We start from the raw sequence: 115,343 nt of genomic DNA, 5'->3' as shown, positions 1-115,343 counted from the left end.
CACTGGAAGAATCTGCTCGTCTTTTTCATTACACGTGCTGCAGCTTCTTTCCTTGCGTCCTTCTTCTGTACAGGTTGCCGGGGTTTCTTTCCACTCACTCCAGTTATGATCGGTTGCCGGAATAGCATTTGTTTCTTTATAATCGCACCGGCTACAGCTTCTTACTTTACTTCCATCCTCGGTGCAGGTTGCTGCTTTTTCTACTGTCCATTCACTCCAGTTGTGCTGAAGTGCTGGGATTACCGTGTTGTTTGTCTCGTGACAAATACTACATGTATTGACAACAAGACCATCCTCCGTACAGGTTGCTTCTTTTGAAGCTGCTTCATCTTTCTGATAGTTATGCTCCGTTGTCTGAATGGATTCTGTTTCTATCTTTTTGCATATTGTACAGGTCTTTGTCAAAACACCAAGGCTTGTACATGTTGCTTCTGTAGTAACTTTTCCCTCATCAAACTTATGATTTTCGCATACCGGCTGAACAATGACATCACTCAAAGCAGTCATCGTAAAGGTAAGTGTCAGACCCTCTCTGGTAAACGGAAGACTCTCAATTTCGCCCTCATGATTATGCAGAAGCTCTACTTTCTGGTCTTCATACTGTTCCGGAAGAGTCATCTTCATCTGGATTGGTGCTGCCGGCTGAATATCTGTCGTATCCTCAGAAATTGCAGTATCTGTTTGCTTATCTACAACAGACATTGTGATATCAACCGCGATTGCATTCTCACCATACTTTTCTTTATAGCTGTTCTGATTTTCTGTACTTACATCATTGACGGAAATTTTTGCTGCAATTTCTTTTACTTCTTCATTAGCTTTATCTTTATTTACTGCAGCAGTCAGAGCGGCACCTTTGACATTTTGGTCAACTTTAACGCCTGCTGTATTCTCATTCTCTACTACAGTAGCTGCCACTGAAGTGTTTTCAATTACCTTTTCTTCTACCTGACTGATGGTATCCATTGCAGACTCATCTTTTGCCAGCTCTTTGTTTTCTACATTTGTAAGATTTTCTACTACACTGGTGATTTTTTCTGCTTTTTCTGTCTCATCCTGGCTGTTTTCAATTTCTGTCAGGGTTTTCTGTGTTTGTTCAATTGTCTGCGCAGTTGCCTTTTTAGGAAGAACTTTTGTAACATTCTCAGCCTTACAAGTCTCACAGATCTGATATTCCTTTCCATTTTCAGTATCTGTAGATTCGATTGTCTGAGTTTCTCCCCACGCATGTCCGGTTGCAGGTAAAATCTCTCTGTCCTGCTGATTGCACCGTACGCAAAGTCGTGTCCGGAAACCATCCGTCTCACAGGTCGCCGGGGTTTCTTTCCACTCGCTCCAGATATGACCAAGGGCTTTCGTAACTTCTGTTTCTCTTTCTTTACAACCATCCCGTTGACAATGGCGTTCTTTCTTTCCATCCTCGGTGCAGGTTACCGGGGTTTCTGTCCACTCACTCCAGTTGTGACCGGTTGCTTTAATAACTTGTGTCTTTTTCTCTTCACAGCCAGTTCTTGTACAATGCTGTTCCTTTTCTCCATCTTTGGTGCAGGTCGCCGGAGTTGTAATTGCCCAGTCTGTCATATCATGACCAAGTGCTTCAATAACTTTTGTTTCTTTTTCGCCACAATTGCTGCAGTTTCTTTCCTTGCTTCCTGCTTCTGTACAGGTTGCCGGGGTTTCTGTCCACTCACTCCAGTTGTGACCGGTTGCTTTAATAACTTGTGTCTTTTTCTCTTCACAGCCAGTTCTTGTACAATGCTGTTCCTTTTCTCCATCTTTGGTGCAGGTCGCCGGAGTTGTAATTGCCCAGTCTGTCATATCATGACCAAGTGCTTCAATAACTTTTGTTTCTTTTTCGCCACAATTGCTGCAGTTTCTTTCCTTGCTTCCTGCTTCTGTACAGGTTGCCGGGGTTTCTGTCCACTCACTCCAGTTGTGACCGGTTGCTTTAATAACTTGTGTCTTTTTCTCTTCACAGCCAGTTCTTGTACAATGCTGTTCCTTTTCTCCATCTTTGGTGCAGGTCGCCGGAGTTGTAATTGCCCAGTCTGTCATATCATGACCAAGTGCTTCAATAACTTTTGTTTCTTTTTCGCCACAATTGCCGCAGCTTCTTTCCTTGCTTCCTGCTTCTGTACAGGTTGCCGGGGTTTCTGTCCACTCACTCCATTTGTGACCGGTTGCTGTAATAACTTGTGTCTTTTTCTCTTCACAGCCAGTTCTTGTACAATGCTGTTCCTGTTCTCCATCTTTGGTGCAGGTCGCCGGAGTTGTAATTGCCCAGTCTGTCATATCATGACCAAGTGCTTCAATGACGTTTGTTTCTTTTTCGCCACAATTGCTGCAGCTTCTTTCCTTACTTCCTGCTTCTGTACAGGTCGCCGGGGTTTCTTTCCACTCACTCCATTTGTGACCGGTTGCTTTAATAACTTCTGTTTCTTTTCCTTCGCAGCCTTTTCGTTTACAATGGCGTTCTTTCTTTCCATCCTCCGTACAGGTTGCCGGGGTTTCTTCCCAGTCGCTCCAGTCATGGCCAAGCGCCGGAAGAACTGTCACTTTTTCTGCTTCATCCTGATGTGTCTTACATTTTTCTACCAGTTGTCCATCGTCGGTACAGGTTGGGTCTGTCTGCTTAACAGTTTCCCATACGCAGCCTCCGGCATTTATAGACACCTGACCATTCCTTGCTTCTGTCTTGATTCGGATATAGTAGTTTCTGTCCTTTTCAAGATAGCAGCTGCCTGTCGAGCACTGTACATTTTCTGTATCTTCTGTCAGAATTTCATATACAACAAAACCACCGTCTACACTAATCTTATAAAGACCGGTCGCCTCCGGAGTATATTTCAAAGTCAGGACATCTCCTATGACGGCATCTGTCCACGTCTTTTTCTCAGAAGTTTTGATGCTCTCCAGATCATCCCAGGTACCGACTTCCAGCTCAAAACTGGTGCGATATTTTCCAAGTGTTACATAAACACAGCATGTTCTACCGTTCATCCATTTTATGCTTTCAAGCTGGATAGATCTGCCCCAATAATCTGTACTTCCATAAATAATCTCTTCTGTTGTACCATCCGTATAATGTGCTCTTACCTTCAGGCCTTTCATAGGAACAAAATCAGTTTCAAATGGCATGATGGTATAATTGTCAGGTCCCGATACAACTTCCAGACCATTCACTTCCTTTTCTGCCTTTACGATGGCGAAACCATCGTTTTCGTCATTATACCATCCATTCGCAGCAATTACATATGTCTTACCTTTTTTCAGTTGTACAGAAAACGTGTTGCTGCCTTCCGCATTTTCATGGCAATCCTCTGTATACAGATTTCCATTATAAGTTTTCGGCTCAGCTACCAGAATGCCTACTGTCTGCGGATTTGTTTCCTTATATCTGCAGATATACTCTCCGTCTTCAGAAGGAGTGAAGCGATACCACTGACTTGCCTTCACCGGAACTGGATAAGGCTTTCCAGTCTCCAATTCTGTCAAAGTATTCAGACCTTTTACCGCTGCCGTCAAAACATACGGATTCCCGGCATCACCGTCATACACATCTTCCGTGGCATCGTACGCCATAACATTCAGACTGTATTCAAAATCTTCCTCTAATTTCGTTTCCTCTGTATAGCGGGATTTAAAATGATTACCATACTTATCTGTGAATAACTCTCCATTGTCTGGGAGCTCATATACTTCTGTTTTGGTATCAGTATCATTGGCAGTTTCATTATCCCCAGATTTCTTCTTATAAGTCACCTGTAACTGATAATATTTCGCCAGTGGATCAACCACAGAAGCTTCTTCTGTATTTACACCTTCCTTCGGAACCAGCTTCATATCACTGACTGAATACATCTCTGTCTTATTGAAATGCAGGAAAAATGGTATTGTCTCCTCATCATTAAAATTATATATTTCATATGTATATGTTTTTCCTGCTTCAAGCTGTACTGTCAGTAAACAGTGATTATCTTCGCTGCCATCATCATTCACCGCTACTTCTTCATATTCACTGTCATATAATGTCACACACGTGTCTACATAATCCATCCACTTTGATGTTTTTATCTGATAACATCCAGTACTCTCCGGAGTAAAAGTAGCTTTTATACAATGTCTTGTCTCAACATCATGCCTGAATGCTTCTGTACCAATAGAAACAAGTTTTTTCATCCCATCAGAAAGCTCTATATTATTGGTTACCTCTGCTTTCTGTGATTCATCAGGATCCGTCGTCGATGTGCTGTGACTGATCATCATCTGCACTTCATCTCTGGTCACAACACATGCCAGATATGTTTTTCCTTTTTCCAGGTTTACCTCATCCCAGCCAAGAAGTTCATATTGTTTTTCACCTCTATTGTAGAATCCGATGGATGCATTGACGTATTTGTCCTGTCGATCGCATACATACATTCCACTCTCATTCGGGGTAAATAAATAAAACTTCCTGTTTCCTGCCGTATTCTGTAAAGGAATCCATTCATCTTCTTTTAATGTAGTAAGTTTATCCTGACCAAGGAAATCTGCCGTAATCTCTGTAGATTCCACAGGAATATCTTCCATGTCCTTCGCAATTGCGCTTCCTGATCCCACGCTGACACTGAGATACGGTGTTACTGTCCAGGTACCCGCAAACAATGTATTACCCTCTGCAACACTGTCATCGCCTTTTTCAACCTTGTAGTTAATATTATAACCATTTACAGAATCACATCCTCTGGCAGTTCGGGACGTCTCATCACTGTATGTGATTTCTGTTTCCATATCTCTTACGTTAAACGGATCGATACCTGCAATGTAATTGGTTTTACGTGCATTTGCCTTAAGACTTGTCGGTCTTGTCAGCCTAGATACAGAAACTTGCATTTCTTTACAATATTTATCTGTATGAACATACAGATAATAAGCCGTTCTTTCCTGCAGATTTGCATAGCAACTGTACTTGTCTATAGAAGTATCGCGCACTATGTCACCATTTGCCATATAAAGCTCTGCATCTGACAACGGAATATTGAACCGGAATTCATAGCGTCCGTTTTCGTTTGCACTGTATTTTAATAAAAATTTGCCCTTATTTTTAACCCATGTCATAAATACTTCACGATCAAGGTGTGCGTCCTTGCTGCTCTCCATAGATTTCAGAGTCAGCGGAATTACCTCATCAGCAAATTTACCACCAAAAGATACCCGGAAATAATAAGTGCCTTCCGTCATTTCATCCTGTGCTACTTCCTGGTACTCTCCGTCCTCACCCCGTCTGTAAATGTCATAATTCAGACATCGGTCATTATCATCCATATTATCTTTCAGATCAAATTCGCGTGTATCACCATTATCATAAGTAACCCTGACTTTAAGTCCATCAAGATCCGGTGATTCAATACCTGCTATAAACTCAGGTTTTTCCGGCGCCCATGACTGAAGTTCTACTTTTTCTACTGTTGAGATTTTGGAAATATCAACATTGATTATTGAAGGATCATCCACCCATTTCGCATACCAGCGCACCAGATAAGTTCCCTCATTCAGATAATAGCTGTATGAAGATGCTTTTTTTATTTCAACATCCTGCAGTTTTCCATCCTCAAGTTTTTTCCAGTTAGCTACTACCGTTTCATCAAAAAGTGTGTTATTTTTCCGCAGGAATTTCATCTGGTAAACACCTGCTTTTTCAACCTGCAGCGCATACCAGACCATATTGTCTGCACCGGCACTTGTACTATAATCATATGAGCCAATCTGAATATTTTCATTTCTGCCAAGAGTTAATTGCGGGAAATCCTCTGCTGTTACACTTTTAACAAAAAATGTCACTTCATTACTTTCACTAGCTTTATCTGAATTCTGATCTTTCGCTACAAATTTAAGTGTATATGTTCCCTCCGGAATCGAAATCTCATTTTCATTTTCGTCTGTAAATGTAAATAGCTTGCCCTCGGCATCCCGAATCTGTGTCTCGATCTCATAACCGTAATCAACACTGGTACGCTCTCCCAAAACAGGTTTTATACTTGACTCACTGCCGTCCGCAAATGTCATTTTGAGTTCACCCTCAGGTACTCTGCCATGTACGCTGAGATCATCCACACCAATACGTCCGGTAATTTCATCACTGGTAAAAGAAATCCCTGTAAGAGAAACATCACTGATTTGAAGATCCATGGTGTTTTCGTATCCGTCCTGATCTTTAATATACACATTTCCACTGAAACCTACATAATATGTACACTCTGCTTTAAGACTAAAAACAACATAATCTCCATCTCTCCAGTTGCTCTCTTCTGAATATATCTGATTTATACTATCTCCATTTACTTCATATACACGCACGGAATTAACCGGCCAGAAACGATACTTTGTTGTTTTCGCCGGCGTAAATGTGTACCACGCATATTCCTTCTTGGGACTGCTGATGTTTTCATTCAGCCCTTCTGCTAATTCAGGGAAACTGGATAGTTCCGGCTTAGATATGGTAATTTCATATTCTCCGTCAAGTTTCTGACCATTCTGTGTAAAATACAGTTTAAAGGTACCTGTTTCCCACGGCACTGAACCGGGGTCATATTCCTTCCGTTGAGATTCATCTGAGACATCTGCGTTATAAAAGCGATAACTGTACAGATTCCCTCTGGAATCATACAATTTCATATTATTTCCGAATGTAACTGTTTCGGATTCTCCATCGTTATATTGGATCGTCAGTTCTGCTCCTGATAAAAACACATCGTCTAACCTGTAAATAAAATCTTTTTTTACATTATCCATATTGGCCGAGACAGAAGTACTACCATCCAGTTTTGTAACCTTTATGGACTCATCCCACACATAGAACACAAAGTAATATGTCACATCTTCTTCAAGTTCACAAACAGGACTGCTTTGCTCCATCGTTGTATAGCTTCCATCTTCATTTTTCTTTTTGACAGTCATTCCTCTGGAATCATAATCGTCATAGATAAATGACCATGTTCCGGAGCTTGTCGGAACAAATTTGAAAACATCTTCCGACTCATAATGATTCAGCTCTGTGTTCTCACCTTCACTGAGTTCGCCCATGTATCGATCCATCGTTTCGGGTGATACAGGATTTATCGTTACTTCATTACTGTAAAACAGGGTATTATCCTCTTCGCTTCCTGTTACATACTGAAGTGTATACACACTTTCTGCGAAATACTCCTCATCTGCATTAGGCTCATCAATATCTATTATTTCTCCATTTCTTTTCCAGACAGGAGAAATTGAATTTCCATATGAATCAATTGTTGTATATCCCGCCCAGTTATTGGCATTATAAAGCTTTTCCGTACCATCTGTATAAGTTACTGTCATTTCACAATTTCTTAATACAGATGCAAAATTGTCGAAACCTGCAACAGGACTATCCTGTGAAAGAGATACAGAAATATTCTCTATAACCGGCTGCTTTTTGAAATTAATCTGCAGACTTCCCAATTGATCATTTATATTTCTTATGCAGAAGTAATATGTAGTTCCTGCCTGCAGGGTATGTGCCAGGCGAAAATCCAAGCTGTTGTTTCCATCAGCCTCATCATTGGCATCATCATTCCAATCTATTCTCTCTGTATCAATATCCGTTACATCCCGTTTATCAAACAGAAACACTTTCGGATCCAAACCTTCGCTTATCGAGGAAATCATATAAGTGCCTGTTTCTTCCGGTGTATAATCATACCAGAACTCTTTAACCGCTTCTGTCACCTCTACGGTAGAGGTTTCCCCCACCTGAAGATGTAAAATATCCTCATCTGCCGGAACTAACGAACTTTCTTCTGAAAACAGTGCCGCTTCATCTGTGGTTTCCACTGAAACTTCGTTACTGTCACCAAAAGCTTCCTCGTTCGAGTTCTCTTCTTCCTGTACTTCCACCTCATCCGGTGTCTCCTGTACAGCGCTCTCATCTGTCGCTTCATCCGCAGAAAAATCTATTTCTGCTTCATCACTGTCTGAGAATTCTATATTCTCTTCTTCCTCAGCAACAGGCTGAGACTCTTCTTCTGCCTGTGTACTGACTTCCTCTTCCACTATCGGTTCCGAGGAAAAATCTGCGCCACTGGCAACCATCGCAGTGCTGTCCAGACTCGTAACAGTCATCGCGATCGCCAGCAGCAACGCAAGGCGTTTTCTCTTCATACACTTGTACCTCCTTTTTGTTAGAAAAACTCCAATTTTATTATACAATTTGTTATTATTTGTGTCCATCATGTCATATTTCACAATCTTTACACACTTCTTTTGTAGAATTTGTACAAGCATCTCTTTCCTGTCAACTTTTACCCAAAAAGAAAAACCTCCCACATCAACTGTGGAAGGTTTCTTTTTCCATCGCGATTCCCATTCCCAGTATGCACCAGAACATCGGTGATACTGCCAGGTTGGAATCATTTGTAAGCCCCATGATCAGGAATCCCATCACACTCAGAAAGATTCCTGTCCGGAATATTGATTTTTCTTTATTTGTTTCTGTTTTTCTGTTTCGTAATGCCGTTATCATATAATGCAGGAAAAAGATCAGCAGACAGATCACCGAAAAAACTCCTGTCTGCAAAGCACTTTGCAGATACATACTGTGTGCTTTTGTCGGAAGCTGCTGATACATGCTCAGTGCAGTATTGGCTTTCATCACATAATCCGTCTGCGGAAACTTCATGATAAATGTGTCCGGCCCGCTGCCCCACAAAACAGTTCCTGATAATAAGGGAATCGTTCTGCTCCATATATATCCTCTGCCTGACAAAATACGTTCATATCCTTTGAGAACTGCCGGTGCATTTTTGATCTCATCAATTTTTCCATATTGATTCATAAAGACGTATCCGTCTGCGGAATCTTCCTTATAGAAATCCCAGGTCATTTCACCGTCATATATTGCCAGATACTGTGCATTGTTGTATCTGTAGGCATCAAACGTCAAATCACCAAATCTTTCATCTTTAAATATGAAGCACTGGTTCTCGCCGTTCCAGAATGCATCCTGCATTTTTCCTTCATTGACCTGCGCCTTCAGAGTCTGACCCATCTCTGTCTTTTCCGGAATCAGTTTCAGGGAGTTTCCTTTATATTTCAGGCTCACTCCGTCTGCTTCCATATTAATTTCTTCAAGTTCGCAACTCTGCTTCTGTCCTGTTTTAATCAGTGCATTCGAAAGCGCATGATTGCTGAGCTGATCATAACCAATTAAAATACCAGTCACTGCCAGAAAGCATATCCCGACAGATATCCATCTTTTTTTCGCATTATCTTTCTGCGTCATAAATACGGCCGCCAGCAGGGCAAGAAATCCGCATACAAGAAATCCAGCTCTTGATCCGCTTCCATACAGACATACCAGCATTACTGCGATCAGTATTATACCACCGATTCTGCTGACCATTTTTTTTGCACGCAATGTTATTGCACAAAGTAACGGAAGGATCAGTACCAGATACATTCCTGCATAGTTTGGCGTATAGGATGCCATATATACAGAAGACCGGCTGTTTTCTTCATATGTAAACCGTAATGTACCCTGTACCGAAGAATCCATACCAAGAGTCAGAAATGTCTTTCCTATTCCCGAAGAAAAGAAATCTTTTCCGACAAACTGCGTGAGTCCAATAAGCCCCTGTACTGCCGCTCCGACAGCCATAGCAACACAGAGGATACGAATATCTTTAACAGACTGCACGACCTGTACACAGTAAAACACTGTCACCAGATACCCCAGAAGCACCCAGACTGACTCATACTGCTGCCACATACCTTTCAGAGAAAGATCTCTGTCAGCCGAAAATACGGTAGACAGAATTGTCAGAAGTCCGTATATATAAAGCGGTATAAACAGTTTCCAGTGTTTCAGCCTGATTCCCCGGATCAGTACTCTGTCCAAAAGTACGACCAGCATCCAGACCACAAGCACCAGAAATACGATGCTTTTTGCATACATAAAAAAATCATACTGGAAGTTTCCATCTGCAAACCAGGAATATTTTCCCAGTGTAACGGACACCTTCCTGCCCATGGCAACCAGCGGCAGAACCGCCAGTGCCATGATCAGTGGTAAGAGATCCCATGGGATCTTTTTTGTTTTTTTCTTCATTATTTTGTTACTTTTACTCTGATTCTTGCAATTTTTCTGCCTGATTTCACGGTAATAGTTACTGCACCGACTCTTCTGGCTGTAACAACACCCCTCGAATTAACAGTCGCTATTCTGCTGTTCGAAGTAGAATACGTTACTCTCTGTGTACTCGTAAGCGGAGTTAAACCTACACCCAGTGCAAGGTTCTTCCGTAATTTCAGATTGACTGTACCCGTTAATCTTCTTCTGGTTGCCTTATTTGTCACAGTGATTGCTGTTGTTGCAACATCTGTTCTCTGCACTTTTACCGTAAACTTCGCAGTTTTTCCACTTGCAAGTTTTACTGTGATTACTGCATTTCCAGCTATTCTCTGTGCTGCGATCCTGCCATTTCTGGATACTGTGGCAACTCTTCTGTTGCTGCTTGTCCAGGACACTACCTTATCGCCTTTTGCAAGACCTGAAGCTTTCGCCTGGAAAGTCTGTCTCATCTTCATCGGAAGTGTTCTGTTTATCGGAACATTTAAAGTGAGCGTAGCTTTCAGTTTTGCAATGGATGCCCTTTCTTTTGCACCGCCACATACTTTACAGGTGCGTTCTTTCACGCCTGTCGCAACTGCTGTTGCAGCTTTGGTAACTTTCCATGCACCCATGCTATGCTTGCCGGTTGCTCTGATTTTCTCTGTAATGATTTCTCTGCACGCTTCACAGATTTTTGTTTTTTCTCCTTCTTTCGTGCATGTTGGAGTTTTTGAAATCATCCATTCCCCAAACTGGTGTTTTTTGCATATCGCATGCACGATCACATCACTTAAAGAAGTAATCGTAAATGTCAGAACTGCGCCTTCTCTGGTAAATGCCAATGTTTCAATCTCACCGTTATGATTATGCAAAAGTTCTATTTCCTGATCTGCATATTGTTCCGGAAGGGTAATCTTCATCTGAACCGGAACTGCCGGCTGTACATCTTCAGTTTCCTTTGATATTGCATTGTCTGTATTTGCCGCATCTACCACTGACATGGTAATGTCTACTGCCAGCATATTGTTGCCATATTTTTCTTTATAACTGCTCTGATTTGCTGCACTTACATCATTGACAGAAATTTTTGCTGCAATTTCTTTTACTTCTTCATCAGCTTTATCTTTGTTTACTGCTGCTGTGAGAGCTGCACCTTTGACATTCTGGTCAACAGTAATGCCCGCTGTATTGTCATTCTCTACTACGGTAGCTGCAACTGAAGTATTGGCAATTACTTTTTCTTCAAGCTGATTGATTGCATCCATTGCGGAAGCATCTTTTGCAAGATTTTTGTTATCAGCTTTGGTAATCTCATTCACTGCATTGTTGATTTTTTCTGCCTTTTCAGCCTCGTTCTCCGTATTTTCAATTTCGGAAAGAATTTCCTGCGCTTTTTCGACTACATCCGCAGTTGCTGTCAGTGGCAGAATCTTGATAATGTTTTCTTCTCCGCACACTTCACAGATCTGATATATCTTACCATTCGTCTCATTTGTAGATTCTACCGTCTGCTGAGTTCCCCAGCTATGACCTGGTGTCTTAATAATACCAGTATCTTCTGCATTGCAGCCGTCACGGGCACACTTACGTATCTGCTCGCCATTCTCTGTACATGTTGCCTGTTTTGTTGTTGTCCACTCGCCCCATGCATGATCAAGTGCCTGAATGACTTCTTTCTTTCCTACTGCTTTGCAGACTTTACATTCCTGATGCCTGCGTCCTGCTTCTACACACGTCGCTTCTTTATCTGTTACCCATTTATAGTCATGTATATTAGTCGCCGGAATTTTTTCTTTAACATTATTTCCGCACTTACTGCAAACTGCTGTTTTTTCTCCGTCTTCTGTACAGGTCGCCTTTTTTGTTACTGTCCATTCACCGGTTATTTCATGACCCGTTGCCGGAATAACAGTTTCTACAGTATCTTCATGTTCTGTGCATTTTTTTACTATTTTTCCATCTGTGGTACAAGTCGGCTTTGTATTTTCAACAATCTCCCAGTTACAGGTATTTTTGACAGACAAAGTAAAGATATTTGTATATGCCCATAAGTATGCGTCATAAAGAGTTCCACTGAAACCGACATAATACGTAGTGTCCGCTGAAAGCGAAAATCCATCAATACTATTCCCCTCAGCCCGGCTCATCATATCTCCGTTCTCATAGAATATATTTAACACATTACTAGGAATGAAACTATATATACCGTCTTCCTTCGGTATAAATTTGTACCACGCAAATACATCTTCCGGACTGGAAATGTTTTCATTTTTACCGATTTTCAGCTCCTGCAAAGCAGATGGATCCGGCTTGCTTACTGTAACTTTATATTCTTTATCACTGACAATTTCCTCACCATTCAGATAAAAGAGAAGCTTGTACTCGCCCACATCATATCTTCTGGATCCGGCATTATCCGGATCGTCGCCATAATCTATTTTATAAGAAAATTCATTTCCATAAGTATCGTACACACTTCCACTATATGCAAATGTCAGGGTTTGTATTGTATCATCTTCGTATTTGACGGTAAGCTGACAGCCTTCCGCCATAATATAATCCATATTTGCATAGAAATTTGTTCTGGCATTTGACATATCTACTGTTACAGAGTCTACGTCCACTACCCGTACAATGTTTTTAAGAGTCTTTCCACTGCTTCCCAAATCACAATAATACGTTGCACCTGCTTCAAGCTCAAAAGTATTCGTTCCTGCTTTCGTCTGCTGTACAATACTATAGCTTCCATCATCATTACGTTTTTTTACTTCAGGAGTCTTAATCGGATTTTCAGTAAACAAAAATCTCCATCTGCCGCTCTCTGGCGGAACAAATCCGTATATTTTCGCAAATTGCAAATATTTTGAACTGCAATTTTCAGGAGTCAGAAATCCGTCAAAATTATCCGTTTCTATTACAGAAACACTTTCAATTGTTATCGGTTCACTTGATATTTCAGGCTCTGTCTCATCGCCGCCATATTCCGAAGTATCCAGTACATATCTCAGTGTGTATGTTCCTTCGTCAAAGTACCGGTTTCCGTATCCAAAATCCTGCTCTGCACCATCTTTTTCCAATATCGGACGAAATATATAGCTATAGCTGTCACTGGTTTTCCCATACCACAGCTTGCTCAGTGTTTCTTTATTTCCGTCTGCATAAGACATTTCAATCTGTGAGTTATAAACTACATTCGTAGCATCATCAAAACCGGCAATAACTTGTGTCTTATCTGACGTTAATGCAATGGATTCTACTGAAGGTGCCTTCTGAAGCGTTACCTGGTAGGAATATTCGCCCAGCTCTGGCTGCCAGTTCCGTGCCATATAATAATACGTATAACCCTTTTTTAATTTCCACAGAATTTGTAAGCTGCCATAACTAGTGCCAGTCTTTATCCTGTCCTTAGAATAATCCAGTGCTTCACCGTTTTTGCATTCATACAGATCCATCATCGGCCGTACACTGAGATCATTATTCTCTGTAGTAGCCTGCATCAAATAATATCCTGTTTCTTCCGGTACATATGAGAACCATTCTTCCTCATTCCAGCTCTCACTTTTAAAATTTACCGAATAACTTTTTCCAAGTTCAAGTACTGTTGCCTCTTCCTCATTTCTTTCCTGTACTGAAATATCCGCATTTTCCTCTCCGACATCAAAGACATCTTCTTCCGAAGCCTCAGCGGCCTGTACTTCCATCTCATTCGGTGTTTCCTGTACTTCAACTTCCTCTGATGTGTCTTCGGTATCAAAAGTATCTTCGGTCACATCAGCATCAGATATTTCTACAGCCTCATCCTCCTCGGCTGCCTGCTGAATATCTTCTTCAGCCTGTTCCTGGTTTTCCTCATACACCACTGGTTCTGAGGAAAAATCTGCACCGCTGGCAATGATCGCGCTGCTGTCCAGACTTGTGACAGTCATCGCCATCGCCAGCAAAAATGCCAGACGTTTTCTCTTCATACGCCCATACCTCCCTTTGAGTTATAAAAAATCAATTCTATTATACAATTTCTTATAATCTGTGTCCATCACAACATAAATTTCACCATACAGAGAACCTGCCACTGGCAGCTTCTCTTGCATACTTTGGCATAAAAATGCCCCGCAGTTTTCGCTGCGAGGCGTTTCATTTACGGAAGCTGTACATCGACATGTTCCCACCGTAAATCAAGAGGATCCTGCGACCATATGGCGCCACTGTAATCTTCCCCAAGATCTAAAAGTATGTAGGAACCTTCATCCAGTGAAATCGTCCGCAGATCTCTCGAAAGCCCCTCTCCTGTCCATTTGATGTAGGCCTCCCGAAGTACCCACTGGGTAAAAAAGGCTTTTTCCGGCTCATCTGCATCCAGGATCTCCCGGATCATATCCTGTGGAACCATCCGTTCCAGCATCCGCTCATAATTTGCCTTACGGTGCTGCTGCACATCAATTCCCACTTCCTGACCGGCAAGGATGCACATTACGTACTTACCGGAATGGGTAATGTTATAATGAATCTTCGGCTGCAGGCTTAAAAATGGTTTTCCGTGCTCTCCCGTCGCCCTTGGCTCTCTCGAAAGTTTCAATCCGTATTCCTGCAAAAGCCCTGTCTCAAGAAGCTTTTCTCCGATCATATGCTCCATGTTTTTGTGTTCGTACTGCTGTGCAACCTCTGTAAAATAAATAACCGCCTTCATACTCCAGCCTCCTTTAGGAACCGGGACGGTTCCCGTTTCTTCTCATACTGCTGTCTTACGTAACACAGAGTCAGCTCTTTTCTGGCGCGTGTCATGCCAACATAAAAAAGTCTCCGTTCTTCCTCGATTGCCGCTTCCAGAACAGCTTTTTTGTATGGCATGCTTCCTTCATTTACATTGAGAATGTATACCCTGTCGTATTCCAGTCCCTTGACTCCGTGAAGAGTGGAAATCAGAACGCCCTCCCGTTCTTTTTCCTGTTTGCGCGCCTGTTCTTCCAGCTTCTGTGTATAATCCTCTATGTAATCTTCCCATTCTTTCAGGCTGTCCATGCCCTTCGTACTCTCGGTCAGCCGATCCAGAATTTCACTCAACTCTTCTGGCTTTATTTTACGATACTCTGCATATTCACGCAAGTATTCTTCATATCCCATACCTTTTCTGATAAAATTTATCGCCGCATATGGTGCCAGTCCTTTCAGAATCCGCAGGTGCGTCTCCAGTGTAGTAAGACGGTCGCACATCCAGTCTTTATCCTTGTAATATTCTTTTAGCTGATCAAAAGATATTTCCGGTGAAAGTGACAGGGCATCTCTCGCTATATACCGGTTCGGACGGTTCATAAATTCCAGAAAATTTTTCCTGCTTCTGTCCCCGTTTGCAAAACGCATATAAGCAAGCAGATTCCGACAGATCCAGTGATGAAAAAGATTCGGCAGTTTTTCTTTCATATAGAATGGCACCTGCCGTTCCATCAGCGCTCCGACCAGCCCTTCCGCCTCCTGATTGGTCCGGAGAAGAAGTGCCGTATCTTTCAGATCATCTCCCTGTTCCATCCTCTCACGAAGGCGCGCGACCACAGACAGATATTCTTCTCGCGGATTCTGGTATTCACTTATGGTCACTTCATTTCCTTCCTGATTCGGTGTCGAAAGATTCTTCTGAAATCTCTTTTTATTTGATCCGATCAACAGAAGTGCCGAAGCAAGGATTCTGCCGCTGCAGCGGTAATTTACATCGAGCGTAACTGTCTCAGCCTCCGGGTAATCTTTCGTAAAATTAAGCATGATCTCCGGTCTTGCCCCACGGAAATGATAGATGGACTGATCATCGTCCCCGACAATAAAAAGATTGTCCTGCGGTTTCGCCAGCATCCGCATAATGTCATACTGAAGCTGATTGATATCCTGGAACTCATCGACCAGAATATACTGAAATTTTTTCTGCCATGCCGCCAGAATGTCCTTCCTCTGAACAAAAAGCTCATAGCAGTAGAGAAGCATATCATCAAAGTCCAGCTTGCGTCGTGCCTGACATGTCTGACAATAACCGCTGTAGATCTGCCGGAATACTTCATCCGGACAACAGGAAGAATAATAGTGTTCCAGAGAAATCCGATTTCCTTTGACCACGCTGATCTCTTTTGCAATTTCTTCCGGAAAGTCACCTTCTTCTGCCAGATCTCCACCATAATTCAGAATCAGCTCTTTTAAAATTCCGGACTTTTCTTCTTCGGACAAAATATTGGCTGCAGTAAATCCATATGCCTGTTTCAGGATTCCATAAAACACTCCATGGAACGTACCAAACGTCACCCTTGTAGCAGATTGTCCGGTAAATTTCAGAAAGCGCTCTTTCATTTCCTTCGCTGCGGCTCTGGAAAAAGTCACTACCAGAATGTTTTCCGGCGGAATCTGACCCTCACCTGTCATATATGCAGTTCGCTCTACGATTACGGAAGTTTTCCCCGAACCGGGGCCTGCCAGAACCATCATCGGTCCTGACAGGTGGGCGATTGCCCTTGATTGAGATGGATTTCGTTTCATATTTATCAGCTGAGCTTTTCGATAGCTGCCTTTACACGTTTCAGTGTTTCTTCTTTGCCGATGATTTCCATGATCTCTGTAGCTCCTGCCGGTGTCATCTGTTTGCCGGATACTGCTGTACGCAGAGGCCACATTACATAGCCGTTCTTGTAGCCTTTTTCTTTTACAAATGCACTTAAAGATGCAAACAGTGGATCATTGGTATAATCTTCCTGTGCTTCCAGAACCGGAAGTACTTCTTTCAGGACAGCAAGAGACGTTTCTTCGTTTGTTTTCATTTTCTTGTGACAGTACATTGCGGAATCGTATTCCGGTACTTCTTCAAAGAAATCAATCAGCGCCGGGATATCCGGGAATGTCTCGATTCTTGTCTGAACCATACCTGCGATCTTGCGGAAGTTGTAATCTTTCTTGAGGACTTCTTTCATGTATGGAAGTGCTCTCTCATAGAATTCTTCCGGATCCATTTTCTTGATGTATTCGCCATTCATCCAGCGAAGCTTGGTGATATCAAATACAGCCGGTGATTTGCTGATGTGATGATAATCAAAAGCTTTGACCAGTTCCGGGAGGGAGAAGATCTCACAGTTGTCCTGCGGGCTCCATCCGAGAAGTGCAACAAAGTTTACGATTGCTTCTGTCACAAATCCCTGCTCCAGAAGATCCTCATAGGAAGAATGTCCGGAACGTTTGGACAGCTTCTGATGCTCTTCGTTTGTGATCAGCGGACAGTGTACATAGACCGGAATATCCCATCCGAATGCTTCGTAAATACGGTTGTATTTCGGTGCGGAAGAAAGATACTCATTTCCTCTGACTACATGTGTGATTCCCATAAGGTGGTCGTCTACAACGTTTGCAAAATTGTAAGTCGGGTATCCGTCGGATTTGATCAGGATCAGATCCTCCATCTCCTCGTTATTTACAGTGATATCACCATAGATAACATCATGGAAAGTGGTGGTTCCTTCTGTCGGCATGTTGAAACGGATAACATGCGGTTCGCCTGCATCAAGACGCTTCTGCACTTCTTCTTTGGACAGGTGCAGACATCTCTTGTCATAGATGGAAATTTCCTTACCTGCAACAACACGTTTCATGGATTCCAGTTCTTCCGGTCCGCAGAAGCAATAATAAGCATCCCCCTGCTCGATAAGCTGTTTTGCATATTTCAGATAAAGGCCGGATGCCTGTCTCTCACTCTGTACATATGGTCCGACACCACCGTCCTTGTCCGGTCCTTCATCATGAATAAGTCCGGTGTTTTTCATGGTACGGTAGATGATATCGACTGCACCTTCCATATAACGCTCCTGGTCGGTATCCTCAATACGGAGGATAAAATCTCCGTCCTCGTGTTTTGCAATAAGATATGCATAGAGTGCTGTACGAAGATTGCCGACGTGCATTCTTCCTGTCGGGCTCGGTGCAAATCTGGTTCTGATTTTTGTCATCGTTCTTTCCTTCCTTTCAAAATGTAAAACCCCTGAGACACTGCTGCCTCAGGGAATACTTTAAAACTTATGCTTCAATACCTCTGCCTCTGAGATATTCGATCACATCTCCCACAGTTGCCAGCTCTGTAAGTTCTTCGGCAGGTATCTCTATATTGTACTCATCCTCAAGAGCCATTACCAGTTCAAAAAGGTCGAGAGAATCTGCTCCAAGATCATCTTTAAAAGAAGTGTCTGCGGTAATCTCACTTTCTTCGCAGTTTAACTGCTGCGCAATCATTTTTCTCATTTCTTCTAACATTGCTTTTCTCCTTTATCAAGTAACTTATCTCTGCTTTGATGTGCAAAGTATATATTCTGGAAAAGTATTTGTCAATAGATTTTCCAGATTTTAGAGAAGCCTTTCAGGCTCTTTAAACTTAATCTGTCTTGCCACGCTTAAGGCAAGTCCCATCTCCGACATCAGGAACACGATGGAAGTACCTCCGTAACTGACGAACGGCAGTGTAACACCGGTATTCGGCATCAGATTCAATACAACCGCAATGTTAAAAATAACCTGCAGTGCAATATGTATAAAAATACCGCTGACCATCAGCGATCCAAACAGATCCGGTGCATTCTGTGCGATAAAAAACAATCGATACAGAAGGTATGCAAACAACAGTAAAAGAATAATTCCACCAAGGATGCCAAGTTCCTCACATACGATTGAAAAGATCATATCATTCTGTGCTTCCGGTACGCTTCCGAGCTTCTGGATACTGTTTCCGAGACCACGACCGAGAAATCCGCCGGAACCGATCGCATACAGTGCCTGAATCGTCTGATAACCATCACCCGATGCAAAATCCTCCGGATGTAACCATACCAGAATACGGCGCAGACGGAAACTGGAACTCGTCTCGAGAGAAGAGCTTAAGATCATAACAAAAATAATAATCAGCACAATACCTACTCCTGCCGCGATCAGAAAAGGTTTCACCTTTGGATGCGCAATGAAGATCAGTCCCATCGTGATGCAGAAAATGATGATCGCGGTACTTAAGTTATCGGTACATGCATATGCCAGAAATGCAAGTGCACTTCCGCTTCCTGCGAGGATCATAAATGCCTTGAGTGTTTTAATATTCCTGCCCATATTGACGATCATATAGGACAGGCACACAATAACTGCAATCTTTGCAACCTCGGATGGCTGAAAGGACAGAGGGCCGAGATTCAGCCAGCGCCTTGCACCATTCGCCGTTCTTCCGAGAGGTGTCTTAACCAGCATCATCAAAATAGCTGCCATTCCGTACAGCACCCCGGTAAATTTTGTCAGAATATGATAGTCGATCTGCGAAATTCCAAGTGCTATGATAATACATCCAAAACTGATTGCCGCCTGTTTTTTGAAGTAATACATGTCATCACCGTAATTCAGCTCTGCCATGTAGGAACTGGTACTGTAAAGCATGACCAGACCAAAACATGTCAAAAGAATGATAACAGCGAGAAGACTGTAATCATAGTAATCTGTTTTCTTTTTTGTTTTTGGTTTTTTAACTGCTTTTTTTTCTCTGCTCATAATGTACAGTATAGCAGACTCCTTTTCTAACCGCAAGAAAAAACAGGGAAACGGCACACAATCCGTTTCCCTGTCTGTCACATCATTTTTGATTATTTGTCGCTGTCGTTATCGATGGCTGCTGTCTCGATCACAAACTTGACATTTCCATCCATGCCGGTGGATTTTCCACTGAAGGAAGTGTAAGCATTGTCATCGGAACGGATCGCATCGAAGCGGTCCATAAGATCCTGAAGATCATCTTCTACAAGATCAGACAGTTTCTTAATACCTTCGTCGTCAAATTTCTTGGTTCCGTCTGCCAGCTCTTTTGCTCCATCAGAAAGACTCTTGATACCATCCTTAACCTGTGTGCTTCCGCTGCTTAGTGTAGCAGTTCCGCTTACAAGCTGCTGTGCACCGGATGCAAGCTGTGCCGCACCACTTGTCAGTGTACCGCTGTTTGCTGAAAGCTGGGATGCTCCGCTTGTCAGCGTACCGCTGTTTGCTGAAAGCTGAGATGCTCCGCCTGTCAGTGTCTTGCCACTTGTCTCAAGCTGTGTTGCACCTCTCTTGATCGTCCTGTTGTTCCTTGTAAGCTGTTTTGCACCGGAAAGAAGCTGGTCGATACCTTTCAGGAGAGTGGATTTATAACCAGTCTGTAAAGCTTTTGCTCCGTCTGCCAGTTTTTTTACACCTGTCTGGAGATCTGTAACATTCTTATTGTTTTCTCCCAGAATGTCCGGAAGCTCTTTTGCAAGTGCTCCAACCTTCGTCGCTACTGCACCGGCCGCAGCCTCCAGAGATGGCTGTTCCTTACTTCCGACTGTTCCCATCGCCTGCAGTGTCTGTGCTCCTTTCGCCAGTTTCTGCGCATCTTCACCTTCAACTAACGTGGTAAGACCTGCATCAATTTTATCTAGTTTCGCCTTGATTGTCGCCAGATTTGCTGCTGTCTGTTCATCATTCTGTTTCTGTGTATCATCCGCATTCAGTGTTGCAAGACCGCTTTCAATCTGAGACAAACCGCTCTGAAGCTGTGCTGCGGCATCACCAACTGCAGCAGCCTGTTCACTCTGTGAGCTGACTGCTCCTGCTGCCTCCTGTACGGCTGCTGCCTGCTCATTCAGTCCGGAAACCTGACCGGCATGTGCTTCCAGACTTGCCACACCGCCCTGTGCGGTAGCCACACCACCGGAAATTGCACCGATTGCACTCTGTACTGCACTGTTTACAGCAGCTGCTGTTGCTTCATCCATGGAAGAAGTATCAATACTGCTTAAGATATCAATTGCGGAGCTTGCACTGTCCAGACCTGCTGAGATCGTACCTGCATCTCCCTGAAGAGCATCTCCTGTTCCTGCTGCCGCACTGACTGCACTTGCTGCTGCGTTTAACTGATCTGCTGCAGAAGTTCCTGCTACAGCTGATACAGAGTTTGCTGCTGCCTGTGCAGTTGCAAGACCATCTTCAATCTGCTGTGTACCTGCTGCCGGAGAACTGCTGCCACCTGGAACCATACTGTCAACCTGCTTTTTCAGGGCATCTATATTGTCTTTCGCACTTTTTACTCCCGGCATATAAGAATTAAGTAGTCCATTTGCCAAATCGCCTGTACTTTTTGCAAAGCTCTGTGTACTCTGTGCAAATGTAATGATATCACTTAAATCCTGCGGTAAAGTCTCTAAACTTCCAGCCAATTTTTCGACCAGTCCGGAAACCTTTGTATTTAATTCATCCGTGCCTTCTACCAGATCATTAATTCCCGGCGTGAACTCTTTGGCAAGACCATTCTTTAATGTCTGAATTCCTTTCTGAAGAGTAGCAGTTCCATCTACATAAGTTTTTACACCAGAAGTCAGGGTATTGCTTCCTGCTACATACTGACTTACACCACTTGTCAATGTATCTGCTCCTGCCACATACTGACTTAAGCCGCTTGTCAATGTATCTGCTCCTGATGTATAAGAAGATACACCGCTGCTGAGTGTTGACGCACCACTTGACAGTGTGCTGACACCACTTGACAGTGTTCCGATACCGGAATCAAATTCCTGATATTTCTCATCGAGAGTAGATGCACCGTCGGAAAGTTCTTTGCTTCCGTCAACCAGCTTTGTTGCTGCATCCGTCAGGTCATCCATGGAATCTTTCAGGTCATCCAGTCCGTCTACATCATCCAGATCGAGAGAATTAAGAAGATCTGTCAGAGCAAATGTAAAGGTAGAACTCATGCTGAAATCAGTAACATCTGCTTCCATTGTAAAACCTTCCGGAATATCCAGATCAATATCTTCGTCAATGCTCTTGAGATCAAGGCTGTCTGCCAGTCCCGGCATTCCGACACCGATTGCGATATTTCTCTGTCCATCGGAGAGGACTTTACCATTGTCGATCGTAACATTTGTGAAGTTATCGGTAGGAAGAATCATGGCTGTTGCCATAACGAACGGCGCATATACATCTGTTGTTTTCTTTCCTACTTTTGTTTTGTTCTTAACGTTATTTGTATAGTTTACTTCGATCTTTAAATGACCACTTTTACCGCCGAGATCACTTGGACTTACCTGTACACCGTCCAGATAATATTTGATTTCCATAGATACAGGAAGATCTTTATTCGTAGTTCCCTGATAATAAATGTCTTTGTCCTCTGTATTCCATGTCAGATTGGAACCATCCTGTTCAAAAGTCTCATCACCTTTGACATTCTTGATATCTTTCAGATCAGATTCATCACTTAAATCTCCTGCTGATGCAGAATTTTTCAGCCAGTCGGATACTGTAATATCTTCCGGTGTTCCGTCTGCTGCCGCATTTACATATACGGTCTCTTCTTTTGAAATATCTGTATCTGCCGCAAGTACCGGGCTCACACCCATTACCATTGTCATTCCTACTGCCACAGAAGCTGCCACTACTTTTTTTCTGTTTCTGTTCATGTTCTACGACTCCTTTTCCAGCCATTGGCTTCATTTATATGTTTCAATCATCATGTACGTGTTTTGTTATTTCTTATCCGGTAAAAATCCTTTGGATGTATGAACAATGATCGGGTCAAATACCATAAACATTGCCGGCAGAATCAGCAATACTACGATCGTACTGATCACCGCACCTCTTGCAAGAAGGGTACAGATGGAACCGATCATATCAACCTGTGAATAAAGGGCAACACCGAATGTTGCGGCAAAGAAACTGCATCCACTGACAATAATTGACTTCATAGAGAATTTATGTGCAATGGAAATCGATTCTTTCTTTGTCTTCCCGAGGTGCCTCTGTTTCTGGTAATTACTTGTCATCAGAATCGCATAATCAACGGTTGCTCCAAGCTGGATCGCACCGATAACGATACTTGCCACGAATGGCAGTGTAACTCCCTGATAATAAGGAATTGCCATGTTTACAAAAATCGCAAACTCAATAACTGCCAGAAGGATGAAAGGCAGTGAGATTGATTTGAATACAAACAGGATGATCACAAAGATTGCTGCCATGGAGAGGATATTTACTCTCTGAAGGTCTACGTCTGTCGTATCCTGAAGGTCTTTCATCAATGGTGCTTCACCGATGACCATAGATTCCGGACTGTAGGATTTGACGATCTCCTGAATCTTGTCAAGCTGTGCGTTACATTCATCTGTTGCTGATGAGTATTCAGAGCATACAAACTGCACTTCATAATTATCGGATTCAAGCATTTCCTTAATATTTGACGGAATCATGGATTCCGGGAAAGTCGGTCCGATCAGGGAATTCATACCCAGTGACCATTTCACTCCGTCAACTTTATCAATTTTGTCAAGCATCTGTGTCTTCTGTTTGCTGTCCAGTCCGTTTTTCAGAAGCACCATATGTACGGTACTCATATCGAAGTCTTCTTTCAGTTTATCATTGGCAACATTACTTGCCAGTGTGGAAGGAAGAGATTTGTCGATGTTGTAATAAATCTGTGTATGGTTGTTTCCGTAAATTGCAGGATACAGAAGTACAAGGAAAATAATCAGCCATACTTTGTAATGTTTTGTAATAAATCCGGAAGCTTTATCAAGACTCGGGATCAGTGCTTTGTGTTTTGTCTTCTCGATTGCTCCGTCAAATACAAGGATCATTGCCGGGAGAACAGTAACACAGCAGATAACACCGATGACAACACCTTTTGCCATAACGATACCCATGTCACGTCCGAGTGCAAATGTCATAACACAGAGTGCAAGGAAACCGGCAATTGTTGTAACAGAACTTCCTGCTACAGATTTGAATGTATCTCCGATCGCATGTGCCATCGCACGTTCTTTTTCATCGTATTTCTTCTTATAAGCTTCAAAGGAGTTCAGAAGGAAAATGGAATAGTCCATTGTTACACCGAGCTGAAGCACTGCTGTCAGTGATTTTGTAATGTAGCATACCTGACCGAAGAAAATATTGCTTCCGAGGTTATATACAACCGCAAGGCCTACGCTGATCAGGAACAATACCGGAATTACCAGTGAATCCATCGCAAGAAGCAGAACCAGAAGTGAAAGACACGCAGCAATCACAACGTAGATCGGCATCTCTTCCAGGGCAATGTTCTTGATGTCGGTTACGACACCTGACATACCACTGATGTAGCACTGCTCATTTGCAATCTTACGCATATCTGTAACTGCTTCCATCGCAGCATCAGAAGATGTCGTATTATCAAACAGTGCGATCATCATCGTTGCATCTCCAGTGAAGAATGCATCTTTGAATTTGTCCGGGATCATACTTATCGGAATGCTCAAATCTGCAACACTGTCATACCAAAGCACATCTTTTACGTGATCCACATCCTGAAATTTTTCTTTTAATGCGGCTACGTCTTTCAGGTCCATATTTTCTACGACTACCATAGAGAATGCACCCATTCCAAATTCATCCACCATGATGTCCTGACCTTCTACTGTCTCCAGAGAATCCGGCAGATAACTTAAAATATCGTAGTTGACTCTCGTTGCTGCCATTCCCAGGAATGATGGTATCAGCAGAAGCATACTGATTATTACGATCAGGACTTTATGCTTCGCAATCCATTTTCCAACCTTAATCATCATGTCCTCCTTATTGACTATCTTTCTCATTTATGACTATTAGTCACTTTTTATTCATACAGAGTTATATACCAAAACTGACCATTAGTCAATATACGTTTTGACCAATGTGTCCAAAAAATCTTTTGTATTTTTTGTAATATTGACTTTTGGTCAGTTTTGATTATAATAAATAACGAAGTTGTTTTTCGTAATTTAGAGGGAGGTTTTCTGATGGGAAAAGTAGAGTCAAATAAGAAACAGAAAAAAGATGCTCTGTTTAACACTGCATTTGAGCTTTTTACTACAAAGGGCACAAACAAAACTACGATCTCAGATATCGCAGATAAAGCCGGTGTCGCCAAAGGAACCTTCTATCTGTATTTTAAAGATAAATATGATATCAGGAATAAATTAGTTTCCTATAAAACAAAAGAACTTTTTTACCGGGCCTATCAGTCTGTCCTTGAACATGAGATTTCAGGATTTGACAACCAGCTTCATTTTATGGTTGATTTTATTCTGGACAGTCTCGAGCAGGACTACTCCCTTCTTGTTTTTATTTCCAAGAATCTTTCATGGGGCGTTTTCCAGGCAGCTCTCGATGATAAAATGCCGGACAGTGATCAGCAGTTTTATCAGCAGTATCTTGAATTAATAAAAAAAGATGGCCGTACTTACGACCATCCTGATCTGATGCTTTTCTCTGTTATTGAGCTTGCAAGCTCCACCTGCTACAGCTGTATTCTTTATCAGCAGCCGGTTTCACTTACCGAATATCGTCCTTATCTGCACCGGACGATTGATGCGATCCTGACAAGTTTTGAATCAAAGGGACTTTAATTTTCCGTCCTGCCGCGCTTTTTCCACAAGTTTTCGGTTTCCTTCATTCATCGGACCGAATTTATCCACACAGCAGATGACTTCTCCACAACGATCCATGAGCTTCTGCGCTTTCACCAGATTTTCTCCTGTAATCATTTCAAAAGGTTCTTCACAGATCACTTCTGCCGCCAGCGCTTTCGCGACTTCATAATCCACATCATTTTTATGAATGATACCCGCCGCAAACGGTATTCCTGCACGCTGCAGTCTGCGGTATGTCGGTATTCCCATACCATTTCCACCGATTACAAATACCTGCGGTTTCCCCTCCGGTGCGCCCATTTCCAGACATCCGAACGAAGCATTATAACTGCCTGTCGTAATTCCGTAGAGATGATGGATATATTCTGAAGTAAAAATCTCCTCCGGTGTTCCGTATTTTTCAATCTGGTCTCCATGCACACAGATCACATAATCTGAAATCTTCTGTGCAAGATCCAGTTCATGAAGTGACATCAGTACCGCTGTATGATTCTCCAGAACCATCTTCTTTAATATAGAAAGAAGTTCCAGCTTATGACGGATATCCAAAAAAGATGTCGGCTCATCCAGAACGATGATCTCCGGTTCCTGGCAGATTGCTCTCGCAAGCAGGATTCGCTGCCTCTGCCCGTCGCTGATTGCAGTGAAATCACGGTCTTTAAATTCAAGCGCATGCACCATTTCCATTGCGTTATGTACTTTTTCCCAGTCTTCTTTCGAAAGGATTCCAAGTGTTCCGGTATATGGGTACCGCCCTGTTGCCACGATATCCTCACAGGTCATCAGCTCCGGCCGGATACGCTCTGTCGTCACAACCGCAAGCTTACGTGCAACTTCTTTTCCCGACATATGGCTCATCAGCTCCTGATCAAGATAAACCGTTCCGCTGATCAGCTTTAACTGTCTCGTCAGACTCTTTAGAATCGTAGACTTTCCGGCACCGTTCGGTCCGATCAGAGTCAGGATCTCACCACGATTTAACCGGATCTCTATATCTTTGATCAGTGGTTTTCCATCATATCCCACTGTCATCTGCTCAGAATGAACAAAATATTCTCCCATCAGGCCATCCTCTTTCTTCGTATCATAATATAAATGACTACCGGAGCACCAAACACTGCGGTCACAGAACTGATGCTGAGTTCTGTCGGTGCAAACGCTGTCCTTGCGATCAGATCACAGAACAGACAGAATACAGCACCGCCAAGGAAACATCCCGGTATGATCAACAATGGTCTTGATGTTTTCATCAGACTCTTTACAAGATGCGGTACGGCAATACCCACAAAAGAAATCGGACCTGCAAAAGCCGTCACACAGGCTGACAGAACACTGGATAACAAAATCAGTGCAACGCGAAAGGCCTTGATATTGACACCCATATTCTGTGCGTAGCCTTCTCCCAACTGATATGCACTGATTGGTTTTGACATCAGAAATGTGATAAACAATGCAACAAACACCACAACTGCCATCACAGAAACATTATCCCAGCTTGTACCGGAAAAGCTTCCAAGTGACCAGTTATGAAGATTTACAATGTTGGAATCGTCTGCAAAAGTGACTGCAAAATCTGTCACAGCTGAACAGATATATCCAATCATAATGCCACTTACTACCAACATGGACATCTGCTTTACTTTCCTTGAGATCAGAAGAACAAATCCCATAGAAATCAAAGAACCGATAAATGCCGCAATGATCATGACTCCGGATGTGGCAACCATAGATTTTCCCAGAAGATAGATCATAGTAAGTGCAACAACCAGTTTTGCCCCGGAAGAAATACCAAGTACAAAAGGTCCCGCAATCGGGTTTCCAAAAAAGGTCTGCAGAAGAAAACCGGATACAGAAAGTGCACCTCCAAGTATGACTGCTGCCAGTATTCTCGGAAGCCGGATTTCCCATACAATATTATAGGCGGTCTGATTTCCTTCTTTTTGGAATAAAATCCGAAAAACATCTTTTAACGATATCGGAATGCTTCCCGAATTGATATTCCAGAATACCAGGACCAGCAAAAGAATGATCAGGACTGTAAAAGACAGCCAGTATCTGAAATGTAATTTCTTCCGCATGTTACGTTCCTCTCTTTATTTAAGCTTGTGCATATACGTCAGTGTATCCAGATCCGGATCATCTGATGTCAGCATCGTATGAATATCCTCGATCATAGTACCGAGTTCCATCGTCTCCTGAAACAGATTCTGATTGGTACACCAGACATTCCCGTCTTTGACAGCTTTAAAATCTGCCAGCAGGGAACTTTTTTCGAGGAGCTGACTGATGTCTGTCAGTTCACCGTCAATGGTACTGTTGTAGATAATATAATCGGCATCTTTGGCACCGGCATAAAACTCTTCCATCTGCATGTTCATCGTGGACAGGGAATTGTCTTCCTCCGCCCCCAGATCATTAAAAATATATTTTCCACCGGCAAGCTCGATCATTTTTGATACATAATCGCCGGATTTACGAACATTGGCAGCACCAACAGAATTAATATAGAAGAAAGCCACTGTTTTTCCGGTAGATTCACTGTCTTCGATTGCTTTCAGCTTATCTACCTGTTCCTGAAAAAGCTTATCCGCCAGATCTTCTTTTCCCAAAAGGACACCATATAGTTTCAGCCATTCTGTACGTCCGAGTGGGTGACTTTCATAACTGGAATGCTCTACCAGAACAGGAATTCCAAACTGCTCCAGTTTTTCTTTTACCTCCGGTTTGTGATAGATCATTGTGGACTCAATTGCAAGATCACAGCCTTTTGATAAAATCAGTTCATAATCCGGTGCACTGTATTTTCCTGCAAAAGAAATACTGCCATCTTCCAGAGCCTTTTTTGCCTCGTCAATATACCAGCCATCTGCATTTGTTCCGGAAAGACTGATGCTGTCAAGTCCGTCCAGCGCACAGAAAAGGTCCATTGCTGACGTTGCCACCAGATAAATATTCTGAAGAGGCTGTCTGATCACAGCAATGTCACTGTCCAGCCCATCCGGTGCTTCCTTCCCATCCGGTACGAGGAGAAACTGCCCGTCACCTTCAATCGTGATCAACGCATAACCGTCTTCATAATAATCTACTGAAAACTGATCTGCATACTGAAGTTCCAGACTGTGGTCATATTTCAGCCCTGCAAGATCCTGTTTTGTTTCTGTATCTTCTGTTGTTTCCTGCGCATCTGCTGCCTGTATCAGAACAGGTGCAGACAACAGAAGCGAAGTGCTTAAAACCGCGCATAAAAACATACGTAACTTATTTTTCATTTTTATTTATCTGCCTCTTTAATACTTGCGGAGTCAAACTGTAACGTATATTCGATTTCATGAGGAGTGCTCATAGCAACCGTATCTGCAACTACTTCCATTGGATAGTCAAATCCGTCTACCGGAATTTCAAATACAGAATTGCCATCCTCATTAACCGGCTCATATTTTTCATCACCGATCAGCATATAATCGTAGTACGGACTGCTCCACTCTACAGATGCAGTTACCTCACCATCTTTGACAGTAAATTTCGCCGGTGATGTTACAGATGCTTTGCCTGAGCCACCTTCCATCTTTACTTCTGCGGTATAGTCGCCATCTTTCAGCTTCAGATCCTCAGCAGTTACTTTTTTTGTATCCTCTGTTGTTTCAACTGAAGCATCTGATTTTTTTTCCGGATTTGTAACTTTTACTTTATGGTCATACCATTTATCTTTTGTTCCGATCAGGGCAACGTCAAATTCTTCATCAATCGCAGGTACCGGAATGTCAAATCCGTAAACTTCATCTGTCATTCCGTCACTGTAGGTAACCGTATCTGTCGTTGGCTCAAGAATCTCTGCACCGTCTTTCTGAGCATCTTCTGCCGTTCCAACAAAGAGATTTACGATTTTTTTGGAATTCAGACTTACATGAATGGTCATTTTGCCATCTTTGACAGTCAGTTCACCTTTTCCGTCGTTTGCTTCATTTACATGGAACATGGAGCTGTCGGTATCAAACTCTGCTGTGTAGACACCATCTTCCAGGACATCACCTTTTGCAGTATCGTCTGCTTTAGCACCTTCTGATGATTCGTCTGTTTTTGTCTCTTCTGTAGTTTCCTGCTCTGCAGATTTTGCAGAAACTGCCTTCGCTCCTTCTGCCAAAACCGGGCTGTAACTGCCGATCATAAGTGCTCCACTTAATACACATGCCATCATTGCCACTGAACGTTTCATAATATAAAATCCTCCTGTTTTACAGGAAATGCCCGGAAGGACCTGAATCCTCCCGGGCAGCCCCCGTTATCTTACATAAAAATTATGTACTGTTTTATTATTCTGCAGCTTCTTCTGTTGTCTCTGCTGTGTCATCTGCTGCTGTATCGTCTGTTGCTTCTGCGTCAGCATCATCTGTTGTTGCTTCTGCATCTGTTCCAAGGGAATCAATTGCAGCTTTTGTGTGCTCTACATACAGATCTTCTACTGCTTCGATTCTTCCAAGTCCTTCGATCTGGCAGTCAATGCTGTCAAAAGCACCGGATGCTTCGAACTGGGATTTCCAGGAATCTTCATCATCACCGGCCATATCGTTGTTTGCATGGTCACCAGCAACAACCATCAGCGGACGAAGAACAACTTTCTTGAATCCTGCGTCTTTAACTTTTGCAATAACAGCCTGGCATTCTGTATCTTCCGGCTCACCTTCTACAGTACCGATGAAAGCGTTTGTGAATCCAAGGTCATCCATCTGTGTCTGCATCTGATCGTATGTTACGTTTGCTGTATGGGAAGTACCATGTCCCATGAATACAAATGCTGTTCCGTCTTCTGCAGCAGCTTCCATGCTGTCATATCCTGCGATCTTGCAAGCTTCATCTGTGATAGCCTGTGCAACTGCTTTCTTGTCATCGTTGATTACAGTAGCGTCATCGCCTACTTCACCAAGCATTGGCTCTGCGATTGCCACAGATTCGAATTTGTCTTTGTAGCTGTCGATTGCTTCTACCATCTCATCGTACTCAGCACCATGCATCAGATGTGTAGGCTGAACAACAAGATTCTTAACACCGTTTGCAACTGCACGGTCAAGAGCCTGATCCATATTGTCGATTACTTCATCGTCTCTTGCTTCTACATGGTTGATGATAATCTGTGCTGTAAATGCACGTCTTACAGACCAGTCCGGATATGCTTCCTGAAGTTTGTCTTCGATTCCTTTGATATCCTGTGCACGGCTGTCATTGAAAGAAGTACCAAAACTTACAACGAGAAGCTCATTCTCACCGATTTCATCCTGATTACGTGGATCATCCTTGGATGCATCACCTGTATCTGCACCGAAATATTCCGGGCTTGCTTCTTCGCCTTCAACCAGTTCTTTCTGAGCATCTGTCAGTTTGTCCCATGCTTCTTTTGCAGCTTTGCAGTCTTCGTCAGTTGTATCGTTTCTTTCCTGAACGTAGATCTTGTCGATCAGTGCTGCAACTTCATCCGCTGCTTTCTGGTCATCATCGGATGCTTCTTCTGTATCTGCAGCATCTGCGTCTTCTTCTGTATCTGCAGCATCTGCGTCTTCTTCTGTATCTGCTGTTTCCTCTGTTGCTGCCTCTGCAGTGTCATCAGAAGCATAAATGCTTGCAGATCCCATCATTGTGACTGTTGCTACAGCCATAGCCAGTGCCAGTGCTTTTACAGTTTTGTTTTTCATGTTTGTTTCCTCCTGTACTTGTGGTTTTCATGAAAATTAAAATGAATAACAAAGTACGGCTGATAGTCCGGTGGATAGTTTTATGTATTTTTTACACAAAAAAACTCCTGCACCGGGCTAAGAGTTTCTGGATTATGGTACAACCAATTACTCGTGATCCGGAATTAAAAAATCCCCGTACCAACAGCAGGCAGGTTTCCTGACTTACAGATCAACACATAAAAAGTCGCCTTCCCGGTTCTCCAGTGGCTGCGCATCCACGCATGACTTTACATTCCCTGTTTACAGTGACGAGATCGTACAGGACTTACACCTGTTTCCCTTTTAACTTGTGATTTCTTATAAAAATCATCTGCACCTGTTGTTTTATTATTCAATTTCTTACAGAATACCACTATTTTTTCAACTTTACAATAGGTCCGGTTATTTTTTTATCAATAAGTCCCACAGAGGCAGCAGGTACAAAAACAATGCAAACAATACGCTGCTCTCCGGTGCGCCTACTGCTGCCAGTGGCACAGCGCCTGCAATTGACCATGGTATAAGCGGTGCTATGACCACTGCGCTGTCCTCCAGATAGTTGGCGAATTTTTCTTTATCTGCTTCGGTTCTGCTGCACAACTGATCCGTCAAAATAATCGACAATGTCTGGTTACATGCCACAACGCCGGTCAGAACTGCCGTCACAAATACTGCCAGATATGGTTTCGTCTTGTCTGCAAGTGCGATGACCATTTTTTGAATGCCATCCAGAATACCGGTTTCCTGAAAGATACCGGAATAGGATGATGAAATGCAGACTATCGCGCCTACCTTTACCATAGAAGAAATTCCTCCACCATCCAGCATAGATGTCACCGCAGAATCTGCGGAATGAAAGCCGGTCAAAATCAGCATCGAAAGATTTTTTACCGGAATTCCCTGAAACCAGATGCAGATCGGTATCGCTGTAAGAATACTCGCGATCATCGAAATTTTTACTCCGGCCTGCATTACCGACAATACCAGAATCACAACTGCCGGAAGCAATGTGATCCAGCCAATCTGAAATTCGTTTCCAAAAATTTTTACAAGATCCGGCACTTCTGCTGTGCCATGAAGGTTCCTGCTGACACAGAAATAAATAAGCGCTGTCACGATAAACGGTACCGCTCCACTTCGTATCATATTTCTGATATTTCGGTAAACACTGGTTCCCGTCAGTTCAGAGACAAGAAGTGCGCTCGTTGATACCGGTGAACAGCGGTCTCCAAAATAAATGCCGGACAAGATTGCCCCGCCTGCCATCCACGGACGGATACCAAGTGTTGACGCGATTGTCGCACAGACAACGCCCATCGTTGCCGCGGTTCCGAAAGAAGTCCCCGTCAGCACAGAAACAAGGCAATTCAAAAGAAACGTCATAAGAAGAAAAGTAGATGGTTTTATCAGATGAATCGTATAACAGATGATTGCAGGAATCGTCCCTGCCTGACGCCAGAGCGCCGTCAGCATCCCGATCAGAATAAATGTAAACAGGATGTTTCTGACTTTTTTGATTCCCTGCAATATCATCTTCCCTATAGATTTCCATGTATAGCCCTGTTTTCGGCTGTAGAAGCTAAACAAAACCAGCCCCGCAAAGAGCGCATATAAAATAAAATGATTGGTTGCGATACATATAATAAGCAAAATACAGAATATAGTTAGGGTCAGAGTTGCCATGTGAGGTGTCCTTTCCTATGCTGTCTTCTCTGCGCTAAAGAAAATAATCACTGCTCCAACTGCTGCAGAAATCGTTGCAAACAGGAGCATAGTATTGACACCGGAGAAATCGATCAGCGCACCGCCGAGGAAAGCACCGATTACACTGCCAAGTGTGTAAGTCATCGTGATATATGCCTGTCCTTTGATTGCATCTTCTGCATCCATAATGGAATTTACATAGTAGACCGATGCCGCTGCCATCAGCCCCCATCCCAGCATCTGGAAAATTTGGATACCGTAAAATACTGTCATATTTGGTGCAAGCAGTGAACCAAGTGATTTCAGTGTGAAGAAAATACCTGTCAGACGGAACCAGATATCACAACGTGCTTTTTTCAGCATATAACCAAACAGAAATAAGGTCGGAAGTTCGGACATTGCTGCAATTGCAGTTGCGGTTCCCATTTCTGAACTGCCGCCGCCTTTACTCTGAACAATCTGGAAAGTAAAACTGTTCAGAAGAACATGTCCGAGATAAATCAGGATACATCCGACAAGTACTATTGTGAAGCGTTTGTATTTACGTAAAAACTGTAACGGATTTGATGTTTGTTTTTTACTGTTGTCCCCTGTCGGCACTGAGCTGCTTTTTGTAAATGGAAACAGTGCCAGACAGCCCATTAGTACAAGTGTAACAATCATGATGCATACCGGTACTGCTGTAATTCCGGTGCGTGATGTAATAATTCCAAGGACATAGGAAAGTGCTGCATAAGCTACCGAACCCATCCCGCGGGCAATACCAAAATTAAGATTATGTCCCTGATTGATACTTTCCATTCCAAGAGAATTGATAAACGGGGTCAGAAGCTGAAGCAGGGTCACACCGCAACCATAGACAACTCCGGTTAGCAATATTGATTTGCAGAAAAGAAGGGAAATTCCGAGAATCAGCTGCAGCACCAGCAGTAACTGCAGGAATTTTTTCAGGGAAGGGCTTTCCGGACGGTCTGCATAACTGGCCAGCACCGGCTGAAGAACTGCTGACAGGATACCTGCAATCGCAATGATGATGCCGATCTCTGTATTGGAAAATCCGCTTCCGAGAAGATAAAATCCGGAATATCCCATGATCGCCGCAAAATTCATCCAGTACAGTCCCTGGATAAATGCATAAAGCGGTGTCAGATTTTTGGTTTTTACTGAAGACATAATGAAGACTCCTTTGATATGTATTGTTTCTATTATACATTGGATTGTGAAATGGATAAAGCATAAAATACTTGCGAATTTCATTTTTTTATTTTAAGATGAAGAATATTGATATGAAACAGGAGGAAATCCAAAATGAAGAAAACAATAGATGTTTATGAACATATGGGAGAAATTCTGAAAGGGGTAAAATCAGGAGTACTCATTACTGGTAAAGCTGATGATAAAGTAAATTCCATGACTATCTCATGGGGAATGATTGGAATCGAATGGGGAAAACCGATTTTTGTTACCTTTATCAGAGAAAACCGTTTCACAAGAAGTCTCATTGAAAAGACTGGCGAATTTACAGTCAGCATTCCTATTGATGACAGTGCGAAAAAAATCCTCGGCTTCTGCGGTTCCAAATCAGGGAGAGACATTGATAAAGCAAAAGAAATTGGTCTGACTTATGAAGAGCCGGAAATGACTTCTGTTCCGGGAGTAAAAGAACTTCCATTGACACTTGAATGTAAAGTTGTCTACAAACAGGCACAGGATATGAATGCAATGACCGAAGAAAACAAAGCAAAATTTTATCCGCAGGATGTAGACAGTTTGTTTACCGGTTCAAACAAAGATACACATGTGGCATATTATGGTGAAATCGTAAATGCTTATGTAATTGAGTAAATTATCTGTATAAGCGTGAAAACAGCTCCCCGCCATTGGGGAGCTGAATTTTTTGCGTGTGTATTGAAGCAGTGCCATGAGCATATTCTCTGATTCAGGAATTTTTACAGGATGCTTCGCACGGGCAGTCAAAGCTCGGATTGAAAGCATAGAAATTCTTTTCATCAAGCTGTTCCTGTACAGAACGGAGTGCTTCACCGAACCGCTGGAAATGCACGATTTCACGAGCTCTCAGGAATCGGATAGGATCTGCAACTTCCGGAATGTCACGTACTACACGAAGGATGTTGTCATAAGTTGCACGTGCTTTTTGTTCTGCGGCAAGATCTTCAAACAAATCCGTGACAGGATCTCCTTTGCTCTGGAATTCACAGGCATTGAATGGAACTCCTCCGGCAGCCTGCGGCCACACACCAACCGTATGATCAATATAGTACGGTCCGAAACCACTCTTTTCGATTTCCTCCATGGACAATCCTCGGGTAAGCTGATGAACGATCGTGGAAACCATTTCCAGATGCGCCAGTTCTTCCGTACCGACATCATTCAGGACAGCAACGGCTGTTCGGTTAGGCATCGTAAAACGCTGGGAGAGGTAACGCATGGACGCACCGATCTCACCGTCCGGGCCACCATACTGACTCATGATAAACTGCGCAATTTTTGCATTCGGTGTCTTTATATTGACTGGGTATTGGAGCCTTTTTTCATAATTCCACATAAACTATCTGCAACCTCCTTCCACTTCCCATGGAAACGGCTGTTCTGCCCATTTCCAGATATCACCGCCGGACTCCAACGCGTCATCTACAGTCAAAGGCCCATAACACTGTGCATATTCTTTCATAAGTTGCTGTCGTTCTTTATCACATTCCTGATAAAAAGCAAGCCCTTCTTTGCACTTCGGATGGGTATCAAGATACAGAAGAATGTCGTTGACTGCAAAGCTGACTTCATTAATCCGGTTCAACAGATTTTCGCGAGGTGTGCACTGATTTCGATACATCATTTCTGCTTACCTCTCTTTCCACAAAACGGTTTACACAGCTGTGGGAAAACGGTTCCCACTTTCAGGGCATAGCCCAGATCATATGTCGTCGTAAAATCCTGATAAGGAACATATGCCATTGCAGGTTCCATATGATCAACGTGTGTATACATTTCCTTTCCGGAAATTGCCGGTTTCTCAGTCATGGTCCGGCGGGTACAGGACATTTCTCTTTGATTTCCCATGCCGCAGGTTGTATTATATGGTCGACCGCAGCCACGGCGCATCTGATAATTTTCCATGAACAATCCTTTCTGGTGAAAAAGTTGTTTCCTTATATTTTATGAAATAAAAAGGGCCGGTGTGCATAAGTGAGAATCCGTAGTATAATTAAGAAAATACACTAAGGAGGAATGTTTTATGAAAAAGAAATCAAAGATACTTTCCCTGCTTCTTGATGGTAGTCGGACAAAAGACAACCATTAAAACACCTGTAAAAATGACCTTCAAAAGCAGTAATCCCAAAGTAGCTGCCGTAAACTCCACTGGAAAAGTTACTGCAAAAGCAAAGGGAAATGCCACTATTACAGCAAAAACCTCAGATGTAACATGGACTTACAAAATCAAAGTAGAAAAGCCTAAACTGAGTAATATCAAATTATCAGTTTATACTAAGACATCAAGGCAACTGAAACTCAAAGGTACTTCGCGTAAAGTTACCTGGTCATCCAGTGCTCCATCAGTTGTCAGCGTGAATAAAGGGAGTTGGTTACCTTTGATTTCACTAACTCTCGTCTGAGGCATCCTAAATTGTTAATTAAGTTGACTTGAATATTAGTAGATTCTGTCAGAGTCATCTGAATTTCAAAATTTAGTTACCTATGATTTTCGTAACATGTATATAAGTCATCTGAATTCCAAAATTTGATGGACCAGAATCTCAGCTTCCACTGGTTAGGTCATCAGAGACTGGTGTTTTTGTGGACTTGAACGAGGATTTCTTTCATGTTGGTCATTCTAATTGGCTTTTGAAGGTGACTTGTCCTAACACAAGCGCAGTCTAAGCATATTGATTGTGCATTTCTCGCATTTATTTTCTGAATAAAAAGTCTGGGTTTCACAATCCTTGTCATGTGTGTTATCCTGATAATATGCTGCAACAGTCGCCCCCACCCGTGAAACGGGTGGCTCGTAGGACGGCTATAAGCCTTTAATGCTAGGCCAGCGTCTCAAAGCTCTGGCTTTCGCTTTGCTCCAGCCACATTGCGCTTGACTCGTCGCCGCCCTTAAAAGGGCATGCCTACACGCTGCGTAGACATTTTGAACAGGCTAAAGCCGAACCAAAAACGTGCCACACAGTACTATGACTGTATGGCACGTTTCTAATTTCATACTTATTTCCATCTGCTTTCTTTCCGGCTGCATATCTCATTCCACTGACAGCCGCCACAGATTTCCACACGTTTCCCGGTCTCGATAATGTTCTTCTGAACGTTATCCACAAAATCCCGGAAACTCAGATTTTCTCTTTCTTTTAATCCACAATACTCCAGCACTTTCCGATCGTAATGTTCTACGAGATCTGCACTTAAGCATACACCATGTTTAAGATTTGGACAGGCTTTGCAGATTTCATCACCGGAAACGGTCATTTCCACATCTGCGCCTTTCTCCAGAAGTTCCAGCATATGCTGCATATTTTCGGTAAAACCATCACTGTATCCTTTTCCCTCGAAATACGCCAGACACATCCCATGGTGAGGTCTCAGCCTGATCATGCTACAAATTTACGAAGCTTTCTGGAAAGTCCATAAGCAAGTACGATTTTGATAATATCCGGAATGATGAACGGAATCACGCACCATCCAAGAACGGTTGCCAGACCAACAGCTCCGTTTGCTCTGCTGTAAACGATCATAAACCATGCAGTACCAAATGCATAGCAGACAATCAATCCTACGATCATAGAAACAATCTGCATCACTGCTTTTTTGCCAGGAAGTTTTTCCATTGCCCACATTACAAGTGCAGAGAAAAGAAATCCGATGATATACCCACCGGTCGTTCCTGCAAGAACACCGATTCCACCGGAAAATCCTGCAAATACCGGCACACCGATGGCTCCGAGAAGGATAAATACAAGAACAGAAAGTGTTCCTCTTTTTCCTCCGAGAATCCCTACGGCAATAAAAACACCAAATGTCTGCAATGTAAACGGAACTGCTGCCGGAATGGAAATCCAGGAACAGATTGCCATAATCACTGCAAAAACGGCAATGTATACAATGTCATAAGTTTTACTTCTGGTTACTGCTACTGTACTCATTTTGTCCTCCTCGCGATAACAGACTTCTGTCATCTGATCTTTGTTTTGATTTTAACAATTTAACACAGCATGCCCACATTGTCAACCTATCATCGCAAAAAGGTTTACATTTTCTCGTATCATAGTTTACATTCTATTTCTGATGTACATAGACTTCCATCTGATTATATGGAATCACGATTCCATTTGCATCGAATTCTTCTTTTATTTTCTGGTTCAGACGCCATTTTACTGCCCAGTAAGATTCAGTGGCAACCCACACTCTCAACCCCATAATCACGGCACTTTCCGCCAGTTCATCTACGAAGACAACCATCTCCCGGCTGTCACTCTTTGTATCCGGATCGTCTTTCAGTATTTTTTCCAGAATGGTCTTAGCCTTCTGAATATCTGCCTCATAAGAAATTCCTACTTTGATCTCAAGTTTACGATTCTCTTTCGCCGTCACATTAATGATCGTACTATTGGACAATGTACCGTTCGGAACTACAACTTTCTTGTTATCAATACTGAGAAGTGTCGTATAACAGATCTCAATCTTTGCAACCGTACCTTCACAGCCATTCGACTGATCCTGAATAATATAATCTCCCACTACAAACGGCTTAAACAAAAGCAGGAGAACACCGCCTGCCAGGTTTGCAAGCCCTCCCTGCAGTGCCAGACCAACTGTTACACCGGCAGTTCCCAGTAAAGCCGCTACTGATGACTCTTTTACCCCAAGGCTCACTGCAATGTTGATGATTAGAAGGATATACAGAATCGCTTTGCCCGCAGAAGATGCAAACTGCACAACACCTGCATCCACATTTGCCCGTTCCAGCGAACGCCGCATGATTTTCAGAAGCCAGTGGATAATTTTTCTTCCTACAAAAAATACAATGATCGATAATACAACTTTTATGCAAAATCCGGTCAACGCCGGAATCTGATCCTGCAGATACTGTTTAAAATCCAGAATATCTTTAATGCTTTCTTTTACACTGCCAATTCCCATTTCCTGCAGTCCCTGATCAACTTTACTGACTGTTTCATCAACTGTGCTCATAAAAAGCTCCCTTCGTTATTTTTGCATACAACCAGCATACTCTTTTTGTTTGCAAAACTGTAGTTTTAATATAACACAAATTTTACACAAAAACTATTTTATATGTTTAAAATCCTCATATAGAGTGATATAATGAAAACGCTTATAATAGATATATACTTTATTTTATGGAGGAAACCATGCATATTATAATTGTTGGGTGTGGAAAAGTTGGACGCACCCTTGCGGATCAATTGCAGGAAGAAGATACAGATCTGACGCTGATCGACACTGATCCTGATGTTATCAATGATCTTACTGAGGATATCGATGCAATGGGAATCGTCGGCAACGGTGCCAGTATCAATACACTGATGGAGGCTGGTGTAAAGACCGCCGATATCATGATTGCAGTAACTGCTTCTGATGAGCTGAACCTGCTCTGCTGCCTTATTGCACAGAAGACCGGTCACTGTCAGACCATCGCCCGTGTACGTAATCCGATCTACAGCAAAGAGATCAGTTTCATCAAAGAGCGTCTCGGACTGTCCATGATCATCAATCCTGAACTGGCAACTGCCAGAGAAATTTCACGATTGCTCCGTTTCCCGGCCGCAATCAAAATCGATCCATTTTCCAGAGGCCGTGTAGAGCTTCTGAAGTTTAAGGTTCTTCCGGAATTTGATCTGGATGGAATGTCCATCTCTCAGATTACAGACAAGTATCGCTGCGATGTTCTTTTTTGTGCAATCGAAAGCAAAACGACCTTAAGTATTCCAGGTGGTGATCATCTGGTTCATAATGGTGATTTTGTTTCTATCATCGCAACTCCGAAAAACACTGCCCATTTTTTCAAAAAAATCGGCCTGAAGACGCATCAGGTCAAAAATACTCTGATCATTGGTGGCGGTACAATTTCCTACTATCTTGCAAAGACCTTGTCCGACCTGAAGATCAGCGTCAAAATTATCGACAAAAATAAAGAACGCTGTGAAGAACTCAGTGAAATGCTTCCGGATGCAACTATCATCTGCGGAGATGGAACTGACCGTTCCCTGCTTCTTGAAGAGGGGCTCTCCACTGTAGAATCTTTCGTCACACTTACTAATATGGATGAAGAAAATATCTTCCTTTCCCTGTCGGCCAAGAACCTGACACAGGCAAAGCTGATTGCAAAAGTCAACCGTCTTCCATATAAAGACGTCATTGATGATCTTGATATCGGAAGTGTTATTTATCCTAAATACATCACCTCTGATTCTATTCTTCGTTATGTACGTGCCATGCAGAATACAATCGGCAGTAATGTAGAAACACTCTATCATGTCCTTGATAATCAGGCAGAGGCATTAGAGTTTATCATCCGGGACGAATCCCCTGTAGTAGGCATACCGCTTGCAGACTTAAATCTCAAGCCAAATCTCCTCGTATGTTGCCTTACCCGTGAAGGAACTGTCCGGATTCCACGAGGTCAGGACTCTATCCAGATTGGTGATAATGTCATTATTGTAACTACACACAAGGGACTTCGCGATATTCGCGATATCCTTGCGTAAAATGAGGTGTATCGATGAATTTTCGTATAATTGCATATATTGTAGGATGGGTGTGTAACTTTCAGGCAATCTTCATGGTACTTCCCTGTATCACAGCTCTTGTTTATCAAGAACATGAATTCTTTGCTTTCCTGATTTCCATGATACTCTGCCTCATTGTCGGTATTCCTCTGACAGCCCGTAAACCAAAAAACAAAGTATTTTACACAAAAGACGGATGCGTTGCAGTTGCATTAAGCTGGCTGGCACTCTGCATCTTTGGATCCGTTCCATTTGTACTGAGTGACTCCATTCCGCATCCGATCGATGCTTTTTTTGAAACTGTTTCCGGTTTTACTACGACCGGTTCCAGTATCCTCACGGATGTAGAAGTTCTTCCTCACTGTATTCTTATGTGGCGTAGTTTCACACACTGGATCGGTGGTATGGGCGTTCTGGTATTTCTGCTCTCCCTGCTGCCACTTGCAGGTGGTTATCATATGAATCTGATGAAGGCAGAGAGCCCAGGACCTTCTGTAAGTAAACTGGTACCCAAAGTACAGCAGACAGCCAAAATTCTGTATTCTATCTATATCGGAATGACGCTCCTTCAGATTGTTCTGCTTCTGATTGGAAATATTCCTTTATTCGATACATTGTGTATTGCATTCGGCACTGCAGGTACCGGTGGATTTGGTATCAAAAATGACAGTATGGGAAGTTACAGCACCTATTGTCAGATTGTCACAACAATATTTATGATTTTATTCGGCGTAAACTTTTCCGCATATTATCTGATCCTTACAAAAAAGATCCGACAGGCACTTAAATTTGAAGAAGTCCGTTACTACTTCGGAATCATTGCTGTTGCAATTCTTGTGATCGGACTTAATACTATGCACCTGTTCCAGAATCTTGGTGTTTCCATACAGCAGGCAGCATTTCAGGTCGGATCCATTATCACCACAACCGGTTTTTCCAGTGCTGACTTTAATCAATGGCCCGCCCTGTCAAAAACAATTCTTGTGCTACTGATGTTTGTTGGTGCATGTGCCGGCAGTACCGGCGGTGGAATCAAGGTTTCACGTATTCTGATTCTCTGTAAAGCTGCAAGAAAAGAGTTCCAGTTATATCTGCATCCAAATGCTGTCAAAAAGATTAAAATGGATCAGAAAACGATCACTCATGATATTTTGAGATCCACAAATATCTATCTGACCCTGTATCTTCTGATCTTTGCAGTTTCCGTGCTGCTTATATCACTGGATAACTTTGATATGACTACCAACTTTACCGCAGTCACCGCAACACTTAACAACATCGGTCCCGGACTTGAGATTGTCGGACCTATGGGAAATTTCAGTTCTTTCTCTTATTTCTCCAAATGTGTTCTGATTTTCGACATGCTTGCCGGACGACTGGAGATTTTCCCACTGTTGCTTCTCTTCTTTAAGGGGACCTGGAAAAAATTCTGATGTAAAAAATTGATTTCTTCACAATTTATTCAAAATCGCATCACATTTTTTTCACACTTATCTAGTATAGTAGTCACTGTAGAGAGCGAAAGCTTTCTATAAAATATTTTTCTTTTTCATACGCGCCGGTACGAAAGTACCGGCCTCCTTCCATTTATGGGACTTTTTTATCAGTCCTGTGCAAGAAAAGATTTTATGAATATTTTTTTATAAAACAAAAAGCACTTTACTCAAGTATTTCCCAGCCATCTATGCTGAGGATTTTTTCTTTAAGTAAAGTGCTTTTCTGTATGTTATCTTCTGTAAAATTGCTTATCTGTCAGGATGTTCTCAGGATGCTGCCTGAAGATTGTCGCTGATCGTCTGCCAGATACTGCTGTTCTCAAATCCGAGTTTCCACTGTGCCACACCTGCCAGGTTATATTTCTGGATCAGTTTTACCTTCTCGGCAATTGACTGTGCATCTTCCAGCCAGATTTGATACGTTGAATTATCCTGCTCGAAAGTCGCATAATTCTGTCCGACACTTCCATCCCAGACAGCCTCTACTCCATTTGTACTGAGTACATTCTGCGCCTCATCCATTCCGATTGCTTCACTGGTCACAGCTCCTCCGGTAGTTTTCCAGAGTCTCGTATAAAACGGAATAGCAAGGATAGTTCTCTCCGGTGTAACCTCAGCGATTGTATCCTGTACACCCTGTTCAACCCACGGAAGAGATGCAACGGAGCCCGCATCAGAGCCAACATAATGCTCATCATAGCCCATAATGATGACATAATCCACTACAAGTCCCTGTTCTTTTCTGTCATAATGACTGGTAAAATCCTCCGGAACCGGGTTATCCACGGAAACCACCAGATTATTTTTGTGACATTCAATAGAAAGTTCTCTCAAAAATTCAAGGAAATGCGGTCCTGCATCCTCACTGAGCGACTCAAAATCGACATTAATTCCATCAAGACCTACCGATAAAGCTGTCTGTACAAGCTGCTGAATGATATTCTGTCTGGATGCCAGCTGTGAAAGTGTGTCTGTCGTGCTCACATCTGCAGTAAAGTTGTCAATCAGTCCCCAGACTTTCAGACCTTTCTCATGTGCCAGTGACACATAATCCGCTGACGCGATATTTCCGATATTTCCCGCTGTGTCCTGAATATAGAACCAGGTAGGAGAGATCACATTGACTCCACTGATATTTGCAATACTGTCAGCAAGATAAGCATTTGCCTCCTGTGTCGTCACCTGGTGCCAGCTTAAATTCACTTTATCCTCCATAGTAAGGTAAGTGTATTCTTCTTTCTGGAAATCACGTTCAAAATCTTTTTTTTCCATATCGGAGAGCTTATCCTTCTGAATATACCCGATATAACCATCCGTTGTCGCTACCTGTACCCAGTCTTCCAACGCTTCCATATAGATCAGCGTCGTACCTTCACTGACGTCTGTCAGAATCGGTGATTTGATTCCTCCACGGTAGCGAATACTGGTATCTTTCTTTACTGTTGCAGTATTTACTGATGTAAACTGATGCTGGATCGCAATTCTTGAAGGATTGTCATACACATATGCATCCAGATCCGTAAATTTCTTTACAAAATCAAGATTCAAATAAACAGAGCCGGCCTTTAACCAGACCTCACTGTCTCCACTCTCTGAAGCCGGATAATACTGAAGTTCTGAAGGTGTAGCATAAAGAATCTGCTGATTCGCACTATCCCAGTAATATCTCTGATTCAGATATGTATTTACCATATCCAGAGGGAGATAAACTCTGTCTCCGGATTTTACCGCCTTAGTCTCCATAATATCTGTACCAAGAATAACGGTCATTTCATCCTCGCCCGTCTGTCCATAATATTCCGTCAGGTCCATTCGTTCTTTCGTAGGAATATACTTTTTGATAAAGTGCATTCCCACCCCAACAGCTGCCAGTACTAAAATCAATATACACACAATCACTATCGGCTTCTGCTGTTTCTTCATTTGTTTCTCTGTCTCATGTTTCATCTGTTTCTCCCTTTTGACTCAGAAAATCTCTGAGTTTTCTACAGTTTCTTCTGAAAATTGACATATACTTTTTTATTATATCATGTTTTTTATGGCTTGTGTCGTTTATTTAAAATTTCACACTTCTGCAAAACTGTAAATCTATTTCAGGAAGGGATTTTCTGATGTATGGTTAAGTATTGTAGGGAAAGCTGCTTACAGGCAAATCAGAAAATCCCCTCTTCCTATATGCCCTAGGTGTTTTTTATCCGGTCAAAATCTACTCTTGCGATCCGTCCGTTCTCATCTTCTGTATAATCCCGCATATAACATCCGTCTTCTGCGATCATACAGGCTCTCGCTATCGTCTTCGGCTTACTTGGACTGCCGTCCAGGTAAAGTTCCACACCTTGTCTGCGGTAAAGCTTCAGCTCTGACTTCAGAGGCTTTACGGGATCATTGTGTTTCTTGTCATGTGACATATTTTCTTAGTCCTTTCCTCCTTTCCTTGTGATTTTGATTTTAGAAAACACCTGATAGGTTTAAGAAAAAATACCGGAACGATAATTGAACTTAATCTTAGGGAAATTGCTTGCTGCCACAGCGTGAATGCTGCAGGACATGTATCTGGCAATGACTTTATGTAAAAAAAGAATTGTGTTATTGTGTAAGTGTTGGTTTGCTGTAAAAATGTTTTTCAACTATCCTCTACACAAATATTTTTTCTTACGGCTTATTATACCTGTATTTTTGATATATGCAAGCATTTTTGTCATTTTATCAAAAAATTCCCACTTTTTTTCTAAATATTTTATAAACAGGCAAATTGTATTTCTTTACATTCTGTAGGGTTGTGGTATATAATATTGCAGAGACAGGGGAACAAGAATAGGATGTGATAAAATGAAAATAGAAAAAATCAATGAAAACCAAATCCGTTGTACTTTAACCCGTGAGGATCTGGAAACACATCAGGTCAATCTCAAAGAACTTGCCTACGGCTCCGAGAAGGCCAAGAAGCTTTTCCGTGATATGATGCAGCAGGCACAGATGCAGTTTGGCTTTGAAGCTGACAATATTCCGCTGATGATCGAGGCGATCCCGGTCAATCTTGACAGCATCATCCTCATCATAACCAAAGTCGAAGATCCTGATGAACTGGATACACGTTTTTCCAAGTTTTCACCATATAAAGAAAATTCACCGGCTGAACCGCTTCAGCTTGACGGTGCTGATAACATCATCGATATTTTCCAGAAAATATGCGAAGCAAAAATGAAAGGCGGCTCTTCCCGTAAGCAGCCCACTACACAGAAAGACAGCCAGGAATCTCCGGATGCTTCTTCTGATACTCCGGATGTCAATCTGACACGTCTTTTCTGCTTTAACCAGCTTGATGATGTCATTGCTGCTGCTCATGGCCTTAACAATTTCTTTACCGGTCTCAACACACTGTACAAAGAAGGCAGGGAAGCTCGTTATCAGCTTGTTATCCATCAGTCTGATCACTCCCCTGAGGAGTTCAACAAAGTCTGCAACATTCTTTCCGAGTACGGTAAGAGCAGGCCATTTTCGATTGCCGGTGAAGCGCATCTTAAAGAACACGGAGAACTGATTTCTGAAAATGCATTACAGCAGCTTACACAGCTCTGATTGATGCAATACCAAGACAAGACAAAGCGGAGGACGCGCCACCGGCGCCTCCTCGATATGCAATGCAACAAAAAGACTGGCAATCGCCAGTCTTTTTTCATTTAGAAAATCGGTTGAATATTATTCTCCAAGAAAGTCATTGATCTGCTGAACCAGTACATCGGCGTCCATTCCATGAACCATAGCAGCTTCTTCCAGTGATTCCATCTGTGAAGACGGACATCCGAGACAGTGCATACCTGCTCTCATAAGAATCGGTGCGATATTTGGATCTAAAGTAATCAACTGGCCAATCAGCATATCTTTTGTAACTTTTGCCATTATAATTTCCTCCTTTTCTTACGGAAAAAATATTTCTTAAATTTTCCGATATTTCTCATTATAATATAAAAGTTAGTAGGAATCAACCTTAAATATCGAATTTTGTTCACAAATTTATACTTGTAATCCCGATAGATATATATTAGAATAACGATATAGAACCTGTAAAGGTACTAACGAGAAAAAAGGAGGATATTAATAATGGCATATGTAATTTCTGACGAATGTGTAAGCTGTGGAACTTGTGCAGCTGAATGTCCAGCTGAAGCTATCTCTGAAGGTGCAGAGCATTTCGAAATCGATGCTGATGCATGCCTTGACTGTGGAACTTGTGCTGACGCCTGTCCAACAGAAGCAATCCATCCAGCTGAATAATTTCATTCATGGTAACGAAAAAGCTGCGGCATCTGCCGTAGCTTTTTTCTGTTCATTTTTATTTTCTCCCCACGCCATCCCAATGTTTGCTTTTTCCTTTTTTTTCGGATGCAGCCGCTGCTTCACGCCTTGCCATCTGCTGCCTCCGTATCGCAAAATCAAGTGAACGGCACCGCTCCTCATCCTCGTTCTGAGAACGTAATTCCTGTGCGATCAACCGCTCAAGAATCGTTTGAAATTCCAGTATTTTTTCATTATTGCATATTTCCGCTTTGGCGGTATCTGTACTCTGTTTTGTATCTGCACCTTCCTTTGCACTGCTCTGTCCCTCTTCCGATATATCCTCTGTAATACCTTCCAGCAACACTGCCCCACTTTCTGCGAACCCGCTCATGGATGCCGTGATCTGAGGAATCAGTTTTTTGATTGCACGAAGCTGCAGCCCCCGCCTCTTCAGTTCTTTTATATTCAGGAAAAGCTGAATATCATATCCAGTGTAATAACGGTGTCCCAGTTCATTTCTATGGATCTGAAGCTCCAGTTCTTCCTCCCAGTACCGCAGAACATAGGACTTAACGCCAGTCATCTCAACTGTCTGTCTGACTGTATAACGTGTCTCCATTTCACACCTCCTTATGAAATTCGCTACAATTTATTATAGACAGGATTTTTCTCAAATTCAATGAAAACAGTCCGACAAAAAAACAGCCATACACCATCGGAACTGTATAATTCCACGGTATATAGCTGTATTCAACACATACTATCTATTTTTTCATATTTACAAACTGCGTATACCGCGGCAGCCATACCAGTTCGATCGTACCAATCGGACCATTTCTCTGCTTTGCGATAATCACTTCCGCAATATCTTTCTTCTCGGTATCTTTATGATAATAGTCATCACGATACAGAAACATTACCACGTCGGCATCCTGCTCAATTGCTCCGGATTCACGGAGATCCGAAAGCATTGGACGGTGATCTGGTCTCTGCTCTACAGCACGGCTCAGCTGCGAAAGCGCAATGACCGGCACGCTCAGTTCTCTCGCAAGTGCCTTAAGCGAACGGGAAATATCAGAAATTTCCTGCTGACGGGAATCACTCTTTCCGCTTCCGCTCATCAGCTGAAGGTAGTCGATCATGATAATTCCGAGATTGTGTTCCAACTTGTATTTTCGACACTTCGAACGCATCTCTGCGATACTGATTCCCGGTGTGTCATCTATGATCAGATTGGAACGTCCGATGATATCCGCACCCTCTACAAGCTTTGTCCAGTCCTCATCTTTCAGATTACCGGTACGCATATTCTGGGAGTCTACATGGGATTCCATCGCCAAAAGACGATTCACCAGCTGTTCCTTTGACATTTCCAGGCTGAAGATTGCTACCGTGACATCCTTACGAAATGCCATATACTGTGCAATATTCAAAACAAATGCCGTCTTTCCCATAGAGGGACGTGCTGCTATCAGTACCAGATCCGACGGATGCATTCCCGATGTCTTGTAATCCAGATCAATAAATCCAGTTGGAATACCGGTTACACTTCCTTTTAATTTTGATGCTTTTTCAATGTTATTGATCGCATTCAGGACGACCTGCTGAATCGGCACGTAGTCTCCGCCGATACTTCTCTGAAGAATATTGAAAAGCTTTTTCTCAGATTCTTCAAGAATCATCTCTGTGCTCTCTTTCTCAAGATAGCAGGTATTTGCCACATCCTCTGTTGCCCGGATCAGGCGGCGGAGAAGCGCTTTTTCGCTGACGATATTGGCATAGTATTTTACGTTTGCCGAAGTCGGAACTGCCTCGATCAGCTCACGGACATATTCCATACTGCTGATATCCGGTGGCAGATCTTTTTCTTTCAGGCGGTTCTGCAGGGTAACCAGATCGACCGGCTTTCCCTCATTACAGAGCTCCACCATCGCGTCAAAAATAATTCCGTACTGATTCTGATAAAAATCATCACTTGTCAGAATTTCGGATGCAACCAGAATGGCATCCCTGTCAAGAAGCATGGCACCAATTACTGATTGTTCGGCCTCCAGACTGTGAGGTGGTATTCTTTTTATCAGTGCTTCTTCCATCGTGCCCACTCCTTATTTCTTATGCTTCTTTGATCCAGACTTTAAGGCTTCCGGTTACCTTAGGATGAAGTTTTACCGGAACCTGTGTCACACCAAGATTTCTGATCGGATTCGGAAGCTGCAGCTTCTTCTTGTCGATATCGAGACCAAGCTGTGTTTTTGCTGCTTCGGAGATTTCTTTGGAGGAAACAGAACCAAAGGTTCTTCCACCTTCTCCTACTTTCAGTGTCAGAATGATTTCTTTTGTTTCGAGGTCTTTTGCAAATGCCTGAGCTGCTTCGAGGTTTTCCTGTGCAACTTTTTCTGCATTGGCTTTCTGAAGTTTCAGATCGTTGAGGTTCTTCGGAGTAGCCTCCACACCAAGTTTTTTCGGTAAGATCATGTTTCTTGCATATCCGTCACTGACATTCACAATCTGTCCTTTTTTTCCCAGGGCTTTTACGTCTTCTAATAAAATTACTTTCATTTCTTTGTTTCTTCCTCCTGATACATCTCATCTATAATTTCTTTGATCATATCTTCGACTTCATCCATCGGGCGTCTGACCTGCGCGCCGGCAATATTGATATGTCCGCCGCCGCCAAGCTTTTCCATCATAACCTGCACATTGACTTCATCAATCGCACGGGCACTGACGTAGACTTCTTTGTTATAAGGGGTCAGAACAAAAGATGCCTTCACTCCTGCAATATTCAGCAGTTCATTGGCAGCCTGTGCACCGACAACCGTAGGACTTTCCAGACCTTTGCTCGGGCACTGTGCGATAGCAAAACATCCACGGTAGATTTCTGCAGTACGTACTGCCTCCGCTCTTGCTTTATAGGAATCAATATTATCACGTAGCATTTTACGGACACGTGTCATATCCGCACCGGAGCGTCTCAGGAAAGCAGCCGCCTCAAAAGTCCGCACACCTGCTCTTGTGATAAAGTTATTTGTGTCAATCATAATTTCCGCATACAGACAGTCTGCTTCAATATTTCTCAGGCGGAGATCATCTGAAAAATACTGCAGAATCTCGGCAACCATCTCACACGTAGAAGATGCATACGGCTCCACATAGGAAAGTACGGCATTCTGAATGACTTCATTTCCCCTGCGATGATGATCCAGCACAACGATTGTCTTTGTCAGATACAGTAAATCTTCACACTCTGTATAACTCGGTTTGTTCGTATCAACAACGACAACAACCGTATTGTCATCGACCAGATCAATTGCCTGATTACGATCAATAAACATGGACGGTTCATAGTCCGGATTGTTCATATATCCTGCCATCAGCGGACGAATCGAAGTAGACGGATCATTGACAACTATGTGTACTGGTTTACCAAGTGTCTTTCCAGCACGGTAAATACCAATAGCAGCTCCGAGCGCATCAACATCCGTAATCTTGTGTCCCATGACCACAACACGCTCTTTGGTACTCATAAATTCCTTGAGTGCCTGTGCCTTTACTCTGGCTTTGACTCTGGTAGTCTTTTCCATCTGCTGTGCTTTACCGCCGTAATAAGTAATCTTCTCACCATTCTTGATAACAACCTGGTCGCCACCGCGTCCAAGTGCCATCTCGATCGCAATACGTGAATACTCATAATCCTGAAGATAAGTCGGGGCATTCAGTCCGATACCGATACTTAACGTCACCATCATTTCATTACCGATATTCACCGTCTTTACCTCTTCAAGGATATGGAACTTCTGTTCTTTCAGAGCTTCAAGCGAACTCTGTCTCATTATCAGGAAATATTTATCTTTTTCCAGTTTGCGGACAAGTCCGTCATAATTAGAAAAATATTTCGTGATCTTACGGTCGATCAGTGCGATCAAAAGAGAGCGCCTTACATCTTCAACACTTTCCAGTGCTTCTTCGTAATTATCGAGGTAAGCCAGCGCAACTACCAACTTATTGTCCTCATTTGCCTGAATATACTCTTTCAGCTCTGTCTCATCGTAGAGATACATCGCGATAAGACTGGCTGTATCCGGAATGTCCATCAAAAGTTTTGATGGAACAACGGATTCACCGAGCTTCACTTTCTGCATGGAGATCCGGTAAATTCGGTCTCCAAACTGTGTACTGAGCTCTGTGATGTCTTGACCGTCCTTTCCCGGAAGCTTGTCTGCTGTAATATCAGGAAAAATCGTACAGACATTTTTACGATAGAAGGAATCTTTCCCCGTCAGCTGGGCAAACATTCTGTTAGACCAGATCATCCTTCCCTGTATATCCATCACTGCATATGGAAGCGCCAGTTCCTCAAGAACACGTTTCTCAAGAAACTCATACTGGCTGGCAAAAGCAATCAGATCATTGAATAACAGTGGTCTGTGATAAAGCAAAAGTGCAACTGCTGCCACAAGATAGAGGATATTGCCCATAGTGACAACTACACCAGCTTTTATGTTGATCACGTATACCAGAATATTCAATGCAATCAGCAGAACGGATAAATACAATGGCCAGCGGGCTAAATGCTTCAGGTGACCTTTTAATTTTAATTTTCCACTCATAACACTCTTTACCATTCTTTTTCTTATTCTTTACAACGATGCTGCCTTCTATTATAGCAGATTCACAGAGACTTTACCATAAAATTGTAAAGAAAACAGCTTCGGTGTCTTTTTTCAGAAAAAAAACGCTGCCACCCTCCAGACAGATTTCCGTCTTTTGGGCGACAGCAACTCATATACGCTATATCGATCAGATTAGTCCTGAACGTATGGCATCATGGACAGATGACGTGCTCTCTTAACAGCAACAGTCAGAGCTCTCTGATGTTTTGCACAGTTTCCTGTGATTCTTCTCGGAAGGATTTTACCTCTTTCAGAAACATATTTTCTGAGTTTTGCTACATCCTTGTAATCGATTTCATTGTTTTCTTTACCGCAGAATACACAAACTTTTTTTCTTCTGCGTCCGCCTCTTCTCTTCATTGGAGAGTCCGGTCTTTCGCCTCTATTGTAAGCCATGATGGTTTCCTCCTGTTCATATTTTCTTTCAGTTTAAATTAAGAGCTTAGTTAAATGGAAGCTCCTCGTCGATTCCATCCGGAATGTTCATAAAGCCATCTGCGCTTGCTGCTCCCGGGCTCGGCATTGACGGAGCCGGTGCTGCACTCTGCTGAGGATGTGATGCTGCATAGCTGTCACTGGATGCTTTGCTTTCTGCAAATTCCTGTTCCTCAACGACAACTTCTGTCGTATAGACTTTCTGACCTTCTCTGTTTGTGTAGCTGCCTGTCTGAATACGACCGCTGACTACAATACGGATTCCTTGATGGAAATATTTCTCTGCAAATTCCGCGCCACGTCCGAAAACAACACAACTGATAAAATCAGCAGTAGCTTCTCCGTCACGGCGAAATCTTCTGTCGACTGCCAATGTGTATCTTGCAATTGCCAGTGCATTTTCTCCTGCGGAATATCTTACCTCAGGATCTCTTGTTAAGCGTCCCATTAAAATTACTTTGTTCATTGTTATACCTCTTTCTTCTTAGTGAGTGAACGGGTTTCTTAATGGTGCTTTCTAAAATCCATCTGTAAAAAGATTATGCGTCTTTACGAACGACTAAGTATCTTAATACGTTGTCCATGATACGTACATGTCTTTCTACTTCGGCCGGACACTGTGCGTCTGCTTCAAACTGAATGAAATAGTAGAAGCCTTCATGCATTTTCTGAATTTCGTAAGCTAATTTCTTCTTACCCCATTCTTCTACTTCTGTGACGTTTCCATTGTAACGAGCGATGTAGCCTTTTGCTTTCTCTACTACTGCATCACGAACTTCGTCTTCAACTTTTGCGCTCACAACTAATGCTAATTCGTACTTGTTCATGCTTTCTTACCTCCTTGTGGTCTTTATGGCCCTCTGCCTGTACAGAGAGCAAGGATATGAAAATATATCACACAGTTGGTTATTCTAACATATGAATTTGCAAATGTAAAGTGCTTTTTGTCGAACATTTCACTTTTTATGAAAATAGTCCTTTTTCCTGAATACATACTTGTTAAATCATATTTATTTTTTGTTATTTTGCATAATACATTGTAATATTTTTCAAAACAGGATATACTGATTGCACAAACGCTAATTGCGTATTAAAGGGAAAGGAGACCCACTAATGGACTCTGCATTATATGAAAACTATCTGAACATCCTGAAACAGGAGCTGGTACCTGCACTCGGATGTACAGAACCGATTGCCATTGCTTATGCTGCGGCAAAAGCACGCCAGATTCTCGGAGAATTTCCTGATACGGTAGAAATGCTTCTGAGTGGAAACATCATTAAGAATGTTAAAGGTGTTACTGTTCCGAATTCTGGCGGACTTAAAGGAATTGACGTTGCAGCTGTTCTCGGCATCGTCGGTGGAAATGCTGACAAAGCTCTGGAAGTACTCAGTGAAGTAACTCCCAAAGACATTGCCCTCACGAAAGAACTGATTGCAAAGAACGTCTGTTCCTGCTCTCTGGTTCAGAATGTAGACAACCTCTACATCACAGCCAAAGTGATCAAAGGCGGACATTACGCTTCTGTCACCATCGAGCATCAGCACACCAACATCACCCATATCGAAAAGAACGGTGAAGTAATTCTGGATAATCCATACAGATCTGACAATATTACTACTGTGGATAAATCCAAACTGGCAGTCAAAGACATCCTTGATTTTGCCGATCAGGTAAAAATAGAAGATGTACAGCCGATTCTGGATCGTCAGATCAAACTGAACTCCGCCATCTCTCAGGAGGGACTGGACAATAACTATGGCGCGCAGATCGGAAAAACGCTCATGCATGTCTGGGGCAAAAGTGTAACGACCAGAGCATGTGCAAGGGCTGCTGCCGGAAGTGATGCCCGTATGGGCGGCTGTTCCATGCCGGTTGTAATCAACTCCGGAAGTGGAAATCAGGGAATGACCGTATCTCTCCCTGTTATTGTTTTTGCTGAAGAATGGGAAGTTTCTCATGAGAAACTCTGTCGTTCTCTCGTTGTCAGCAATCTGATCGCCATCCACCAGAAATATTATATAGGAAGTCTTTCTGCTTACTGTGGCGCCGTCAGTGCAGCGTGCGGTGCCGGTGCAGGAATCACCTACATGTATGGCGGTACTTACCAGCAGGTATCCCTGACGATCATCAACACCCTCGGAAACGTCGGTGGAATCGTCTGTGACGGTGCCAAACCATCCTGCGCTGCAAAAATCGCCTCTTCTGTCGATGCCGCTCTGATGGCTTTCCAGCTCAGCATTCAGAACAAGAGTTTTCTTCCGGGCGAGGGGATCATCAAAGACGATATCGAAGAAACCATCAAAAGTATGGGATATATCGGACGCGTCGGCATGCGCCTCACCGATACGGAAATTCTCAATGTCATGATCGACCAGGCTGATATCAATCAGGACTGTTGATCTTATATTTATATCTTTTTACAGGGGGACTACTTAAATGAAAAAAAATAATTTCTTTACAAGCCTGCCTTTCAAACTGTTGGTCGGTGTTATCATCGGCATCATTACAGGTATCATTTTAAACAAAACGGACGGTGCTTCACTGACTGTTGCGATTCTGAATATCGTTGTTACAGTGAAATATGTTCTCGGTCAGCTGATCAACTTCTGTGTACCACTGATCATTATCGGTTTTATCGCACCATCTATCACAAAGCTCGGCAACAGTGCCTCCCGTATGCTGGGTGTTGCTCTTGTGATCGCTTATGCATCTTCTATCGGTGCAGCTCTTTTTTCCACAGGTGCAGGATATATACTGATCCCACACCTCTCCATTGTTACTGATGTAGAAGGGCTTAAGACACTTCCGGAAGTCGTATTCGAACTTTCCATTCCACAGATCATGTCCGTTATGAGTGCTCTGGTATTTTCTATCATGGTAGGTCTGGCTGCTACATGGAATCAGACAAAGCTGATCACCGGTGTACTGGATGAATTCCAGAAAATCGTGCTTTCCATCGTATCCAAGATCATTATTCCGATTCTTCCGTTCTTTATCGCACTTACTTTCTGCGGACTTGCTTACGAAGGATCTATTACCAAACAGCTTCCTGTATTCCTTCAGGTTATCGTAATCGTACTGATTGGTCACTTTATCTGGATGGCACTGCTCTATTTCCTTGCTGGCGTATATTCACATGAAAACCCGATGGAAGTTGTTCGCCACTATGGACCGGCTTATCTGACTGCAGTAGGAACCATGTCCTCTGCTGCTACTCTTGCAGTCGCTCTTCAGTGTGCAGGCAAAGCAAAACCACTTCGTAAAGATATGGTACAGTTTGGTATTCCTCTTTTTGCCAACATCCATCTCTGCGGATCTGTTCTTACTGAAGTATTTTTTGTTATGACTATTTCAAAGATCCTGTATGGCTCTATCCCGGCACCTGGCACCATGATTCTTTTCTGCCTGCTGCTCGGAATCTTCGCACTCGGAGCACCTGGTGTTCCGGGAGGAACTGTTATGGCATCCCTCGGACTTATTACCGGTGTTCTCGGTTTCAACGAAACAGGTACTGCTCTTATGCTGACGATCTTTGCCCTTCAGGACAGCTTTGGTACAGCATGTAACGTTACCGGAGATGGTGCTCTCACCCTTATCCTCACCGGATACGCCAAGAGACACAATATTAAAGAACAGAATATCAGCGTAGATTTATAAATTCATATTCTGTCTATTAAACTACTTATTTTACTGCGAATATACAACCGGAGGATTTTGTCAGCTTGACAAAGTTCTCCGGTTTCTTCTATACTGAATTTAATTTAGTGACAGTAAGCAAAAGAACTGGCAATATCCTCTTGCACTGTCAGAAGGGAGAAAACTATGCTTCTTAAAAATGGTCATCTTATTGATCCTGCTACTCGAACCGCCGCACCTCTGGACATCCGTATTACAAACGGTATTATCACTGAACTTGCCCCAGACCTTGCTCCGCAGAATGAAGAAGAAATTCTTGACCTTTCAGGACTGACTGTAGCTCCGGGATTAGTCGATACACATGTGCATTTTCGTGATCCGGGACTCACTTACAAAGAAGATATCCATACCGGGTCGCTTGCAGCTGCAAAGGGTGGATTTACCTCTGTCATCTGTATGGCAAATACAAAGCCTACCGTAGACTCTGTTGATACTCTGAAAGATATTCTGGAGCGCGCACAGAAAGAAGATATACATATCTATCAGACTGCTTCTGTCTCCTACAGTCTGAATGGTGAAAAAATGACTGATTTCGATGCACTTGCCAATGCAGGCGCCTGTGGATTCACCGATGATGGTATTCCGCTTCTCGACGCGGTATTCTGTTATCAGGCAATGCAAAAGGCTGCTGCACTTCATATGCCAATCAGCCTTCACGAAGAGGACAAAGCCTTTATCACCAATAACGGCATCAATGCCGGAAAAACCGCTGAAAAACTTGATGTCATCGGTTCTCCTGCCATTGCTGAAGAAGTTATGGTAGCACGTGATTGTATGCTTGCGCTTCGAAGCGGCGCTGCTGTCGTGATTCAACATATCAGCTCCGCAAACTCCGTTGAACTTGTCCGTACAGCAAAAAAACTCGGTGCTGACATCCACGCAGAAGCAACGCCTCATCATTTTACTTTAACAGAAGAGGCACTTCTAAAACATGGCACCCTTGCAAAAATGAATCCACCGCTTCGTGCAGAAAAAGATCGTCTGGCGATCATTGAAGGACTGAAAGATGGCACGATTGACCTGATTGCTACTGATCATGCTCCTCACAGTATGGAAGAAAAAGCAAAACCGCTTACAGAAGCTCCGAGCGGTATCACAGGACTTGAAACCTCCCTCGGCCTCGGTATTACTTCCCTTGTAAAAGAAGGGCATCTAACCCTGATGGAACTTCTGGAAAAAATGACCTGTAATCCTGCAATGCTCTATCGTCTGCCAGGCGGAATTATCCAGTTAAATGCTCCGGCTGATTTTGTAATCTTTGATCCAAACGAAAAATGGACTGTCACTGATTTTGCTTCCAAGGCTTCCAACAGCCCGTTTAAGGGATCTGAGCTTTACGGAAAGATCCACTACACGATCTGTGGTGGAAAAATTATTTATCGCGGATAAAGTGTGTGTATAACTTTACAAATCAGCGCCTCCTCGATATGCAATGCAAAGAGCCCTCTCCAGCGCAGTAATCTTATAGTCCTGCCGGGGAGGGCTCTTATTTTTATTTCTTATTCTTCATAAATCTGGTCAAACACACCACCATCCGCAAAATGTGTTTCCTGCGCTTTTGTCCATCCTCCAAAATCGTCAATCGTCACAAGATTTACATTCAGATCAAATGTGTCTGCATACTCTTTCAAAATATCTTCATTAGACGGACGATAATAGTTATCTCCTGCGATTCTCTGAGCTTCATTGGAATAAAGATAATTCAGATATTCTGTTGCCGTCTCTCGAGTTCCCTTTTTATCTACTACAGAATCTACAATTGCTACGGATGGCTGTGCCAGAATACTGATACTCGGTGTCACAATTTGCTCCGCCGAACGTTTTCGGATTCGGTGTGATAACTCCGACATCTTCTTTGATCAAATCATCCCAGTCCTTGATCCCCTTTGGATTTCCTTAATGCAAAAAAAATCCAGAATACTGAATTCTGGATTTTGTAGAGGTGCCACCCGGATTTGAACCGGGGATAGAGGTGTTGCAGACCCCGGAAAAAATCCTTGGAACCCGCTAAAACTCTAAGGTTTTCCAAACTGTCCACCCTATATCCACCCTAATTTTCATGTTGCTTTCATGCCATATCAGGTATTTTACTGTGCCAAATCTATGCCACTTAGCACCCCTATGGGCATATTATAAACATTTTAGTATCTTTCGTCTACAATTATTTTACTACAACTACAATATTATATGGAGGTTTATCGTGAATTATCAATTAGAATTAAAACAAATTGTGGATTTTCCACGCTGCCGGATTTACCGGGAATTTATACAAACCCTTATGAAAGACAGAAGCATCCGTACCAACGGAGGTTCCTGTCTTTTTTATTTTCTCATTTTATGTTCTTATGCAAATTACAGTTCCTCTTATCGGAACATCGAACACCTTACTTACAAAGTTGTTCCTGGCGAATGGATCTGTTCTCTTAAAGAACTACAGATTCACTTCCGCCAAAAATTCCAGCACCAGGTCATATCCATACTGGATACCCTGGTAGAGCAAAACCTTCTAACCTACTCACTACACGAAAAAAATAAGATTATCCAATACAAGATCAAAGACTGGCCAAAAGATAATACTGCCCTTTCCTATAATTACCCATGCAAAAAAGACATCGGGTTTTTCTTTTTTCCAATCGCAGATGTTCATAAACTAATCGGACTAGGAAAATGTTCGGAAATGGATGCTCTTTTGGATCTTTGGATTCATGCAGTCTATAATGATCCATCTGTGCAAGGCTCTGATGCCGGTCCGGTAGTATATTTTCGCAATCAGACTGGAAATCCCTTGTTCAGTTATCAGGAACTTGCCAGACGTTGGAAACAGTCGAAATCTTCTGTGTCCCGTCTGCTAAAAAAACTTGAAGATACCGACATGATCACACTAATTTCCTATTCCGGGAAACATGGCAGCATGGTATATCTACGTAATTATCTGTCCGTTATGTTTAATATCAGTGATGTCATGATTGATAAGGAGGAAATTGCCATGAAAATGCAACTGCCAATACATATAACCGAAAATACCTTGCCTGACAAAAACAATTCTGAATGCGTTTCAGAATCTATTACTGACGAACAAATCATCGTTTCACAGGAAGGCTCCTGCGTTCCAGAATCACACATCAAAGCCATTGTTCGCAAAGTCGCTGAAATACTGGAAATACAAGGCATTTCTTGTTGTAGATGCCCCAAAACAAAGTATATATTATCTCCTTTATCAGCCTGCAAGGATAGTATATATCTATATTCACTACGTATTATCTGCCCCTGGGGGAAAGCCGCCTATCAGTTTGAGTTAAAACTAAAACCGGAAAATCCCGCCGTCACCAACGTCCCAGGGCATACTCCGCCTCTGCCGCATACCTTACCTGCCTTCGCTGAAATCCCAGAAGTTCTGTTGAAAGGAGGGGTTGTATAATGGCAAAGAAAAATCACCACCCTGTTTCTGCTGAAGTAGAAAATAATCCGTTGTACCATGATACCTATAAGCTGCTCCGTTGTTACCGGGATTCTACTTATAGCCTGATGGTTGCTGTCCGGCAGGTAGAAATTCAGTTCCAACTGGAATACAACACCAGTGTAGACGAATTTCTGGATTCCATCTATGCTGCAGGAGCAGATCTGGGAGACAGCCAGATTGAAGAATGGGCAAAAAGCATTGCCCGCAGCAATAAAATGATAAAGCTGCTTCTCTCTTCTGTGGATCTGCTCCGGAAAAATCATAAGCATGGGGAAGAATATTACTGGATATTATATTACGCCTTTCTGTCTCCTCATGAACTGAAAAACACAGAGGAAATCCTGGAAGAGTTGGAAAAGCACGTTCCTAGTATCTCCTACCGGACGTACTACCGAAGGAGGCAGGCTGCTATTAACGCTCTTAGCAGCATACTATGGGGATTTTCTGCAAAGGGAACACTGGAAACTTTGAATAAATTTTTCCCCAAATAAAATCTGCATTTTCGAATAATCAAACTTTATTTCTGAAAAGCATAAGGATACAAATGGTGGTTAACAGCCTTGCTAGCACCATTTGTATCCTTAGTTATTTTATGCCTGGTTTTATGTTGATAAAGTCTCTTTATTAAACTAATTCACACAATAAAATATATACGTTTTGCCATTAACTTAACGTATTAAATTGCATGCAGTATTAAAATCAAAATCATTTGCCAAAATATAGTAGCCTTTTGTAGAATAATGGCGTATAATTACTTTACAAACACAAAAGGGAGGAGATTATCTTGAAAAAGGGGATTTATTTGAATGATACAATTCATGGATTGATTCCACTATCAGAATATGAAAAAAGAATCATTTCCAGCATTGGTTTTAACCGTTTACATGATGTTTACCAAAATTCTACTGTATATTTGACTTTTCCAACAAATAGGACTAAACGATTCGAACATTCTATCGGCACAATGAAACTATGCTCAGACATGTTTTTTTATTCTGTTTTGAATTCTTCTGAGACTACATTGAGCACATTATATGAAATTTTTGAACAAGAGCTGGTTTCAATTATAAACAAAATAGCAAAAAACTCACAGTTCTGTGAACAAATGTTAGGCGGAATGACACCATCTAATATTCCACAAATTGAGCTTGACAAATTTAGATATTCTCTAATACCAAATAATGTACCTACCAATTATCAAGTTATCCATTTGATACTGATTCAATCAATTAGAGCAGCAGCCCTTCTACATGATATTGGTCACCCTCCTTTTAGTCATATTGTCGAGTTTGCTCTAAAAGCAGTATATGAAGAAAATAAAAATCAAAATCCATCCCAAAACGATTCGTTAAATGAGTTTACTAAAGTAATGTCAAAATATTTTGAAGACAACAAAAAATTACACGAACAGATGGGTGATGAGATAAGTGACAGCATCTTGAGAGGTATTATTTGTCCCATTTCAGATGAAGATGAACGATACAATGAAAATCTATTCGAGGTACTAATCTTAGAAGGCGTAAAAAGAATCTTTTCAGAATGTGGTAATTTTAAATATCTTCATAGAATAATAGATAGTAGCCTTGATGGTGATCGGTTAGATTATGTAACCCGTGATTCTATTAATTCAGGTATGAATTCTGGAACCATTGATTATAAAAGAATTATTAATGATATGCAGATCATCATAGATGAAAGTAAAATATATTTTTGTTTTCCACTAAAAGCGGTAAATTCCATAGAAGATTTTATAAAACGCAGATATAATATTTACAAAGATATTATCTACCACCATCGAGTAATCAAAACTGATTATCTTTTAGAGTATACAGTAAGGGATCTTGTTAAAAAATATTTAAAAGGAATTCCCACTGATACAACGACCAGCAACAAAATGGTAATCCCTTTTGATATATCTGGATTATGGTTTCCACTAGGAGAAGCTACAAGTACAGAAAAATCAAATGCGTTATCACAATGGAACGATTCTTGGTTAATGACCATATTAAAACAAATTTTCTATACTGATTATTATCGCAATACCAAAATAAAATCGAATGATTCCGAATATATATTATCACAGAGGCTATCAGAATTATTACGCAATACAAAATGCTATTATTCCTTAATTAAGCGAAGTGAAAACTTTAAAATCATTGATGATTCAGTCAAAAAAACATTATCAGATAGTCGAGAAACTATTGAACAATTAGTTACAAAAATCAATGAAATGTCTAATAAAAAACCAAAAGAAACTCCTCCTGGAGGTGCAACACTTGATATAAAAGCGACATTAGATTTTATAGAACAAATATTAGGAAATGCCCCTGGAATACCGAAAGGTTTTATTTTAGCGTATATTTCAAAGCATTATAAAGCTATACAACTAGACTCTTTTGAAAACTTTATAAAAGAAATTGTTGAAGAAGAAACCGAGAAAATATTTACAAATGTCAAAGTTTATGATAGAATAACAGTATTTAAAAACATTTCTATAGGATTAAATGATCCAATTTATTTTTATGATTATCACGAAAACATATGTACATTAAATGATATTAGCGGCATTTCAGATATTTTACGGTTAGATTCAGATTATCTTCCTGTTTTTTATATCTATATATTAATGAAAGATGGGGATAGTATAATAAAAGAAAAAAGAGAACTATTGCTTGAAAGCATCGGTAAAAAAATTGGTAGTAACATTGTTAACAAAATAAATAGTATTTTGCAAAATCAAATTATGCAAATGGAGGATTGAGTATGTGCAAAGTAGTAGTGAATGATGCTAATAAAAATGTTGAATTTATTATTTATAACCATCTTTTTTCAAAAGAAAAATATGAATTTACTATTTCTGAATTAGTAGAAGACTTGCATCAATATCATCTTGATTTAACACAGGAATTTGTCCAGTCGGAGGTAAATGATTTCATACAATCTGGTCTGATCGTACAAAATCTCAGAAATTATTTTGTATGTAGCAGATAAATTAGTTGAAAAATCAATATATACACTAAAAAAATCAGCAATGCTTAATGTATAAAGTATTGCTGATTTTTATGCTTTTTCAAAGATAAGTAATATTTGAAGACCGTTTCCAATTCCCTATGTATTAGGAGCATTCTCGAATAATTAGTTTAATCAAATATGAAACCATGATGCCTGACGCAAAACCGGTCGGCACCTTTCTGTGAGATACATCTGAAATAATTCCAGCTAAATATTCCTTGCTGTCTTGCCCCCGTCTACTCTGTATCGGATTTCTCTTGATCTGCGTCTTCTCTTTTATTCTTCCTTTTCGTTAACCTGTTTTTCACTTCAACTAAACCTACAAAGGCAACAACCACTGTAGCCATCCCCATTCCTATCCCTGAAGTAATATCATTGATGATATTTTGAGCAGGAGATAACGCCACTCCCAGTAAAACGCCATATACCATCGCAAATAGTAGAACAGAAAGAATGTCTTTGGCCTTACGTTCACGAAATGTCTTCTTATACTTTTCCTCCCATTCTTCTTTCATACTTTGCAATTCTACTTTCCCTTTTTTCCCATCCTCTAATAATAATGTAAAAGGTACATAAGCTCCGATCAAAACGCTAATTGTTATATTTGGAATTTCTAAAGCCAATTTCGAAGCATCACGACTTGCAATAATAAATCCCGATATGCAGGCACCCACATACGCCATAAAAATATAGCGTTTTTTTTCACTTATCCCCAAATCACTTTTTTTAAAACATAAAGAAAACAGATAGTCCATAGCCCAAATCAAAAGAAGTAATAGCACTGCACATATCACAGCATTAAAGTTAGCCTCTATGAGTAACGAAAAGCAAATATATGCATACGATGATATGAGCATAAGCAAAACATAAACAAGTTGTTGTATCGGCTTCTTGATTTTATTTACAAATTCAAAAACCCAATATTTCTCCCTATAAACACAATAAATAAAGCCTACCATAAGTATCATACTGATAATATAAGATATTATTAAAACTCTCTCCATGTATTTCTCCTTTGTAAAATCTGTTTGATATAACCTATTTCTTATTTAGATAGATTCGTTAACTATGGAGGGACAAAACATTACATCTACATATATTTTCTACCCTATATACCTCAAGGAATATGAAAAATCATATTCCCCAATTATTCTACCATCCAACACACCTGCCACTTAGGTCGTAACTGTGCATTGGTAATTTCATCAATGATTCTTCACCATGTTCTGAGAACACAACCACTGCTCCTCTTAGTGAAAATTCAACTAAAATTTCCTCTATAGTATGATTCCAAACATATTCAAACATTTCATGCAAAATAATAATGTCTGCTTCTTGAAGAAATGCCACTAATATTTCTAAACAGTATCTCTTAGATATATCCAATCTGCTAACCATTTCGTCTTTACAATCGGACAACTTCCCCATTCCCAGAAAGCCTTCAATCACATAATCTTTGTTTATAATTGAACCTACATTTCTCTCTATATACCGAGATACTGTAACATTATCCTCTGGGTTCACGTTTTTCAGTTCAATTTCTTTTATGCTTTTTGTTGTTCCATAACATTTTATAATGTCTGTTATCTTACGCTCTTGTTTACTACTACAATTATAAAATCCAACTATGTCTCTCGAACTTATTCGGAACAACTCATCTTCTTCATCATTTTTACTAAACTTCATTTCTATCATATATTCCCTCAACTCCTATAAGCAATGGTAATTTGGGCATCTTATATTTTAACAAAGCATAAGCAATTCCAGATAAACCAGTCATAAAACCTGGATTGTATAATTCTGTGGGTAATATATTTTCCTCATTAAGGAATTTCAAAATCTGTTCAAATCGAGAATCACAAATGCTTCTTACCTGCTTATCATCAAAAATTTCTGCATATCTTTTTAAAATCAACAAATTTCCCATGTTTCCATGGCATAGGCAGAAACCTGCATGTACACCGTCTTCAATTAATTTATTTTTAGCAAGGCTTATATCTTTAATAGCTTGCTGAAGCAATGCAGTTTCTCCTAAATTCTTGATGGCATTATATAAGGTTAATCTGGATAACAGAATACCCGCAGCTCCATGGCACCACGCTATTGGTTGACTCTTATGCTGATCAACCTCTGAAAACTTTCTTAAATCAATCCAATTATTATCCTTTTCTGAGTATAAAGAATTTTCATATTCTACTAAACTCGAAAGGATATCTAAATATTTTGTTTGTGGATATACCTCATATAATCTTGAAAATAGTTCTATAAAACCACTGTTTCCATGTGCAAATCCCGCCAATACTTCAGGAACCACCTCTGATTTCCAACCAACTTCTCCATTTTCAGTAATCATATTCTCCATCAATTGTTCTGCTATTTGTATAGCTTTTTGTAGATAAATAGGCTTTTTTGTTTTTCTATACATATTAATCAGAACCAAAACTATTCCCGAATTTCCCGAAATCATATCAAACAAACGATCTTCTAAGATAAGTGTTTCCATACAATTTAGCCACTTATCGAAATATTCCTTATACTTGATATCATCATGTATTTCATATAAAATACCCAACGTATATAAAATCGAACCTTCGCCGCTAAAGACTCCTGTATTAAAGTCTTCGATATTCTGTTCCCCTTCACTTATAGTATCAATATACCTCAACAAACGATTATCTAAGACCTCACAAATCTTATGATATTTTCTGTCATGGTATATCCATTCATATAAATGGAATACCAAATTAATCCCAACCGTACCATCATATAATGTATTCGGTAATGCCTGGATCATCCACTGATTTTCTTTTATACCAAATAATTTTACGCCAATCCAATTAACGTCTGCTCCATCTTCGCTATAAATCGCATTTGTTCCTATTTTATCTAGCAGCTCTTTTGCCAATTCTTCTGCCGTTTTGGACATATTACTATAAAGATCTAGTTTTAACCTTTTATTCTTTATTTTCCTTGTTCCTGCATTCTCCATATTAAAAGTAATTTTAATATATTGCGTCTGTTGTTCTAAATTCTTATAGGACAAATTCTGTATATTTTCCTCAATTTGCTGCAAAGCTGGCTTACTAAAGAAATCCTTTACTTCTCTGCCATCCCAAGTATAAATGTTTTTTTTACTTCCAAGAAAATAAAAATACGGTATATCACCACTTAATAAATCTTCAATTTCATACTCAATAAGAGATCTACTCCTTTGATTTTGAAGATTTCCATTTACCAATGAATAAAAAAATAAATTTCGTGCTCCTCCATCCACTAATAATTCAGGATGATATGAACTACTCAACACAATTGCATACTGTTGTGTATTTCTAATCAGATATCTCACCTCTAATTCACCATATTGTTGTATGATTCTTAATAGTGTTTCTGTATTTTCCATTGCACCTAAGTATGCACTTTCAAATCCCTGGATAATTTTATCTGCAAATTCGGATGGTTGAATAAACCTTCCTTTTAGCATTGCCAAATTGTGATTTCTTTTCGATACTGGATAATCATAGACAACCCTCATGTTAACCGACTTTGGATTGATAATAAAAGGGATTTTTATCGGAAATTTTTGTCCTTCTTCTCCACTAATGGCACTCATATTGATTCCTGTATCTCCTGCGTTATTCCATGAATAAAAGGGTAATATCCCTGAATACAACACCGATTTTCTTAAAAGACTAGCCACTTTTTCCGCTGCACTTTTCCCATTATTCTCTTCTATATTTCCTATAAATGTTTCCGCATCAATAATAACTGGATATTCATTGCATGCAATGAGATTTTCAAAATGAATATCTCCTCCTTCCAAAAGATAATTTATAAACAAAATAATCCCTATTCTTTGATAATATCTTGAAAGTTCTTCTATAGACTTACAATCTCTTTGTATTACAATTTCGCACCAACCATACATTTCTTTATCAAGTATAGAATACTCATAACTTCCCAAATTACATATTCTATAGAAATAATTTGTAATCTCTTGTAGCTTAATCTCATTTTGCAAACTTCGTGGTTTATATAAAATTTTATCTCCCGATACAAATTCCACACAAAATACTCTTCTCCCTTTTTTATGTGAATCAGAAAAATCTGTCGAAAGATGATTTACAACAAATCCTTTTTCAGTGATATTAAATTTTTTCATTAAAACATCTGCATCATTCTCGATGCGTTCTATCACTTCTTTGTAAATATCTATCGCATTTTGTATAATTTCATTTATCCTTCTTTCTAACACTGGATAAAGCGAAAATAAATCATTCAAATATTGTTTATCTTTTAAAAAATGGTCGATATAATATTGATACTGTTCAGATTCATTTCCCCTTAACACGCCTTCTTGTCCACATATATACATTTCATAAATTAAAGTCCGGATACAAAGATTATTAAGCGAATTAAACAAAAATTGCTGAAAATCAAATAGAATCGATTCATTGATATATCGTTTTTGTATAACTATTTCTCTAAGCTGTCTACTTGCCTCTTGCACAAAAGGATCATAAAATGCTCCGAAAACCATTTTCTCACACTCATGCCTAAACGCCTTTTTGTTCAAAGACAATTTCACAAAATTTCGTGGTTGAATCTTCTCGTGGCTGCTAAAAGCACAATTATTTATAAAACCAAAAAAATACTCAAGGTGGTTTTTCTTTACATATTGTAATCCTTCCTCCTTCAGTATTTTCTTCCAATACTCTAAAGACTCCATATTTATTTCAGACGGAATAGTATCATACACTCTTTCAGATAAATAACTAGATTTTTTCATGTTATCTCCCTTTCTCTTAATCCAGGCCCTAGTTCTAAAATCATCTTTGGTTAATTAGCAACAAGCAAGTGTAAAAATACTTCCGCATTCAACAGAAATTGTGCAAACCACACCTGATGAAGCTAAACTATCAACTTTGTTACTTGTCAAATCTGCTGCTTCTAATTCTGTCAAAAGATCTCCAGCCGGGTTGTTATATTTCATATTTGTTCTGTCAAATTTTCTCATAATATCCACCATTCCTTTCTTCAGAACTAGGGCCTTTTGATACCTAAGTATCTTAATTTTTATTATATCCTATCTCCGAATTTCGTCTTTATTTTTGGTATAGATTGACATTTTTTCTTCCTAATTGGTTTTCAACTGTCTTTATCATTTCCTAAATATGCCACAACTTGGCACACTTCTGCGATTGAAGGGTAATTTTACCCATGTTACAATAAGTATTGCTTATAGTATTCCTATTTTTAGCAGCACCCTAATCGGTGCTTTTTTTGTACCTATAAACCTTTCGCTGACAGTAGCCAATACTTACACAGTACGTACAGCGTACTTCCCCTAAAATAAAACGTATTCTGTGCGTACAGTGTAAGTAAAACTTCCTATTATATAATGAAGGGAGATTACCATGAAAACAAGAAATGAAATCTATCAAGGGGAAGGTGCCCAACTGCTCCGGTTCATTACAACTTACCATTCGCTGCAATATGAACAGGTCTTACGGCTCTTTTCCAAAAACAGAGAGTCTATCAAATCTCTGATCACAAGTCTGGTAAAACAAAAACGCATTATCTATGATAAGGAGAACGGGCTTCTCTGCGACAGCCAGGAATCTGCAAACAATCCTGATTATGGCATGATTGCATCCTTTTGGGTGCTTTTGGACTTCAAAAACGCCATTGTGTACCATACTGACGGTGAATTTCCTGTGAAATTGAACTTTTTCTCTAAAGATGAGTGGTATGAAGTCCTCTATGTCCCCCAGGAGCAGGAATATCTTATCAATCATGTCACGGAAAGCCAGACAAAAAGCGATGCAAAACGGCTGGTTGTATTAGAATCGGAAGAACAGGCTGCAAAAATTCATATCACAGGTGTGATTGCCTTTTGCCTTGTAGACTCCTCTACCGGATCTGTCAGCTATTATGCAAAGAAATGAGGTATGTATGAACACCAAAACTGTTTTTGACCGTTTACAGAGCATTGATGATGAAGTCCAAAAACTTCACAACACTATTTTTGCATTGAAAACAACAGATATTCAAGCGTATGCCGACAAATACGAAGAGCTGAGTATCAGTGCTGCCCTACGTTCTGAAAGGATTGCCTGCCAGCTCAGAAATCTGGTATATACCACAACTGATACTGGAAAGAAAGACTATCTGAAACAGGCTGCGGCTGTGCAGGGAATCAAAATCTCTTTTTCAAATAGTGTTCTTTCCATTACCATGTCAGGGCTACTGCCCAAACGTAAATTGCGAACCAACACCGCTTTTCTACATGAGCCATTAAACCTTGCCTTGCAGACTTATGTGACAGAACATTCTATTCCGTTATATAAAAGATGTGTGGTCTGTTTCAGTCAAATTTATGACCAGAGCCTTTCTTTACAACGAATACGTGATTACGATAATTTGGAGTTCAAACAGATTTTAGATACTATCGCTTCCTATGTTCTGGTTGATGATACAGGACTCTTTTGCGACTCCTATCACACTACGGAACTGGGTAATTACGATCACACCGTTATCTTTGTAATGGAACCGGAAATCTTTCCTGGCTGGCTGAAAAATAGAAAATCGTCTATCAAAACCATATCGGAAATTTCCTGATATTTTTCTTTCTTTTTCCGATATAGGTAATTTTTCTGCAAAGAAGCCATATTCTTTGCATTTTTTATGCTTAATACCGCCCTTACTTTACCCAAGTATAGGCTGTCATAGGTAAAAATCGAACTGAGGTGATGCTTATTTGATAAAAACCGATTCTATAAAATATCAGCTTTTGGAAATGGTTGGACTATGTGGGGAATTCCCTTCCGGACAGCTTAACAGATTGATTGAGAGTGATTCCTATGCAGAGAAGGTGGTTACAGATTTAAAGCAGAGTAAGCTTATAAGAACACACTATAAAGATGGCCTACGAGGTTATCGCCTTACCAAACGGGCAAAAGAACTGCTGCTTTCGCAAAATTCCTGTCGTTTTCAAAACTATTTAACCGGAAATGCAGAAACCAACCTCATACGTAGCGAATTACCAAGACGGCTGCGACTTCATCAAAAAGCAGAAACCTATTTGACGCTTTCCCATGCTGGAATCCCATTCTTTCCAGATGAAAAGCCCCTGCTTTTTTCTGAATCCGGCGAAGCGGCTACGTTTCCTATGCGAAGCCTTCCTCTGTTTTACTCTTCTAGGGAAATAAAAAATCTTGGAGCATCCACTACTAAAATCAAAAATTCCCGTAGTATGGGAATCCTGATGGCTCCTCACTGTGTCTATGCTGTTTATAATACCGGAAATACACTTCTAAAATGGGAATACAAAACGGAAGTCCGACTCAATGCTTTTTTGCAGCACTATCTTCAAGGACTTCCTTACCATGGCCCGCCTACCGTTTATGCCATCATGACCGGCAGTGATATGGATATGGCTTTCCGTCTCCTTACCAGTACCGGGGGATACAAAAAAACACTGTTCATGCTGGATACTGCGTATGAACACTTCTATTTCCTGCCCAATAACAGCTACGGAGAATACCTGCTCCGTTTATTGGTACAACCCCAGCGTATGATGCAGCTTAATCAGTTACTACTGTCCGACTGTTTTCCCCAGCGTGAGGATCTGCCAATTGAACATGATGGAATAGACAGCCAGGAAAACCCTATTTTGCTTGCGTATGATTTTGACATGCAGCGTATCAACCGCTTCAATACTGGATTAAATGTATATGGGCTATCCGGGAACCTGATTTGCTTTGACTTTCAGCTTCCCTGCCTGAAAAAATACCTAACTGCAGATATACACTTCTCCAGCATTGATTTTCAAAAGTTTAAAAGGAGGTTTTTCAATGAACCGTAAATGGTGGAAGTTCCTGTTTTTGCTTCCCATAAGCGTCTGCACTCTGTATGCCGGAGGATACGCAGCACAATTTATTAAAAACTATCAGGAATGGACTTCTGCCGGAAACTTTGCCGGCAACGGAACCTATCCGCAAGCAGCTTCTTTACACCCATTGGTCTGCTTTCATACTGCCCTTACCGATTTCCCATACAATTTGTATGGGATTTTTCTTTGCCTGGTTCTCTTTGGGCTTCTTACTTTTTTACTTATGCGTATGGGATATGACAGAAACGGGGAGATTAGTGACCATGACCGGAACTTAAATTACTCTACAAAAGGAACCTACGGTACATCCGGATTTATGACTCCAGATGAAATGATGAAAGTTTTGGAACTGACCGGAGATGTAAAGAAAAATAAAGGAACCATTTTAGGCAAATTGAATGGCAAAGCCGTATGTCTTCCATATCAGACACGAATGAATAAAAATATCGCCGTGTATGGTGCCAGTGGTTCCATGAAATCCAGGGCATTTGCCAGGAATATGATTTTCCAGTGTGTCGCCAGAGGGCAGGAAGGCAATTCCGGGGAAAGTTTAATCATTACCGATCCCAAAAGCGAACTCTATGAAAGCATGTCTGCTTATTTGGAAAACGAAGGCTATGTAGTAAAAGCATTTAATCTGGTCAATCCGGAAAACTCGGATAGTTGGAATTGTCTGGGTGAAATCAATGGACAGGAAACGATGGCTCAGGTATTTGCAGATGTCATTATCCAGAATACAGGTTCCGGAAAAGGAGATCATTTCTGGGATAATGCGGAGATGAACCTGCTAAAAGCCCTGGTTCTCTATGTGGATCAGGGATTTCCGCCAGAAGCCAGAAATATCGGACAGGTTTATAAGCTGCTGACCATGAGTTCCGAAAAGGAGCTGAACAGTCTTTTTGATCTGCTCCCAGTGTCCCATCCAGCAAAAGTTCCTTACTGCATCTACAAACAAGCCAGTGATACCGTGCGAAGCGGAGTTATTATCGGATTGGGTGCCAGACTTCAGGTATTTCAGAATAAACTCATTCGGCAGATTACCTCTTATGATGAGATTGATCTGACACTTCCAGGGAAACAGAAATGTGCTTACTTTTGCATTACCTCAGACCAGGACAGCACCTTCGATTTCTTATCTTCCCTGTTTATGACCTTCATCTTCATCAAACTGGTCCGTTATGCAGATAAATATGGAGAAGAAGGAAAACTTCCTGTTGCTGTACATATACTGGCTGATGAGCTTGCTAACACCGGAGCTATCCTGGAATTGAATAAGAAGATTAGTGTAATCCGAAGCCGGAATCTCAGCATTTCCTGCATCTTTCAGAATTTACCCCAGATGCAGAACCGCTATCCTTATAACCAATGGCAGGAAATTATCGGCAACTGTGACACCCAGCTCTTTTTGGGCTGCACAGATGAAGTTACTGCTACCTTTATCAGCAACCGCAGCGGCGATGTAACCGTAGGGGTTAGCAGCGAAGCCAAACAGCTCAATAGCTGGCGGGTATCCGACTATACACCGGAATACCGGCAGACAAAATCTATCGGCAAACGGAAACTCTTAACACCAGATGAAATCTTGCGGCTCCCGCTTGATACTGCTTTGGTTATCCTACGTGGGCAAAAAGTCCTAAAAGTAGAAAAGTACGATTATACCCTGCATCCAGATGCCAAAAAGCTGACACCAAGAAAAGCATCGGAACACATACCTGAATGGCGCAAAAATGGGTCCTCGGAAGAAACAGATTATCGACCACAGCCCTCATTCGAATCTGCCAAAAGGAAACGCCGTTCATCTTCTGCGTCAATAGCAAAACAGAAACCACATTTTACATCCGAACCCGTTTATCAGGAACCTACTCCCGATGATTTTATGGAGGATTTCCTTCAGGAAAATTTTATAGAAGATTCCCCCGAATCTGGCATGGTTCCTTTAGATAAAGATTCCATCATGTCATAACACATTTTGAAAGGAGATAACATTTATGGCAAACGAAACAATGAACCTGAACACCCCTATTTTAACCCTTGACTCCGATACTGTATTAGAAACTGCTCAATCAAAAGCGGATTTAATCTGGCATGACATCCAAAATGCCTATCGTACCCGGAAAATTCTCACCGGCATTCTGGGCGGTATTGAAAAGACCGAAGCCGGCAGCTTAATAGCAATTATTTACTATAAGGATTACCGGGCTGTCATCCCTATCTCGGAAATGATGATCAATCTGGTCCAAGATGAAGCCCATGACTACGGTGACATTTCCCTCCGCCAGAATAAGGTTCTGAATAATATGCTTGGCTGCGAAATTGATTTCATTATCAAAGGTCTGGATACCAAATCCAGAAGCATCGTTGCCAGCCGGAAAGATGCTATGCTGAAAAAACGTCAGATTTTCTATTTTGATCAGGACTCTTCCGGGCAGACTAAAATCCATGAAGACCGTATTGTACAGGCCAGGGTCATTGCCGTTGCTGAAAAAGTAGTCCGGGCAGAAATCTTTGGTGTAGAAACTTCCATCCTTGCAAGAGATCTGTCTTTTGACTGGCTGGGTGATGCCAGGGAGCGATTCCAGGTAGGGGAACACATTTTGGTACGTATTCTGAACGTAGATGGAGATTCCCCTGAAACGCTCTCCATCCATGCAGATGTAAAAAGCGTGGAAGGCAACACCAGCAAAGAAAATCTGAAAAATTGTCGGGTACAGGGAAAATATGCCGGAACGGTGGAAGACATCCACAAAGGAACTGTTTTTGTCCGGTTAGAATTGGGCGTCAACGCCATTGCTCATAGTTGCTACGACAGCCGCACCGTTGGAAAGAAAGATAAGGTGTCCTTTGTTGTGACACATATTGATGAAGAACGGAATGTTGCAGTTGGAATTATCACTCGGATTATTAAACAGAATATTTAACATCAAGATGGAGTAAAAAACTATTTTCTATCATTATGAACGATAAAAGGATAGGTAGTGTAAAATAGTTTGTGTTTTTGGTAAAAAATAACTCCTTTTTGGTAAGAATTCAGATATGACAATTCTTATCGAAAAGGAGTATTTTTTATGGCAGTTGCAAAGGAACAAATTCGACAGATTATCTCAGAAAACAACATTAATAGCGTTGCAGATATATACACACTTCTGAAAGACAGTTTCAAGGATATCCTGCAGGAACTGATGGAGGCAGAACTGGATGCAACTCTTGGCTACGAGAAAAACCATAAGGGAGATCTACAGACAGACAATAAAAGAAATGGTCATTCTACAAAAAACTTAAAGAGTCAGTACGGTGAATTTCAAATCGACGTACCAAGAGACCGTAACGGTGAGTTTGAACCAAAACTCATCCCTAAATACCAGAGAGATATTTCCGGGATTGAGGAAAAAGTGATATCTTTATATGCCCGTGGTATGAGTACACGTGACATCCACGACCAGCTTCAGGATCTTTATGGGATTGAGCTGTCAGCTGAAATGGTCAGCAAGATCACAGACAAGATACTTCCTCAGGTTAAAGAATGGCAGTCCCGTCCTCTGAACCCGGTTTATCCGTTTGTCTTTATGGACTGTATTCATTATAAAGTACGTGAGGATGGCAGGATCCTGAGTCGTGCTGCGTATGTAGTGCTTGGTGTTACAGTGGAGGGATACAAAGATATTCTCAGCATCACAGTAGGTGCAAATGAAACCAGCAAGTTCTGGCTTGGAATGCTCAATGATCTTAAGAACCGCGGAGTAAAAGATGTTCTTTTCTTCTGCGTGGATGGTCTTCCGGGTTTTAAAGAAGCTATTCAGGCAGTCTATCCGCAGGCAGAGATCCAGAGATGTGTGATCCATATGCTCCGCAATTCTTTCAAATATGTAAATTATAATGATCTGAAAAAGTTTTCCTCGGATTTCAAAGAAGTGTACAATGCTCCGAACGAAACAGCCGCTTTAACAGAGTTGGAGAACATGAAAGAAAAATGGGGGAAGAAATATCCGTATGCGATCAGTAACTGGGAAAATAATTGGGAAGATGTAAGTTCCTTTTTCCAGTTTTCTAATGATATCAGGCGTATTATGTACACGACAAATATCATAGAAGGATTAAACGTAAGCGCTTAATTCTTGGGTAACTATACATTTGCCGTTTTGTAGTTCATAATGATTGATAGTAAATAGTTTTTTACTCCACTTCGTAGATAGGAAGTGGTCAATTACTATACTTGGAGGTTTCATTATGAGCAGTAAACGTGCCCCAGGGCGTTCTCTGGATGAATGGATGGAACTGGTGATCCAGTGCAGACAGAGCGGGCTTACTGATGCCGCATGGTGTAATGAACACGGGATCTCTCCCAGCTGTTTTTACAATGCGGTCACACGCCTGCGTAAAAAGGCCTGTCAGATCCCAGAATCGGCTAACAAAGCCAGTACCCTTGATCTTACATCCCATAAACAGGATGTGGTCCAGATCGCTATAGAGCCGGAAACTCCTCCGGCAGAACTGGTTTCAGATAAAGATAACAGTTCCATGTACCTTGATAATCCACATACGATCGAGATCGAAGCCAGAGGACTGATGATCCGGATGAGCAATACCGTTCATCCTTCCCTTCTGAAGATCCTGATGGATGCGCTGAAGGAGCCATTATGTTAGCGGATATCTCAAATGTCGATGCCATTTATATCGTCTGCGGCAGAACAGATATGCGCAAATCTATTGATGGATTATGTGCGATCATCCAGGATCAGTTTTCCATGGAGATCGACCACGCACTTTATCTTTTCTGTGGCCGAAGATGTGACAGGATCAAAGCCATCTTAAAAGAACCTGACGGGATCGTTATGATCTACAAAAGACTGACAGCCCAGGGTTCTTACCGATGGCCAAGAAATAAATCAGAAGTCCGGAACCTCACATGGAGGGAATTCGACTGGCTGATGTCAGGCATTGATATTGAGCAGCCGAAAGCGATCAAAACATCCTGTGCAAGGTAATAAAACCGCTTGTTTTCCCTGTACGTTCAGCATTTTTTAGGGTGCACTGTTTTCCTGTTGTACTGGCAGCACTGTCTGTTTTCTGATATAATAGAGATATCAAAAGCAGGAGGAAAAAGCAGTGGCAGACAGTTCCAAAGATATCCAGCTGCGTGAGCTGAAAGATATGATCACAGAGCTGAAAAATTTAATAAAAACTCTTCAGGCAACTGTCGATGCCGGAAATAAACGGGAGGAAGCCCTTACACAGGAGCGTGATAACCTGAAAGAAGAAGTGGAACTTCTCCGTAAAAAACTCTTTGGCACTTCCAGCGAAAAACGTTCCGCCGATCTTCCGGGACAGCTGAACCTTTTCAACGAAGCTGAAATGGAACAGGATCCTGCGGCCGCTGAAGCCGAGGAGATGGCTGCACTGCTTCCCGAAAAAAAGAGGAACGCCCGCGCAACAAATGCAGAACGTTTTAAGGGTCTGCCTGTAAAAAAGGAATATTTGGATATCCCGGAAAAGGACAGGTTCTGCCCGGCCTGTAATGCCCCGCTGAAAAGGATCGGTGAGGAGTTTGTACGCCGTGAACTGGTCTTTATCCCGGCAAAGCTGAAAGTCATCGAATACTACAGTGTCAGCTATGAATGCCCGGAATGCAGTAAACGCGGTCTTTCTGTTATCAAAAAAGGAAAAGATGGAAAACCGCATTTGCTCTATGGGATGGCTTCGGCTGGCACAATTGCATGGGTGATGTACCAGAAGTTCTGCAACAGCCTGCCCTACTGCCGTCAGGAAAAAGACTGGAAACAGTATGGTGCATCCATCACAAGGGCAACCATGGCAAACTGGGTTATCCTTAATTCAGATGCATTCTTTCGTCCGATGTATGAATACTTCCGCCGGAAACTGCTGGAGCGGGAATTCGCAATGGCAGACGAAACGCCCCTGCAGGTACTGCATGAACCGGGGCGCCGGGCCCAGTCGAAATCCTATATGTGGCTTTTCCGCAGCGGGGAAGATGGTGGTGTACCAATCATCCTCTATAAATACTCGGAAACCCGCGCCGGGGATAACGCGGTTGAATTCCTGCAGGGATTCAAAGGCTACCTGATGTGCGATGGGTATAGCGGGTACAACAAAGTGCCGGATGCAAAACGTACTGCCTGTTGGGCACATATACGCAGGTACCTGGTGGATGCAGTCCCGAAAGGGAAAAACCTGGATTACGGCCAGCCTGCTGTGCAGGGTATCCTGTATATCGACCGTCTCTTCCGTCTGGAAGAAACGATCAAGGCAAAAAGTACAACCTTCGATTCTCTCAAAAAAGCACGCCTTGAAAAAGAAGTGCCTGTCATTGAGGGCTTTTTGTCGTGGCTTGACATGCAGAAACCTACCCGGGGATCCCGGATGGATAAGGCAGTCACCTATATCCAAAACCGCCGCTCCTATCTTATGACCTATCTGGAAGATGGCAGATGTAGTTTTTCTAATAATCTCAGTGAGAATGCGATCCGCCCCTTTACAGTAGGCCGTAAAAACTGGCTGTTCTGTGATACTCCGAACGGTGCACAGGCCAGTGCCATTGTTTATACTATGGTAGAAATGGCAAAGGCAAATGGAGTAAACGTCTATCACTATCTGACTTATCTACTTGAGAAACAGCCTAATGATAGTATGAGTGACGAGGAGCTGGATCAGCTGGCTCCATGGAATGAAGATGTCAAGGCAGAACTCAAACGACTGGTAGAAAACTCCAACGAATAATCAATTATATGTGAATTGTCAAGGTACTCCGACTGCTGAAAAGTAGTCGGATATTTTTCTGGTAATACCTGAAAATTAAGCGCTTACGATTAAACCGCCAGTATCGGAAAGTCACGAAAACAAAAAGCGTATTCCCAAGTGATTCTGCATTAGAAAAGATGCTGTATCTTGCCAGCGAGAACGTAGTCAAAAAGTGGACGCAGAGATACCGGAACTGGGATCAGGTATTGAATCAGCTGATCGTCCTTTATGGAGAACGGCTTACCACTTATCTGTAAGAGAAAAGAAAAGCAGGAATGGGAAGCTCTTTTAAGCCCCTCATTCCTGCTCTCTGTCTATTCCTTCGGCATTTATATTATTGCCAGAAATTTCCGATTCTATTCCAGAGGTCGGGTGTGGGCAGAGCCCACAAAAGGTAATAATCATGATGCCTTACTTGTTATGCAAAAAAATCGAAAATGATGTATATAATTTTCCTACATGGCAATACTGTAAGTACAAAGATATATTCGACAGCCGCATAATCATTAATTCGACAGCAAAATTTTACATATCTATTTCTTATCAAAAAGATTTACTTTCCATAGACACAAGAATTTTTACACCCTCAAAGGATAAAATTGGAAGTTACTCAAAATTAAGCACCTACGTCTCAAACTAAAATAAAGTAAAACGCTTGCATCTATCATTTTAGGTGCAAGCGTAATTAAGGAGAGTATGGGCTTTATCCTGTTTCAGGCATCTGCTATGCAGGTGGAAACAACGGGTTATTCACCCTGAAAAACCCAAAGCCTTAACTGACTGAATTTTCACCAAAAGTTATCAAACAAGCTCTGGAAAGTTGCCAACATTTCTCTTATACTCTTCTCGTTTTAGACTTCCCCAACTTTTCGCACATTATAAAATATTTTCTTGTCCCTATTATATAACCTCAACTACAACTCATAAGAAGTATAGATTAAATCTCTATTAAAAAATCATTTGAATATTACTCTAAATCAAACAATACTCCAGTATATGCTAATCGTATCCCTTTATTTGCATAATATTTTATCAATTCTTCAACAGCTCTAATATCCTTTATTTCAATATTAGGATGTGTTTCCATAAAATATTCTCTATTAATAAACCATAATGGATCATCAAATATACTTTCGTTAACCTCTATTCCATAGTTTTGTCTTTCATCCCACAAGTCAGAAGGCATTAACCACAACCAATTAATATTTGCTAAAATTTTAAAATTATCATATAAATAGGCTGCTGTAGAAATTGTACTTTTTATTTCCGTAATTGTTTCCCAAGGAAATCCTATAATAAAAGAAAAAAAAGCTTTGTCTTGTAGATCCAACTCATATAAATGTTCCGCACATTCCTCTAACTGTGCTATAGTAATCCCTTTTCTAACTTTTTTAAGCCCTTCATTGTAACCAGCTTCTACACCAATTTGAATATTATCTATAATTTTCTCGGGAATATTTTCCAAAAATCCAACCTGCATTAAATCAGTTACCCTAGCCTCAAATGATATTCTTAGATCCAAACTCTTTTTTGAAAGTAAATTCAAAATATTCTTAGCTCTTTTAACATCTGCCGTAAAACAGTCATCGACAAAGTATATTTTCGCATAATTACTTTTTGTTTTTTCTTTTATAGTTTCTACTTGAGACATAATATTATTTACAACATATTGCTCCGTCAATCCTCTCCATATATGTTTGTACAAAACAGAACAAAAAACGCATCTAAATCTGCAGCCTCTAGAAGTTTCTAACCCTATACACCCATAACTATTTTTAGGTACTTTAGAATAGTCAACGTTTTTAATTTCCTGCAACTCCTTGATTTCCATTAATTCATTTTTTACAGTTTCTACTACTTGTTCCCCATCATAAAACACAATGTTGGGAATTTTTTTTAACTCATTATAATTCTTTACATTTTGTATTACACTTACAATATTCTTTTCTCCTTCTCCTTTCAAGGCTATTAAATACGGCATACCTGTAATTATATATCTTGCAAAATAAGATACATGAATCCCTCCTACACAAATAGGTATATTGGGAAACTCTTCATGTATTTGTTGTATCATTTCTTTGGTTACACCCCAATTCCCCGTTGTAGCAGAAAACAAAATAGCATCATACTCTTTATTGTCAAATAAATTTCCAATAAATTTTTTAGCTTCTACATTCGTATCAAAATATTGTGACCTAGAAATTATGGACGGATCCACAATATCCACCTCAATTCCATTATCTTCTAAAATGGTAGCTAAATAATAAAGTGCCAGTGGTGGCATTGAGCGCATTCCAATTGTATTACATTTTGGATGAACCGGCAAAAATAAATATAATACTTTCATATATTCCTACTCTCCGCTAATTTCTATTGCATTTTTCAATAATGTTTCTTGCTTTTAAAGTTCCACACGCTTCCGCTAAGCTTTCTATTGCTTCTACTCTTGGCAAATAGTTTGCTACATTCTTATTTTCTTCGCAAAGTTTTTGATATATTTCTTCTATTGTCAATTTACCATCTATCTTTTTTATAAATGTTAATGTTGCATCATCTAACTGCGCAATTATTTTTCCGTTTCTACAAATGGCATAATATTGGGGAAACTTTTGGATTTGAAAGTCTTTATTATTTTTTAAAACTGGAACATCATCTTTTGACCATGTGGTTGTCATATTGATGACTTCTATGCTTCCCTGTGCCGGCTGCGTTCTTTCTACTTTTAAATAATAGTTATACACAGAAGTCGCATTAACTTTTTTTATCCAGTCTTTATATTTTTCAAACAATTCATCAGCATTTTTACCATTCATTTTACCCATATTTATAGCAACATAAGATGATCTTCTTAAATGTGCCTCAATTGAGAATTTAAAATCTAAAATCACCGTTATTTTAAAATCATTGCCTAATTCTGTACGTAACTCATCTATTAAAAACGGTTCTTTTTCTGTCCCTATTGCTTCTCCTACCATATATGCTCGCCCATTGATATTTAAATGCCTTTTATACCCCCGTATAATATTCAATGTAATTTCTAAACCATTTTCTCCCCCATTTCCTGCTATTGGAAAATTCCAGTCTTGTGGCACAGCAATAAAAGGTGGATTTACATATATTTCATCAAATGTTGTATTACCAAGATTTTCATATAAAGATCCTTCTTTCACTCTTACCTTATCCTCAACATTATTTAAAACAATGTTAAATTTTGTAAAGGGAATTGTTTTATGATTAATTTCTACCAAGGTAACACTATTAGCCTTATTAGCAGCACAAATTCCTTGAATTCCACTTCCGGCACATAGGTCTAAAACTTTATCTACTCGTTTAGATGTTATATTCTCTGTTAATCTATATGTATCCATGCCTATATAAACAGATGGATCCTTTATCCTGCAATTAGGATTATTATAAGGTAATCCCACTAAAAAATATTTATCCAAAAAGGAAATTATAATATAACTGTCCGTCTGAACATAACCATCACTTTTTATAACAATCCCTAATTCAATCAATAAATTCAGGAACTCGGTACCAATTGTATTTTCAATCTCATTTAATTCAATCTTATCTCCTAGCAATAATAATTTCAACAATACTCTTTTGTCTTTTTTTAGCTTTAACAATTCTAATTGAATATTATCATATTCATTTGGTAAGGGATTAAAAAAATAATTCTGATGCTGCCTGATTTTTTGGTTTAATGTGTCATAGCAAGTATCATCTAAATAATTTCTTAATTTTTTAATTTTTTCTATATTTATTCTTATCATTGTTTTCTCCTTGTCAATCATGTTTAACAGAATCTCTTAAGCAAAATAGTCCTATATATTCTAAACTCATTTTAAAGAATAAGACCTTTGATTTACTTTTCTCTGCATTACAATTTATCTTATAATTATTTATACATGCTTATAAAACACTTCAAAATTTTCTAATTTTTCTTTCGATTTTTCTAATCATTAAAACACACATAATTATTTGTGCCATACAAACCCATGGAGTAATAAATGAACCTATGCTTTCATATCTTAATATAATATCAATTATACTTGTTAATATTAAAATTACAAATCCATATCTAAACATAATTTTACCAGCATATATATTGGCTTTCTTAAAAATGGTTTCATTTTTCATTGCCGCAGGTGTCCTCCAACCAATCCACCTATTTTTTTTTGGCGTCTTTGTTTTCATCCCCATTCCTAATCCAACAAGCAGAATTGGAATGCAAAGTGTGAAGAATATTTCTAAATTACTCATAATTATCTCCTTTTCTACTCAGAGAGAGTTAGAAGAACCTCATTTCAATAATAATATTCTGTCTAAACTCTCTCCACTAGCTCACCATCATTTCACTGTAAATACAGCTCCAACAACTGCTAATACTACTACTGCAACACCTGCCAATGTTGCAACAGCCGCATTTGCATATCCTATAGCATTGGCTACGCCCTCAGCGTTTCCTACCCAATTTGTATTGGCTGCTACAGATCCTCTCTGTCCATCTTGAGCCAAACTGTACATTTCCGGACTTTCATACATACGTATCACCTCCTACTGAAAAGTATTTATGGTTAATATTCCTCACAATCAGTAAGGTATTACCATACTATCGTTTAATTCGTCCAAGGAACAGACTTAATAAAAATAATCGTATATTAGTACATCTTGTCCAATTGTCAGTTCATCTTTTAATTCTGCTACTTTAATAAAAGATAATTCTATTAAGCTCTGAATAAGCTCTTTATATATCTCTGTATCTTTATTTTCAAAACTAATACGTATCTTTTTACTATCCTTTTTCACCTCATTTTTATAATTGATTAAAACACTGCCAATAAAATCTTTTAAAACTTGCTGGTTGAAACTCTTCGTTAAAACTATCTTTCCTATAAATGATGTTTGATTTATGTAAACTTTTCCATTTACAATACTAATAACTCCATAGATTTCATCCTCTTTTCTAAGTAAATAATAATCTTCCACATACATAAATACTTTTGCACGAATACTGATTGCATTATACAATTCTTCAGGTGTATTATAATCTCTCATATCTAAAATAGTATCTTGATCGTTTAAAATTTTATAAATTAACTTTAAATCACCTTCACTACATCTATATATTTCAAAATCATTTATTCTTTTTATGTCGTGTCCTTTATACATTTTTTCTACTCCTCTCACTTTAATAATTTCTCGCCTTTCTCCCTCATATAAAAAAGAATACACATCGTTCTCTACCACGTCCTTTTCTACCTCTGGATATTTTTGTATCATTAAATTTATTATTTCTTCTACTGTTCTCTTATTATTTATAAATTCTAAGATTTCCTTTCCTTGCTCATTAATAATAATAGCATCATCGTATGTTTTACCATTTTGAATTATCAATTCACTGTTTTTTAGTTCTTCTCTAACAAAAGCATTTTTAATCCTTTTCAAAACTATGCAATCTTTACATTTTCTATCAAACATCTTTCTCTCCTATTTATATAATTTTTCAAGTGTAAATTCTTCAAGATGATGCATTATATCATCATCTACTAAATCTATTTCAATATTATCTTCATAAAAAATTTTCGGCAGCTCTTGTAAATCGTATTTCATATCTTCTATACAAACCACAAACTCCGCAAGTTCTCTAATTACAGGAATATCCCAAACTTTTCCTAATCCTGCTTTCCAATAATCTTTTAGAGAATGTCTTTTTAGATTTCCCACTGTTACTGGAATATAAGCTGAAGCTGTAAGATTGCCATCTGACTTTATCTCTGAAAATATATTATTTTTAAAATTTAATGTAGTAAATCTTCTGAGATGATCTAAAGGATCACTCCAATCTATTCTAAACTTGTTATTATAATCTCTCTTAGCGTTAAATCTTTCGATATATGCAACTAATTCTCTATATTCCTCTTCCGATGCAAATAATTCACTTTTTCCTTCAACCGCTTTTCCCAATGGCATCAAAGGCTGAACTTTAATTTCCCTTAGATTTTCAAATTTTTGAAGCAATTCAACTACCTCTGGAAATTGCTTGATATTAAATTGTGTCGGACTAAAAGCAACTGCCGAGGAAATTCCTGCATCATCAATAAAATTTAAAGCATCCAATACTTTTTCATAAATTCCATTAATCCCTCTCATACGTTCATGCGTTTTTGCATCTTTTCCGTCCAGACTAAGTTGTATATGTGTAAGACCAGCATTTCGTAAACTTATTACTCTATCTTTAGTTAAAAACCAACCATTTGTAACCATTGCTATATTCGGGACTCCACCATTTTTTAAGACTTCTGTTGCTCGCAAAACTAAATCATATTTCATCATTGGTTCGCCTCCACAAAAGCATGTAGAAAATGGTTTTATCACTGCTATTTCTTTAAATATTTCTAACATTTCTCTGTCTGAAATCTCGTTACGCAACAATCCGTTCCCACTCCTATTAAAACAATGCAAACATTTTGCATTACATTTATTAGTAATATCTATCGCTATGTGTAATGGTCCTGATAAAATATCACTTTTATCAAATTCCTGGAACCTATTTTCTTCTAAATTTTTATATTTATAATATTTACCCATCTCCCATTATACAGATGCACAATACATCTTTCTCCTTTCCACTACTTTAGTGTTCTAAATTTTATATAATATTGAATTATTCATAAAGCCTTGCAAATGTTTCACTTTTCTACACAATACTAAATGCTGCAATATTTCTACGTTTTCATTATTTTCACCTTCTCTACTAAATTTTTAGATATTTTTATTTTCATATCAGCTTTATTAATAACCATTTCGTCATGGCTTATTATTAAGACTATTTTTTTCTTCTTTATTTCCAATAAAAAATCTAAAAATAAATTAGCAATTTCTATACTAAGATTTGTGGTAGGTTCATCCAACAAATATATATCTGCTTTTTTCAAAATAGTTCTCAAACATAAAACTATTTGTCTTTCTCCATCTGAAATCTGCTGCAAATTTTTCTTTCTTAGCTCTTCTAAGTGAATTTTATTTAATAATTCTCCTCCACCTATTTGTATTATTTCGTCTTTAATTTTCTTTAAAGAATTCTTATCCAAAAATTTACATAAATATTCTTCGACATTCATATATGGAACTTTTTCATTCTGTAGCATAACTGATATATTATTTTTCCTTAAATAGAATTTATCTATTTTCCCTAAATTTTCATCTGAATAATAAACATTCCCTGTATATTCATTAAATAATCCCAACATTCCTTTTAAAAATGTTGTTTTACCTATCCCATTTTCTCCAGTAACAACATACATATTATTCACTTCTAGCTTTTCGTTAAAGCAAAAAAGATTTCTTATACAAAAATTCTTTATATCTATTTCTTTTATTTTTTCCAGACAGACTGTCCCATTATTTTCAAGCGGAATACTAAAAATTTCATTTATACGGTCAATAGAACTTTTCACGTCTTGATATTCTTTTCCCAATCCGAAAAAGTATTTAATCAGCGTTAAAAGATTTAAAAAATATATATTAATTATTGTATATTGGCCAATTGATAATTGACCTTTCAAAACTAATGCCCCTCCCAATATTAGGGTTATTGCTTGGAAACACACACAAACAATTTGATCCAATGTTTGAAATAGAAGTCCGACTTGATATGCTTTATATGCATGCCAAAAAAAACTCTTATAACTGCTATTTAAAACTTTTCCAAATATATTAAAAATAGAATGCACTTTAATTTCTTCACGTAATACTAATTGCTCATTCAACGTATTAAAAAAATCACTTTGATTTTCCTTAAATTTGTAATTTCTTTCATAAATTTCCCCTTTTAAAAGCAAATAAATAAAAATATATATAAGAATAAATACTCCTGTAACCCCAAAAATCGGTTTACTTAAATAAAATAACAAACTTATCAGAAAAAACATTACGAATAAATTAATAGTAGCAGTAATAATTTTATCAAAAAAGAAATCAACCACTATTCTACTATCCGAATTTAAGCGTTGCGTCATATATGTAGGTTCATATTCAATCTCTAAAGGAATTTTCTGCAGATGGAGTATGCCCCGACTATTTATTTCAAATGAAATATTATTCTTAACCTTCATTATTTTTAAGTTATATATATATGACAAAAATAGTGAAATAATCCCCACCCCAGCAATAGTTATTGCGTATTTTATGACCTCTTCAACATTCTTTATGTCTATAAGCATATCAACAAACATTCCGTTCATATACGGTAATAAAGTAGATAATATAACCGATATGAATTGTATTACTAAAATTGTTACTAGAAGGTATCTTCTTATTTTTAAACTATCCTTTAATAATTTATACAATGTTTTATCTCCTCATTAATTTTTATAAAATTAAAAATCAAGTCAGCATAGCCACATAAAAAATTTATTATCTAAATATGCTATGTACTTATCATTTCGTTTAAAATTTCTATTTAATATTTTTAAAAATAATGATAATAGAATTTTATTATTATGGTATTCATAGTACCAAGTAATACAAATAAAGTTTGATATCTGCTTTATATCTATTATGATCTTGTTTTTACGTTTACTTGATAAAGCAATAAATAGAAAAAGATAATAATTAATTTTGTAGAAGCATTTTTGTTCTACAATCCCTTCTGGTATCTCTGTCAAACTTTTATTTTCATCAAGTCGAATTACTATACGTTTTTTTATAATAGATTCCATGGAAATATACTCTATTAGTTTTTTAACACTTATCATATTTATTTTCACCATTCCAATATAATTATTAGCACATTTTAATACTTTTCCTAAACCATAAAGTCAACCTTTAAGATCCACTATTCTGTAAAATAGAACCTGCCTCCCGATTGATAATTTTGTTCTACCAGTTCCAAGATTAGTGAATTCATAACTCTACCACACATAATAATCAACACTATATATTCTAATTAGACTCTTATTGAGAAAATTGATTATTTTTTGTTTTTCCCACATTACAATATTTTCTATATTTTGCCCATATTTTTTGTCTAAATCGAACTTTTTTCTTCCTATATGGCATATTTATTTCTTATGTTTTGTCCCAACTTGGCACACTTCTGCGATTTACAGGGAAATCTACCCATGTTAAAATGATACTGTCAAAATTGTATGTAGCGAAAACGCAGCTTTCCAGGGAATGCCTCTTCTCTGGTGCAAGCTGCGTTTTTTCGTGCATGGAAAGGAGTATTACAACTAAATATAGAATAAGCGTTCCTCCGTATTGACCGGACGGAAGCTTCTATGAGGCAGGAAAACTATAAGCCAGGGCAAAGTGAAAGATCTCACTTTGCCCTCTTTTTATGAAGGAGGTTCATTTACTTGAAAAACCATACTCACAAAGAAGCACCACCGGGCATGAAACATCATTGGAACTATGGCAAATATCTCTATACTGCCTTCCTTGTCTTTACTCTGATTGCCTGTAATGTACAACCCGTTATGGCTGCTACCATCTGGGACAAAGCTTCAGAAATCATGAAAGACGTATATAACCAGATTATCCTGATTTCCACCATTGCGGCTGTTGTAACTGCATCGGTTGCTTTGCTTTTGATGAATTTTTCCAAATCCGGAAAAACCGTGGATGAATCCAGGGCATGGCTCAAACGAATCATCATTACATGGGCTATTCTCAATGGTCTGGGATTTATCATGGCTTACATCACTCCGTTCTTTGCCGGCGGGCAGTGGAATGGATAATGCAGATAAGGAGGTGGCTCTGTCATGGGAATACTTGACGGAATTGTAGAATGGATTGCCGAACAGGTCATGAACATTCTGGATTTGATTACTACTTCTGTTCTGGGTGCACTGGGATGTTCCATGGATACTTTTCTCCGGTATTTTCCAGCAGCGGAAACAATGTACCAGATTTTTCTGGCACTGGCTATCGGACTCATCCTTTTAAACTGGGTTTGGCAGCTTTTTAAGAATTATTTTATGGGGACAGGGATTGACGCTGAAGATCCAATCAAATTATCACTGCGGACATTTATGTTCCTTTTCCTGACATTCTATGCCAAAGACATTGTGGATCTTCTATTGAATATTGCAGGAACCCCGTATAGCTGGATTCTGACTGAAGATCTTCCACCACTGGAATTTGCCAAGTTTAATTCTGTAATCACAGTCATCCTGGGAGTATGTGCCAACGGTGCTGTTGCCATTGTTGCCCTCATACTGGTACTGATCCTTGCCTGGAATTACATCAAGCTGCTTTTTGAAGCTGCGGAACGTTATATACTGCTTGGAGTTCTGGTCTACACCGCACCTGTTGCATTTTCCACAGGTGCTTCCCAGGCTACTGGAAATATTTTTAAGAGCTGGTGCCGTATGCTCGGCGGACAGTTCTTTTTGCTTTTAATGAACGCCTGGTGTTTGCGGCTGTTTACTTCCATGGTGGGAACATTCCTTGCAAACCCTTTATCACTCTAGGAAGGAGGAGATTATGAAACATAAGAAAACACTGCTCTGCAGCCTGCTATTGATTTCTTGTCTGATTCTTGTAACATCCATGCCGGTCTTTGCCGCAGAACTCACAGAAGCAGAGGTACAGCAAGCTGTAGATGCACAGGGAAAAGAAACGGTCACCGGTAATGTCTTTATCTGGTTTCTGTGTGCCATTGCTTTTTTGAAGGTTTCTCAAAAGATTGACAGCTTTATGGCAAGTCTGGGAGTCAATGTTGGAAATACTGGTGGAAATATGATGGCTGAACTTTTAATCGCCGGAAGAGGTCTTGCAAGTTCCTTTCGGGGGCATGGCGGTGGAAGCCATAGCAGTTCCCATTCTTCCTCTCCCGGAAGTGCTGCAGTACAAAGTTCTTTCCTATCCGGAGGATTAGCCGGAGCCGTTGGAAGGCAGACAGAGCGTTCTGCGGTAAATGCAGCCACCGGATATACCGAAGGACCAAGTATCGGAAATGCACTTTATCAGTCTTCCCTTGAAAAGGGCGGAGATTTTGCTAATAACGTTATCAGCAATATTGCTCAAGGAAACTATGGTCAAGTTGGCTCAATCAAAGGTGATGGAGCTGTTTCTGCATTTCAATCCTACATGGGAATTCAAAATGAAGATAAAACGGATCATTCCTATACCAATGTTGAGATTGGCGGCGGCAGGATAACAGGAGTTGAGTCCGGTTCCAATGGGGACAGCCGGGAATTTGCTATGTACCATGCCGATCAATATACGGCTCCTACCCAGGGAACCTATGAAACTGTGCAATCTGTAGACGGAGCTACCTGGTACAAGCAATATGCCGAAAATACGGTATCCAAAATCCCTTATGATGCTGGCGATGGAAAAATAGCCTACAACGAATCCATTGTCCAAAAGCTTCCTCCTACTCCTCCAAGAAAGGATCGGATTTAGTAATGGATACAGAACGTTCTGGACTTGACGAAGCAATGGATGTAGGCTCCAGTACCGTTTCTCACCTAAAGTCCTTAAAAACAGCAGCCACTTTCTCCAAAGCAGGATATGGTGCCGCCCTTGGCGGACCTTTCACAGCAGCAATTGGAGCCGTCATAGCCAACCGGAATCAGCTCGCTAAAATTCTTCTTGTTATTCTCGCCATACTGCTGCTCCCGGTTTTATTTATTGTGATGCTCCCTGGTCTGATCTTTGGAAGCCTGACCGAGCAAAGTGATGTACTAAACAGCAACTCTATGATCAGTGAAAACATCCGTGCTTCCCGTGAAGCCATCGTTGAAGTGTTAGAAGAAAGCCATGAAGACATTCTGGCAGAGATCCATGCAGCAATTTCCCGTCTTCCACAAGGTGATACTGCATCCATCAATGATCCCTATACATACAGCATCTCCGTCAATGCCAATCTGCTGATTTCACAATTTTGTGCCAGCCAGGATGACTATAAAAACATCAACCTAAACCAATTAAAGAAACTCATCCGTGAAAACAAAGAAGGACTTTTTTCTTATGATGTAGCAACCGAAACAGTTACCATGGAAGTTACCGTTGATGGCGGTGCAGAAGGAGAAGCCGGCACAGAACAGGGACAGGCACAAACACAGACGGTTACTTTTACGAAACACACCTATACCGTTGTTTATGCTGGGGATTCCTATTTTGCAGACCATGTATTCCATCTTACAGACAAGCAGAAAGAACTTGCCAAAAACTATGCAGAAAATCTGACTGCTTTCTTTGGAACTGCTTCTTCCGGCATAGTAGCTGCTATCAATCTTAGTGATGAGGTATTGTCCTACCGCCCTGCTGTAGAAAGAGCCGCTGCGAAATATGGTATGAGTGATTATGTGGATTTAATTCTGGCAGTCATGATGCAGGAATCTGGCGGACGAGGGCTGGATGTTATGCAAGCAGCGGAAGGTGGATTTAATACCCGCTATCCCCATGTGCCAAATGGGATTACAGATCCTGAATACTCCATTGAATGTGGTATTCAGGAATTAAAATATGCCCTCGACAAAGCCGGCTGTACCGGACCTACGGACTTAGACCGGATTAAACTGGCTCTTCAGGGTTACAACTACGGTTCTGCATACATTGACTGGGCAATGGAGCGTGACGGTGGATATACCAAAGAAAATGCGATTGCCTACTCTGATATGATGTGTGCAAGACCAAGCTGGCCTTATGACCGGTATGGTGATAAAGAATATGTGGAGCATGTCCTTCGGTATTACCAAATTACTGCCAGTGGCGGCAGCTATCCCGCAAACGGCATGCAGATTCCACACTATCTCCAGACAGACTATGGAAACATTCCATACGGCGGGGGTTCCATCGCCAGCAGCGGATGCGGTCCGACAAGCTTTGCTATGATTGCCAGTTATCTTACAGGCACTACCATTACACCTATTGATGCAATATCCTGGTGCGGAAATTCCTATTACAAACCAGGAGTCGGCACTTACTGGTCTTATTTCCAGGCAGCGTCCGATCATTTTGGGTGTGGAACTGTCACACAGACCAGTGATCCCAACCAGGTACTTCAGGCTTTATCTGAAGGTCATCCGGTCATCAGTTCCCAAAGAGCTGGGCTTTTTACCAGTGGCGGACATTTTATTGTCCTTCGTGGTGTAACGGCTGGAGGTAAAGTATTAGTCAATGATCCCAATGACAGTTCCTCCAAAAACTACATCAACCGTGAATTCGATATGATGACGGAAGTGCATGCAACCGCAAATGCCTATTGGATCTTCGCTAAAAAATAAAGGAGACACTTATGAACAGAAAAAAAGCAATTCTGGCTATCTTTATGATGGCCTTTTTAATTATCATCGGATTTGTCTTTCCCTCCATCTGGAAATCCCAAAAAGGAAACAAAAAATCCGAGACAGAAAATACTCAACACGATAATAATGAAAATACCGAGACAGAACAAGCAGAAAATAACGAATCCATAAGCTTTCAGGATTTTGAAGCTTTGGAATACTTTTTCTCCAAGGAACAGGTGAAACTTTTTCAGGAAGAACTGACCTCCTATCTTAAAAACGTAAAACAGATGTCTCTAACTTCCATCCGTTTCCTTGCTGATGATACTACCTATCCCAATGCTTCTGATATTAATTTTTTGTTCCAGCTTCCGGATAAGTCCGTTCTTCCTGTGTACTACACTTCCCCTACTGGAAGATTCTTTTTCGGTGAGGAACGTACCCCTGATTCTGGAAAAGAAATCATCTATGAACGTCCGACAGATGACAAACTTCCTTCTATCACAACAGAGGAAATTGAACAGTTGCAAGAAGGAGGTTATGACGATACCTCCGTGAATTCGGAAAAAGCTGCCCCTGTCACAGAAGTTCCTGAAACTCCTTCCATGGAAGAACCAAAGGAGGTGCAGCCATGAACAATACTGAAGAACAACATCCTGTCTTCATCCCTCGCAATTTTATAGAAAAAGGGACCTTTATGGGCGGAATGTTTAAAATCCGTAATGCCATCGAAGGCGGTGTCCTGGCAATCCTGATCACCATTCCTGTTATCAATCTGCCTCTGACACTCACTGTCAGGATTATTATTCTCTGTATGACTGCTCTGCCTGCAGCTATGATTTCTCTAATTGGAATCGGTGGAGAAAGCATTACTGCGTTTTTAATGAACGCTCTGCGTTTTCTGAAAAACCGCCGGGTTATTTACCGTATGGATGTACATCCGGAGCCGAAAAAAAAGTACCGGATAAAAAAGCCCCGCAACAAAGAACCAAAAACCAAGAAACGCAAACGGCATCCAAAACAACCTGCAGAATCTTCTTCTGAAAAGAACTGCTCACAGATGTCTTCCGAAGAGGAGACAAAAGAATCCTCTGCTATTAAAAAAAAAGAACGCCGGCAGTTTGACACTTCTACAAAACGTGGAATACGCAAACAGGCTCGTGAAGACATCCGGATTCTTAAATATGAGTCCCGACAATTAAAAAAAGAACAAACCGCTGCACGTAAAAGTGCGAAAAGGCAGGCAAAACTTGAAAAACAACAGATAAAGCAGCAACTTTCGGAGGAACGAAAAAAAGAAAGAACTGCGAATAAAGCTTCCAACCAGCCTCCTGCTTCCGGGAAAAGCAAAAAGAAAAAGCGAAAAGAAATCACCTTGGAAGATTATCTTCCTATTGATAAGATTGCCAATGGTGTTATCTACACGACAGACCATCGTTATGTAAAAATCCTGGAGATTGAACCGATCAATTTCCTCTTACGCAGTGCCAGGGAACAACAGGGGATCATCTTCAGTTTCATCTCCTACCTAAAAATCAGTCCTGTGAAACTGCAGATTAAGATGATCTCCAAAAAAGCGGATATCAACAAACATCTGGAACAGTCCCGTTTGGAAATGGAACGGGAATCAGATCCTAACTGCCGGCAGTTACAAAAAGACTATATCCAATTTGTCCGGCAGTTAAGTTCCAGAGAAGCGGTTTCCAGACGTTTTTTCCTAATCTTTGAATACGAACCTTTCAATGTGAATCGGAAGGTGGAGGAAAAGGAAATCCTGGCAGCTTTGGAAACTGCTGCACAGACCGCAAAAACCTTTCTATATCAATGCGGCAACGATGTGCTGGTTCATGACAATGAAGATGAGTTTACAACCGATGTACTCTACACTTTACTGAACCGTACCAAATGTACCGAAACACCTTTGCCAAAACGGATTAACCAGGTACTTACCCGCTATATGGAATCTGGCCGTGAGCAGGAAGTGGATAACATCCATATCAATGAATTCATTGCACCAGAGTCTTTGGACTTTAAGCACAGCAACTATGTGCTGGTAAATGGCATCTACCATTCTTACCTGCTGGTGCCGTGCGATGGTTACAAAGCAAAAGTAATGCCAGGTTGGCTGTCCCTGCTTATCAATGCTGGCGAAGGAATTGACATTGACTTTTTTCTGCATAAACAGCCCAAAGATAAGATCCAGCAACGTCTTGGACAGCAAATCCGGATCAACCGTTCAAAGATCAAAGATGCCTCTGATACCAATGCGGATTTTGATGATCTGGATTCTGCCATCCGTTCCGGCTATTTCCTCAAACAGGGACTTGCTAATAATGAAGATTTCTATTACATGAATCTTTTGATTACAATTACGGCAGGTGATCTGGAAGAACTGCAATGGCGGATTCAGGAGATGAAAAAACTTCTCATCTCACAGGATATGGATCTGCGGTCTTGTTACTTCCTGCAAGAACAGGGATTTTTATCTTCCCTTCCTCTTGTAAACCTGGATAAGAAGCTCTATGAACTCTCAAAACGAAATGTCTTAACCACCGGAGCTGCCAGTTGCTATCCTTTCGTCAGCTACAGCATTTGCGATGACAACGGCATCCTATTTGGAGTAAATAAGCATAACAACTCTTTAGTGATTGCTGATATTTTTGACTCCAAACAATATAAAAACTCCAATATTGCGATTCTTGGCACTTCTGGATCCGGAAAAACCTTTACCATGCAGACTATGGCACTTCGTATGCGGCGTAAAGGAATCCAGGTATTTATCATCGCACCGTTAAAAGGTCATGAGTTTTATCGGGCTGCCAGAAATGTAGGAGGAACCTTTATCCAGATTTCTCCTGCCAGCCAAAACTGCATCAATGTCATGGAGATCCGAAAAGTAGATAACTCTGTCAATGAGCTGCTGGACGGTCCAACTTTAGACGCATCTGCCTTAGCCAGTAAGATTCAGCGTCTGCACGTTTTCTTTTCTCTGCTCATTCCAGATATGAGCCATGAGGAAAAACAGCTTTTGGACGAAGCACTGATTAAAACCTATGCAAGAAAGGGAATCACCCATAAGAATGAATCCCTCATTGATCCCAAACACCCGGAGCATTATAAAGCGATGCCAATTCTTGGAGATGTATATGATGTTTTGATGGAAACCGAAGATACCAAACGGCTGGCTCACATCCTGAACCGTCTTGTCCATGGCTCTGCTTCCTCTTTTAACCAGCAGACCAATGTAGACCTGACCAATAAATATACTGTTTTGGACATCTCAGAGCTGACCGGCTCCAGCGATCTCTTAACGGTGGGGATGTTTGTTGCTCTGGACTATGTATGGGATAAAGCCAAAGAAAACCGTACCGAAGAAAAAGCTATTTTCGTAGATGAAGTATGGCAGCTCATCGGTGCTTCCAGTAACCGCCTGGCCGCTGAATTTGTTTTGGAGATTGCCAAGATTATCCGGGCATACTCTGGTGCCGGTATTTTTGCAACCCAGGATCTTAATGACTTTTTTGCTCTGGATGACGGAAAATATGGAAAAGGCATTATCAATAACTGTAAAACCAAAATTATTCTTAACATGGAAGATGAAGAGGCACAACGTGTAAAAACCATTCTTCGTCTTTCCGAAACCGAAGTTATGAATATCACCCATTTCCAACGTGGAAACGGACTGATTTCAACAAACAACAATAATATCACTGTGGAATTTAAAGCTTCCAACCTGGAAAAAGAATTAATTACCACAGACCGACAGGAACTCCTGGAAATCTTGAAACGCCAGGATAAAAAAGTCGGTTAATGTTACCTGCAGCCCGAATATGGCTGCTTTTCTTTTTAACAAAGGAGGAGATTTATGTTAAAACCAGCAAAACAACCTCATATCCGGCTAACCGCCCTTTTTCTTTGTGTCACGATGTTTCTTAGCACACTCTTTTTCAATGCCCATACCGCTTATGCTGCAGATGGAACCATTGATTATACGGCAGGAGCCAAAATTCCATACGGGGACTATTATACTTCCCGCATGAGTTTTGATGGTAATAATACGGCTTATTGCGTTGAACCATTAAAGAAAACACCTGCTTCCGGACAATATCCTTATAATCTTTTAGGAAAGGATTCCCCACTTAGAAAAGCACTCTACTATGTCAATGGTGGATACGGCTACGAAAAGCTCATAAAAGATCAATATTTCCAAGGATGGTCCGATGACAACTCTTATGTCATTGGTCATCTGGTCGTTTCCTATATCCACGCTGGAAATAACGGGGACACCGGTGCCTTCCATGGCGCACCTCAAAATTATATTGACAAAGCATTGGAAGTTGCCAACGCCATTGAAGGGCTTCCTGCCCCACCAGAATCCTTCCGTGCTTTTATCGTTCCTGGCGATGCTTCCCAAACTTTTGCAGGAAGCTGGTATCAGGTTCCAAACGGCTTTATCGAACTGCAGAAATCCTCTGCCAATACCGATATTTCCGATAAAAATGGCAATTACTCTTTAGAAGGAGCCAAATACGGAATCTACAAAGGGGAAGAACTGGTAGAAACTCTTGTTACCGATAAAAAAGGATATGCAAAATCCAAAGAACTGGCAGAAGGAAGTTACACCGTTAAAGAAATCAGTGCCCCAGAAGGATTTGCTATAGATACTTCCGCCCATAATGTTACGGTAAAAGCAGAAGGAACATCTACCGTAAAAGTAAAGGATATTCCTCAAAATAATCCCGTAAAACTGCTCCTTAAAAAGCTGGATACTGACACACAGCAAAATTCTGCACAGGGAACCGGCTCTCTCGCCAATGCCGAATTTACAATAAAATTCTATACAGAGCAGTCAGCTACCGATCCCGGAGCAAATGGTAAGAAACCGGTTCGCACCTGGATATTGAAAACAGATGCCTCTGGAGAAATCCATTTTACAAAAGATTATTTGGTATCCGGGGATGAATTTTTCTATGCCAGTGATGGAAAGACCGTCTGCTTCCCACTGGGTACAGTAACCGTACAGGAAACCAAAGCCCCTGCCGGCTATCTTCCAAACGAATCTGTTTTCGTGCAGCAAATCACCAGTACCGGTACGGAAGAAACTATCTCTATTTATAACGCTTCTTCTGTCGAAGAACAGGTCTTCCGAGGCGGCGTCAAAATTCAGAAGCGGGATCTGGAAACTCAGGGAACACAAGCACAAGGAACCGCATCTCTTGCAGATGCCGAATTTACCATTACCACTCTGAACAAACAGCCAGTATGGGTAGGTGGAAAGCTCTATGAAAATGGTCAGGCAGTGCTTACAATCAAATCGGATACACATGGTATTGCTGCAAGTGCCGCTGATGCCCTGCCCCTTGGACATTACCGGATAGAAGAAACCAAAGCGCCTTCCGGATACCTAACCGATGGTGCAAAGGCTCTTGAATTTGACATCACCCAAAATGGAGAAATCGTAGATTTAACAACAGAAGAGACTTCTGTTTCTAACCAGATTATCCGTGGCGGTGTCAAAATCCAAAAACGGGATCTGGAAACAGGAGAAGCCAAACCACAGGGAAATGCTTCTTTAAAGGATGCAGAATTTACAATCACCAATCTTGGTCCAAATCCTGTTCTTGTGGATGGAACCCTTTACGAAAAAGATCAAGTAGTTCTCACTTTGAAGACAGATGAAAAGGGGCTTGCTTCCACCAAAAAAGATACGCTCCCTTATGGTCATTACCGGGTTGATGAGACAAAAGCACCGGAAGGTTATTTGAACGAGGGCAAACTCTCTCAGGAGTTTCATATCACAGAAAATGGGAAAATTTTGGATTTAACTGCAAAAGAAACAGCGATTTCCAATCAGGTAATCCGTGGCGATTTAGAATTCGTAAAGGTCTCTGACGGAGATTTAAACCGGCTGGCAAATGTCCCATTTTCCATTACCTCCAAAACTACAGGAGAAAGTCATACCATTGTAACAGACAAAAATGGCTATGCCAGTACTTCCTCAGAATGGAATAAGCACACTACAAATACCAATCGTGGGGAAACTTCTGAAGACGGAATCTGGTTTGGCGCTTCTAAACCTGATGATGCCAAAGGAGCCCTGATTTATGATACCTATATTTTGGAAGAACAACGCTGCGATTCCAATGAAGGTATGAACCTCTTAAAAATTGAGGTCTCTGTATACAAAAATCACGTAGTCGTGGATATGGGAACTTTAACGGATGATCAGATTACCATTGGAACTACTGCCCTTGACAAAGACAGCAACTCCCACTTTGCCAAACCAGAAGAAAAAATCACTCTGGTTGATACCGTAGAATACGAAGGCTTAAAGAAGGGACAGTCTTATAAGCTCATCGGTACACTGATGGATCAGGAATCCGGAAAGCCAATTGAAATAGATGGAAAACCTGTCACAGCAGAAACCACCTTCAAACCAAAAAAATCTTCTGGTTCTGCAAAAGTGACCTTTACGTTCAATGCCTCTTCTCTGAAGGGCAAAACAATCGTAGTATTTGAGGAACTGTACCAGGAGGATTTAAAACTGGCTGTTCATGCGGACATTACAGATCAGGATCAGACTATCTATTTCCCAGAAATCGGGACCACTGCAAAAGATAAGGAAACAGATATGAATCTTTCCCAAGCAGATAAAGAAGTTACCCTTGTAGATACGGTAGCTTACAAAAATCTTCTGCCCGGCGAAGAATATGTTATGACTGGAACCCTTATGGATAAAGAAACCGGAAAACCTGTCGAAATAGATAAGAAAGAGGTTACTGCCGAAACCACATTTACTCCTAAAGAATCCTCTGGAACGGTAGATGTGATTTTTTCTTTTGATGGGACCTCCCTTGCCGGAAAAACCGTAGTTGTTTTTGAATCTGCTACTTATGACGGCAAAGAATTTGCAACACACGCAGATCTTGAAGATAATGGGCAGACCATCTACTTCCCAGAAATCGCTACTACTGCAAAAGATAAAGCAGACGGAGATCATTTTACCAAAACCGATAAAGAGATTACCATCGTTGACACGGTTAAATATAGTAACCTAATTCCAGGAAAAGAGTATGCACTTACCGGTACCTTGATGGACAAAGAGACAAAAGAGCCTCTTCAGGCAGATGGTAAACCGATTACTGCCACTACGACCTTTACTCCTGAAGATGCCTCTGGCAGTATTGAACTTACCTTTACATTTGATGGCAGCATCCTGTCCGGCAAAACAATTGTTGTCTTTGAGTCTTTAACGTATCAGGAAAAAGAGATTGCTGTTCACGCCGATATAGAAGACCATGAACAGTCTATCTACTTCCCAGGAATTGGAACTACTGCGAAGGACAAAGCGGATGGGGATCAGGAAGCCGTTGCTACGAAAGAAGTAACCATCATTGACACCGTATCCTACCAAAATCTGATTCCGGATACTCCATACAAACTGGTCGGCACACTGATGGACAAAACAACCCAAAAGGAAGTTCTGATTGATGGAAAACCTGTCACGTCAGAAACAGAATTTACACCAAAGGATTCCAATGGTTCTGTCGAAGTCATCTTCACTTTTGATGGAAGCACATTGGCTGGTCATGATGTAGTCGTTTTTGAAAAACTTTTTTCCCTTGAAGGAGAAACAGCACTTGAAATTGCTTCCCATGAGGATCTGGACGATAAAGGACAGACGATAAAACTTACGGAAGTTCCAAAAGACACACCGGAACCTTCCAAACCAGTCAAGACTGGAGATGAAACAACCATTCTTCCTTATCTTTTACTGGCAGGTGCCGCACTCCTCTTTGCTGCCGGATTTGGTATTTTATATATCCGTAAGCGAAAAAAAGATAAGTAACTATCAATAAATATGCTCACAGGCAGCTTCTTACGGCTGCCTGCTATAAAGGTGATGAATATGGAACAATCTCGTTGTAATGCCGATGCCAAGCACATCCGGCATTTTTTAGATATTTGTGATGGAAATTGGCATTCCTGTATTTATGTTCGCTGCGTTTCCTGTAAAACCCCAGGTTATTGTAATGGCCCACACTTCTTATATCATCCAGATGAAAACGGCAGTCCTTGTATCCTGCCCATGGCAGATGCCCGTATGCTCTTCTCCCGCATACCGGAACCAACGGAATGCCTGTCCGCCATAACACTGGAACAGTTTCAGTCCTTATATGGACTCTACTTTGCAAAAGAAGCATTGACCGATAAGCCATGTCCTTGTTTTGCTTTACTGCGGCATCAGGAAGCATCCCATTATTACTGGTAAAAGGTTGCACTTTTGGTACTTTCTGCGTACAGGATAAGAAAGGAGGCGATTTTATGTTGAATTTCACTGCTATGATTCAAGGAATCGATACAATATTTACGAACTTAATTTTTATTCCTGCACTTTTAATCCTGTACCTGAAGTTTCGTCCGAGAAAGCCCTGGAGCAGACGCACCAGAAATCTGTATCGGCTATGTATAGCTCTGATTTCTGTTTATGTCATCCGGATTTTCTGTGCAGGGTTCATCTTTACACCAGTAAATTACTCACGTTTTGCAGACAGCGGTTTCTTTCCGCTTATCAAGGCACTGTTCTATTCTTAGATTTTCTGCCATTTTGTGCCATTTAGTCCGAATCTGGGAGTAGTTTCTATGCCCATCCTATGGGAATTCATCACCTGCTTTCTTACAATATACGTATAAAACACGTAAGCGAGGTGAATCTTTATGAAACAGAAACAAATCCGCTGCCCATACTGCGGCAGCATCGCAATTTTAAGGGATGCGTCCTATGTATATGGAAATAAAGCGAAAGATGGAAAACTCTATGTGTGCAGTCACTTCCCACAGTGTAATTCTTATGTAGGAGTTCATCCTGGCACTACCAATGCCAAAGGAAAACTGGCAAACAAAGAGCTTCGGCAAAAAAGGATCCAAGCACACCGGGTGTTTGACCAGATATGGCTAAACCACATCTTTACGAAATCGGAGGCTTACCGCTGGATTGCTGATAAATTCTGTCTGACTGCCAAGGAAGCACACATCGGAGAATTTAGCACTTATATGTGTGATCAACTAATTCTGGAATCCATGAAGATTCTGGAGAATAACCATATCCCTCTCAGGGCCATTGGTTGAAAGGGGGGATATGTATGATCATCCCGATGACAGATGATGAACGCCGATTGACAGAGGAGTACTTATATTTGGTACCTGAAATGGTAAAAAAATTGACTACTCGTTGTGCTTATGTCTCATACGATGAGCAGCAAGACCTTCTGCAAGCCGGAAACTTAGCTTTATGCAAAGCCGCCATGAACTATGACAACACCCGTCCCTTTGCAGTTTACGCCAGAGTTGCCATACGAAATGCCATTTACAGTTATTGGAGAAAACTGCAAAAAGAACGAAAATACACCTGTTCCATGTATGCATCTTCCGAATTTGACATGGAACCCCTGCTTGTAGACCAAAAAACAGAACTGTGGCAGGAACAATGTATGAACCAGGAACCCATTTATAAGCACCTGCAGTCCTTAGAAGCGAGAAGCTGCAATACACTAAGAAAAGGAATACATGCCCTGCTCCTGCAGCAAAAAGGATATACCAACCAAGAAATTTCCAAACATTATGGTGTCCCAATGAATCATGTCCGGGCATGGCAAAGCAAAGCCCGGAAATACTTACAGCAGGATACCAAATTATATACTCTTTTATCTTGAAGGGAGAACGATTATGCTGACACTTTATACTGCAGTCGGAATCCTACGATTCCAGGATTCCATAAAGGAACATAAAACACCGACAGTTATCAATAACCGGCAGGAATACGGACTGACAGAAGAAGAATTCTTTCTGTGGAGCAGCCTCGCATTTCAAATCCGACAGATCCATGAATTGCAGTCTGCCTTTTCGGAACGTTTGAAAAAACATCACCGTTCGGAAAATATTCCCATTGAACCCTACCTGAATCGGCTGCTGCTTCGAGGACTGGTTGTAAAAGGGGATGGTTTAACTGGTGTGGATGCCCTGTACCGCCTCTTAGGAGAACTTTATATCAGCCCATTGCAGGACAGTTTTTCAGTACGACTTTTTACCTGCATCTATCTCTGCATGAAGAAAAAACTGCACACAAAGGAACTGATCCATTATCTAAAAAAGCCGGCACGGACTGCTATAGAGGACACGGTACTCCAAATAGCAAAAAAAGTACAGATTTCTACGGCAGAGCTTGTAACCTGTGTAGAACAGGGCATCCATCCACAAAATACAGAGCAACTTTTGACGCAGCTCTATGAAACCTCGGATGCAACATTCCGTACCCTGGCACAGGATATCCAATTCACCCATGCCGGTTATCCTGTACTGGAAGCCATCAGTAATTTGTACCTCAATAAACAGATTGCATTTGAAAAATTATAGGAAGGAGCAAATTATGCCAAAACCATTTCTTAATAAGCTGATTGTCCATGGGGCAATCGGCTTTTTCTGTGTCTTATTTGGATGTATTTACGGATTTGTAACAGATGACCAGATATTTCTCCTTATGAGTCTTTGCATCGGTGTCGGAACTGTCATACGAATTGTGAGTCTGCTGCATACCATCAAGATGCATGACTATACCAAATTAACTGGAACCTGTACAAAACGTGAAGTCAGCCCTCTTACCAAGAAACAGAAAATTATTTTCCGATCCACTGACCAGAAAGAATATCACTTTACGTTCGATAAAAATATCCGCATTTTATCTGGACACTATTATCGCCTATATTTTCGGAATGTAGCAAACCTTTCGGGTGAAGAAAAGGTTACTCCGGATTTACTTGCGTATGAGGAACTCTCCCTCTAGTTGAAAATTGTTCTCCTAAAAGTTGCTAAAATTGCTTACCAAAACAGAAGCAGCTATGCTATTTTCACATACCCGCTTCTGTTTTGGATTTATTCTGTTTTCATTTTTACTTTATCTGAAATATTTTGTTTACAGATTATAATAATCTTATTCAATTGTTTTAATACGCTCTACTAATGTTCCTTTCTTCACATATCGAATCACAAAAAAAGAATATGCTCCTGCCATAAATACAAGTGCTATGAAGTAAAATGACACTTGCAAAATAGGAAAACTAAAATGCAATGTTCCCAATGTTCCCACTTGATTAAATACTGTGCATAAAATATAGCCTGCAAAAGTCCCGAATGTCAACGTTATTATCGCCGTTTCCACGATATAATATAAACATTCTGTTTGAAGTATTTTGACAAATTGTTTGTTTGTTAATCCTATTGCTTGTAAAATCGCAAATTCCTGTTGCCTTGATATGATATTTGTCATTAAAGTATTAATCATATTAATAACACCAAAAACGGCCACAAATAAAACTAGACAATATAACGGAATTTTAATTTTATTCACTTCACTTTTCAACTGCATCATCACATCGCTAATACTCGAAATTTCTATTTCTCCATTACTCTGCATTAAATCAAAAATTTGTTTTTCTACATCTGACAGCTTATCTTCTACATCTATAAAACAGTTCATATTAAAATTTGTTACATTTCCTTTTATTTCACACAATAGCTCTTCTGGAAAAAAGAAAATAGGGGTTGCTACCCCAAGGGTAGGTGCCTCACAAATACCCATTACTGTAAACTCTTTCCAGATCCCTGTATCCGTCTGAACTTCTATTATATCACCGATTTTGGGAGTATATTGATAATAATTAGTTAACAACTTTTCCGAATTGTCAACAATAACGCCTTTTCCTTTGATTAGCTTTTGATGATCAGCCGTTCCCTCTATCAGTCCTCGTGAGAAATTAGTATATTGATCTTTAGGTATTCCTATATTGGAAAAGAAATGGTTATTGCCATCGTTAGATGCAACTGGAAATTTCATATTAGAAATACAACCTTGCACATATTCAATTTTTTTCACACCCTCTATCCCAAGAATACTCTTTTCCATATTTTCATTTAGCGGATTTCCAACTTGCAGATTGTTAAAATCTTTCGCCCTATCCTTCGCTTGTACAGTTAATGGATCCAGAGAAATCATAATATCACCTTTTGGAAATTGCTGTTTCGCCATACTTTTTACATCAATTGAATTCGTATATGTAGCAACACACATAAGCAGTACTCCAGAGATTCCCAAAGATATTAATGTTAATAAGGCTTTTCTTTTGTTTCTATTAAAGTTCATTTTTGCAAGGGAATATGGTGTTATCTTCCGGCGTGCTCTTTTCGTATTTACCTTTGGTATTGTATCAATTTCGTTTATTCTTAATGCCTCAATCGGAGATATCTTTGAAGCTTTTTTCGCAGGAGCATGAATAGCAATTAATAAAGCAATTTCTGTAACCATGGCAATTATTACAATACACTTATATGTTGTAATCCAACTCCATCCATTAGGAACTGTAAAATATCCCAAAATACACCCAACCACAATTCCTACAGGAATTGCCACTATTGACAATCGCAAACCTTCTTTTTGTACGATACATCTAATTTGTTTTTGAGTTGCACCAATTACTTTTAGTCTACCATACTCTTGTGTCTTTTCAATAGATGAAATGTAAAATATACTATAGATGACTAGCGAACATGCAAATATAATAAAAATACTTGCCAGTACAATTACTATTACTTCTACTGTAGATTTCTCTTCTGATAATCCAAAGTAAGTAGAGCTATACATAACATACTGACTAGGTACATTGCTCTGCTTCGCAATTTTTTCTATCATCATTTTTAAGGTCTCACTATCAATATTAGTAGCATTTTTTAAGGAAATCAATATATCATAACTACCATTTTTATCATACTGATTATACAATGCTTCCGATATCAAAATTTTATATATTCTGGAAGTATTGCTATTAGGTATAATTCCACAAATAGTAAATTCTTGCTTTTCTCCAATCGGTATATTCAATAAGATTTTCTGATTAAGTTTAATAGGCATATTAATGTTCTCTAAATATGCCTGTTCCACTACAACTTCATTTTTTTTCTCTGGCATCCTTCCTAATAAGTTCGATGTCCCTTTTAATTTAAGTGCATTACTATCTTTATAATATATATCAAGCGTATAGTCACCTACACGCTCTGTTCCAAGAGATGCCTCTTTACCAATCATTTCAATTTGTTCATTGTTTTTTAGTGTTGCAAAAATATTATCTGTACTTTTAATAAATGATGCCTGATAACGACCTTGCAAATATAATTTCGTTTCTCTACTGACACCAAGATTATATAATGACAAAAAAACCATTAGTGCTACAGCAAGGAGAATTGTTGTTATAACAAATCTATTCCTCCGTTTATCTGCTTGGATGCTTCTGGCTGTTAGCTTCCTTATAGCACTATTAGCACTTTTACCCAAAAGAAAAAACATATGTTGTCCTCCTCGTATTAATGTAGCTATCAGGTATTACTTAAATCTTCCATTTATTTTATATTTCTCTTATTTTGTTCACATAGGAACCACCAAACCAGTTATAAATCATACTGGTTTGGTGATTCTCACTTTTCAAACAACTATCTATTTGCCTTATTAGCTATTGGTTGAGAGGAACGAACCATTTCCGAAACAATCTGTCATACAATGTACTTTCTGTAAATCACATTTCTCATACCAACCATATACATTAACTTCTTCTACAGACAGTTCTTCTTTTGACTCACTTGTTACATTTTTAATATCCATAATCTTCTCCTTCCTTACACATCGGTAGTTAACAACGCTCCACCACCAATGCAATCAATTAGACATCCTATTCTTACATCGCCACATCCGCCAAGATAAACATTAACTTCTTCTTCCAAAAGTTCTGTTCTAATTTCCTGCTCTTTCATTGTATTACCTCCTTAATAAATTCATCTAAGATATCTTCGACACTCATAATATAAATCATTCAAAATATTTTCCGCTATCATTATTGCCTAAATTAACTTTTTTCTTCCCTAGTTGGACTATATCTAAAATTCATTAATTTTATATCCAAACAACTTTAGATTTACTACTAACAAATAATTTTCTCTAAAAAGCTTTTAGCAATCACACTCTCATTTCGGTAAGATTTCAATCAAATTTATTACATCTAACAATTTCCCATAGCATATTAAAAATACCGCTACAGGTTCACCACCCATAACGGCATTTCTCCTTTACCTTATTCAGCCTTTTTTTCATTACCGGATTTTAAATACATCATTACTTCTTCAACAGTTTTTCCGGAAGCAATCAATGCACTAAATATTTCATCTTTCTGCTTCTCTTCTATCTCTTTTTGAAGCTCTTTTGCTTTATGACGCAGTTCCTTTAAATCGGACTCTTTTGTACGAATCTCCTGTTCCACATACTCCAGTTGCTCTTCCAAAGATGTGTTTTCCAGTTTTTTTCGTCTTGCCATAATGCATCCTCCTAATAATTTTTCCTCATTCTACCACATTTTACCTATTCTGAAAAGGTCGTAGCGTTTAGAATAAATCCCTCCATTGAATCGCAAGAAAAAAGCAAGAATATAAATCTGTTATTTTCACAACTCTATGTTAAAATGTTCTTACTCATACTACGAAAGGAGGAACCTATTTTTGTCGAAAGCAACACTATTTGACAGCCGTATCAAAAAATACGCTTACTGTAAGCCGCCAGAAATCTGCCGGGATCTTGGTACATCTGCCCTTGGACTATCCAAAGAACAAGTGGATACAATGCGGGAAAGATATGGTAAAAACAGTTTTCAGGAACGTAAAACGGATACCACTATCCAGCGTTTGCGGCGAGCGTTTATTAATCCATTTCATGTGATTCTATTTATTTTAGGTATTGTTTCTCTTGTCACCGATGTTTTTATGGCCTCTAATTTTGCAAGGAACGCTACCACTGCTCTTATCATTTTTTCTATGATCGTAATCAGCGGTATCATCCGTTTAATTCAGGAGCTGCGGGCGAAAAGCACCGCCGCACAGCTTGACCGTTTGATTCACGAAAAGGTTACCGTAAGACGGAATGGGGAACTACGGGAAATCCCCGGTGAAGAATTAGTGGTAGGCGATCTGGTTCTGTTTTCTGCTGGTGATCGTGTTCCAGCGGACATCCGGCTGACAAAGGTAACCGATCTATTCATTTCCCAGGCCGCTATCACTGGAGAAAGCGCCATTTTGGAAAAGAGCTGCCGTACACTTTGTTACAAAGAGCAGGAACCCATAACACAATTGGAAAATCTTGCGTTTATGGCGACCACAGTTATCAGCGGAAAAGGGGAAGGCATTGTGCTGGCTGTAGGAACGGATACGCTGTACGGAGGATTTACCAAACCGGATTCCGAAGATAAAAATGCTTTTCAAAAAGGAGCCAATTCCATTGCCTGGGTCATGATCCGGTTTATGGCAGTTCTGGTTCCCATTGTATTTCTTATATTAGGAATCACAGGTGGAAAGTGGCTGGAATCCTTTGCATTCGCACTGTCTGTAGCGGTAGGGCTGATGCCGGAAATGCTCCCCATGGTCATCACTGCCTGCCTTGCAAAAGGAAGCCTTGCTATGGGTAAAAAACAGACCATCATCAAAGATCTGAACGCCATGCAGAGCTTTGGTAGCATGGATGTGCTTTGTATGGATAAAACAGGAACACTGACCAATGAAAGTATCCTGCTGGAATATTATATGGATATTCTGGGCAATGAAAATACAGAGGTCCTGGATCTGGCTTATCTGAACAGTTCCTATCATTCCGGCGTCCGTAATCCCATTGACAATGCCATTCTTGCCTGTAAATCCATGCCAGGCAGGGAAATCCATTATGCCAAGCTTCTGACAGAATATCAGAAGGCAGATGAAATCCCCTTTGACTATACCCGTAAGTTTGTCAGTACTCTTGTGCAGGACAACACCGGAAACAGCCATCTGATTATGAAAGGGGATATTGCACACATCCTTTCCCGATGCAGTCATGTAGAATATCGTGGAACACGACTTCCTATGGAGAAAGATGCCAGACAAAGCGTATTTTCTGTGGTAGGGGAAATGCTGCAGGATGGGATGAAGGTTATTGCTGTGGCTCGGAAACATGTGGGAACACGAAAGGAAATCACACCTGACGATGAAAAGGATATGACTTTGGTTGGTTATCTGTCTTTCTTCGATGCCCCAAAACAGACGGCAAGCGAATCCGTAACAGCACTGAAGAGATTAAAAGTAATCCCGAAGATCCTGACCGGAGACCAGGCAGCCATTGCACTCTCCGTCTGCCGCCGGATTGGAATCTCTGCGGAACATATCCTGACTGGCACCCAACTGGATGAAATGACAGACTGTGAACTGAAAAAGGTGGTAGAAGAAACCCATGTTTTTGCAGAGCTTACTCCCGGTCAGAAAGTGCGTCTGGTTTCTGCACTCAAAGAGAATGGTCATACTGTTGGATTTCTTGGGGATGGGGTCAACGACATTCCTGCACTAAATGAGGCAAATGTAGGGATTTCTGTAGATGCAGCAGTGGACGCTGCAAAAGATGCTGCTGATGTTGTACTACTGCAAAAAGACTTAAATGTATTGGAGCAGGGTGTCCTGGAAGGGCGAAAAACTTTTACCAATATGCTGAAGTATATTAAAATCACTGCAAGTTCCAATTTTGGAAATATTTTTTCCATCATTTGTGCCAGTGCATTTTTACCGTTTCTTCCTATGACCTCCATTCAGATCCTGCTTCTGAATCTGTTATATGATACACTGTGTATCGTACTTCCCTGGGACAATGTAGATGAGGAAGAAATACTGTCCCCAAGAGACTGGTCCGGCAAGACACTAAAGCAGTTTATGCTTTCTTTCGGACCGATCAGTTCCCTGTTTGATATTGTGACTTTCCTGTTTTTGTATTATTTCCTATGCCCTGCACTGTGCGGAGGGGCAACTTACCTGCAGCTTACCGATCCTTCCCTGAAGCTTCAGTACGCTGCTTTATTCCAGACAGGCTGGTTTTTGGAGTCCATGTGGACACAGGTTTTGATCCTGCATTTCCTTCGTACTGCCAAAATTCCGTTTCTCCAAAGCAGGGCATCTGCACTGGTCATCTCTATCACTTTGGTGGGGATTCTTGCTTTTACAGCCCTTACGTTTACCAGTGGGGCATCACTGTTTGGACTGACAAAATTACCGCTTTGGTATTTTGCCTTTTTGCTGCTTGTGGCATTTTTCTATATGCTGCTAAGTTCCGTAACCAAATATTTTTATAAGAACAAATATCAAGAGTTGATTTAAAGGAGGCGTTCATGATGAAAAAGAATATCAGTTATATTCCCATGGATCATGCCCTTGAAATCTGGCTCTTGGAAAAATTATTAAGGGAACCGCCGGAAAGTGCTTATACAAAAGAGCTGATTTCCGGTATTCAGGACATGATAAGCGGTGAAGTATCCTCGCTGTTATTAGGAGCCTTAGAAGATACAGAGGTGGCTATTGGTGTACACTCGGATGAACTTCTGATCGGTGATCTGGAAATTCATCCAAGGAGCCGGAAAGTCCTGATGAAAGGTTCTGAAATCAGCCTGACACCAAAGGAATTCGATATTTTATATTTTCTTGCTAAGAATCGTGGAGAAGTATTTACAAAAGAACAGATTTATCGTGCAGTATGGGAGGAGGATTATCTTCTGGATAACAGTAACATCATGGCTTTTATCCGGAAACTGCGAAAAAAGATTGAACCTGCCCCGGATTCTCCCACATACATTTTAACGATCTGGGGGATTGGTTACAAATTTAATGATGAGTTATAAGAAAGGCGGACTGAGACCATTTTGGGTTCCAGCCCGTCTATTTTCTTGCCAAATCGCAAGAAAATCGCAAGACTTTAGCCATAGGATTCCCCTGCTGTTTTTTATATACTTTTCGTGGTCAAAGAAACGTATCCACAAATACGGTAATGATTCATACCAATTGGGAGGTGTTGCAATTGAAGCGAAAACGAAAAGATTTGAAAGGAGCAATCCTTTTTGCTCCCTACCCCATATTTACAATCCTATGCAGCTATCTGGGCTGGCATTTCTCTGGATATAGAATGATTATCTTTCAGTTTTGGTATCAGGTAAGTGCTGTGGTCTGGGTTATTCTTGCTACCACCATGATTGTACTTATCACCAAACTTTTGAAACTAACAAAACGAAGCAACCGCTTCTATCACTAAAAGGAGGATCAGACAATGGACTTTACCTGCATTTTTTTTGGAATCCTATTTACCCTTGCCGGTCTTTGGTTTGCCTTTGGAAAAGGCTACCTTCATCTTTCCCTATGGAAAAATATGCCGCAAAAAGAGAAGGATAAACTCCGAATTATCCCTCTTTGCCGCAATATCGGAGGAATCATTACCTTAAACGGTGTCATCTTTCTGGTAAAAGGATTTTTGCCCTTATTTTCAAACCACTGGTTTGTATCTGCAATGATTGTATGGATGATACTTGCCGGCTTAGATGTCTGGTATATCGAAAAAAGCAACCGATACCGCAGACCGTAATTCCCATTGCGGTTTTACATAGATAGCTTTTAAAGATTGTGAGGTGAAAGACATGGACTCTGAAGGCAGTCCACGAAGGCAGAGAATATTATATGAGTGTCCACAGATTCCGTGTCCCTCATAGAATCTTCCTTGCCCCTACAAAAATTCAAGGAGGTAAGACCAATGAACAAAAAAGAAAATCGTATGGCTGTTCGCCAGACTGTAGAAAAGGCAGTCATCCGTGACGAACAGAACCGTCGCATCCAATCTGCAGCAACCAACCCGGTAAAAGAGGTTTTAAAAATCCTTCATACCACACTTAGGGGGTTAGAAGCAGATACCGTATCCGTAAACCGTTCCAAATACGGTACGAACAAAGTCACCCACGAAAAAAAGAAATCCCTGGCAAAACGTGTGGCGGGTGCATTTATTAACCCTTTTACTGCTATTTTGTTTTGCCTTGCGTTTGTTTCCACGATTACGGATATGATTTTCCCGTATTTTTCACTCTTTGGAAGCGTACCGGAGGACTTTGATTTTTTGACAGTCGTTATCATTTTAACTATGGTATTTATTTCCGGTACCCTTCGCTTTGTGCAGGAATCCCGCAGCGGAAATGCGGCGGAAAAGCTGCTTGCAATGATCACAACCACCTGTACCGTCACCCGCATAGGACAGGAAAAAACAGAGATACCTATGGATGACTTGGTGGTTGGTGATATTGTCCATTTATCTGCTGGGGACATGATTCCGGCAGATGTCCGTATCCTGGATGCAAAAGATCTATTTGTCAGCCAGGCAAGCCTTACCGGAGAAAGTGAACCGATTGAAAAGCTCCCTCATGTAAGCCCACATAAGGACAGTGTGACGGATTATACCAATATTGCATTTATGGGCAGTAATGTAATCTCCGGAAGTGCAACGGCTGTTGTTATCTGTGTTGGCGATCATACGCTGTTTGGCTCTATGGCCGCTGCTGTTGCCGGAGAAGCCGTGGAAACCAGTTTTACAAAAGGTGTCAATGCTGTGTCATGGGTACTGATCCGTTTTATGCTGGTGATGGTTCCGCTGGTATTCTTTGTGAATGGCATTACAAAGGGGGATTGGCTGGAGGCTTTCCTATTTGGGATTTCCATTGCAGTAGGACTCACACCGGAAATGCTTCCGATGATTGTAACCACCTGCCTTGCAAAAGGCGCTGTTTCCATGAGTAAAAAGCAAACCATTGTAAAAAACCTCAATTCCATTCAGAATTTTGGTGCTATGGATATCCTCTGTACAGACAAGACGGGGACACTGACACAGGATAAGGTGGTATTGGAATATCATCTCAATGTAAATGGAGAAGATGATACCAGAGTCCTTCGCCATGCCTATCTGAACAGTTACTTTCAGACAGGATATAAAAATCTCATGGATCTGGCTATTATCCATAAAACAGAGGAGATGGAAGCGGCAGATAAGCGTCTGATTGACCTGTCAGAAACCTACGTCAAGGTGGATGAGATTCCCTTTGACTTTAAACGCCGCCGTTTATCCACTGTGGTACAGGATAAAAACGGAAAGACACAGATGGTAACAAAAGGTGCTGTGGAAGAGATGCTTTCAATCTGTAGCTTTGCAGAATGTGACGGGCATGTACAACCTCTGCGTGATGAAGTGCGGAGCCGGATTTTGAAAACTGTAGATGGATTAAATGAAAAAGGGTTTCGTGTTTTGGCTATCGCCCAAAAGAGCAACCCATCTCCAGTGGGAGCTTTTGGTGTCAAAGATGAATGCGATATGGTGCTGATTGGTTATCTGGCATTTTTAGATCCACCGAAAGAATCTACTGCCGATGCTATCCAGGCATTGAAAAACCATGGGGTCCTTACCAAAATCCTCACAGGCGATAATGAAAAAGTAACCCGGACCATCTGTAAACAGGTAGGGCTGAAGGTCCGCAATATGCTCCTGGGTTCTGATCTGGAACACATGAGTGATGCTGAACTTGCCAGGGCGGCAGAAACCACCGATGTCTTTGCGAAACTGACACCGGAGCAGAAAGCCCGTATTGTTTCTGTTCTTCGTGAGAATGGTCATACCGTTGGATTTATGGGCGATGGAATCAATGATGCTGCTGCCATGAAATCTGCGGACATCGGAATCTCCGTAGATACAGCGGTAGACGTGGCAAAAGAATCTGCAGACATCATTCTTTTAGAAAAAGACCTGATGGTCTTGGAACAGGGCATCATTGAAGGGCGGAAAACCTATGCCAACATGATCAAGTACATCAAAATGACTGCTTCTTCCAATTTTGGAAATATGTTTTCTGTACTGGCTGCTTCTGCTCTTCTGCCATTCCTGCCAATGGAAAGTGTACATTTGATTTTCCTGAACCTGATCTACGACCTGTCCTGTACGGCAATCCCATGGGACAATGTAGATGAAGAATTTATTGCCAAACCACGGAAATGGGATGCCTCCAGTGTAGGCAGTTTTATGATCTGGATCGGACCAACCAGCTCCATCTTTGACTTTACCACTTACATTTTCATGTACTTTGTATTCTGCCCGTTCTTTGTATCCAAGGGTATCCTGTTCAATGACCTGCCGGCTCATTTTAGTGGAGCAGAGCTGACGGCTATGCAGACACAGTATATCGGAATGTTCCAGGCTGGCTGGTTTGTAGAATCTATGTGGAGCCAGACATTAGTGATCCACATGATCCGTACACCGAAGCTCCCATTTATCCAGAGCCGGGCATCTGCTCCTGTGACATTGCTTACAATGACAGGGATTACGATTCTAACCGTCATACCATTTACGATATTTGGAAAGCTCCTTGGGTTTGTGGCACTGCCAGCAGCATACTTTGCATATCTGCTTCCGTGTATCTTATTGTATATGGCTTTGGCAACAAGCTTGAAAAAGGCTTATGTCCGTCATTTTGGCGAATTGCTTTAAGGAGGTGCAACAATGAACTGGAAAGAACTTTGGATGACACTTTTTGGAACTACGGAATGGCTTGGTCTGAACATAGGATTCTGGGTGGCTTTAGCTGCCGTATTACTAATTGTAATTCTTATGAACGTCCTATTTTGGTCTATGAAGCCGAAAACAGACACCAAAAACTGTCATAATAAAAAAGAGGCATAAAAGAAGCAGGGGAGAGACACAAATTTTCGTGTAGTCTCCCCTCATGTATTTTCTTTCAGTACAACACAATATACTGTATTTTTATTATTGACCTACTCTACATCTTATGTTACTATGATATTGTATTTAAGTTTTGTGTTATCCCTTTATAGGGTGTCTGGATACTATCTCCAGTACACATGCAGTTTAAGTTGGAAAATCGTGTCATTATAATGCCGTTTTATACGGTGCTATAATGGCACTTTTTTTATTTATCACTATTTTATCGCCCAAAGGGCAGAAAGGAGAATTTTTATGTCATCTATTATCATTGTAACAGGAAGGGTAACTGCCGATCCGGTTATGCAACAAGCAAAGAACTCCGGAACTGAATACATCAGTCTGGGGCTTGCTACCAACCAGAGAGGTCAAAACGGAAAGGAAGACCCCATCTTCTATCAGTGTTACTGCAACAAGTTTCTTGCAGATCGACTGATAAAAGCCGGTGTCAAAAAATCAACGTGTCTCATGGTCTACGGAGATTTAGAACTCCATCCGTATATTCACCAGAAAGGCAATAATGCAGGTCAAGCAGCTATCACGCCGCAAATTATGGTAAAGGACTGGCAGTTCTTACCTGCGAATCGTAATGATACCAATGCAGCAACACCTGTACCGGGGAATCCAATGGTCGGAAATCCGAATGTTCCACCAGTACCAGCAAACGGTGCTACTTATAATGGAAACCCGGCAATGGGAATGAATCCTTCCGGTACCGTGCCTACTGGCGCAATGCCAGTCAATAACAATATGATGCCACAGACCGCACAACAGATGTCTTATGCTCCGGCAGGGGGATCGGCTTATGCACCACAGGGATTTACGGCTGGCAATGTGTCAAGTGATGGATTTACCAATATTCCAGAAAACACACCACCACAGCAGCTTCCATTCCCGTAAATTATCAAAGATCCCTAAAATGAAGGAATTGCGACTTTCCAGTATCTACTGGTCTGCTGCAATTCCTTTTTCTATTAAAACAAACATGGAGGAAATGAAGTGAATACACAAAAGAAATTTCTTAAAGTTCTAAGTATGCTCACAATAATTTTGTTAATTGCAACTATATTCATACCAGGAAATGGAAATCGTAATGCAGTCGCAAGTATCGGAATCCTTGGCATCCTGCTGCTATTTCTTTCCACACTTCTTCCCAAAATCCATAAACTGACTCTAAACCTACTCAAGAACCAGGGCAAAACAAGCCCTTGGTCTTCTTTGAAATCATCTGAGCCAGTTTCCGAAACAGAAGAATTGCTTTGGAGACAAATCAGCTATCAAATTACCGACAAACTACAGGCTGCATTTCCAAATGCAACATGGGAATTCCAGAAGCCGCCATCCATGAAGCAGCTTCTTTGCGGAAATCCCATACGTCTGAGAACCTTTCATACGGAGGACTACAACTTTGCGGAAGCACGTATGAACCAATACGGATATCTGGAACTTCAAATGCTGACCATTGCCAGCCTCAAAAAGACTGTCACAGTTACCGATGAGGACGATGTTCCTTTTGCTGATCCGGAATCCTGGTATTCCTTAATTGGCAAGAAAAAACTGGAGAACCTTATCGGACAGCTCCATGCGAAAGGACACCATAAACTCTATATTAATGAAAACGGGCAAATTTACATCCAAAATGGTGATACAGCGGAAATCAAGGATTGTTTTGATTATTTCCCGCCACGAAACTATTGGGATATTCTCATTTCCATCTTCCAAAAAGATGAATTGACCGCAAAAGAAAAGGACCAGGCACTAGAATTATCCTGGATAAAAGAATAAAGGAGGAAATACTATGCCAAATACAAACTTTGTCCCTAACTGGACTTTTGAAAGAACGCTACCATCTCCATTTGACAGCTATTCCGGGAAAAGTGCAGTGATGAAAGACATCGCTTCCAAATACTGTAATCAGCCTAAAAAACGGGCTACTCTCCATTCTGCTACTTTGCAGGCAGTTTTTTCTTATATGGATTTGGAAAATCCACCTGCTGGAAAAGCAGAGGAAGAACTCGGAGCCATTGGAAGCCAAGCAAACAATTTTACAATCGCAGAATATCCAAGCCGTACCGGGTTGCTGCATGTAGTGGTCTACAACCGTATGACTGGGAAATTTATAGCCGGAAAGTATGAAAAACCTTTGGATCTGGCCAGTAAACCAGAGCCATATCAGTTTAAAAAAGATGAAGATTCCGGAAGTGCTCTTTATTTTGCTTTAATGCCTACGTTTCTTTCTGATGACGAATTCAATGAAAAATATCAGGAATTAAAGCAACACCGTGATGACGGTTTCCCTGACCTGCCCAAAGCTGCAGAAACGGCTGCGGTTCTTTGTGATAACGTGTACCGCAGGATCCGTTATGGTGATTCCCTTCCTATCGGGAACATCAAAGTTGACACTCCTGCAAATGGCGTGCTCCAAAGACTTACACCACTGAATATCCAAAAAGGTGTTTATGCACCAACGGAAATTATCCAGGGTACCTTTCAGGTATTAAAAGGTGGACATCACTATACTGCTTCCGCCGTTTCAATTCCCAAAGAAGATTTTGTCGATAAATACATCCTGTCCAATTCTCGGACATTAACTTCCCAAGAAGAATCAACCGTTCCTATTCTCGAAGATTGGTATGTAATCCCAAAAGAAATCCAAAGAATATGCGAACATGCCAAATTAACAACTGACAGCAAGCAGCCTATGCGGAATTTTATGCTCCGTGGGCCTGCTGGAACGGGAAAGACCGAAGGTGCCAAAGCCATTGCTGCAGGACTTCACCTGCCTTACCGATGCATCACCTGCTCGGCAAATACAGAAATTTTTGACCTTCTTGGACAGATTTTACCTGATGTAGATGAAAAACAGCTTTCTTTGGTAGGGGAACTGCCCTCTTTTCAAGACATTACCCTAGATCCGGCTACTGCCTATGAAAAATTAACGGGTACTTATGATGAAAAAGTATCAGAAAATACAGTTTATGAAGAATTGATCCATCATATATCTGAGGAAATGAAACAGAAACAAGCTGCTACCTCCAACAGCCAACAGTTCCGCTATGTGGATACACCACTGGTTGAAGCCATCCGAAACGGCTATCTGGTAGAAATACAGGAGCCTACGGTGATTGCCAATCCTGGTGTACTGGTAGGGCTTAATTCCCTGTTGGACCGTTGTAACAGTGTATTTCTGCCAAACGGGGAAGTCATCCATCGGCATCCGGATACTACCATTGTAGTCACAACTAATCATGACTATGCCGGCTGTCGTCCCATGAACCAGTCTGTCATTTCAAGGATGAATATGGTCATAGATATGGATGAACCGGATGAAGAGACCATGGTAGAGCGTGTTCTTGCTATTACCGGATGTTCCGATAAAAAATCAGTACGTACCATGACACAGATTGTACGTTCCATCGCACAGTATTGTCAGGATAACCTGATAACAGATGGCTGCTGTGGAGTCCGGGAATTAATTGCCTGGGTTCAGTCTTTTATGGTATGTGGCGATATACAGGAAGCTGCTCATTATACCATTTTATCTTCCGTCACTGCCGATTCTGAAAGCCGTATCGAAATTGAAGGTTCTTGCTTGGATACAGTTCTTGCATCATAACACACTATTGAGGAACACCTTTTATACCGAAGCCGAACTACGCAAAACTCTGGCAGAAAATCTCGTTTATTTAAGAAAATCCAAGCAGACGAAACTCTCTCAGAAAGCCGTAGCAAGACTTCTGCATCTACCGGAAAAAACAATTATGAACTATGAAAATGGGCATACGCTTCCATCTGCTTACGCCGTCTTTCGGTTAGCCCAGTATTACGGCTGTACAATGGAAGATCTCCTAACCCAAAATATGAAAAAGAAAGAAAGGTGAAAAAATTGAATAACACTCAAAAAGCTTTAAAAAGAATGATCCGGGATACGGAGTCAAAAATCACTGATGAAGAACTCTTTCTTTCATCGGCTTTCCAAAAACACCAAACATCTCTGGCGAAAGCGGCTAC

The 115,343-nt window shown here is 40.6% G+C and carries 93 protein-coding genes, 3 pseudogenes and 1 riboswitch (2 of these 97 cut by a window edge); of the genes and pseudogenes, 47 read left to right on the top strand and 49 right to left on the bottom strand.

Annotation, left to right across the window (positions count from 1 at the left end; genetic code table 11):
* From DWW86_RS04055 to DWW86_RS04010, 10 genes are all read right to left on the bottom strand, one after another.
* Positions 1-8,163 carry the 5' portion of an Ig-like domain-containing protein gene (locus DWW86_RS04055; protein ID WP_181985301.1) on the bottom strand. 774 nt of this gene lie to the left of the window's left edge, so only the first 8,163 of its 8,937 coding nucleotides appear in the window; its start codon is at positions 8,161-8,163; the stop codon falls past the left edge of the window.
* Positions 8,164-8,329: 166 nt separating this feature from the next.
* The gene (locus tag DWW86_RS04050; protein ID WP_117942360.1) at positions 8,330-10,108 is read right to left on the bottom strand and encodes an O-antigen ligase family protein; all 1,779 of its coding nucleotides are present in this window, start codon (positions 10,106-10,108) and stop codon (positions 8,330-8,332) included.
* A complete protein-coding gene (locus DWW86_RS04045) occupies positions 10,108-14,076 on the bottom strand; it encodes an Ig-like domain-containing protein (protein ID WP_117942359.1) in 3,969 nt (1,322 codons plus the stop codon). The genes DWW86_RS04050 and DWW86_RS04045 overlap by 1 nt, the downstream gene beginning before the upstream one ends.
* A gap of 170 nt (positions 14,077-14,246) precedes the next feature.
* Positions 14,247-14,795, bottom strand: coding sequence for a 4'-phosphopantetheinyl transferase family protein (locus tag DWW86_RS04040; RefSeq protein ID WP_117942358.1), 549 nt, complete (start codon positions 14,793-14,795; stop codon positions 14,247-14,249).
* Positions 14,792-16,621, bottom strand: coding sequence for an ATP-dependent helicase (locus DWW86_RS04035; protein ID WP_117942357.1), 1,830 nt, complete (start codon positions 16,619-16,621; stop codon positions 14,792-14,794). Before DWW86_RS04035 ends, DWW86_RS04040 begins: the two co-directional genes overlap by 4 nt.
* 5 nt (positions 16,622-16,626) lie before the next feature.
* A complete protein-coding gene (gene gltX / locus DWW86_RS04030; protein ID WP_117942356.1) occupies positions 16,627-18,075 on the bottom strand; it encodes a glutamate--tRNA ligase in 1,449 nt (482 codons plus the stop codon).
* A 67-nt stretch (positions 18,076-18,142) separates the two neighbouring features.
* Complete coding sequence (acpP, locus tag DWW86_RS04025) at positions 18,143-18,376, bottom strand: acyl carrier protein (RefSeq protein ID WP_015541113.1); 234 nt, start codon at positions 18,374-18,376, stop codon at positions 18,143-18,145.
* 90 nt (positions 18,377-18,466) lie between these two features.
* Entirely contained in the window at positions 18,467-19,645 is a 1,179-nt protein-coding gene (locus DWW86_RS04020; RefSeq protein ID WP_117942355.1) for an FtsW/RodA/SpoVE family cell cycle protein, read from the bottom strand.
* A 92-nt stretch (positions 19,646-19,737) separates the two neighbouring features.
* Positions 19,738-22,566 (bottom strand): methyl-accepting chemotaxis protein, encoded by a 2,829-nt coding sequence (locus DWW86_RS04015; RefSeq protein ID WP_117942354.1) that lies wholly within the window; start codon positions 22,564-22,566, stop codon positions 19,738-19,740.
* A gap of 66 nt (positions 22,567-22,632) precedes the next feature.
* Entirely contained in the window at positions 22,633-24,702 is a 2,070-nt protein-coding gene (locus DWW86_RS04010; protein ID WP_117942353.1) for an efflux RND transporter permease subunit, read from the bottom strand.
* A gap of 213 nt (positions 24,703-24,915) precedes the next feature.
* Here DWW86_RS04010 and DWW86_RS04005 point away from each other — a divergent pair, with 213 nt between their 5' ends.
* On the top strand, positions 24,916-25,524 hold the full coding sequence (locus tag DWW86_RS04005; RefSeq protein WP_117942352.1) for a TetR/AcrR family transcriptional regulator: 609 nt from the start codon (positions 24,916-24,918) through the stop codon (positions 25,522-25,524).
* Here the strand turns inward: DWW86_RS04005 and DWW86_RS04000 are convergent.
* The 7 genes from DWW86_RS04000 to DWW86_RS03970 form a co-directional block, all read right to left on the bottom strand.
* A complete protein-coding gene (locus DWW86_RS04000; protein WP_117942351.1) occupies positions 25,510-26,610 on the bottom strand; it encodes an ABC transporter ATP-binding protein in 1,101 nt (366 codons plus the stop codon). The genes DWW86_RS04005 and DWW86_RS04000 overlap by 15 nt on opposite strands.
* Positions 26,610-27,626 carry a FecCD family ABC transporter permease gene (locus tag DWW86_RS03995; RefSeq protein WP_072523078.1) on the bottom strand — a complete coding sequence of 339 codons (1,017 nt, stop codon included), beginning with the start codon at positions 27,624-27,626 and terminating at the stop codon, positions 26,610-26,612. The genes DWW86_RS04000 and DWW86_RS03995 overlap by 1 nt, the downstream gene beginning before the upstream one ends.
* A 15-nt stretch (positions 27,627-27,641) precedes the next feature.
* A complete protein-coding gene (locus DWW86_RS03990) occupies positions 27,642-28,817 on the bottom strand; it encodes an ABC transporter substrate-binding protein (RefSeq protein ID WP_117942350.1) in 1,176 nt (391 codons plus the stop codon).
* Between the two features lie 2 nt (positions 28,818-28,819).
* Positions 28,820-29,761, bottom strand: coding sequence for a hypothetical protein (locus DWW86_RS03985; protein WP_117942349.1), 942 nt, complete (start codon positions 29,759-29,761; stop codon positions 28,820-28,822).
* Between the two features lie 97 nt (positions 29,762-29,858).
* Positions 29,859-31,232, bottom strand: a complete 1,374-nt coding sequence (locus tag DWW86_RS03980; protein ID WP_117942348.1) for a sirohydrochlorin cobaltochelatase — start codon at positions 31,230-31,232, stop codon at positions 29,859-29,861.
* Positions 31,233-31,404: 172 nt separating this feature from the next.
* Positions 31,405-31,609: riboswitch (cobalamin riboswitch) on the bottom strand.
* 46 nt (positions 31,610-31,655) lie between these two features.
* The gene (locus DWW86_RS03975) at positions 31,656-32,936 is read right to left on the bottom strand and encodes a Na+/H+ antiporter NhaC family protein (RefSeq protein WP_117942347.1); all 1,281 of its coding nucleotides are present in this window, start codon (positions 32,934-32,936) and stop codon (positions 31,656-31,658) included.
* A gap of 15 nt (positions 32,937-32,951) precedes the next feature.
* The gene (locus DWW86_RS03970; RefSeq protein WP_181985300.1) at positions 32,952-34,130 is read right to left on the bottom strand and encodes an MFS transporter; all 1,179 of its coding nucleotides are present in this window, start codon (positions 34,128-34,130) and stop codon (positions 32,952-32,954) included.
* 135 nt (positions 34,131-34,265) lie between these two features.
* Here DWW86_RS03970 and DWW86_RS03965 point away from each other — a divergent pair, with 135 nt between their 5' ends.
* Positions 34,266-34,802 (top strand): flavin reductase family protein, encoded by a 537-nt coding sequence (locus DWW86_RS03965; protein ID WP_072523072.1) that lies wholly within the window; start codon positions 34,266-34,268, stop codon positions 34,800-34,802.
* A gap of 94 nt (positions 34,803-34,896) precedes the next feature.
* On the opposite strand, the gene DWW86_RS03960 is transcribed toward DWW86_RS03965, so the two are convergent.
* The 3 genes from DWW86_RS03960 to DWW86_RS03950 are packed head-to-tail and all read right to left on the bottom strand — an operon-like array spanning position 34,897 to position 36,092.
* Complete coding sequence (locus DWW86_RS03960; RefSeq protein ID WP_117942345.1) at positions 34,897-35,523, bottom strand: manganese catalase family protein; 627 nt, start codon at positions 35,521-35,523, stop codon at positions 34,897-34,899.
* Between the two features lie 3 nt (positions 35,524-35,526).
* Entirely contained in the window at positions 35,527-35,811 is a 285-nt protein-coding gene (locus DWW86_RS03955) for a spore coat protein CotJB (RefSeq protein WP_117942344.1), read from the bottom strand.
* A complete protein-coding gene (locus DWW86_RS03950; protein ID WP_117942343.1) occupies positions 35,808-36,092 on the bottom strand; it encodes a spore coat associated protein CotJA in 285 nt (94 codons plus the stop codon). The genes DWW86_RS03955 and DWW86_RS03950 overlap by 4 nt, the downstream gene beginning before the upstream one ends.
* A gap of 155 nt (positions 36,093-36,247) precedes the next feature.
* On the opposite strand from DWW86_RS03950, the gene DWW86_RS03945 reads away from it, so the two are divergent.
* Positions 36,248-36,589 (top strand): Ig-like domain-containing protein, encoded by a 342-nt coding sequence (locus DWW86_RS03945; RefSeq protein ID WP_117942342.1) that lies wholly within the window; start codon positions 36,248-36,250, stop codon positions 36,587-36,589.
* A gap of 595 nt (positions 36,590-37,184) precedes the next feature.
* On the opposite strand, the gene DWW86_RS03940 is transcribed toward DWW86_RS03945, so the two are convergent.
* From DWW86_RS03940 to DWW86_RS03930, 3 genes are all read right to left on the bottom strand, one after another.
* Complete coding sequence (locus tag DWW86_RS03940; RefSeq protein WP_117942341.1) at positions 37,185-37,568, bottom strand: DUF1284 domain-containing protein; 384 nt, start codon at positions 37,566-37,568, stop codon at positions 37,185-37,187.
* Complete coding sequence (locus DWW86_RS03935) at positions 37,565-38,116, bottom strand: biotin transporter BioY (RefSeq protein ID WP_072523067.1); 552 nt, start codon at positions 38,114-38,116, stop codon at positions 37,565-37,567. Before DWW86_RS03935 ends, DWW86_RS03940 begins: the two co-directional genes overlap by 4 nt.
* A gap of 133 nt (positions 38,117-38,249) precedes the next feature.
* Complete coding sequence (locus DWW86_RS03930) at positions 38,250-39,164, bottom strand: mechanosensitive ion channel family protein (protein WP_117942340.1); 915 nt, start codon at positions 39,162-39,164, stop codon at positions 38,250-38,252.
* Between the two features lie 179 nt (positions 39,165-39,343).
* Here DWW86_RS03930 and trkA point away from each other — a divergent pair, with 179 nt between their 5' ends.
* Entirely contained in the window at positions 39,344-40,699 is a 1,356-nt protein-coding gene (gene trkA, locus DWW86_RS03925; RefSeq protein ID WP_117942339.1) for a Trk system potassium transporter TrkA, read from the top strand.
* Positions 40,700-40,713: 14 nt separating this feature from the next.
* Positions 40,714-42,153 (top strand): TrkH family potassium uptake protein, encoded by a 1,440-nt coding sequence (locus tag DWW86_RS03920; protein WP_117942338.1) that lies wholly within the window; start codon positions 40,714-40,716, stop codon positions 42,151-42,153.
* A gap of 330 nt (positions 42,154-42,483) precedes the next feature.
* Here DWW86_RS03920 and DWW86_RS03915 read toward each other — a convergent pair whose 3' ends face one another.
* Positions 42,484-44,163: a glycosyl hydrolase family 18 protein gene (locus tag DWW86_RS03915; protein WP_072523064.1), complete on the bottom strand. Its 1,680-nt coding sequence runs from the start codon at positions 44,161-44,163 to the stop codon at positions 42,484-42,486.
* 233 nt (positions 44,164-44,396) lie between these two features.
* Positions 44,397-44,624, bottom strand: a complete 228-nt coding sequence (locus DWW86_RS03910; RefSeq protein WP_072523063.1) for a hypothetical protein — start codon at positions 44,622-44,624, stop codon at positions 44,397-44,399.
* 421 nt (positions 44,625-45,045) lie between these two features.
* Between DWW86_RS03910 and DWW86_RS03905 the strand changes: the two genes are divergently transcribed.
* Entirely contained in the window at positions 45,046-45,795 is a 750-nt protein-coding gene (locus DWW86_RS03905) for an adaptor protein MecA (RefSeq protein WP_117942337.1), read from the top strand.
* A 120-nt stretch (positions 45,796-45,915) separates the two neighbouring features.
* Here DWW86_RS03905 and DWW86_RS03900 read toward each other — a convergent pair whose 3' ends face one another.
* On the bottom strand, positions 45,916-46,116 hold the full coding sequence (locus DWW86_RS03900; RefSeq protein WP_005427210.1) for a DUF1858 domain-containing protein: 201 nt from the start codon (positions 46,114-46,116) through the stop codon (positions 45,916-45,918).
* 201 nt (positions 46,117-46,317) lie between these two features.
* Here DWW86_RS03900 and fdxA point away from each other — a divergent pair, with 201 nt between their 5' ends.
* The gene (gene fdxA, locus DWW86_RS03895; protein ID WP_005427212.1) at positions 46,318-46,491 is read left to right on the top strand and encodes a 4Fe-4S ferredoxin; all 174 of its coding nucleotides are present in this window, start codon (positions 46,318-46,320) and stop codon (positions 46,489-46,491) included.
* 58 nt (positions 46,492-46,549) lie between these two features.
* Here fdxA and DWW86_RS03890 read toward each other — a convergent pair whose 3' ends face one another.
* The 7 genes from DWW86_RS03890 to rpsF form a co-directional block, all read right to left on the bottom strand.
* Positions 46,550-47,113 (bottom strand): MerR family transcriptional regulator, encoded by a 564-nt coding sequence (locus tag DWW86_RS03890; RefSeq protein ID WP_072523061.1) that lies wholly within the window; start codon positions 47,111-47,113, stop codon positions 46,550-46,552.
* A 145-nt stretch (positions 47,114-47,258) separates the two neighbouring features.
* Complete coding sequence (gene dnaB / locus DWW86_RS03885) at positions 47,259-48,587, bottom strand: replicative DNA helicase (RefSeq protein WP_015541068.1); 1,329 nt, start codon at positions 48,585-48,587, stop codon at positions 47,259-47,261.
* Positions 48,588-48,606: 19 nt separating this feature from the next.
* Entirely contained in the window at positions 48,607-49,053 is a 447-nt protein-coding gene (gene rplI / locus DWW86_RS03880) for a 50S ribosomal protein L9 (RefSeq protein WP_072523059.1), read from the bottom strand.
* A complete protein-coding gene (locus DWW86_RS03875; RefSeq protein ID WP_117942483.1) occupies positions 49,050-51,104 on the bottom strand; it encodes a DHH family phosphoesterase in 2,055 nt (684 codons plus the stop codon). The genes rplI and DWW86_RS03875 overlap by 4 nt, the downstream gene beginning before the upstream one ends.
* Positions 51,105-51,299: 195 nt before the next feature.
* Positions 51,300-51,563 carry a 30S ribosomal protein S18 gene (gene rpsR, locus DWW86_RS03870; protein ID WP_005427218.1) on the bottom strand — a complete coding sequence of 88 codons (264 nt, stop codon included), beginning with the start codon at positions 51,561-51,563 and terminating at the stop codon, positions 51,300-51,302.
* Between the two features lie 46 nt (positions 51,564-51,609).
* Positions 51,610-52,068: a single-stranded DNA-binding protein gene (locus DWW86_RS03865; protein ID WP_072523058.1), complete on the bottom strand. Its 459-nt coding sequence runs from the start codon at positions 52,066-52,068 to the stop codon at positions 51,610-51,612.
* Between the two features lie 73 nt (positions 52,069-52,141).
* Complete coding sequence (rpsF, locus tag DWW86_RS03860; RefSeq protein ID WP_015541063.1) at positions 52,142-52,429, bottom strand: 30S ribosomal protein S6; 288 nt, start codon at positions 52,427-52,429, stop codon at positions 52,142-52,144.
* A 286-nt stretch (positions 52,430-52,715) separates the two neighbouring features.
* Between rpsF and DWW86_RS03855 the strand changes: the two genes are divergently transcribed.
* The 3 genes from DWW86_RS03855 to DWW86_RS03845 all read left to right on the top strand — a co-directional run bounded on the left by DWW86_RS03855 (position 52,716) and on the right by DWW86_RS03845 (position 56,691).
* Complete coding sequence (locus DWW86_RS03855) at positions 52,716-54,005, top strand: L-cysteine desulfidase family protein (RefSeq protein WP_117942336.1); 1,290 nt, start codon at positions 52,716-52,718, stop codon at positions 54,003-54,005.
* Between the two features lie 37 nt (positions 54,006-54,042).
* On the top strand, positions 54,043-55,263 hold the full coding sequence (locus DWW86_RS03850; RefSeq protein ID WP_117942335.1) for a cation:dicarboxylate symporter family transporter: 1,221 nt from the start codon (positions 54,043-54,045) through the stop codon (positions 55,261-55,263).
* A gap of 165 nt (positions 55,264-55,428) precedes the next feature.
* Positions 55,429-56,691, top strand: coding sequence for a dihydroorotase (locus DWW86_RS03845; RefSeq protein ID WP_072523055.1), 1,263 nt, complete (start codon positions 55,429-55,431; stop codon positions 56,689-56,691).
* Between the two features lie 110 nt (positions 56,692-56,801).
* Here DWW86_RS03845 and DWW86_RS03840 read toward each other — a convergent pair.
* A pseudogene (locus DWW86_RS03840) lies at positions 56,802-57,198 on the bottom strand (hypothetical protein); the annotation flags it as partial.
* A gap of 304 nt (positions 57,199-57,502) precedes the next feature.
* Here DWW86_RS03840 and DWW86_RS03835 point away from each other — a divergent pair.
* The 4 genes from DWW86_RS03835 to DWW86_RS03820 all read left to right on the top strand — a co-directional run bounded on the left by DWW86_RS03835 (position 57,503) and on the right by DWW86_RS03820 (position 61,753).
* Positions 57,503-58,720 carry a MarR family transcriptional regulator gene (locus DWW86_RS03835; RefSeq protein WP_117942334.1) on the top strand — a complete coding sequence of 406 codons (1,218 nt, stop codon included), beginning with the start codon at positions 57,503-57,505 and terminating at the stop codon, positions 58,718-58,720.
* Positions 58,720-59,253 carry a hypothetical protein gene (locus DWW86_RS03830; RefSeq protein WP_015526878.1) on the top strand — a complete coding sequence of 178 codons (534 nt, stop codon included), beginning with the start codon at positions 58,720-58,722 and terminating at the stop codon, positions 59,251-59,253. Before DWW86_RS03835 ends, DWW86_RS03830 begins: the two co-directional genes overlap by 1 nt.
* Positions 59,254-59,546: 293 nt before the next feature.
* Positions 59,547-61,523: an HD domain-containing protein gene (locus tag DWW86_RS03825; RefSeq protein WP_117942333.1), complete on the top strand. Its 1,977-nt coding sequence runs from the start codon at positions 59,547-59,549 to the stop codon at positions 61,521-61,523.
* A gap of 2 nt (positions 61,524-61,525) precedes the next feature.
* The gene (locus DWW86_RS03820) at positions 61,526-61,753 is read left to right on the top strand and encodes a hypothetical protein (RefSeq protein ID WP_117942332.1); all 228 of its coding nucleotides are present in this window, start codon (positions 61,526-61,528) and stop codon (positions 61,751-61,753) included.
* A gap of 257 nt (positions 61,754-62,010) precedes the next feature.
* Here DWW86_RS03820 and DWW86_RS03815 read toward each other — a convergent pair whose 3' ends face one another.
* From DWW86_RS03815 to DWW86_RS03800, 4 genes are all read right to left on the bottom strand, one after another.
* Positions 62,011-62,778, bottom strand: coding sequence for a hypothetical protein (locus DWW86_RS03815; RefSeq protein WP_117942331.1), 768 nt, complete (start codon positions 62,776-62,778; stop codon positions 62,011-62,013).
* A 148-nt stretch (positions 62,779-62,926) separates the two neighbouring features.
* Positions 62,927-63,469 (bottom strand): ABC transporter, encoded by a 543-nt coding sequence (locus DWW86_RS03810; RefSeq protein ID WP_117942330.1) that lies wholly within the window; start codon positions 63,467-63,469, stop codon positions 62,927-62,929.
* Positions 63,450-66,560, bottom strand: a complete 3,111-nt coding sequence (locus DWW86_RS03805) for a type 2 lanthipeptide synthetase LanM family protein (protein WP_117942329.1) — start codon at positions 66,558-66,560, stop codon at positions 63,450-63,452. The genes DWW86_RS03810 and DWW86_RS03805 overlap by 20 nt, the downstream gene beginning before the upstream one ends.
* A 54-nt stretch (positions 66,561-66,614) precedes the next feature.
* Positions 66,615-66,788 carry a plantaricin C family lantibiotic gene (locus DWW86_RS03800; protein WP_114002469.1) on the bottom strand — a complete coding sequence of 58 codons (174 nt, stop codon included), beginning with the start codon at positions 66,786-66,788 and terminating at the stop codon, positions 66,615-66,617.
* 400 nt (positions 66,789-67,188) lie between these two features.
* Here DWW86_RS03800 and DWW86_RS03795 point away from each other — a divergent pair, with 400 nt between their 5' ends.
* The 10 genes and pseudogenes from DWW86_RS03795 to DWW86_RS03750 form a co-directional block, all read left to right on the top strand.
* Positions 67,189-67,719, top strand: coding sequence for a DUF5697 family protein (locus DWW86_RS03795; RefSeq protein WP_117942328.1), 531 nt, complete (start codon positions 67,189-67,191; stop codon positions 67,717-67,719).
* Between the two features lie 7 nt (positions 67,720-67,726).
* Positions 67,727-68,392 carry a DUF6100 family protein gene (locus tag DWW86_RS03790; RefSeq protein WP_181985299.1) on the top strand — a complete coding sequence of 222 codons (666 nt, stop codon included), beginning with the start codon at positions 67,727-67,729 and terminating at the stop codon, positions 68,390-68,392.
* Positions 68,393-68,531: 139 nt separating this feature from the next.
* The gene (locus DWW86_RS03785) at positions 68,532-69,638 is read left to right on the top strand and encodes a hypothetical protein (protein WP_004223623.1); all 1,107 of its coding nucleotides are present in this window, start codon (positions 68,532-68,534) and stop codon (positions 69,636-69,638) included.
* Complete coding sequence (locus DWW86_RS03780; protein WP_117942326.1) at positions 69,628-71,628, top strand: VirD4-like conjugal transfer protein, CD1115 family; 2,001 nt, start codon at positions 69,628-69,630, stop codon at positions 71,626-71,628. Before DWW86_RS03785 ends, DWW86_RS03780 begins: the two co-directional genes overlap by 11 nt.
* A 25-nt stretch (positions 71,629-71,653) precedes the next feature.
* Positions 71,654-72,583 (top strand): RNA-binding protein, encoded by a 930-nt coding sequence (locus tag DWW86_RS03775; RefSeq protein WP_117942325.1) that lies wholly within the window; start codon positions 71,654-71,656, stop codon positions 72,581-72,583.
* Between the two features lie 147 nt (positions 72,584-72,730).
* Positions 72,731-73,762, top strand: a pseudogene (locus tag DWW86_RS03770) (IS256 family transposase); the annotation flags it as partial.
* A 127-nt stretch (positions 73,763-73,889) separates the two neighbouring features.
* A complete protein-coding gene (gene tnpA, locus DWW86_RS03765) occupies positions 73,890-74,306 on the top strand; it encodes an IS66 family insertion sequence element accessory protein TnpA (RefSeq protein WP_117494621.1) in 417 nt (138 codons plus the stop codon).
* On the top strand, positions 74,300-74,647 hold the full coding sequence (gene tnpB / locus DWW86_RS03760; RefSeq protein ID WP_117942324.1) for an IS66 family insertion sequence element accessory protein TnpB: 348 nt from the start codon (positions 74,300-74,302) through the stop codon (positions 74,645-74,647). The genes tnpA and tnpB overlap by 7 nt, the downstream gene beginning before the upstream one ends.
* Before the next feature lie 121 nt (positions 74,648-74,768).
* A complete protein-coding gene (gene tnpC, locus DWW86_RS03755) occupies positions 74,769-76,397 on the top strand; it encodes an IS66 family transposase (RefSeq protein ID WP_117494623.1) in 1,629 nt (542 codons plus the stop codon).
* A gap of 89 nt (positions 76,398-76,486) precedes the next feature.
* Positions 76,487-76,675: pseudogene (locus tag DWW86_RS03750) on the top strand (IS256 family transposase); the annotation flags it as partial.
* A gap of 710 nt (positions 76,676-77,385) precedes the next feature.
* Here DWW86_RS03750 and DWW86_RS03745 read toward each other — a convergent pair.
* The 7 genes from DWW86_RS03745 to DWW86_RS03715 form a co-directional block, all read right to left on the bottom strand.
* Positions 77,386-78,765, bottom strand: coding sequence for a B12-binding domain-containing radical SAM protein (locus DWW86_RS03745; RefSeq protein ID WP_117942323.1), 1,380 nt, complete (start codon positions 78,763-78,765; stop codon positions 77,386-77,388).
* Positions 78,766-78,781: 16 nt separating this feature from the next.
* Complete coding sequence (locus tag DWW86_RS03740) at positions 78,782-80,194, bottom strand: methyltransferase (protein ID WP_173819807.1); 1,413 nt, start codon at positions 80,192-80,194, stop codon at positions 78,782-78,784.
* Positions 80,195-80,345: 151 nt separating this feature from the next.
* Positions 80,346-80,684, bottom strand: a complete 339-nt coding sequence (locus DWW86_RS03735) for an SdpI family protein (protein ID WP_117942321.1) — start codon at positions 80,682-80,684, stop codon at positions 80,346-80,348.
* 87 nt (positions 80,685-80,771) lie between these two features.
* On the bottom strand, positions 80,772-80,966 hold the full coding sequence (locus DWW86_RS03730; protein WP_117942320.1) for a hypothetical protein: 195 nt from the start codon (positions 80,964-80,966) through the stop codon (positions 80,772-80,774).
* Between the two features lie 96 nt (positions 80,967-81,062).
* Positions 81,063-81,902, bottom strand: a complete 840-nt coding sequence (locus DWW86_RS03725) for a PqqD family protein (protein WP_117942319.1) — start codon at positions 81,900-81,902, stop codon at positions 81,063-81,065.
* 9 nt (positions 81,903-81,911) lie between these two features.
* Complete coding sequence (locus DWW86_RS03720; protein WP_117942318.1) at positions 81,912-83,012, bottom strand: radical SAM/SPASM domain-containing protein; 1,101 nt, start codon at positions 83,010-83,012, stop codon at positions 81,912-81,914.
* 137 nt (positions 83,013-83,149) lie between these two features.
* Positions 83,150-84,772 (bottom strand): ATP-binding cassette domain-containing protein, encoded by a 1,623-nt coding sequence (locus tag DWW86_RS03715; RefSeq protein WP_117942317.1) that lies wholly within the window; start codon positions 84,770-84,772, stop codon positions 83,150-83,152.
* Between the two features lie 1,011 nt (positions 84,773-85,783).
* Here DWW86_RS03715 and DWW86_RS03705 point away from each other — a divergent pair.
* The 12 genes from DWW86_RS03705 to DWW86_RS03645 all read left to right on the top strand — a co-directional run bounded on the left by DWW86_RS03705 (position 85,784) and on the right by DWW86_RS03645 (position 100,502).
* Positions 85,784-86,164, top strand: coding sequence for a fimbrial protein (locus tag DWW86_RS03705; RefSeq protein WP_330415505.1), 381 nt, complete (start codon positions 85,784-85,786; stop codon positions 86,162-86,164).
* A gap of 24 nt (positions 86,165-86,188) precedes the next feature.
* Positions 86,189-86,899 carry a conjugal transfer protein TrbL family protein gene (locus tag DWW86_RS03700; RefSeq protein WP_055151488.1) on the top strand — a complete coding sequence of 237 codons (711 nt, stop codon included), beginning with the start codon at positions 86,189-86,191 and terminating at the stop codon, positions 86,897-86,899.
* Positions 86,900-86,912: 13 nt separating this feature from the next.
* On the top strand, positions 86,913-87,836 hold the full coding sequence (locus DWW86_RS03695) for a hypothetical protein (protein WP_015526852.1): 924 nt from the start codon (positions 86,913-86,915) through the stop codon (positions 87,834-87,836).
* A 2-nt stretch (positions 87,837-87,838) separates the two neighbouring features.
* Complete coding sequence (locus DWW86_RS03690; protein WP_117942315.1) at positions 87,839-89,662, top strand: lysozyme family protein; 1,824 nt, start codon at positions 87,839-87,841, stop codon at positions 89,660-89,662.
* 11 nt (positions 89,663-89,673) lie between these two features.
* On the top strand, positions 89,674-90,297 hold the full coding sequence (locus tag DWW86_RS03685; protein ID WP_117942314.1) for a DUF5038 domain-containing protein: 624 nt from the start codon (positions 89,674-89,676) through the stop codon (positions 90,295-90,297).
* Positions 90,294-93,473, top strand: coding sequence for a TraG/VirB4 family ATPase (locus tag DWW86_RS03680; protein ID WP_117457431.1), 3,180 nt, complete (start codon positions 90,294-90,296; stop codon positions 93,471-93,473). Before DWW86_RS03685 ends, DWW86_RS03680 begins: the two co-directional genes overlap by 4 nt.
* A 54-nt stretch (positions 93,474-93,527) precedes the next feature.
* Complete coding sequence (locus DWW86_RS03675; protein WP_117942313.1) at positions 93,528-97,511, top strand: VaFE repeat-containing surface-anchored protein; 3,984 nt, start codon at positions 93,528-93,530, stop codon at positions 97,509-97,511.
* A 60-nt stretch (positions 97,512-97,571) separates the two neighbouring features.
* The gene (locus DWW86_RS03670; protein ID WP_054351054.1) at positions 97,572-97,934 is read left to right on the top strand and encodes a hypothetical protein; all 363 of its coding nucleotides are present in this window, start codon (positions 97,572-97,574) and stop codon (positions 97,932-97,934) included.
* Between the two features lie 446 nt (positions 97,935-98,380).
* Positions 98,381-98,791 (top strand): zinc-finger-containing protein, encoded by a 411-nt coding sequence (locus tag DWW86_RS03660; RefSeq protein WP_004223692.1) that lies wholly within the window; start codon positions 98,381-98,383, stop codon positions 98,789-98,791.
* Between the two features lie 14 nt (positions 98,792-98,805).
* A complete protein-coding gene (locus DWW86_RS03655; RefSeq protein WP_054337558.1) occupies positions 98,806-99,375 on the top strand; it encodes a sigma-70 family RNA polymerase sigma factor in 570 nt (189 codons plus the stop codon).
* Between the two features lie 13 nt (positions 99,376-99,388).
* On the top strand, positions 99,389-100,075 hold the full coding sequence (locus DWW86_RS03650) for a hypothetical protein (RefSeq protein WP_004223695.1): 687 nt from the start codon (positions 99,389-99,391) through the stop codon (positions 100,073-100,075).
* A gap of 13 nt (positions 100,076-100,088) precedes the next feature.
* The gene (locus DWW86_RS03645) at positions 100,089-100,502 is read left to right on the top strand and encodes a hypothetical protein (RefSeq protein ID WP_270635867.1); all 414 of its coding nucleotides are present in this window, start codon (positions 100,089-100,091) and stop codon (positions 100,500-100,502) included.
* A gap of 147 nt (positions 100,503-100,649) precedes the next feature.
* On the opposite strand, the gene DWW86_RS03640 is transcribed toward DWW86_RS03645, so the two are convergent.
* The 4 genes from DWW86_RS03640 to DWW86_RS03635 all read right to left on the bottom strand — a co-directional run bounded on the left by DWW86_RS03640 (position 100,650) and on the right by DWW86_RS03635 (position 104,073).
* On the bottom strand, positions 100,650-103,055 hold the full coding sequence (locus DWW86_RS03640; RefSeq protein ID WP_117942312.1) for an ABC transporter permease: 2,406 nt from the start codon (positions 103,053-103,055) through the stop codon (positions 100,650-100,652).
* Between the two features lie 159 nt (positions 103,056-103,214).
* Positions 103,215-103,367 (bottom strand): hypothetical protein, encoded by a 153-nt coding sequence (locus tag DWW86_RS17080; protein ID WP_181985298.1) that lies wholly within the window; start codon positions 103,365-103,367, stop codon positions 103,215-103,217.
* Between the two features lie 14 nt (positions 103,368-103,381).
* Positions 103,382-103,516 carry a hypothetical protein gene (locus tag DWW86_RS17270; protein WP_255651110.1) on the bottom strand — a complete coding sequence of 45 codons (135 nt, stop codon included), beginning with the start codon at positions 103,514-103,516 and terminating at the stop codon, positions 103,382-103,384.
* Between the two features lie 317 nt (positions 103,517-103,833).
* Positions 103,834-104,073 (bottom strand): flagellar export protein FliJ, encoded by a 240-nt coding sequence (locus DWW86_RS03635; RefSeq protein ID WP_117942311.1) that lies wholly within the window; start codon positions 104,071-104,073, stop codon positions 103,834-103,836.
* A 181-nt stretch (positions 104,074-104,254) separates the two neighbouring features.
* Between DWW86_RS03635 and mgtA (DWW86_RS03630) the strand changes: the two genes are divergently transcribed.
* From mgtA (DWW86_RS03630) to DWW86_RS03580, 11 genes are all read left to right on the top strand, one after another.
* On the top strand, positions 104,255-106,918 hold the full coding sequence (mgtA, locus tag DWW86_RS03630) for a magnesium-translocating P-type ATPase (RefSeq protein WP_117942310.1): 2,664 nt from the start codon (positions 104,255-104,257) through the stop codon (positions 106,916-106,918).
* Between the two features lie 14 nt (positions 106,919-106,932).
* A complete protein-coding gene (locus DWW86_RS03625) occupies positions 106,933-107,436 on the top strand; it encodes a winged helix-turn-helix domain-containing protein (protein WP_004223723.1) in 504 nt (167 codons plus the stop codon).
* Positions 107,437-107,603: 167 nt separating this feature from the next.
* Positions 107,604-107,843 (top strand): conjugal transfer protein, encoded by a 240-nt coding sequence (locus DWW86_RS03620; protein WP_227164722.1) that lies wholly within the window; start codon positions 107,604-107,606, stop codon positions 107,841-107,843.
* Between the two features lie 15 nt (positions 107,844-107,858).
* Complete coding sequence (locus DWW86_RS03615) at positions 107,859-108,170, top strand: DUF3784 domain-containing protein (RefSeq protein ID WP_055151546.1); 312 nt, start codon at positions 107,859-107,861, stop codon at positions 108,168-108,170.
* Between the two features lie 165 nt (positions 108,171-108,335).
* Positions 108,336-111,101, top strand: a complete 2,766-nt coding sequence (mgtA, locus tag DWW86_RS03610; protein WP_117942309.1) for a magnesium-translocating P-type ATPase — start codon at positions 108,336-108,338, stop codon at positions 111,099-111,101.
* 12 nt (positions 111,102-111,113) lie between these two features.
* The gene (locus DWW86_RS03605; protein WP_117942308.1) at positions 111,114-111,293 is read left to right on the top strand and encodes a hypothetical protein; all 180 of its coding nucleotides are present in this window, start codon (positions 111,114-111,116) and stop codon (positions 111,291-111,293) included.
* Positions 111,294-111,587: 294 nt separating this feature from the next.
* Positions 111,588-112,232, top strand: coding sequence for a single-stranded DNA-binding protein (locus DWW86_RS03600; protein ID WP_117942307.1), 645 nt, complete (start codon positions 111,588-111,590; stop codon positions 112,230-112,232).
* 99 nt (positions 112,233-112,331) lie between these two features.
* On the top strand, positions 112,332-113,117 hold the full coding sequence (locus DWW86_RS03595; protein WP_117851423.1) for a hypothetical protein: 786 nt from the start codon (positions 112,332-112,334) through the stop codon (positions 113,115-113,117).
* A gap of 13 nt (positions 113,118-113,130) precedes the next feature.
* Positions 113,131-114,948 (top strand): AAA family ATPase, encoded by a 1,818-nt coding sequence (locus DWW86_RS03590; RefSeq protein ID WP_117942306.1) that lies wholly within the window; start codon positions 113,131-113,133, stop codon positions 114,946-114,948.
* Positions 114,836-115,213 (top strand): helix-turn-helix domain-containing protein, encoded by a 378-nt coding sequence (locus DWW86_RS03585; RefSeq protein ID WP_225084396.1) that lies wholly within the window; start codon positions 114,836-114,838, stop codon positions 115,211-115,213. Before DWW86_RS03590 ends, DWW86_RS03585 begins: the two co-directional genes overlap by 113 nt.
* Positions 115,214-115,218: 5 nt before the next feature.
* On the top strand, positions 115,219-115,343 hold the 5' end (the start) of the coding sequence (locus DWW86_RS03580) for a vWA domain-containing protein (RefSeq protein WP_353652668.1). It continues 1,996 nt past the right edge of the window; the window shows 125 of its 2,121 coding nt (coding positions 1-125); it begins with the start codon at positions 115,219-115,221; its stop codon lies off the right edge, out of view.

It is taken from the genome of Ruminococcus sp. AF17-22AC (assembly GCF_003460065.1).
In the GTDB taxonomy this organism is placed as follows: domain Bacteria; phylum Bacillota; class Clostridia; order Lachnospirales; family Lachnospiraceae; genus Blautia_A.
The sequence above is the reverse complement of the archived record's forward strand: the minus strand, read 5'-3'. Positions and strand labels throughout refer to the sequence as shown.

What these genes read in the sequence shown, in the direction of transcription:
- DWW86_RS03745 (WP_117942323.1), bottom strand. Translation starts at nt 78,765, where the DNA reads ATGAAAGTATTATATTTATTTTTGCCGGTTCATCCAAAATGTAATACA.
- DWW86_RS03660 (WP_004223692.1), top strand. Translation starts at nt 98,381, where the DNA reads ATGAAACAGAAACAAATCCGCTGCCCATACTGCGGCAGCATCGCAATT.
- DWW86_RS03645 (WP_270635867.1), top strand. Translation starts at nt 100,089, where the DNA reads ATGCCAAAACCATTTCTTAATAAGCTGATTGTCCATGGGGCAATCGGC.
- DWW86_RS03805 (WP_117942329.1), bottom strand. Translation starts at nt 66,560, where the DNA reads ATGAAAAAATCTAGTTATTTATCTGAAAGAGTGTATGATACTATTCCG.
- mgtA (WP_117942309.1), top strand. Translation starts at nt 108,336, where the DNA reads ATGAACAAAAAAGAAAATCGTATGGCTGTTCGCCAGACTGTAGAAAAG.
- DWW86_RS03675 (WP_117942313.1), top strand. Translation starts at nt 93,528, where the DNA reads ATGTTAAAACCAGCAAAACAACCTCATATCCGGCTAACCGCCCTTTTT.
- DWW86_RS03685 (WP_117942314.1), top strand. Translation starts at nt 89,674, where the DNA reads ATGAACAGAAAAAAAGCAATTCTGGCTATCTTTATGATGGCCTTTTTA.
- DWW86_RS03900 (WP_005427210.1), bottom strand. Translation starts at nt 46,116, where the DNA reads ATGGCAAAAGTTACAAAAGATATGCTGATTGGCCAGTTGATTACTTTA.
- DWW86_RS03730 (WP_117942320.1), bottom strand. Translation starts at nt 80,966, where the DNA reads ATGTATGAAAGTCCGGAAATGTACAGTTTGGCTCAAGATGGACAGAGA.
- DWW86_RS03940 (WP_117942341.1), bottom strand. Translation starts at nt 37,568, where the DNA reads ATGATCAGGCTGAGACCTCACCATGGGATGTGTCTGGCGTATTTCGAG.
- DWW86_RS03970 (WP_181985300.1), bottom strand. Translation starts at nt 34,130, where the DNA reads ATGTCTTCAGTAAAAACCAAAAATCTGACACCGCTTTATGCATTTATC.
- DWW86_RS03695 (WP_015526852.1), top strand. Translation starts at nt 86,913, where the DNA reads ATGAAACATAAGAAAACACTGCTCTGCAGCCTGCTATTGATTTCTTGT.
- DWW86_RS03635 (WP_117942311.1), bottom strand. Translation starts at nt 104,073, where the DNA reads ATGGCAAGACGAAAAAAACTGGAAAACACATCTTTGGAAGAGCAACTG.
- DWW86_RS03600 (WP_117942307.1), top strand. Translation starts at nt 111,588, where the DNA reads ATGTCATCTATTATCATTGTAACAGGAAGGGTAACTGCCGATCCGGTT.
- DWW86_RS03950 (WP_117942343.1), bottom strand. Translation starts at nt 36,092, where the DNA reads ATGGAAAATTATCAGATGCGCCGTGGCTGCGGTCGACCATATAATACA.
- DWW86_RS03905 (WP_117942337.1), top strand. Translation starts at nt 45,046, where the DNA reads ATGAAAATAGAAAAAATCAATGAAAACCAAATCCGTTGTACTTTAACC.
- DWW86_RS03735 (WP_117942321.1), bottom strand. Translation starts at nt 80,684, where the DNA reads ATGAGTAATTTAGAAATATTCTTCACACTTTGCATTCCAATTCTGCTT.
- DWW86_RS03980 (WP_117942348.1), bottom strand. Translation starts at nt 31,232, where the DNA reads ATGAAAAACAAAACTGTAAAAGCACTGGCACTGGCTATGGCTGTAGCA.
- trkA (WP_117942339.1), top strand. Translation starts at nt 39,344, where the DNA reads ATGCATATTATAATTGTTGGGTGTGGAAAAGTTGGACGCACCCTTGCG.
- DWW86_RS04015 (WP_117942354.1), bottom strand. Translation starts at nt 22,566, where the DNA reads ATGAACAGAAACAGAAAAAAAGTAGTGGCAGCTTCTGTGGCAGTAGGA.
- DWW86_RS04010 (WP_117942353.1), bottom strand. Translation starts at nt 24,702, where the DNA reads ATGATTAAGGTTGGAAAATGGATTGCGAAGCATAAAGTCCTGATCGTA.
- DWW86_RS03865 (WP_072523058.1), bottom strand. Translation starts at nt 52,068, where the DNA reads ATGAACAAAGTAATTTTAATGGGACGCTTAACAAGAGATCCTGAGGTA.
- DWW86_RS03815 (WP_117942331.1), bottom strand. Translation starts at nt 62,778, where the DNA reads ATGGAGAGAGTTTTAATAATATCTTATATTATCAGTATGATACTTATG.
- DWW86_RS03915 (WP_072523064.1), bottom strand. Translation starts at nt 44,163, where the DNA reads ATGAAACATGAGACAGAGAAACAAATGAAGAAACAGCAGAAGCCGATA.
- DWW86_RS03670 (WP_054351054.1), top strand. Translation starts at nt 97,572, where the DNA reads ATGGAACAATCTCGTTGTAATGCCGATGCCAAGCACATCCGGCATTTT.
- DWW86_RS03820 (WP_117942332.1), top strand. Translation starts at nt 61,526, where the DNA reads ATGTGCAAAGTAGTAGTGAATGATGCTAATAAAAATGTTGAATTTATT.
- DWW86_RS03625 (WP_004223723.1), top strand. Translation starts at nt 106,933, where the DNA reads ATGAAAAAGAATATCAGTTATATTCCCATGGATCATGCCCTTGAAATC.
- DWW86_RS03955 (WP_117942344.1), bottom strand. Translation starts at nt 35,811, where the DNA reads ATGATGTATCGAAATCAGTGCACACCTCGCGAAAATCTGTTGAACCGG.
- DWW86_RS03960 (WP_117942345.1), bottom strand. Translation starts at nt 35,523, where the DNA reads ATGTGGAATTATGAAAAAAGGCTCCAATACCCAGTCAATATAAAGACA.
- DWW86_RS03850 (WP_117942335.1), top strand. Translation starts at nt 54,043, where the DNA reads ATGAAAAAAAATAATTTCTTTACAAGCCTGCCTTTCAAACTGTTGGTC.
- DWW86_RS03605 (WP_117942308.1), top strand. Translation starts at nt 111,114, where the DNA reads ATGAACTGGAAAGAACTTTGGATGACACTTTTTGGAACTACGGAATGG.
- DWW86_RS03725 (WP_117942319.1), bottom strand. Translation starts at nt 81,902, where the DNA reads ATGTTTGATAGAAAATGTAAAGATTGCATAGTTTTGAAAAGGATTAAA.
- DWW86_RS03650 (WP_004223695.1), top strand. Translation starts at nt 99,389, where the DNA reads ATGCTGACACTTTATACTGCAGTCGGAATCCTACGATTCCAGGATTCC.
- DWW86_RS03680 (WP_117457431.1), top strand. Translation starts at nt 90,294, where the DNA reads ATGAACAATACTGAAGAACAACATCCTGTCTTCATCCCTCGCAATTTT.
- DWW86_RS03995 (WP_072523078.1), bottom strand. Translation starts at nt 27,626, where the DNA reads ATGCGGAAGAAATTACATTTCAGATACTGGCTGTCTTTTACAGTCCTG.
- DWW86_RS03775 (WP_117942325.1), top strand. Translation starts at nt 71,654, where the DNA reads ATGGCAAACGAAACAATGAACCTGAACACCCCTATTTTAACCCTTGAC.
- DWW86_RS03790 (WP_181985299.1), top strand. Translation starts at nt 67,727, where the DNA reads ATGAACACCAAAACTGTTTTTGACCGTTTACAGAGCATTGATGATGAA.
- DWW86_RS04005 (WP_117942352.1), top strand. Translation starts at nt 24,916, where the DNA reads ATGGGAAAAGTAGAGTCAAATAAGAAACAGAAAAAAGATGCTCTGTTT.
- DWW86_RS03945 (WP_117942342.1), top strand. Translation starts at nt 36,248, where the DNA reads ATGGTAGTCGGACAAAAGACAACCATTAAAACACCTGTAAAAATGACC.
- DWW86_RS03845 (WP_072523055.1), top strand. Translation starts at nt 55,429, where the DNA reads ATGCTTCTTAAAAATGGTCATCTTATTGATCCTGCTACTCGAACCGCC.
- DWW86_RS03700 (WP_055151488.1), top strand. Translation starts at nt 86,189, where the DNA reads ATGGGAATACTTGACGGAATTGTAGAATGGATTGCCGAACAGGTCATG.
- DWW86_RS04040 (WP_117942358.1), bottom strand. Translation starts at nt 14,795, where the DNA reads ATGAAGGCGGTTATTTATTTTACAGAGGTTGCACAGCAGTACGAACAC.
- rpsF (WP_015541063.1), bottom strand. Translation starts at nt 52,429, where the DNA reads ATGAACAAGTACGAATTAGCATTAGTTGTGAGCGCAAAAGTTGAAGAC.
- DWW86_RS17080 (WP_181985298.1), bottom strand. Translation starts at nt 103,367, where the DNA reads ATGGATATTAAAAATGTAACAAGTGAGTCAAAAGAAGAACTGTCTGTA.
- DWW86_RS03890 (WP_072523061.1), bottom strand. Translation starts at nt 47,113, where the DNA reads ATGGAGACACGTTATACAGTCAGACAGACAGTTGAGATGACTGGCGTT.
- DWW86_RS03690 (WP_117942315.1), top strand. Translation starts at nt 87,839, where the DNA reads ATGGATACAGAACGTTCTGGACTTGACGAAGCAATGGATGTAGGCTCC.
- DWW86_RS03910 (WP_072523063.1), bottom strand. Translation starts at nt 44,624, where the DNA reads ATGTCACATGACAAGAAACACAATGATCCCGTAAAGCCTCTGAAGTCA.
- DWW86_RS03780 (WP_117942326.1), top strand. Translation starts at nt 69,628, where the DNA reads ATGAACCGTAAATGGTGGAAGTTCCTGTTTTTGCTTCCCATAAGCGTC.
- DWW86_RS03830 (WP_015526878.1), top strand. Translation starts at nt 58,720, where the DNA reads ATGGCAAAGAAAAATCACCACCCTGTTTCTGCTGAAGTAGAAAATAAT.
- tnpB (WP_117942324.1), top strand. Translation starts at nt 74,300, where the DNA reads ATGTTAGCGGATATCTCAAATGTCGATGCCATTTATATCGTCTGCGGC.
- DWW86_RS03800 (WP_114002469.1), bottom strand. Translation starts at nt 66,788, where the DNA reads ATGAGAAAATTTGACAGAACAAATATGAAATATAACAACCCGGCTGGA.
- DWW86_RS04035 (WP_117942357.1), bottom strand. Translation starts at nt 16,621, where the DNA reads ATGAAACGAAATCCATCTCAATCAAGGGCAATCGCCCACCTGTCAGGA.
- DWW86_RS04020 (WP_117942355.1), bottom strand. Translation starts at nt 19,645, where the DNA reads ATGAGCAGAGAAAAAAAAGCAGTTAAAAAACCAAAAACAAAAAAGAAA.
- DWW86_RS03935 (WP_072523067.1), bottom strand. Translation starts at nt 38,116, where the DNA reads ATGAGTACAGTAGCAGTAACCAGAAGTAAAACTTATGACATTGTATAC.
- DWW86_RS03855 (WP_117942336.1), top strand. Translation starts at nt 52,716, where the DNA reads ATGGACTCTGCATTATATGAAAACTATCTGAACATCCTGAAACAGGAG.
- DWW86_RS04045 (WP_117942359.1), bottom strand. Translation starts at nt 14,076, where the DNA reads ATGAAGAGAAAACGTCTGGCATTTTTGCTGGCGATGGCGATGACTGTC.
- rplI (WP_072523059.1), bottom strand. Translation starts at nt 49,053, where the DNA reads ATGAAAGTAATTTTATTAGAAGACGTAAAAGCCCTGGGAAAAAAAGGA.
- DWW86_RS03965 (WP_072523072.1), top strand. Translation starts at nt 34,266, where the DNA reads ATGAAGAAAACAATAGATGTTTATGAACATATGGGAGAAATTCTGAAA.
- rpsR (WP_005427218.1), bottom strand. Translation starts at nt 51,563, where the DNA reads ATGGCTTACAATAGAGGCGAAAGACCGGACTCTCCAATGAAGAGAAGA.
- DWW86_RS17270 (WP_255651110.1), bottom strand. Translation starts at nt 103,516, where the DNA reads ATGAAAGAGCAGGAAATTAGAACAGAACTTTTGGAAGAAGAAGTTAAT.
- DWW86_RS03920 (WP_117942338.1), top strand. Translation starts at nt 40,714, where the DNA reads ATGAATTTTCGTATAATTGCATATATTGTAGGATGGGTGTGTAACTTT.
- tnpA (WP_117494621.1), top strand. Translation starts at nt 73,890, where the DNA reads ATGAGCAGTAAACGTGCCCCAGGGCGTTCTCTGGATGAATGGATGGAA.
- DWW86_RS03985 (WP_117942349.1), bottom strand. Translation starts at nt 29,761, where the DNA reads ATGAAACGTTCAGTGGCAATGATGGCATGTGTATTAAGTGGAGCACTT.
- DWW86_RS03795 (WP_117942328.1), top strand. Translation starts at nt 67,189, where the DNA reads ATGAAAACAAGAAATGAAATCTATCAAGGGGAAGGTGCCCAACTGCTC.
- DWW86_RS03640 (WP_117942312.1), bottom strand. Translation starts at nt 103,055, where the DNA reads ATGTTTTTTCTTTTGGGTAAAAGTGCTAATAGTGCTATAAGGAAGCTA.
- dnaB (WP_015541068.1), bottom strand. Translation starts at nt 48,587, where the DNA reads ATGGAAGAAGCACTGATAAAAAGAATACCACCTCACAGTCTGGAGGCC.
- DWW86_RS03930 (WP_117942340.1), bottom strand. Translation starts at nt 39,164, where the DNA reads ATGAGCACAGTTGATGAAACAGTCAGTAAAGTTGATCAGGGACTGCAG.
- DWW86_RS04000 (WP_117942351.1), bottom strand. Translation starts at nt 26,610, where the DNA reads ATGGGAGAATATTTTGTTCATTCTGAGCAGATGACAGTGGGATATGAT.
- DWW86_RS03590 (WP_117942306.1), top strand. Translation starts at nt 113,131, where the DNA reads ATGCCAAATACAAACTTTGTCCCTAACTGGACTTTTGAAAGAACGCTA.
- acpP (WP_015541113.1), bottom strand. Translation starts at nt 18,376, where the DNA reads ATGTTAGAAGAAATGAGAAAAATGATTGCGCAGCAGTTAAACTGCGAA.
- DWW86_RS03740 (WP_173819807.1), bottom strand. Translation starts at nt 80,194, where the DNA reads ATGATAAGAATAAATATAGAAAAAATTAAAAAATTAAGAAATTATTTA.
- DWW86_RS03810 (WP_117942330.1), bottom strand. Translation starts at nt 63,469, where the DNA reads ATGATAGAAATGAAGTTTAGTAAAAATGATGAAGAAGATGAGTTGTTC.
- fdxA (WP_005427212.1), top strand. Translation starts at nt 46,318, where the DNA reads ATGGCATATGTAATTTCTGACGAATGTGTAAGCTGTGGAACTTGTGCA.
- DWW86_RS03975 (WP_117942347.1), bottom strand. Translation starts at nt 32,936, where the DNA reads ATGGCAACTCTGACCCTAACTATATTCTGTATTTTGCTTATTATATGT.
- DWW86_RS03990 (WP_117942350.1), bottom strand. Translation starts at nt 28,817, where the DNA reads ATGAAAAATAAGTTACGTATGTTTTTATGCGCGGTTTTAAGCACTTCG.
- DWW86_RS04050 (WP_117942360.1), bottom strand. Translation starts at nt 10,108, where the DNA reads ATGAAGAAAAAAACAAAAAAGATCCCATGGGATCTCTTACCACTGATC.
- gltX (WP_117942356.1), bottom strand. Translation starts at nt 18,075, where the DNA reads ATGACAAAAATCAGAACCAGATTTGCACCGAGCCCGACAGGAAGAATG.
- DWW86_RS03655 (WP_054337558.1), top strand. Translation starts at nt 98,806, where the DNA reads ATGATCATCCCGATGACAGATGATGAACGCCGATTGACAGAGGAGTAC.
- DWW86_RS03615 (WP_055151546.1), top strand. Translation starts at nt 107,859, where the DNA reads ATGGACTTTACCTGCATTTTTTTTGGAATCCTATTTACCCTTGCCGGT.
- DWW86_RS03875 (WP_117942483.1), bottom strand. Translation starts at nt 51,104, where the DNA reads ATGAGTGGAAAATTAAAATTAAAAGGTCACCTGAAGCATTTAGCCCGC.
- DWW86_RS03720 (WP_117942318.1), bottom strand. Translation starts at nt 83,012, where the DNA reads ATGGGTAAATATTATAAATATAAAAATTTAGAAGAAAATAGGTTCCAG.